Below are 115,343 nucleotides of genomic sequence, written 5' to 3' on the forward strand. Positions count from 1 at the left end.
TCGTACTGAGTCAGACGGTCGCAGTCATTGAGGCTGAGAATCAAGTAATTGTGGAGATTCAATATTTGGCGCGCGGAGGGCCAGATGAATCTCGATCAGGGTGGAGATAGCGAAGCGCGGTTTGCGGAGTATGTAGCCGGACTTGGAAGCGTGATCGGTCACGTGGAGCGGACGAGACCGCTGCGCGACTATTGCATGGGTCTGATGCTGCCCGGGGAACGCAAAAGCGTTGAGCCGATGGCGGCGCGGACGGCTCCAGCGCGCACGGCGGCACAACACCAGTCGCTGCTGCACTTTGTCGGCGTCGCGACCTGGTCGGACGAGGACGTGCTGGCCAAGGTGCGCGAGATGGTGCTGCCGGCGATCGAGAAGAGCGGACCGATCGAGGCGTGGATCATCGATGACACGTCGTTCCCCAAGCAAGGCAAGCATTCGGTCGGCGTGCACCACCAATATTGCGGGCAGCTCGGCAAGCAGGCCAATTGCCAGGTGGCGGTGTCGCTGTCGGTTGCCAATCATGCCGCCAGCCTTCCGGTGGCCTATCGGCTGTACCTTCCGGAAGCCTGGACCAAGGATCGTGCCCGGCGGAAGAAGGCAGGCGTGCCGAAGCAGATCAAGTTCAAGACCAAGCCGCAGATCGCGCTGGAGCAAATCCGCTGGGCCTGCGAGAGCGGTCTGCCACGCGGCGTCGCGTTGATGGATGCGGCCTACGGCAGGGACGCGCGGCTGCGTGCAGGCATGACGGAATTGGGCGTGCCTTACGTGGTCGGCATCGTGCCGACCATCTTGATGTGGGCCCCTGGCAGCGGCCCGCGGCGCATGGACAAGCCGATGAACAACACTGGCCGCCGCGACGAGCCCGACTTGGTCTCGGCCAAGAAAGTGGCACTCGGTCTGCCGAAGCGGGCCTGGCGCACGGTGACGTGGCGCGAAGGCTCGGCCGACCAGCTATCCTCGCGCTTTGCGCGGGTGCGCGTCCGGGTAGGCTACAACAAACTGATCCCCGAGAAGCTGTCGCCGGAGTGGCTGATGATCGAATGGCCGGAGGGTGAAGCAGAGCCGACCAAATACTGGCTCTCGACGCTGCCGGAGACCATCGGCTTCGAGCAGCTCGTCGATCTGGCCAAGCTGCGCTGGCGCATCGAGCGCGATTATCAGGAGCTCAAGCAGGAGGTCGGGCTTGGTCACTACGAAGGGCGCGGCTGGCGCGGCTTCCATCACCACGCAACCCTGTGCATCGCGGCTTACGGATTCCTCATCGCCGAGCAGGCGACGATTCCCCCCTCAGGACCACGTTCCACCGCGCCGGTCCAGATCCCTCCCTTACCCGACAATTATCGACCCAGAGGATCTGCCCTTGCGGCCTGAACGCCACGTCCCGAACTCGATCGCAACCATGCGTGTGCGGCTGAGCCGGGCCCTCAGCAAAATGATCATACGATGCCCGTGTTGCGGCGCCGTCGCAGCATCACGCACGCGCAGAAAAATCATGACGCAGTAAGAGCCATCCGAGCCCTTTGGGGCTGTCGCTCGGGCTGGCTCGGCTTCTTGTATCTGCACATCGAACCAGCCTAGGTCCCTTAGCTCGCGCGCTTTCTTTTCGGCTCCGTCCCGACTATCTCGCTTCAATACAATGCAGCTTGCACCATCGCGGGCAAAGATCAAATAGGCCATTCTTCAGTTTATATTTGGTCTGAGTCCGAGCGAAAAGAGGTCGCAGGCATTTTCGCGCTGCGGCCTTGGGCTTAAACAATCCGTTATAAAAACGCTCGATCCGCCTGCCCGATATTTCGGATACTGATCTCCGCAATAAGGACTGTGGAGTCATACTTTGCTGTTCCTGATGAGGAACAGAACGGTTGTTGCAGCACCGAGACAGATTAATGCAGAGCCCGTTTACCGTGGGGCTTATTTAACAAAGTGGCGTTCGGGAATGGTCATCGATCAGATGACATTTAACAAGATCATTCCGGCAACTGTACCGATGCGTGCGAGGTCGGCCCAATGGCGACGCCCTCGTGCGGCCGATCGCCAGATGCCGACCGTTGCGACGATATTGTAGGTCACTGTAAGTGCGTAGCCGCCACAAAGGCCGCTGCAGCGGCAAGTCCCCTTTCCAAAGGCGACGCAGGACGTTCATGTGGACCAATCCGGTATGGGACGGCAATGCCTCGAAGCCGAAAACGGCATGACGGTGTATCTGCGCATGTTAATGCGACCGGGCAGACTGCCGCCGACGACGCGTCTGCAAGATGCACTGAACGCCTGGGCGATTTTGCTAACCGCCTGCTCTTTTGCTGAGGGACTCAGAAAGGGCATAAGCGCCTGAAAGAAGCTTGTAACAACCACATGCCTTTTGCTCGAGACCCTTGCGTTCATGGATCTGCAAGACGCCACGCATCTTGCGAATTAACCTTTGTTCTTCGAATCGGATTAGCGTCTCGGTTACACCAGCGCGGCGCAACCCCAACGCGAACGAAAGGTAGTCATGGGTAATTGGAAGCACATGAGTGCCCAGAGCATCGCTCGCCAAACAGAGCCAGCTCGCGAGCCGCTGTTCGCGATCGTGCCGAATCCCGCACAATCCCGTCTGAGCGCAATGCAAGGTCAGCGCTTGAACGTACCGAAAAAGATGTTCTCGGATTTCAGGACGCTCCTTCGTCACCCGACGCAAATCCTCGACACGGATCCTGTGCGCACTTCCGGGAAAGAGCACAACAGATTGGTGTGTCGAAATATGCCCTACCACTAAGAGCGAAGCGCCGACCGCACCCCAATGTCCTATCACCGCCGATTCAAGGATGCTTTCCGCCGCGACAATTCTCAGCGAGACGAGGCCCGACTCGATAAAATAGACGTAATCAAGATGCTTTTTCGGCTCCTGCAGGATCATGCGTTCTTTCAGCACGATCGGCTCAAGGAACTCGCCTATTGCGGCGAGGTCTTGCAGAGAAAGACTGGCGAGGATCGCATTTTTCACAAAGGAGCGCGTACGAGGACGCATCTTAACAGGCCGGTCGAGCATCGGCTGTTTGCCGGAGACCTTCGTGAGTGCTGCATCCCTTGAGCCGTCAAGCGCTTCGCGGACGGTGGACACATGGTCGGTCATAATGCGGCCCCCTCTCCCGACATGCGGCGGTCACCTCGCTGACACGTAACAAAAAATTGATTCGGACTGTAAGGACACTTTCATCCTGATTAATGCAATGAGCCTGGCGTTGAAGCTCAAATCCCGCGTTCAAACGCCCTTCCTCGACGGATTCAATACCTTCCCTGTCGAACTGCTTCTCAAGTGCGGTGTCCGCCAGGGCGCCTCAGCCCGCCAACGCGAGCGTTGCACGAGCCACCACTCGATAGATTCCACGAGCGGTTGGCTTTTCTGTTGCCGAACGAGACGGCGCCTCGGGGCTACAGTAACGGATGCCCTTCTCGATGGCATAGAACTCGGCGATGTGCTTGAGCGCCTCGCCCGCAATGGGCGAAGGACCAGGAATGGCAAGTTCGCAGAAGTTGCGCCGCGCGCCGATCGGCAGAATTGAGAGCAAAGGCTGAGTGCCGATGAAACAGCGTCGGGCAGCATGATCAAATTGAACCGAAGATTGAGTCCGACCATCCTTTGGTGAAGCGCACGCCACCATCAACTCGTCGTTGGGCCGATGCCCTTCGTCCTCCAAGCTGGGTGACACCTTCCCGTCAGTTCGTCGTCAGCTTGCCTGAGTATCATTCGCAGCAGGGCGTAAGCAGCCCGAACTCACTGCGACGAAACGTACGCCGAAAGGACCCGCGAATCGTCATGTATAATCGAATCAGTGGCCTATCCACACACGCTACCTGAGGTGACGAGCTGAGTCAGTCGGTGGACAGCGACAGCTTTACCCGCCGTTATCAACCGTATTCAATGGCGGCAGCTCCAGACCGATCGCGTAAAAAGCGAATAACTCGCGATTTCATAGTGCACTCCTTCCATCCACACGACGATGATCGGAAGAAATGTGGAGAGTGAGCTTGTCTATGGCTCCGTAATGACACAGGACGGCCGAGATCGACATCTCGCAAACTCCGCCGGTAACAAATGGCTCGTCCGTTGAAGCTTGTTGGCCTGGCTGCATTGGCAGTGGCGACTTCACGTGTGCTGCTACACGCAACCCAACGCGTCCCAGCCGCTTGAATTCACTAAAAAAGGCGCCAAAACGCAGAAATTAACCGTAGATGCGCAGCTCATTGCATTAATCAAGATCTAGATACTCGCTAAATTCAGCACTCCTCGCGAAGCGCTCAGCGAGCTGCTTCGCCAAGAACGTGCACATCAGACTTGGCATCGCTGCACCTCACCTGCGGGCATGGTGGAGGCGGCGAAGACGCATGGTGAAACGGTGAAGACAATGTAGGGAGGCTATCTACGCAGTGCCCGGCTAGAGGCGAACATCGCAAAGCTTCCATTTTGGCTCGATTGAGAGCCTATGATCTGTGGTGGCCCCGAGATAGCGCGCGAGGCTTGCATCAATCGATGCTACCTCGGTGACATAGATGCCACTGTCGGCCTGATTTTCCGGTCCCCCAAACACACCTGAAAATTCGTGATGAAGTCACGGTGCGCGACTTCGCCAAAGGATGACGCTGTTGACAAGTTTTCAAGGGTTAGTTGTTCCACACTGTGCCACATCTATGAGTAGTTCGATTGATGATAGCTTAAGTGAGATGAAATCAGTGCGGAACGAGATTTGGCGTTGTCGTAAGTTGCTTCAAAACGAGTTGCCTGATGAGCAGCGAAAAATCATCGAGCCACGCCTGGTTGAGCAGCGTTCTGCTTTCAACCGGCTCTTAGCGACCACGTTTCCTTTCACGTTGAGGCTCAGGTCAACTTCAGTGCCTGTGCCGCTCAACACCTAACCAAACTTAACCAGCATGAGCTCCTATCCTCCCTCTCCTTCGGCTCCCCTGCGATCCAGCCCACTGAGTTGATCAATGGAAGTGAAATGGTGGCAAATGCGATGCATGATACTAGGCAGGATGTTGCTTCCTATCATTACATCAAGGTGATGGCCCCGGGGCGCCGGCGGCGACGATGGATAGGCGAGGAGAATGCCCGCATCGTGAGCAACGTTTTCAGAAGGGTGTGAACATTGTACGCGGTCTTTGGCGCAATCGCGTTGCCCGCGAAAGGCAGCGATCGGCCGCCAGCTTGAGCAAATCCGTCAGCAAGTCAGAGCGGAGAGGCCGCAATCTCCGGAAGCAAAAGAAAAAGCAGAGCCAGCTTGAAATTTCAGCATAGGCGCTTCTTTAAAGCGAACGATCTTTGCCGAAGGTTGGAGCAGCAGGTGATCGCACTAACGCCTCATACCATTCACACCTCGACGTTAAGGTTCAATGGCCGATCTTACTCCGGCAGGATGATCGGCTCCTGGCAGAGCAGAGTCATCACCCAGCGGCCAGGACGGTGCGATCGCCCACACTGTCATTTGTCGAAATCATCGCATGCATTTGGGATATTTTGGACGATTTTCGGGATGAAATTCACCTCAAGGCCGGGGAGCCGATTATGCGATACGATCGGATAGACGCCCGCATCCTCGAGATCGTGCAAAAGAATAACCGCCTAACTTCCGAGGTGATCGGCGAACTGGCAGGGCTTTCTGCTACCGCGTGTCAACGCCGACTGAAGAGGCTCCGTTCGGAAGGCATTATCGAGGCCGATGTTTCAATCGTTTCGCCGAAAGCGGTGGGCAGACCTATTCAAATGCTGGTGCTGGTGACCCTGGAGCGAGAGCGTTCAGATATAATCGATAGATTCAAGAAGGCCATCAGATCGTCAGTTGAGATCGTCAACGGCTTCTACGTCACCGGCGACGCGGACTTTGTCCTGTACGTTACCGCGCCCACTATGGAGGATTATGAGGAGTTCACTCGGCGATTCTTTTATGTGAATCCAGACATCAAGGGCTTCAAAACAATGGTCGTATTGGATCGCGTAAAGGCGGGCTTTGCTGTTCCAGTTGAGACACCATCAGAGAATTGACTACACGCTGATGCAGGCGTTCACCCTGCGGATCGACGCGTTTCGCGCTTTTCGTCACTTAACTGACATAGAACCGCCGATGAATTGGCTCGGCCTGTCGATATTGATGAAGAAGGCTTTGAAAAGCTTCCGTTCTCCCTTTCGGTACGACAGCAAGCGATAGGTGTGCCGTACCTGCTACCTGAGCGGACGAGCTCCAATTGATCAGAGGCCTTGGATGAGTTGAGCCTCGCCCGTCGTTTGCTCAACCTCACGCAAAAGCGGCGAAAGGTCGATACCTAATCTCTCGCCGATACGTTCAAGCAGCACAATCCTGACGGCCGATTGCCCGCTTCGAACCGACTGAGCATCGGAACTGAAATACATGGTGCCGATACAACGTCGTCAAGAGTAACTCCGCCCTCGAGCCGGGCACGCCGAATGGCAGCACCCCTCCTCTAATCGATCGGCGCGTTTGCTTCCGGACGGAAGCGTGCGCAGGCCAACGCGAGTCGCGACTCGGCAAACCGTCACCTGATCATCTCTGGCCTAGCTGTTGCTTGAAGCTCGCCTGCGTCGCTCTCACGAGACCGATGTTGCGCATCCCGCAGTTACATAGGGGTTCGATGTTGGCCCTAATGGCCATCGCTATTGCGACCGTGGGCATCATCGCGCGAAACCCGGATAACGGCAGCTAGTTGTGACCTGCCAGGCGATACTTGGTTTCCTGATTGAGAACCCACATGATTGACCGGCATCTCAGGTCGCATTCGATCAGAAAGGGCTCGTTGGAGGACCTGGTCTAGTCGGATCAGGGGGGCCGGGCGCTACGGAGTCACACATATCAAGCTTCTTATCGGAATCAACGCCCGGCCTCACTTGCCTACTAGAACAGAAGACTATTCTTCAATTGCAAGGCACACTCGATGAGGTCTCCTGTGGCCTTCAAGCATTTAGGAGACGAAATGCATCACGCGCCTCGAAATCGCACGGCTAGTGCTAGAATTCCTCCGACAAATGGGCGATAGATTCCTTTTATGGTTCGACTGCCAAAACTAGTAGGCTTTTCTGGGTTGACAATCTCGGCCTCGAAGACCCCGCACTGGTCATTCGTTCTGACACTGACATCTTGAAAATCCAAGAATTCACCAGTTGCCGGCGCATATGATTTGTATACGGCTTCCTTTATTGCGAACAACAATTTCGGGCCGAAGCGACTGCTGGACCACTCCTTGCGCTCGATTTCCTCGCAGGTGCATACGAACGGCAAAAGGTCCGCTTCGAGCGGTTCTTGATCTTCAATGTCCAATCCCAGAGCGAGCACATTCTTGGAAATTCCGGCAACAGCTCCGCAATCAGACGAAGAGTGTGAAATGCTACCGACGACTCCCGAAGGCCAAAGAGGAGCCCGATCCACTCTCGACAAAATCGGAACAGGAGGTAAACCCAATTTACGCAGTGCCTCATGAGCGTGATGCCGTCCCCAGGCGAACTCACGCCGACGACGAAGCGAGACGTTCCCCAACATGTCGTCCTCAGCCGGAAATGGGAGGGGAAACGGGTCATAAATTGATCCGCCAGAAAAGCTGATGTCGTGTGCCAAAGCTGCGCCGATAGCAGCCCCTAACGTCGTGAGCGTTTTCATAGATTGGGCGAACCTTTGTTCTGGAAAAGTGTGAAGCTGCAAATCTGCACTTGCTTTACGATAGCTAACCTGAGACCGCAGGCCACTCAAGGCCCGCAGCGTCCGAGACGAAATCATGCTCTGCGACGCTCGATATTTCGACGGCAGGATCGGACGCATCGAGCGTGCATCGGACGAGCTCTGCGCTGACGCGACCCGCTTTCGAGATCGAAAGCCCTCGCGCCACACCTGGCTGGCCGAATTGCATCACCATTGTCGGGGCTGTCGCAGAGTGCTCAGAGTGGACGGGTACGGCTTTGAACAAACGGTGAGGCAGAGATCGGGGGCGGGTTGGTACTCTGCTTGTGGACCTCGAGCAGAATTATGTAGTCTATGTGTAATCTAACGTGTGGGGCCGACCCTCCATTATGATGTCGAACCCCCGAGGGCGACTTTGTGCTGCGCGCACGTGCAACGAGCTCCATTCCGTTCGCTCACTGCATTTGATCCGTGCCGCGGCCGATGAACTCGAGCACCGACTGCGCCTTGTGGATCTCACGTGCGAGGCAATTGAAGATCCGGGTCGCAGATTCAAGTGTGACGACAAGTCCAACCCTCTCGCATGATAGCTCAAAATGGTGCCCAACCTGTTCGTTGGTGGGTGCAATGCCACTTTGCAGCGAGCTCATCGCTAATGATGCGAGCATGTGCTCGACCACGTCTTTTTCGGCCTGAGTCAAGAAATGCTTCCTTCTGAATGTTAGCTCGCCTGTGATCGACGTTGTGGTCGCAGTTGAAAGACCGGCCAAAGCCGCTCCGCCTCCGCGCGTGTGTTGCCACAAGGGTCACATCATGCGGGTTCACGAAACTTGCCGCGAGACAGCTTCCGTCGACTTCCAGGATCTACTTCTGGGGCTGTGGTAAGCAGAACAAGGCTCAAAGACGACCTTGCGCATACGATGTCGAAGGTTCGAGACATTTGCCAGATCCGCAGCCTCACCGATTGGGCGCTTCGCCGCGACAAAACGGCGGCGTCGAATTCTGCACGCATCCCGGGTCCGCAATTACACGAACATGGTGACCGCGCCGGCGCAACAGCCGGGCCGCCGTGAGCAGCGGACTGAGATTTCCCAACGTTCCCCACGAAACGAGAAGATAGCGCAAGACATCACAGAGGACAGCTCCTTCGCAGTGGTACCGCGCTTCCTAAGAATTCGGCGCGCTCTCGCCACGTGCTACAGAGATCGGCTACGCGTGCGCGCCTAAGACCGCAACGTGCCACGCGGCTCAGCCAGTGCGGCGCACGCCTCACCCACATGGGGAACTCTGTCTTGCGGGGAGGCCGGCCGCCCCAACCGCTTGCACGGACTGATTTACCTTCCACTTCGCACCACTACGAGCCCTCTTACGAGCCCTCTTGGATTTGTAGATCTTCGATCCTTGACTCCGATCAGTTTCGAACTGCTATCACGCGAAGTGACTCAGCCTCTCAAAACCCACACTGACTGAAAGCGTCACGAGGATGCTCGCGAACACACGAATCTCTCAATGCTAACGTTGCGTGGCACTCACATTTGAGTTGCTAATGATGGGCTTTGGTCAACAAAAGCCTACAACCTGACGCAACGTGAGATTCAAGCTGTTTTTGTTGGGCTTGCGGCCTTTCCGGATTGTGGTACCCGATGTGCGGTCTCCATTCTTCCGCAAGCAGGCCCATCGTCAGTCACTTGCTGTTGCAGCCAGCAGCCAAGCCCGCAAGGAGCAGGCTTTCATCGACGACGTTTCCGACCTGGACGGACAAGACGCGGCGAGATCTCGACCGTCGCTTGCGGCAAGAATTATGCAGGCAAGCCGCGCCCGTGTTCCGGCTCATCATGGAGCCGAATGGGTGCAACGGCTGCTCGCGACATCAGACTGATGGTAGACAAATCACAACCGTTCGCAACGTCAAGATCGGCAGGCGTGTTGGTCGTCCCGGCGACGAGATATCGTAGGGCTCAGTCAGCGGAGATGGTGTTCCTCGGCATGGCCGTATCACCTAGGAACAAAAAATGAAGCCGTGACCGCTGCCAAACCGCCGATCTGCGCACAACGATAGCCATTTTCCAGAGGAACGGAGACCTCAACACGAAATTCGGTTAGCCACTCTTACCTGGCATTGATGTTCATGCCTCGTGCCAGTCAACCTAGTTTGCGCTAGCGTTTCAAACATGGTTGTAAGAAATCATCTCAGGAAAATAAGTGCGATGGAGGGATTCACTATCAGGTCTGTTCATCCTCTTCGTCGTGACCCTGCTCGCCGACCGAACTGCAGGTAAGTACGGTCAGCGTCCGCCCATTTTGGCCGAGGCCGACTATCTCTTCGGCGGCCTTGTACGCACTCACAGCTCCTTCTACAGGCTCGTGTTCCTAAGCAAGACATCACCCTCGACTCCATGGGGATACTGCTTCACGACTTCGAACGATGGTAACAAGTCAAGAATGGCTTGCAGGGACTGCTGCCCTTCATAGAGCTCCTGGTCGCTGTATTCCGTATAGATAAAGCGCGTGTTGCTCAAGCTATGTCTGCCGCCAGCGATCACATCGGACTCGGCTCCCTGCACGTCCATCCAAATGAAATCGATGCGTTTTAAGTTCGCCTCATTGCACCAGTCATCCAACCGTCGAGTTTCAACTGAGATGGGATGATCAAACTGAACCCAGTCATATTCCAGGAGGTGATTCTTGGGTCGGCGTATTGAGCCAGAGAGATCCCAGTCCTTGGCATCTCCATTTCCATTGCTTGGATGGAAATCGATCCTGCCATTTCGGTCACTGACCGCGATCTCAAATAACTTCACCTTGTCGAGATACCGATCCATGTTTTTCTTGAAGCGAGCAGCCGCTCGGGGATCTGGCTCAAAGCAATAGAGCTGAGCCTGCGGGCAGAGCTCGAGAAACTTTCGCGTATCTGTTCCGTCGTTGCAGCCGATGTCCAAGATAACGGGATCCGGCTTTTGAAGAAGAGAAACAATCTGCTGATGTACTGTTAAGGAAGATGTGGGTTCCATGGGAATATGCGGTCTCTTAGAGAAGGCCTGCCGAAGCCTAGCAGCAGTCCTGTCGAGAACTTTTGGAGCGCTCGGCAGATGCCTACGTACAGGGCCCTTGAACGTTGTTCTTGAATTCTCGATTACACGCACGCCCCTCCTGCGCAATGTATATCAATGTATATATAGTGCATGTGCCGGCGTGACGATAAGCGGATGGATTATGTGCGCCTCTCGATCAACTCGTGCCTTTTAGAATGCGGTCGCCGGCGTATCGCGGGCTCTTCAACGGGCGCGTTGTACCATGTCATTGCTGCCGAAATCAAAGTAGCTCGTCCCAATCGGATCACAGCACAAGGCAAAAGGTTGGCTCCAGCATTCATTGCCCGGTCGGTGCTGACTCTGCGGCCTACCCGCCTGATTTGAATCAACTTTCAGTTAGACTTCGCAAATGACGGCCCTCCCTTGCGCGTAACCGGATAGAGAATGACGGGTTTGGATTCACAGCGGCGGGTTGCACTGATCACCGGCGTCACCGGCCAGGACGGCGCTTATCTCGCCGAATATCTGCTCGGCCTTGGGTATGAGGTCCACGGCATCAAACGGCGGTCGTCCTCGTTCAACACCGCGCGGATCGACCATCTGTACCAGGATCCGCACTCGCGGAAGGTCCCGTTCCTGCTGCACTACGGCGACATGACCGACTCGACCAACCTGATCCGGCTGATGCAGCAGATCAGGCCGACCGAGATCTACAACCTCGCCGCTCAGAGCCATGTCGGCGTCAGCTTCGAAAGCCCGGAATATACCGCGAACGCGGACGCCATCGGTGTGCTGCGGCTTTTGGAAGCGATCCGGATCCTCGGCATGGAGAAGGAGACGCGGTTCTATCAGGCGTCGACCTCCGAGCTTTATGGCTTGGTGCAGGAAGTGCCGCAGAAGGAGACCACGCCGTTCTATCCGCGCTCGCCCTATGGCGTCGCCAAGCTGTACGGCTACTGGATCACAGTCAATTACCGCGAGGCTTACGGGATGTTTGCCTCGAACGGCATCCTGTTCAACCATGAGAGTCCGATCCGCGGCGAGACGTTTGTCACCCGCAAGATCACGCGCGGCATCGCCCGCATCGAGGTGGGCCTCGACGAGGCGCTCTATCTCGGCAACCTAGAGGCCAAGCGCGACTGGGGCCATGCACGGGATTATGTCGAGGGCATGCACATGATCCTGCAGGCCGACGCGGCGGACGATTTCGTGCTGGCGACCGGCGAGACGCGCTCGGTGCGCGAGCTGGTCGAGCTCGCCTTTGCCGAAGTCGGCCGCAGCATCGAATGGCGCGGCAAAGCCGTTGACGAGACCGGCGTCGACAGCAAGTCCGGCAAGACGGTCGTCAGGATCGATCCGGAGTATTTCCGGCCCACGGAGGTCGACCTTCTGATCGGCGACGCCAGCAAGGCGCGGGAGAAGCTGGGCTGGAAGCCCAAGACGTCTTTTGCCCAATTGGTCAAGGAGATGGTTGCAGGCGACCTCGCTGATGCGCGGCGGGAGGCGGCTCATGGCAAACATTCCGTTTGAGTTGAAAGGCAAGACGGTCTACGTCGCCGGCCATCGTGGCATGGTCGGCTCCGCGCTGGTGCGCCGGCTGGGGCGTGAACATGTCGAACTGCTGACAACGACCCGCAATGAGGTCGATCTGCGCGATCAGGCGGCGGTCAATCAATGGTTCGCGGCCAAGCGTCCGCAGGTGGTGTTTCTCGCTGCCGCCAAAGTCGGCGGCATCGTCGCCAACAACACGCTGCGCGCCGAATTCCTCTACGACAATCTGGCGATAGCCACGAATGTGATCCACGCCGCGCATGTCAACAGTGCCGAGAAACTGATGTTCCTCGGCTCGTCCTGCATCTATCCCAAGCTGGCCCCGCAGCCGCTGCGCGAGGATTCGATGCTGACAGGGCCGCTGGAGCCGACCAACGAGCCTTATGCCATCGCGAAGATCGCCGGGATCAAGATGGTGGAGGCCTATCGCAGCCAGTATTGCGCCGATTTCATCAATGTGATGCCGACCAATCTCTATGGCCGCGGCGACAATTATCATCCCGAATACAGCCACGTCGTCGCCGCGCTGATCCGCCGCTTCCACGAGGCGAAAGCGTCGGGCGCCAGGGAGGTCGTGGTCTGGGGCACCGGCACGCCCCGGCGCGAATTCCTCTATGTCGACGATCTCGCGGATGCCTGCGTTCATCTGATGAAGACCTATTCGGATGACGAACTGGTCAACATCGGCACCGGCGTGGACATCACGATCGCCGAATTCGCCCGTGTCGTCGCCGCAACCGTCGGCTACACCGGCGAGATCGGTTTCGATCCTTCGCGGCCCGATGGCACGCCGCGCAAGCTGCTCGATGTCAGCCGGCTGGCCAAGCTTGGCTGGCGGGCCAGCACCAAGCTCGAAGATGGCATCAAGCTCGCCTATCAGGCCTTCCTGAGCGAGCACTCGGTGAACGCCTAGCTCGCCGAAAGGCTTGTCGGGCCGTATTGCTGCGCCAAGGTTTCACCGCTCGCGTGGTGCGCCCGCCGCGCGAGCGAGCCGGTCAACGCGTACAGAATATTGCTCCACACGCTTTGGCGGCTCCAGCGGTTGAAGCGGTTGTAAATCGTTGTGTACGGCCCGTAGTCTGGCGGACAGTCTCGCCAGCGTGCGCCCGATCGCAGCATGTGGAGAATCTCGCTGATCACGCACCGGTCATTCACGCGCTGCGCCCCGTGCCGCCCGCGTGGCAACAGCGGTTCGATCCGCTTCCACTCCAACTCGTGCAGTACAGTTGCTTCGCCCCCATCGCTTGGGAAGCTTGAATCACAAATCACCCCAGACCGGAATCTTTATTGAGTACAGACCCTAGTGGCGGCGAGACTGCCCGGTGGGGAGCTCGCCCTCCATAGGCTCTCCGGAGCGATGACGTGCCCTCGATTCGGCAGCGCCAGGTGGATCGTCGACGCGCACCGCCCTCGTAAGGGCCAAAGATCGAAATTTAGGCGCGTTCCTACGTCCTCGGTTACGTAGCGGCGCGCGCTTCGTTCGGCGAGCCTGCCGTTGCGCCGACAACGCGGTCACCGGGGCCTTGCTCGAAGTGGCTTCGACCAGCTCGGGTTTCTCCAGCTCTTCCGCTTGCGGATGTTCTAGCGCCTCCAGAATCGCTCGACCGTCGTCCATGATGCGCTACTCTTCAACTTGGCGGACGTCCAAATGCTGACTGAAGGTGTCGAGATCTGGCGCGAGAGCATTCAGACGCTTCATGCGTGCGACCCAATCCGATCCGCTCGTGTAGAAGATCTCGAGATATTGCTTTATGACCTGGATCGTGGCGTGCCCCTCGTGCCGCCGGCTAATATCTTCAGTACGGATAATTGAAAACTCAGGCGCCGCTCAGCATGAAATGAGCGTGCACATTAGCGCTTCCTGACCTGCGGCGCGCGACCTATGCGCCATCAACGTCGAAGGGTAAGCTTAACCTCCTCCCCCGCGACGCAGTTTCTGCAAAAATGTTCAAGAAAATCCCGGGGGACGCGTGGCGGCCTCGGAATCCGGGTCCTTTTCGGGCTCGTCCTCGGCATCGCTTTTCAGATTCCGTAGCATGTCGCGGCAATAGCCGGCGACGTAGTCCGAGATTTGCTGGTAGACCGGAGACTTCTTAAGCGCGTTCAACTCTTCGACGACGGACGGCAGTGCATCGAGGACAGCCTGAGACAATTCGCCGACGCGCCGCCTCACCTGCGCGCCGGAAAGCTGGTTTTCCTCCGCCATCCGATCCCAATGTCGGGCGTAGATGTGACCGCGGTTCTTGCCGGCGATCTTCATCGCCAGGCTTCGCGTGATGTCCGGATAGATGTCGCCGTTCATGACGTCGTAGAGCGGCGCCATGGAGACGGCGACGCTCGGCTGCAGCAGCAGCGAATAGTTCTTCGAATGCGCATCGACGTTTCCGCAGAGAACGTTGAAGACAAAGAAATCGACGAAGCGGGCGGCGTTGAAGGCGCCTGCCTGCGTGTTCCGCAGAACGTCAAAGCAGTCTTTCAGGGTCGGTCCACGCAGCTTGGTCGCCGGATTGGATTCGTATTTGGTCGACGGGATGTGCCCCGTGGCCTGGCAGAAATCCTCCTGATGGATTCTGCGGCGGCTTCGCCCGTGAGGCTCGCGGTCGTAGCGCTTCACTAGCAGGTAGTCGAGATCCTCCGCCTTTCCGATCGTACATTCGGCGACGGGCAGCTTGACCTTGGCCGCCAAGCGAAGACAGAAGGCCTCGTTCTCGACGGCGTTGCTGAAGTGCTTGTTGGCCGGCTTGAGGATATGCGTCGTCGGCGCGCCATCGAGCGCGAGGCCGACGCCGCCGTCCGGATACTGGACTATAGGAAGCTTGTCCTGCGCGCCGGCCAAAGACATGTGGATGCCCTCCTCGCCGGCGAGAAGCGGCTTCTCCGGAAGGCGCCGAATGGCGGCGGCGAGCTCCGCTTCGGTGAGCCGCTTGTAGCGCGGCGTCCGCTTCGGTCGCTGGTCGGCGGGCCGGTAGACTTCGAGTGCGCCTGGAAGATCCTCTCCCAACTCCCCAAGGAGCGCGAACACGTTCGCCTCCGGAATCTTGAGGATGGTGCCCACCGTCCTCAGCGTCCGGCCTTCTGGCAGTAGGTTCAAAAAAACATCGGTACACGACGTCCGGCTCGTGAACGCGCTGAGCGAGCGGCATGCGGATCGAGACGGCAAACGCCCGAGGATCCTTCACCCACGCTTCATCGTAGACGAACTCGATGTCCTGGATTTGGTCCGAGCGCCGGCGCAGCAGCCCGACGAGCTTGTCGCCGCACCGGATTTCCAGGGTCTCGCCGGCACCGCCCGCTTTCGGCGTGCTCGTCATGACGGCGTGAAGTTATCAGGGTCGAAGGTTTCGGATTCCTCGCTGGCCGACCGAGCCGCGGGCACAGGGCTCATTTCCGCCGTCAGCCGGATGCCGAGCGCCTGCAGCAGGCGGAGGACCAGACCGACCTGGCTTGTCTCCTTGCCATTCTCGATGTCGACGATAAACCGGACGCCGACGTTCGCTGCCAAGGCGAGGTCCTGCTGCCGGAGACCTAAGGAGGTCCGCCGGTTCCGGATCGTTTCGCCGAGTTCTGAGGTGGTCGTGATGGTCATGTCATTTTCCCGAGCGGGAATATTGCCGCCGAAAGGGCCTTCAGCAAGCCTGAATTTACCGATCGGGAAAACCACGGTCAAAATGGTTTCGTAGTGAAATTTTCCCGAGCGGGAAAATATCTGCTCAGAATCGCTGCGACACGATCCAATTTACCGATCGGGAAATCTGATCCTCTATCGGCGCTAAACGTGAGAACCGCCACGATCATGGGAGTGATCGCGCTTCGCGCGTGCTGATCTTGATCGCAGTTCCGCGGCAATTATGCCTCACCAAAGCGGCGTGGTGCGGGCCAGCACACAGGCTTCTTCGGACTGTGAGCGAGGCGTGGCCGATTTCCTCAGTGGCTGCCGACCACTAACCCACCCGCGCATTCGGGCAGATCCCATCGTGGTGCTATCAGTCGACATTGGTCGACTTGGCGAAGGACTCGCGTGAAGCCATCGGAATGGCGCCTCCGCGGGTCGGGTCCGCGAACGTGCCACCCGCCGCGGCGTAGTCCTTACCTGTACAACGCGCGAGCACGATGCCTATCGCCTCGACATTCGGGATGTCCGACTCGCTCAGCTCGGGCATCGATGGCTTGCGGGCAAGTGCCGCCTCTACGTAGGGAGCCAGCTCCTCTTCTTTACGTCGGACGCGCTCGTCTTCCCGTTCTTTCAGAGCAGGCATGACCTCTTTGGCGAAGAGCTCGAGTGCCTCACAAATATGCTCGTGCTTATTCGTGCCGCACTGCTGGATAAATATCATCTGGTCGATACCGACATCAGCATACCCCATGAGATGCTCGCGAACGCTCCTGGGCTGTCCGATGCTGCCTGAGCCTGGCGTCTCCTTCATCTCGTCCTTGATCGATTGGAAGCGCCGCCACAAATTCGTGCGCCCCGGACGGTGTTCGCCATATACCGCATAATGCGCGATCGAATAGCCGAAGAACTTGAAACCATCGAGTCCTCGGCGCATAGCTTCTTCGGCGTTCTCATGAACCATCATACCGTTGAGAGCGGCGATGTTGGCGTTTACCGAATGCCCAATGGGCACGCACTCATCGGACTTGATTATCTGATAATATTCGTCACGCCAAACTTTCGCTTGCGACGCCTCCACAAATCCAAAAACCAGCGCCCCTACCCCGTGACGCGCGGCACGCAAAATACTTTCGCGCCGGGAACACGCCATCCAGATCGGTGGGTGCGGCTTCTGGACCGGCTTTGGCACGATGTTACGGGTCGGCATTGTGAAGAATTGCCCATCGTACCCGGGATATGGCCGCATCGTCATCATATTGGCGGTCTGCTCGACCCCTTCCCGCCACATGGCATTTTTCTGCTCGGGCTCGATCCCAAAGCCATGCATCTCGATCAGCGACGCCGATTCTCCGGTCCCCCACTCAGCGCGCCCCCCAGAGATCAGATCGAGCGTCGCCAGGCGCTCCGCCACCCGCGCGGGATGATTGTAATTCGGGGAGGACAGGCAAATGCCGTGACCAATGCGAATAGTCTTTGTACGCTGGGAGACGGCCCCCAGAAATACCTCGGGTGCGGATGAGTGGGAGTATTCCTCGAGGAAATGATGCTCAACCTCCCACATGTAATCGAATCCGAGCCGATCGGCCAGTTCGATCTGCTCCAGCGCATCACTGAACAATTTTCGCTCGCTGCCGTCCTCCCAAGGCTGCGGCAACTGGTGTTCATAAAACAGTCCAAACTTCATCCGCTTTCTCCCGGTGCACGACGGTCATGAACCCGCTTCAAATTTTCTGGCCACGGGCGCAGCACCAAGCTGTGACAGTTGGCTGGGCACCATGTACTCCGTACTCTTCGTTGAAAAATGTTGCGCGCCGATCGGAGCTCTCCGTCTCACCTCGACCCGCCCGATCTGCTGGAACGGCTTGCCGCGCTCTAAGAAGGTAGTGCGCAGCGCCTCATACGCGACCATTCCGGACAAGGCCGACTGAAAGGCAGGCTCGCCAGCGCCGCGAAACCGAAGCCCCACCTGGATGTGCCTCTCTGCCGACGATCAGACACGATAGAGGGGCAATGCCGCTGCTGGCCGAATGACAGCGGCACCACGAAGGACGTTGGTTCAATTGTCGTGACCGCACTCAAAAATGCAGCATTTATGGCATTGATTTGGATCAACTGAGCAAGTCTCATCTAAACTCCCGGGCCGGTACTGCGATATCGCCATTGTCGGGCGGATTCTTTACCGGCGCGGAGCAATCGGCGTGCCACAAGACCTTCGGTGCGAGACTGCTCGAATAGGAAAACGATGTGCTTCGCCGACGGACTACTACCTGCTCAGTGTCGGGCTCTGGAAAATTGACGTCTTCAACCGGACACGGCCGAACACGACAACACGTGCGTCAAACGAAGACCGTTGGTCTCGTGACGAGCTCGAATGCCTGCTCGAGGATCATGTTCCTTATAGCGACTTCACGACCGGGGCGCTTGTCATCTCAGCATGCAGTCGGCGACGTGGTGGTCTCGGGCACTCTGGGCTCGGCAGCTCGCAGCCGGCAGGGTGTGCTTGCGCTACGTGCAATACCCTTTCGGGTCCCCAGTGGCGGACGTCCTTGGCGGTGTGCAACCTCATTGCTGATGTTTCGCAGGCGCTGCTCGCACTCCTCGGCGTTCGCATGATCCAGCGTATCTCTGCTTCCCTTGCTGCGACTCTTTGTGGGACTCGTGATTGGAAATCTTGGCCTAGTAGCTCTCTGGCGATATCCGCCATCGCACGGTGGCACACCACCTCTTCCGGCCATGTACTGAAACCGTTCACCAGGTTCGCCAGTCCCTGCTGGGTAAACTCAGAGAGCCGGGCGGCGCGAAGGACCTCACCCGCGATTGCGACTGTGGTTTGGCGAAGGCGCCTCTTTCGGCCACTTGCTGAAACTGTTCACCAAATTCGCCAGGTCCTGCTGGGTATAATCAGAGAGCCGGGCGGCGCGAAGGACCTCGCTCGCGATAGCGACTATGGCTTGGCGACACCTCGCCTCTTCCGGCCACTTGCTGAAACCGTTCGCCAGGTTCGCCAAATCCTGCTGGGTAAACCCAGAGAGCCGGGCGGCGCGACGAACGACCTCACCCGCTATCGCGACTGTGGCTTGGCGACAGGGCGTCTGTTTCGGCCATTTGCTGAAACTGTTCACGAAATTCGCCAGGTCCTGCTGGGTATAATTAGAGAGCCGGGCGGCACGGCGAAGGACCTCGCTCGCGATAGCGACTGCGGCCTGGCGAGCGGCCAGCTCCTCCGGCCATTTGCTGAAACCGTTTACCAGCTTCGCCAAGTGAGGGCGAGTGAACTGAGAGAGCTGAGGTACACGGCGAAGGACCTCCCACCGCGATCGCGAATGTGGCTTGGCGACAAGCCGCCTCCTCCCGCCACTTGCTGAAGCCGTTCGCCAAATTCGCCAGTCCCTGATGAGTTAAATCACAGAGCCGGGCGGCTCGGCGAAGGACCTCGCCCGCGATCGCAACTGTGCCCTGGCGAGAGGCCGCCTCCCCTGGCCACTTGCTGAATCCGTTCACCAGGTTCGCCAGTCCCCGCGGGGTACACTCAGAGAGCCGAGCATGGCGGTCTGCACGGCGAAACACCTCACCCGCGACTGCGATCGCGGCTTGGCGAGAGGCCGTCTCTTCTGGCCACTTGCTGAAACCATTCACCAGCAGTTCTAGATTTTGGCTGTTCAACTCCTGAAGCGCTCGGCTTTCATCGTGACAGCATTCGGCGATTCTGATCGTTGCACTACGGCATTCGGCCACTCTTGAGTGTCGACCGAATGATTATGCGAACAACGCAAGGGCTCTGAGCCGGCCTTTTTAATCAGAGCTTATCAAGCCGCGACACACATGCAGCTATGCGCTCGCACGCTTGGATACCTGCCTGACCTCCGGCCTGCCGGCTCACCGCGTTGCATGTCGTAGCGCACCCCAACGATTTCCCGGCGCGGATGTCTTCTTCGAAGCATGCCACAAATCGAAAATGGAAATCCGCGGCGGCCCTTTGCAGAAAGGTTGCGTGGTCCACCATCTGCAGCTGCTTGTCGTGCTTCAGCACTGCAGCCGAGAATTCACCGATGTGGCGAATGCGATCAATCTCGCTTAGCGCTTCACTAAGTTTCATCAGAACGTACACAACGTCATTACGAGATCGCACCAGGGGTGCTCTGCGCGGCTACACCGTCGCAGCGCCGCTTTCTCCGGGCCGGAACCCCGGCCGAACAAATTTTGTCCTTTGAGGTGGAAGCGCGTCTGTTCGCGAGCTTCTGATAAGTTGATCGCGGCGCTGGCGGCATGCGACCTGCGCAATTGCAGCTTACATTACCAAGCATTCAGCACCGTAATCATCCGACACACCCCAGGCCATATTGCGACCTTGCTCTCTTTCAGTGTCATTTCAATAACCGGCGAAAGCGCTTCCCATCCTGGCACAAGCTGCACCTGAATAATCGATGATCATCCGCAAGCGAGAAGGTCGACTTCGCAAGCCATGCCGCTCGAATTGATTTCTCAAATGAGCCATAGAGGCCTGCATGGTTAGCCTTGGTCATCGTTCTTCCAAGCCTACAACCTGACGCTACGTGAGATTCAAGCCATTTGATGCTCATCGATATAACGGCGATGTACTGCTGATGATGGTCGCGGTGATCATCGCCGCAGTCGACTTTTTTCGACGGAGTCGATCGCATGTTTACAAACCTGACGTGGGACACCGCTCACAGCAACTAGTCGTCTGTATTCCAATGTCACTGATGGCTGGCATTAAGAAATCCCCACCAATCACGCTGGTGACGCGGCAAAGATTCCACTATCCCTTGTTTCTGCCATGTTCGCATCCAAAGCAGAGATTTGCTGATTGCACACGTCGCGGTCGGCGGTAGCGAGTGCTTTAAGGGGATTCCATGACAAAGCCAGTTGTGATTGTGGTGGGTGCGGACAAGGGTGGGGTCGGCAAGACGACCGTATCCCGAACGCTTCTGGACTATTTCAATACCAATAACGTGCAGACACGCGCATTCGATACTGAGTGGCCGCGAGGAACGTTGAAGCGATTCCACCCCGAGATCACCGAGATCGTCGACATGACCACGACTGCGGATCAGATGAAGATCTTCGACACACTGAACTCAGGGCTATCCGTCACGGTGATCGACGCCCGCGCAGGCTTGCTGTCCCCGGCGCTGGCATCCTTGCGCGACATCGGTTTTCTGGATGCCGCGCGGTCCGGCCAGATCACCTTTGCCGTATTCCACATCTTGGGATCATCCATCGCTTCCCTGGACGAGATCGCCGAGACGTCCAGTTTCATGACTGGTGCAAAGTATTTTCTGGTCAAGAACTTCATCAACGACACTCAATTCTTCCAGTGGGACGAGTCGACCTACAACTCCTATTTCCACCGAATCAAGAACGCGACCGAGCTGACGATTCCCAAGCTCAACGAGATGGCCTATGAGCAGGTCGAAGTTGCTTCCGTCCCGTTCGTCAACTTTGTAGCCAACAAGGGCCGGAACGAGGATGCCGCGAACCACTCCTTCGTGCTGCGCGGCTATGTTCGGCACTGGCTCGCGAATGTCTGGCGCGAATATGATCGCATTAACTTGACGGACTTGGCCGGCGCCAAGTCAGTGACCCGTGGTAGTGAAAAATAGTCGATCGTTCGCGATCGAACGGGCTGAGCCACGTATGAAGTTCGCTTAATATTACTGCCAATGTTAGCTACGCCCGTTTACATCATCTGCTCGCCTAGCCCGCAGGTCGGTAAGACCCTCGTCTCTCGCCTCATGAGCGAGTTCTTGCTGCTGAAGAACGGCACTGCGCTCTCCTTCGACATCAACCTGAAGGAGCCGTCACTGGTCGATTACCTGCCTGACATCACTGAGACGGCGAATGTGATCGACACATACGGCAAGATGCAGCTGATGGACCGGCTTATCCTGCACGATCGGGTGGCCAAGGTAATCGATCTTGGCTTCCATGCCTTTGATGAATTCTTCAAGATGTGCGAGGAGATCGGATTCATCAGGGAGGCGCTCCGCTGTCACGTTGCCCCCGTCGTCCTGTTCGTGGCCGGCACCGACCGCATCTCCTCGCGCAGCTATGAGATGCTGAGGTGGCGGATTCCGCCAGGAGCGCTAATCACCGTCCACAATGAATTCATGCTGCGCGGCGAGTTACCTGAAGCCATGGATGGCGCGCGTGTACTCCGCTTTTCGGCGCTACCGGTATTTCTAAAGACCTACGTCGACCGACTGAGCTTTTCATTTACGGGATATCTGCGCAACGAGAAGGATTCCTCCACCGAGTTGCATCAGTGGATCTGGCGGAACTACATCATGTTCCGCGATCTCGAATTGATGGCAATGCCACAGCCGTCATCTTGAGTCGGGCTCCACATGTAGAGAATTCCCGCGATACAAGTGTTCTTCAATTTGGTCGTATCGCTCGCAGACATAATATCCGAGCTGTCGGCGAGGCCGTTTGCCCGCTTCGTTTCGGGAGGGCCCTCGTGCGTGGCCTGGGCCAAAAAAAGATCACGTGGCGGGTACGCGGCAGATTTCTGGAGAAATCAACGCCGTCGCCATTGGCTTATTTTTATATTCTGAGACTCGTCAGCTTCTCAACAGGTAACTCTCCTAGCATGAGAACGTCGATGTAGACGGCGACGTCATCCGTCGTGAAGGAAATGAACACCAGATTGCTTGATCTCGGAAATCGGAGGGGCATGGCGGCGGTCTCGGTTGCGGCAAATGATTGTTGATTGTCGGTTGGCTTCAGGCTTCGCCAGTCGGACTCTCGGCCGAAGGCTCCACCGCTTCCACTCAATCACCCTACCGTGCGCCGGATACGAGCTTTGCTGTGGGATGTGAGGTGCCATGGAGCGAACGAATAACAGTTTTAATCTGTTTGATTTTGATGTGGAAGGATTCGCACGAGCGTACTATCAACAGCAGCGCGCGGGGCAGCAATCGGGCAATACGAGCGAGCAAGCTAGCTTTGAGCAGCAGATGGGCGAGTTGCAAATCAATTCGCCTGGTGAGAGCTCCGCAACGTCTAGTTCTCCTGATGAAAGTTCCAAAACGGGCGGTGGAGGAATCCGGCGCACTGACCTCGGCGGTTCGATGAGGATGCCGCCACACTCCTCGCTGATGGACAAATCGTTCAGCAGCACGCGCCACAGCGTAGACATCCCCCGCGCTCATTTTCGAGATTCGGCCCAAGTACCGCCGCAGTCCAATTTGCGGGATGATTTGTTCAGCAGTGCGCGCTACACTTTGCAATCTGAGCAGCAGGGCGCGATTCAGACGAAGAACAGCAAGAATCGCGGACTGTGGTCGCGTATCAAGTCAGGTGTCGGAAAGGCGTTTGGGACTCCTCGCAGCGAAAAGCCGTCCGGCTCCACGGCTCAGCAAGAGGTCTTTTTAACGAAGTTTCGCGTTGATCACGCCAAGCAGCCGGCCCGCATACCCTATGTTTTTGAGCAGGACGAGGCGCTCTTGCAGGCGTTCAAGAGCCAGGCCGAAGGCAGGCTGAGCGATGGCACCATCCGGAATGCGATAGCAGATTTGCGTAATTTCAGCGCGTGGCTTAGCCAGAACCGGAGGGCATCAATTGCCGATCGGCTCGGCAACCCGGAGTTAGGTGCTGGGTTGGATCGCGATGTAGAGGCCTACGCGAAGGATTCCAAGAAGGATCCTAAACTTACGAGCAGGCGCACCATCGCGGCCTTGAAAAAGCTCCGGGACATCGGCGCCGGTAGGGCCTTGTCAGCCGATATTCGGCGCCTGGCTCCTTATCCGGCAGACGCAACCCTCATCGACATGTTGGCCAACGCAGAAAAGGCGACAGCCAGGGTTGAGCCGGAGACGGTGGATAGACGGGCGCGCCGTCTTTACAGGCTGAGTGATTGGCTGCAAACGCGCGAAAAAGGGGCCATGGCTGGCCGACTGAACGACAATGGGCTGGCCCAAGATGTTGAGGAGTATAGGAACCAGACCGCGGACTCCAAAATTGACGCCGATTTGCTCAGGCTTCGGCGCTACCAGCAAGTCCTCGAGGCGAACAGAGCGCTGGGGCTGGCTCCTCCTGAGAGCGCGCCTCCGCTCGCTGCGGAAGGCGCTCGGCAGCCCGGGTCGCCGCAGGAGCTTCCCGCAACGCCAGCTACCCCGAGCGAGGGAGCTTGGGATTGGTTCAGGAATCAGATGCAAGAACCCGCGTCGTCCTCATTCACACCGCACCCTGCTCCGCAGCCGACCTCGCTTCAGGAGCTTCCGGCAACGCCAACCACTCCGAGCGCGGGAGCTTGGGACTGGTTTAGGGAGCAAATGCAAGAACCCGCGTCATCCTCGTTCACACCGCACCGCGGCCCGCAGCTGCGCTCGCTTCAGGAGCTTCCGGCAACGCCAGCCACCCCGAGCGCGGGCGCTTGGAATTGGTTTAGAGAGCAGATGCAAGAACCCGCGTCACCATCATCTACGAGGCGTCCCTCGTCAGACGTCCACGGCGGTCTTGAGCCGCTAGTTAATTTGAATCCGCCCACACCCTATGAATTGCGTGACGACGCTCACTCTGTGCCGGCGCCTGAGCTCGCCAGACCACCGTCGTTCGTTGGACCATCAGGGGCCCCTCAGGAGCTACGGGATATCGGATCTATCGTTGGCGAGGGCTGGCGCCACGGCTCTCAATCGGCCTCGGACGTCCTGATCGATGTACTGAGTAACATCAATCTCATGCCGAACCAGTTCGGCCCAAGCCAGTTCGCGATCAACGGTGAGCATTACTCGGCCACGTTTGGGCCGGGAGGGCGCAGGGACGTTCGCCTCATCCATCATCCTCGCGCGAGGCCGATGAATGAAGCTGGGCCATCGCGTCAGCCCATAGCGGATCTTGGGTTTCTTATCCGCGGGGGATGGCAGCACCGCGAACGCTGGCTTCCGCCTTACCTTGTCCGTGCACTAGAGGGGGAGCACCTCATGCCGGAAGCCGGGCGCCCGACGTATATCAACATCCGCGGCGTACCTTACAGGGCCGAGTTGCTGGAAACGGACGGCGGCTCACGCGTTCGTATTTATCCTGAAGCTGGTTGAAGAACGCGCTTGGGCTGCAAGCTCGGGGGTCAGCGGGGCGGCGCATCCGGGGAATTATTACCGCCCAGCCAGCGGCCTTGGCTTGCTCGCACCAGGGGCACCTACGGGAAATGCGCTGCGCAATATGAGCGTTTGGATAAAGGAAATGGCGATCGCGAAGTTCAACTTGCTTGCCGAGGTCCGCGCGGCACTCGGGCGGCTGATCGATGTGCTGGCAGACCCTGGACTTGCCCACCGCCACGGCGAGAAGGTCCGGCTTGGCTCAACCTGATTGAGCGCCCGCGCCGCCCGTGAGCTCGACACAGTCGAAAGCCTTGCGTATTGCCCGCTGATGCAGGTGTGTAGATTGCGGGGATCTATCGCCGAAGATTGTCGATCGCCTCGGGGCGCTTTGCTGTGATGGCATCAGTCTCGGTTTCAGCTCGTGCCCTGCCCCTCCCGCGCTGGAGCGCGAATTGAGCAACCAGGTGAGCGGCATCGCCGGTCCCGACAGCGCCGACTGGAGCCTTAGGAAGAAACGCGGCCTTTCGCTCTGACGCGCCGATCTCTGCGCTGGGACGCGCGCGACTGCGATGCGCGGGCTCGGCCGTGGTTGTGCCCGCAGATCAGATTATGTCCTGAGCTCCAACCTTGTCCGGGACAAAATCAGCTACCATCCTGTGATCCTGGTCTGTCCGGTCTCACTCACCTTCGTGTGGGCGGCGATACTATCGATAAGATTGGATTTGAGCTTTCGCCTTGGTCAACACATGGCAAGCTGACGGGAATCGCTGGCAAAATGCAGAAGGAGGTCAATGCCCAGGCTCACGAACTTTGAGCGGGATGAGCGGGAGATGAAAAAGCACAAAAACCTTCCGTAAACACAACGTTTTCGTAAATGATCTACACGGATTCAGACCTTGAGAGATCAGCGAGGTCTTTGACGACATCGCGAAATATCTCAAGCCTAGACTAAGCTTGCCTTCGCGGCTGAGACTGCGGCGTATATTTTCGGTCACTACATGTCTTGAGCTATCCACCGTTTGAAGCGCATTGCCGAAGCTGCCGTTCTGGGCAGTCACCCTGAAGGCATCAATAACCAGACCGGCCTGCGTCGCTGGCCCGGGCTTGCCACCCCGGCGGTCGTGGCTTTCTGCTTTGCAGCATGTGTCAATTTGCCAAACCGCAAGCGTCGGAACGGAATATGGATGCAGGTGAAACGCCTAGAGGCAGGCCCGCCCAACGGTTAATACTATTGCGCTGTGAGGAACAATACGCCAGGAGCGGTACGTCGGCCTGCGCGTGGAGCGGCATATCGCTAATTGCAGCTCAAATGCTCAGCTGAAGACCCCTCTTTTGTCATCCGACGCTTTCTTTGGCGGCACGACCGATGGACGATCGTGATCGTCTTGACCTTCAGATCTCGATCGCGGTGATCAGGGCGTTCGTGCCGCGGTGATCGATACGCCATGCGGCGGGTTCCGATCGGTCGCAGGCCGCAAAACCGGCGGCCACAGCGCCTTGGAGAAGGCACTTATCGGCCATCATTTGTTTTCCTTTCGCCAGGCTACGTCAGGTGTTGGTAAGCTAACGTGAGTAGTGGAGAACGAGAGAGTGACGTCAGCGGACGCGATCATGGACCAATTGAACAATGTCGACAAAGCCAACAACCGTCCCACGGCGTCTGATACAACCGTGGAACAACCGCAACAGCCGCAAGCCGAGTTTGAGCAGCAGCTGGCAGACGCGCGACCGGTCGGCCCCATCTATCCCCATAGAGAGCTTCATGATGTCACTGAGGAAGACGATCGCCTGATCCAAGCAGCGTCCGGCGCTGCTCTCGAGCGAGGAGCACCGGGTCCTGTCACCGTCAGTATTTATGATCGTCTACTTCGCAAATTCGCTGAGGCGTTGAAGCAGTCTGGCAAATCAATCGCTGGCCTCGATGAGGATACGTTGCTCGGTTATGCGAAGAAGCTGCTGCCAAACGACAAGATCATCGCCCCAGCATTGTCAATGGTCAGCCGGTACCGCGAGCCTGGCGCCACCGCTCGGCTCACCTCAACACATTACCGTCCTTCCAACGAAGATGAACGTCTCATCAGGCAGGCCGCCGAGGCAGGTTTTGCTCGACGGATCGGCCCGAAAACCGCCCTGAACTATGCGAGCAGTCTGCGGAAGCTGGCGGTAGCGCTCCGCCCCTTGTCTATTGCCAAGCTCGGTGATGATACACTGCTCGGTTACGCCGACACTTTCTTTCGGAATGACAGGCTGCTCATCTTCGCCTTGAACGGTCTGCGCGACTATCGCGCGACAACCGGGCAGGGAAATTGGGGCGCAGAAGGATCTAGCACGCGCCAGGTCATCGAGCCGGCCGCCCCTTCGCCCATGCGGCTTGTCGATGGGCAGCGCTTGGGAAACGCTGCAGATCGCACCGTCCCATTGCGGGCCGACGGTTTCAATACTCCGCAGCTTTGGCAGGGGCCAAATTCAGCCGCTCATTCTCCGATACAAAGTGTCGCCCAGGACGTGCTCTTCGACGCAGCGGAGCCGAGCGGCGAGCCTCCAGCTCCCGATTTGGATGCACCAGTGCTCTGGCCGCGAATGCATTCAGCTGTTCCCTCGCCCTTGCAGAGTTTCGCCCAGGAAGCGCTTTTCGATGCAGCTGATCGCGAGGCCCTGCTGCCATCGGCACCTTTCGATGCACCGGTGCTTTGGCCAACAATAAATTCAGCTGCTCAATTGCCCGTGCAAAGTGTGGCCCAGGACGACCTTTTCGATGCCGTGGATTGGAACGGCTCTCAGCCTGCTGATGGTCTCGAGGCTCCAGAGTTCTGGCCAGCAATGGGTGCTGCCGCCCAGCCGCCCGTGCAAACCGTCGGCCAGGACGAGCATTTCGGTCCCGCAAGCTGGCAGCCCTCCTTGCGGCCGCAGAATTCCGGCTCTGGAGGCTACTTTGATCGGATGATCGATCGGCGCGGTGCGGCTACGGCATCGCTTGAGCAGACGTTCCCCGCAACCAGTGAGAGCTTCGATGCTTCTTTGGCTGTTCCCGAGGACTTCTCCCACGGGACCCAGCCCGCGCCGGATATGATGCGCTCCAAGCTGGGCCGCTGGGGCTTGTTGCCGGATGCCGCACAGCGCGTAAAGACCTACGACATTCGCGGTGAACGCTATACGGCCGTATTAGGCCCGGGAGGGCCCAATGATGTTCAGCTCATCCATCTGCGGTCTCCTGCTGTCGGCGATACGTTTGATATTTCGTTCGCCGTTCCCAAGGATTTTTCCCATCGCACCCAGCTGGCCCCCGACATGATGCTGTCCACGTTGGGCAAGTGGGACTTCTTGCCTGTTGCGGAACATCCAGTCATGAACTACGAGATTGGCGGCGAGCGCTACACAGCCATGTTGGGACCGGGAGGACCCAACGACGTTCAACTCATTCATCACCCTCGGCCCGCTTTGCTGGGTGAAGCTTCGCCTGCGGTGCCTAGGGCTTCCTCAGATATCTACGGCGGTCTTGCGCTGGGGTTTGATTCGGCGGCGCCTTTCGAATGGCGCGAGGACGCTCCTTCGGCGCTGGCGCCAAACCTTCCCCCGCCGTCTGCCGCACCGGCGTCGGGCCATCAACCATTCCCGCAAGCGCCTGAACTCGGAGAGTTGTTCGGGGACGACTGGAGGCACGGCCCCCGAGAGGCCTCGCCTGTCCTGATCGACATGCTGCAAAACCTGGATCTTCTGCCGAGCCAGGATGTCCCAATGACCCGTTTTTTGATCCACGGCCAGCCCTACACGGCCGAAAGCCTACCCCGAGGCCGCGTTCTTCTCTTCCATCGGCCGCAATTTGGCTAAACGAGGGGCTCGTCGGCGATGACCTGCCCAAGCGGAACGCGAATACATATCGGATCTTTTCGCTCTAGGCTAAGGGCGCCATCAATCAGTTGGAGTTTAGCCTCTTGGCAGAGTTTGACTTCTTGTAGGGGATGCATCCAGAAAAGCTAGACTTCGTTCTCTATCTCGATCTCTTGGTTGATCACAGCGCTCTCCACAAAATTGCCGAGCATCTGAGCCGTCGAGTTATAGATCGATGGCGCATCATCAGACGCACGCAAGGTGAGGACAAATGCCACCTGTTGCGCGCCGACATCGCTGTTTGTCTGCCACCCGAATTGATATAGGTCACGTGCGTACACCCGCGCGTAAAGCCGGAGCTGATTGCCGGAGAAAGCCAGACCCCCACCTTTCGAAAAATCTCGGCAATGTCTGCGCACGGGCTGCCACTTCTTCAAGTTCTCACGAGCATCGCTCTCCGTGAGGGTCGACTCCATCATCGATCCTAACAGCGACTTCCACTCGTCCTGCTTCACTGGGTATTGGAGTGAAGTTTCAACCCGCGTAGCGAAGTAATTCGCGTCCGCAAAGGGCGACACGACGGGCTTGAGCACCGCCGTGAGAGTAGCGCGCCCCAATAATTTGCCATTGTGAACCATCTCGGGCGGAATCGGGATACCGGACCAATAGTAAGAAACGCCCGGCTGCAGCTGCGCAGTCCACGTTAGCGCAACGGTCCCGGGCGCACAGGACCAGGGCATGGTGCCTTGATAAGGAGTGCCCCACCCCAGCTGCGGGTGGTGCTCATCAAGCTCGCTCGCGCTTACCAAAAGCGCCTTAACCAGATCAGGGGTTGGATTGCGGAGATTGGCGAACGTATGTGCCGCGAGCGACGAGACGAGCGCGGTACTGGCCGGTCAGGACCCGGCACAGTTCTCGGTCTGGCAAGAGAAGAACTCGCCCGACAAGGAGGTGTTGAGCAGTCATCCGCGCTCAAGCCCTCAAAGCCGTGGCCTGAGAACGACGCTTACCTTGAATTCATACGGAGCGTCAGATTGTACTGTTTCCGACACAGGTCACGACAATACTCCCAGAGCAGACCGACATCCTGACAGCGACGTAGCGTCGATTGGGCATTGGAGATCCCGCAGAGGCTGCCCCAACGCGCACTCGCATCACGGCGATGCGCAGGGGTTCCGAGTCGCTCCAAGAGAATAGGATTGATGGAGCGGGAAGCTTGCTTTTAACTTATTGCCCGTTGAGCGAATTGAACTGAATTCGCGCGTGCGAGGTTGTTGCTGAGATCGTAGCGCAACGTCACGAAACCAAAGTAATTCAGTCTTCATCTCGCAATTGCCGCCTTGGAGTGATCAGCCGTACTGAACCTGTCTTGCATCATGATAGGTGTCGGTCTTCCGTCCAGATCACAACGAATCGTGAGTCTCGACGTCAGCGGGGCTCTCTGATTCTCATAAGATGTTCGGGTTCCCGTAAGATGCTTTGCTGTTTTGATGCGTCGCGGTGCTTTTTATCCAATTTCCCAGGGGGCTGGCTCAGCAAGCCTGCGATCTTTCGAATATTCACGAAACGAGCTCTCGAAGGGACTTGAATCGCACGTAGCGTCAGATTGTAGGGTTTCCGACATCAGTCGCGACAATGCGTCGTGCGCAACACTTCCTGACAGGTAGCAAGAATTGCGAATGTCTCTAACCCGCAGGGCCACGCCGCCCGACCCCGTCACGCTCCTCGATCAGTCCACCCGAAGGCCTGTTGGCAGCGTAGCCTACGCGCCGGACCGGGTACCGGCGCCAGCCAAGTTGAGGCTGCAACAGCACGAGAAGCTCGATAGCGGTACTCGCTGTCTTCGCGTTCCCGTTGTCGGATGGGAAGCGAATGATGACCGGAAGCACTGCCGAGATTGGCGCGAAGATGCACGAGGGTCCTGCCACCGCGCTCAATGCTCTGACTGATTCTGGCCCGATTCCCCAGATTCCGCCGCCGTTCGTCCCGAGAGGTGGAATGCATTCATGGTCGACGGTGATCTGCTTGGTAGTTTTGGCATGAAGAGGCAATGAAATGCGAACGCTACTGGTTGATCATGATGCGCACCTTGCGCGCGCTGTGCAAGGAGCGCTCTCGGATTGCGGTTTTGCCGTTGATGTGGCGAGCACTCTGGATGAGGCGACGACCGCTCTGGACTACGCCAAGTACGACATTCTCCTGCTCGAGTTGGCTCTACCGGATGGAAACGGCCTGGACTGGCTGAAGCGGTTGAGACGCGACGGATATTTGATGCCTGCCATGGTGATGAGCAGCCGCGATGATCTGGGTAAGCGGATCGCCATTTTCAATGGTGGTGCAGACGATTTTCTGCCGAAGCCCGTGTCTACTGATGAACTCATCGCTCGGATGCGAGCCATTCTGAGGCGATCAACGCAAATGACAGCCCCCGTCGTTGTGTTTGGTAATCTAAAATTCGATCCGATCGCCCGGCAAGTTTCAGTTGGTGGTCGGCCGCAAAAGATTGCACGCCGCGAAGTGTGCATTCTTGAGCTTCTGCTCAGCCGCGCAGGCCGCGCCGTGCCACGCGCCTCGCTGGAGGATAGCCTCTATGCGTTTGACAACGAGGTCTCTACCAATGCGCTTGAAGTCGCAATCTATCGCTTGCGCGGTCATTTGAATCAGTCCGGTGCTACGCTACGGATCACGACCGTACGCGGCATCGGCTATATCCTTGAATTGAATAGCGCGGCATCGGCCGCGTAGTCGATCGAACTTGAAAGCAAAGACTACCTTGAAGATCGCTCTTGATAATGAGGATGGCAGCGATCGACGCTCGATCGTCGCTAGCGGCCTGTGGTCTGCCGTTTGTCCTTCTCTTTCCCACCTCCTGTGCGCGGTCGCTTTGCTATCACCACTAGCTGCCGCAGCTCAGACGACGCGGGACGCTAGAGGAGGCCCGCCGCGCGCGGCTCCTAGCAGCATCAACGGGACGCTGGACCTTTCCTCCTCGCTCGGCAAGACAATTCATCTGCCCGGGCCGGCGGCGAGCATCTTTGTCGCCGACCCGACGATCGCGGATTATCAAGCGCCATCGAATACGACCATCTTCGTCTTTGGCAAGAAGTCCGGACGGACCAGCCTGTTCGCTTTGAACGACAATGGGGAAGCTCTCGCCGAGTTGCGTGTTGTCGTCACGCAGCCGATCGAGGATTTGCGCGCCATGCTGAAGGCCCAGGTCGGCGACTATCCGATCCAAGTCAGCTATACCCCCCGCGGCGCGATCCTTAACGGTACGGCTCCCAATGCCGATATCGTCGCCACTGCCGTGAGAGTCACAGAGCAGTTTCTCGGTCCGGGTGCGCTGGTCGTCAATAAAATTCAGGTCGCCGGCTCGTTACAGGTCAATCTGAGCGTTCGCGTAGCGGAGGTCTCACGCAGCGCCATGAAGGAGCTCGGCATCAACCTCTCCGCTTTGGGCCAGAATGGCACTTTTTTCTTTAGCAGCGGCAAAGGTGCTGGTTCCGGCACGGCTAGCGGCGGCGGCAAGGCAGGTATCGGCTTCAGCGCCGGTAGTATCAACGTCGGCGCTGTTCTCGACGCGCTCGCCAGCGAGCACCTCGCTTCCGTGCTGGCTGAACCGAATCTCACCGCAATGTCTGGTGAGTCCGCGAGCTTCCTTGCGGGCGGCGAATTTCCAATTCCGGTCATGCAGGACAACCGACAGGTTTCGGTCCAATTTCGTCACTTTGGAGTGAGCCTCGACTTCGTCCCGACCGTTCTTAACAACAACCAAATCAATGTCCGCGTGAAACCTGAGGTCAGCGAGATTTCGAAAGAAGGCGAGGTCAAAGTGAACGGTATGGCCGTGCCTGCCCTCTCTACGAGGCGTGCGGAGACCGTTATCGAGCTTGGGAGCGGACAAAGCTTTGCAATAGGCGGGCTAATCAGGCGTAACTTCAGCACGGATATTAGGACTTTTCCTTGGTTAGGCGACCTTCCGATTCTCGGTGCACTGTTTCGCTCTTCGTCCTTTCAAAAGCAGGAGACGGAGCTCGTTATTATTGTCACGCCTTACATTGTCCGGCCAGCATCGAATCCGAACCGGATGAGCGCCCCCGCCGACCGCATCGGACCGCCCTCAGATATGGGGCGCACCTTGACGAACACGTTGGCAAGCCCGCCGCGAGGCCGCGACGCTCCGCGCACCAGTGTACCAGGCGCGACAGGCGGCGCCGGCTTTATTATCGAATAAGGATCGTCGAATGACTTTACGAGCCCTGCCCCATCTGGTCGTTCTGATGGCGAGCCTAGGCGGCTGCACAAGCACTGCTCCGGTCAACACCGGGGCGGCTGAACAAGCAACCATGGTGCAGCAGCAGAACAGTGTCTTGGTGCTGCAGAGCCTTCGTGGCCTCGAGCGGTATCGGCTGAGGGATTTCATTGCTGGCGCCAGCCGCGGTCGGTTTGATGCGCTCCATCTCGATATCACCGGCTCGCCCCGGCTCGCCGCGCAGGCAGCCAGCGAGGCCCGCGCAATGGGCGTCGCGCCTTACAACGTCCGCCTGTTCGGCCGTCGCATCGACCGGCCTGTCGGCTTCGCGGTGCGAATCGAGGCCATTGTCTATGAAGCACGTCCTCCCGTCTGTCCGTCCCTTTCGATCATTGGTCCCTCGGTTAACGATAATTCGTTCGACCAGACACTAGGCTGCTCAATCCGCAACAATCTGGGAATCATGGTCAACGATCCGGGCGACCTGCTGGACAATAGAGCTGTCATGGCAACAAAAGGCGATCGTGCCGCCATTCCTGTTGCCACATATGGGTCCATGGGACGGCGCAACAAGAGTGACTTGGAAGATGGAATTGCCAACAGGTCCTCGCCAGAAGCCGGGTCAACGGCAACGAGGGATATACAGTCGCCTCGATAGTGCGCGCCGGATGGCGCAATCATTGCTGCCATAAGCAATATCTAGACCAGCCCGGCGGAATAGAGTGCTCTCGCAACCCCTTCAAAGCACTTCCCAGGAACGGCGTTGCCCAGCATGGCATTCCGGATGAGCTGACGCGCCAGGGCCCGGTCCTGAACAATGCTGAGGCGCAGCGACTGCGCCTCAGCAAGCAGTCGTGAGGCAAGTTCGCCCTCACCACGGCAAACTACGATCGGCACGCCGGTCTCGCCACGAATGTAGCGAAGCCCAATCAAGATCGCTTGTCCTGTCACTATCAATGTAGCGCGATGCACGCCAAGCGGAGGCTCGTTCGCCGTCTCCTGTCGAAGGCGACGGTGTTCTCGTTTGACCTGCGGATTGCCCTGCTGTTCTTTGGACTCGCGCTTGGCCTCGGTCTCCGTCATGCGCATATCCTGTAAAAACAACCAGCGCTGGATAAGAAGATCGGCCAATCCGGCGATCAGAAAAGCACCGGCAGCAATTTCGGTCAGCAATTTGATCTCAGTGAACACGAAGCTGAGACACCCCATACCGCAGGTTGGCAAGTATACCAGCGCCCTCCAACTCGCGATAACGGGGAGTAGCAAGCTTGCGCCGAGAACGCACAGCTTAAGAAGCGATTTCGAGAGTTCAATGAGCGACCTCTTAGACGCAATCCGCTTGAGCCCCTTCATGGGATCCAATTTTTCGAATTTCGGCTTTAAGGACTCGAAAGAGACGTTTAATCCACCATTGGCTAGGACTCCCGCTAGAATGCCAGCGGCAACACCGGCCCCGAGGAATGGACCAACGGCCGCAAGAAACAGTTCGATCAACCCGCCAAGCGCCTGCTGGACCGCGCTCGTGAAAGGCTGCCCCTGCAGTTTGTCGATTAGCCGTACCGTTTCGTGCCACTTGGCCTCAATGAGGCCCGCTCTTAACCAGAGGCAGCCGAAACCGGCGCAAACGCTGACTGCGCTGACCAAATCGGCGCTGCGCGGACTCTGCCCTTTCTTGCGCGCATCTTTTAGTTTCTTGGGAGTGGGAGGGAGCTTCTTCTCTTCGCTCGAGCCACTCATTTAAGGAGCTTCTCGAACAACTCGAGCACGGTGTTGGACTGACTGATTTCCGATCCCATATATTCGACGAGGAAGGTGGCGTAACTTACCATGATTATCCCATACGCCAGGTTCTTCATGGTGGGAGAGACATCGTTCAGTTTGAGTTGCGGCGCAAACCGCCCGAGTATCATGACCGACACATCAAGTAGCAGCAGGAATGCCAACACCGGGCCAGAGACCAGTAGCGCCGTATACATGATGTGACCGAGAAGCCCCAGAAATGCCATCGCGCCTTGCACGGTCAAGCTAGGCATCAGCCGATACACAGGCCAGATCAAATAGCTGCCATAAAGGCCCCTAATCATATTCTCCAATCCCCCGGCTAGAACGAAAATCGCAATCGCAGTGGTAGCGAGTAAAACCGCCGTCGCCGAAGCCTGGCCACGCGTGGTTGGATCATCGGAAGCAACAGGGTTCGTAATCCCCCGTTGGGTATCGATGATCTCACCCACGGCCTGGATGCTCCATAACGGAATACTGAGCAAAAAGCCGATGAGCAGACCGACGAACACCTCCTTCAAACCGAGCAGCGTGACACTGATCAGTCGTGAGCCCTGATCCAACGACTGCAAGCCGTGCCTGATCTGCAACAGGCATGGCAGTCCCATCGCAAAGGTCACGCAGCCGCGGATCAGCCCGCTAATGCGCGGCAGCGTAAATACGGGAAGGACCAACATAATGCCAAGGGCGCGGGCTGCCGCGAGCCCACCTGCAAGCACGAGTTGGACCGCCTCCTGGATCAGAGTTTGCGTTTCGGTGAGTGAGGGGACGTTCATCTAACGTCGACTAATACTTGCTGTGAGTGCGGGAAAGTCAGTAAATACCTGCTCTGCTTCCTTGATCAGCGCGGCGCTGAGCACTGGAGAGAACAAAACGATCACCGCGACAACGACCAGAAGCTTCACAGTCAGTGGCAACGTTTGATCCTGAAGCTGCGTTGCCGCTTGGATGATGCCGACGACCAAGCCGACAACGACCGCCGCGATAAGCGTAGGCAGAACCCAGATCATGAAGAGCACAAGTGACCGGCTCATATGAGTGAGAATGCTCGCCTCATCCATGCTCAGCCTCCCGCTGTTGTGTAGCTGAGCACCAGCCCGTGCATGAGCCGCGACCAGCCGTCGATTGAGACGAATAGGAACAGCTTAAAAGGCACGGATATCACCGTTGGCGAAACCATCGACATACCCATGGCCATCAAGATGGTCGTTACAATCAGATCGATGGTGATAAAGGGCAGATAGAGAAGAAAACCAATTTCGAATCCACGCTTGAGTTCCGAAATTAGGAAAGATGGCACCAGAATGACCAGGTCATCGGCGCTCACGTTGCCGCGCATGTCCTCGGGCCAGACCTGTTCGGTTGAAGCCAAGAAGAAACGGCGCTGCTCGTCAGCGGTGAACTTCTTCAGATGCCCGCGCAGCGGCTCCTGCGCCTCCTTTGCGGCGCTCAGCCAATCGTCGACCGCTTGGTAGCGGAGTTGTGGCGCAGAAAGGCGATTATAGGTCTGTTCAATCACTGGCGCGCTAATGAAAACTGTCAGGATCAGCGCCGCCCCGTATAGAACGAGGTTCGGTGGGATAGATTGAGTCCCGAGCGCGTTGCGAACGAGGAAGAGCACGACGGATACTTTTATGAACGCTGTGCTTGTTACGACTAGAAACGCCAGCAGGCCAAGGCCGGCTGTGAGCGCAAGAAGACCAAGAATTCCCGGTTGAATGTCAGTCATTGACGGCCAACCTGCCCCGCAACCTGACGCCGAGCTCCGCGCCGATGCTTACGATGTCCCCGCGGCCTATGCGGCGGCCGTTAGCAAGGATATCAACCGGTCCGTCGAGCGGCCGGCCAAGTTCGAACACATGTCCCTCGCTGATATCCCTCAAGGCTCCGAGTGCGACAGTCCAGCGGCCGCATTCGAAAACAAGAGTAATCTCGATGTTGTCGAGATCACCTTCAGAGGGCGGCCGGGGTTTTTCGGATTGGGTCATCATATGTGCACACTCCAGGGGATGTGGTTGGAGGCGGAATGCCCCCCGTACGATCAAGCGATCCTCTGCAACGTGTGCCGGAGCCCATAAGGTTCCCGTGTTGAGGATGGCTTGGCCACGGGCGAAGGGTATTACGTCCGGCAATAGAGCGTCTCCTGCATTTGCTTTCCGTAGCAACGCGACTGTCGCATGGAGCGAGCCGATCTCTCCCTTAACGATGACAGGCAATTCTGAGGGAAGCTGGCGATCCTCTCGCGGCAGCTGCCTGAGCAGTCCGCCTAACGCCCGAAACGCGGGTGGAACTGAACCATCGAGAGAAGAGAACAGGAACAGGCGCGCATTGCCCTTGAATGGGCCGTAGGTGATTTCGAGCTCCAGATAAGGGCCTCGAGCCGTCGCTTCGCTCAAACAGATCAGCTGCAACTTCTGTTGCGTCAGAACCTCTAGTTGATTGAGCAACGGATCGAGTGCAAATTCGACGAGGAGCGAACGAGTGGGCTCGGCAGGTAGGCCAAGCCCACTTTGCACCGTCGCGATCAGCCCTTCTACAACCGGACGGGCCAAGGATAAGATGATTGTTTCATGGCCAATGGCCCAAACGCAGTCGAGCATCGATACCGCACACGGCTCCGGCTCCCAGACAAGCCGTTCCATCCGCACGGATAGCGGCTTATCAATTAGACGGCTTTGCAGAGGCTTGCGAGCGGCAGCGATCTCGTTGAGCCAGGAGACGACGGCAGGGGACAGGGTTAGCGCCGGTCTAAATCCCGATTGTTCGCCCGGAGCCGTAGTCGCAGGCCCGTCGACAAGACAAGGCGCCGCTTTCTCGAGCATAAGAGAAGAAGCCATCAGAGTTCAGTCGCTAGCCTTGAGTACGCGAACCACTGCCATACCGAAGCAAAACCTCATCATCGGCCTCTATCTCGGCTTCCGCCTCTGAATGGGCATCACTCGCGCGCTGAACGTCGCCTTCAATTTGCTGCCATTTGTGACTCGCAGCTGAGCACTTGGTCAAAGTAGTCCTCGCCTCGAAGACCGCTGTCTCGGCCCGCTCTTGAGCGGCGCGCGCTTCCTCAAGCGTTCGGCGTGCTCCTGCGATCTCAGCTTTGAGCCGTCCAATGACGATGTGACAGCGACGATCGAGCTCTTCGACAGATAGCGAATCAGAAGATGCCAGTTCTCGGTAAAGCTCCGCTTCGAGCGCCGCTTGGCTTTTTTCGGCCGTTGCAAGATCCCGGACAGCTTGTTCCACCGCTTGAAGCGCACTGCGGCGCTGGGCCTCCATGTTGGACACCTCACGAAGGGCGCTCCGCTGTCTCATATCCTTCACTAGCCGCAATTTCGAGGCATGGACACGATTCACGCGGTCAGACGTGACATCCATGTGACCGTCTCCTCAAAGCTTGACGCCTCGTCTCCGCCCTGACGCAGGAATTTCCGCAACTCCTCGATCGAGTTGATTGCCCGGTCTGTCAGAGGATCACTGCCTTGCTTATATTCGCCAACCTTCACCAAGAACTCGGCCTCGGCGTAGCGGGAGAGCAGATCACGGAAGAAGGAAGCCGCCTTTCGATGCGATACAGAGACGACCGCATTCATCACGCGGCTGCGGCTTGACAATACGTCAATAGCTGGAAAATGCTCGCGTGCAGCCAAAAGGCGTGAGAGAACAACGTGGCCATCAAGGATGCCTCGTGATTCTTCGGCGATTGGATCACCCGAGCCGTCGCCTTCGACAAGCACAGTATAGAAGGCCGTGATTGAGCCGCGCTCGCCCATGCCGGCACGCTCCAACAGGCCAGGAAGCATCGCAAAAACCGATGGCGGAAAGCCGCGCCGCGTCGGCGGCTCTCCTGCGGCAAGGCCAATTTCGCGCATGGCGCGGCTAAAGCGCGTCAATGAGTCCATCATCAGGACGACACGAAGTCCTTCATCACGAAAATATTCGGCGAGTGCCGTCGCCATGTAAGCGCATTGCGCTCGCTCCATTGCCGAGCGGTCGGAGGTCTCAACAACAACCACGGTGCGGCGAAGCGCTGCCTCACCAAGGTGCTGCTCGATGAATTCCCGCACTTCACGACCGCGCTCACCGATCAACGCGACTATGGTGGCGTCGGCAGCCGCGCCTTTTACGATCTGCGATAGGAGCGTCGACTTACCGCACCCTGGGTCTCCGTAGATGCCGATCCGCTGCCCCTCGCCGCATGTCAGAAGCCCATCCAAGACACGGACGCCGAGTGGGAATGATCGCTCGATACCGCGCCTTGTCATTGGGTTGGGAGCCTTACCGCGCAGTGGACGAGTTTGAGCGGCGTTGATTGGACCCTTTCCGTCGATTGGCCGGCCGAAGCTGTCGATCACCCTGCCAAGCAAATCGGGGCCGACCGGAACTTCATGCATTCGTCCGGTCGCGACCACTTCTGCTCGGCTGGACAAGCCCGCCATATCACCAATTGGAGTGAGCAATACCCCATCTTGCGATAGGCCGATCACCTCGGCCTCGAGCGACCATCCGGTGCGAGGATCCTGCAACAGGCAAAGCTCCCCTATACGCGCCTCTGGCAAGACGGCGTGGAGCAAGGTGCCGACCGCCCGTGTGATCCGCCCTCGTACAGCACGCGTGTCGATATGCTTTGCTGTAGATTTCAGAGACGATAGCGCGGCGTGCAGATTCCTCTCTCCCGCCGCATGGGTTGCTGATGTGGTCACGGTCTGTCTTCCTTTGAAGGCAAACCCAGGCCAAGGCGTAGAGCTCGGAGCTGCGCGGCAACTCCAATGTCCACATTGCCAAATTCGCTCCACAACACGCACTGCTCTGTCGTTAGAGCCGGATCCGGATCAACCCGCACTTTCGGCCGGCCCTCCTGTCCATCGCACGTAGCGAACTCGCGCGCCAGCGCATCGGCTTTCAGAGGAGAGACATGAAGGCAAATTTCCGCGCTACCATATTTTTGCTCGATCGCGTGACGAACGGTCCTCACCAGCAGCTCGCCTGGATCAAACGCGCCCAGCAGATCGCTCACGATCTCCATGACGAGCTGCGGCAACTCCTGCTCCAGAATGGCTTTTCGCTGCGCAAGTGCGGAAGTAGCCTGTGCGATCAGCCGAGACATTTCTTCGGCGCCGCTCTTGAAGCCGTCCTCACGGCCGCGCGCTCGCTCCCGCTTATAAGCTGTTAATCCCCAGCCGCGAACGCGTTGCAGATGCCGCTCGGCAGCCGCGCGCGCTTCTACGGCATCGCACCAGATTCCCATCTCGGCAGCCGATATGAGAGGCCCGAGCGGCCGTATCTCGGGGGCCACCGGCAGCGCTGGGTCATCAGCTGTCATGCCGTGGCGTCTCCCTCAACAAATGGGCTATCACCAAGGAAAGCACTGGGCCCGCGGCATTGCGGTGTTCGGCCGCTGGATTCTCGGCAGCAGTGCCCATGGGCAAGCGTAACAACACGCGCGTGCGATCAAGTGCCGAGGCTTCGTCGAGCCAAGCACCTAAGCAGGCATAGCCATCGTGTTCAATCTGCTGCGAAAGCTGCTCCGGATCAGCGGTAGCGGTGATTGCGACCGCGCTGGCCAAGTTCCGGATACCGAAAGCGTGCGCTTCTGCCCCGATACGGTCGAGCAGAATCGCGAGATGCTGCTTTGAGACGAGCTTTAGGAGCGAGCGAGCATGCCAGATACTGCCGGCAAGCAAAGCAGCCCTATTCGGATCATGGCCGAGCAGAAGATCGTCTCCCCAGTTACGGCCGTTGGAGTCCATTTTATTACCAAGCAGCATTTCAGCAAGTCTTACCTGCAGCCTCGAGTTCTTCTGTAACCGCACCAAGGTCGAAGCCGACAGCCGGCCGTCAAGGCGTGCAGCAAATCGGGTCAGATGGGTAGAAGCAGCAAGCTCGCGCAGACCTTCAGAGGGCGATTCGGACCACGTATGAGAACCGGCGGATGGCAGCGGCATGGGCATTTGCTCACTCCTATGCCTTGTCGGAAGCGATCTTTTTACTGGGAGGCAGGATAGCCGGCGTGTTCGAACGGATACCAAATCTGGATCGCGCGCGCGACGGCTGGGCGCGCTGACGCATAAGAGAGCCCAGGAATATGTAGCACAGAAGGCCAACGGCAGCGCCACCTCCCCCGATAGCGGCCGCAAGCAGCGGGTCTGAAATGGATTTTGTCGACCGAGCGGACGCAGCTGGCGGGGCCGGCTGCTCAAGCGGAGCCCGCTCAACCGGCACAAAGACCACCGCCACCTTGTCATAGGATAGGCCCTCGATGCTGTTGGCGACCAGCATCTTAATCTGCGGTAGCAGGAGCGAGAGCTTTGCATTGGAGTTATGTCGAACGAACACCGACGCTGAGGACGGCATCGTGTCCTGGCGCAATAGATCATTTTTCGGCAAAACAACGTGGACACGCGCGGATATGACGCCGTCGATATCGCTAATCGTGCGCGACAATTCTTCGCTCAGGGCATAAACGTAGCGGGCGCGCTCCTCGATCGGCGAGGCAACCAGGCCCGATCCCTTGAACACCTCGCCGAGGTTCTTGAAAGGCTGGCGTGGCAACCCTTCGAGATTTAGTAGCTCAATCGAATAGGCTAGCTGTTTCTGCTCGACCTGGATCGTGCTGGTCCCGTCCTTGGCAGTAACACGGACCGCATCGACGCCCCTGCTAAGCAGGAGAGCAAGCATCTCATTGGCCTCGCGCTCCTGCACTTTGGTGTAGAGATCGGCCTTACAGCCAATCAAGGGGAGGAGAAGCGATAGCACGGCAAAAACACGCAACCGCCGACCGGACAGGCGGGCATTGCCGTTTTGTCCATAGATGAAACCAGACGTCAACGAACTCAGCCCGCCGATAGTAATTTGTTCAAAGATGAGCTGACGGCACTGGTACTCTTGGACACAAGCGAAACCTCGACGACACCCTTGTAAACGTCCCGCAGACCCCTAACCATCGCGTCGAAGTCGAGCACCCCTTCCGGCTTGCCCGCGGGGTTCATCCCGACTAGCTGCGACCGAGAAAGCGGCTGAGCGGCCGGCCCAGGTTGAACGGCCTTCGAAATGGCCGCCACACCGCCGCTCGTTACAGAAGGAACGGGGTTGCCCCGATACATCGAAGAGAGAGCCTGGAGCACGCGCTCGCCAGGCGGGCTAGCCTGCACTGTTGCACGCTGAACCTCTGACACAGCAGGAACGGACGCTGCCCTATCCGTGACTGAGGAGGCAGCGTCTGATGTCGAAGCGACATGCAAAAGGGTCTGCTGAAACTGGCTCTGCTGGCCGATGGCTGCCGGCTGGCAGAGCCCGGATAGACCGTCGGCAGGGTTCAGAGAGATCGGCGTAGCGCCTAGCATGATCGAAGGTGTCATTGGTTTGGCGGCGATGAGAGTCGCCGTTGTTAAGAATTGATGGTCAATACCGTAACGAGGCGAGCTGACCGCAAGCTGACGAACACGCGAGCCATTAAGGCCATTTTAAAGATCACGTTTGGCTTCCAATTTAGGTGAACCCTTAATACTTGTTCTCAGGCCGAAGGGACTTGGGAATGCTAAGCCGACGCACGATCCTGAACGTTTTGAACCGAGTTGCGGGCGCAGGAGTTTTCCTTTGCACCGCACTCACGGCGTTTGCGGCTCCGCTCTCGCTGCCTTCGGCACCTTATAGCTACACGGTTCTGGATCAGGACCTGTCTGCCGCACTGCTGGAATTCGGCAACAACCTCAATATCAGAGTAAACGTAAGCGCCGAGGTGAAGGGTCGGATTCGCGGGCGCATGCCAGATCTGCCACCGCGCGAGTTCCTCGATCGTTTGACCAATCTCTATAATCTTCAATGGTACTACGATGGGCTCGTGCTGTATGTATCTGCTGCAAATGAAGCGCAAAGTCGTCTGCTTGTGTTGAAGCCGATCAGCTTCGATGCATTCAAAGCAGCCCTCGATGCACTCAACATTTCCGACGAGCGCTATCTTGTGAGACCGGCACCAGGAGATGGCCTCGTCCTGGTTTCTGGTCCACCACGTTTCATCGCGCTCTTGGAGCAAACGCTCAACGGCCTTGTAGCGGAGGCGCAGACGCGGCCGCACGCTGCCGTCGAAAAGCGGCCGCGGGAATCGGTCCTGAAGTTATTTCGTGGCTCCTCAACCACGGTCGTTCGCGATGGACGACCGGAAGCTCCCTATTCTTCCGACGCGCCGCGTCAGGACAGCATCGTGCGCGATCCTGCGCCAAGCCAGAGATGAATTGAAAATGCGCGGCAGCTTTCGGCGGAGGTCAATGCCGTCTCCATTGGCTCATTGCGAATCCTTTTGACGCTCGTCAGCTTCTCGAAAGCTCACGCTCTTAGCATGAGAGAGCGGATGTCTAGACGGCGATGCGCCTATCCATCGTTATGGAGATGCACGTCGGGCACCCGATGCTCTGCCGGCAGCTCGGAGGCTGCACTCCACACGAGCCTTCGAAACGGTTCTCTGGAGGTCGCAATGCAAATGGCCCTCGTCGAACTATGGCTCGAGCCAATCTTTCAAAGGAGGAACAGGATGGATTTCAACTCAATCAGCCCAACGAACACAAGCCCGCAGCCCGATTCACCATCGCCGCCCGCGGGCCCAGCGAGCTTTGAGCACCAGCTGCGCGAGTTCGAAGATAGTGCTCCGCCACCTGCTGCGGGGTCTCCCGTGCAGCAGGGCGAAGCCTATTCGCCATATCTGGATGCCGGGCATCCCTATTCGCAATATTTGGAGTCGGGGCATCCCTTTTCATCACTGTTGGATTGGGACGATGATCTATATGCGCCGGCTGCGCCCTCCTTGGTGGCCGCCAGAGAAAGCTCTCCGCAGCCCGGCTCGCAGCAGCCGATTGCTCACGCGATCGCGGAACTCCCAGAGTTTGATCCTGATTTGATTTGGCAGAATGTGGAAGCCGGGCCATCGCAGGCTGGACCATCGCAAGCTGGACCGTCTCAGGCCGGACCTTCGCAAGCCGGGCCGTCCTCGTCCGCCGGGGCTGCGCTGTTGGAACTCACAAATTTCATTCCCGAAAACGAGCGTCTCATAGCCGACCACTGGGTCTTCTTTCCCCATACGGCCTCGGATGCCCAGATCAACATACTAAGGAGGGCCGGCCTCTTGCCTAGCAATACCTCCCGGACCACAACTTTCACCATGCTGGGTATGCCCAAAACAGCCGAATTTCGACAAGAGGGGTCCGTTCGTATCAAACCGTCGATGGACGCAGGCCTTAGGCCTGGACAATCGCACGGCAACGCGCCCACCGGGTAAGCATTCCATAGCCCAGCCCGCGGAGCGGACATACTCGCGCCGCCAGCAGACCTTCGCGACGTCGCCGACGGCATCAGCACTTGGCGACGTCCTTTCCGGCCGGCGTCGACTATCTTGGCCATCTTGGCCTCCCGCCAAGATGAGTGTACTCAATCGATTAGTTATGCGTCCTTTCAGGCATTGGCGGCTTAACGGAATACCAAGAGTCCACACGACCTAGCCGCAGGATCCGTGCCCACGTCACTGTATCGTCTCGGCCGTGCGAAGCTTAGAGCGACGAGCGAGCATCTTCGGTCTAACTTGTATGGGCCGGCAGGAACGTGCCTCATCGTTCGATGCTGTGCTTTTCCCTCGAACCTCAGATGGCGGCTCGAATTTAACCGACCATGCCGGCGTGAGCACTTGCTCGATGCGCCGAGTGTGGCACCGACACGACCATAGTCGAAATGAGTGACCCCGTCTGGCGCACGGCAAGAATTCGTTGCTATTGACGACATCGCCGCGACCCAACCCAACCGTGCCTTGAAACAGGCCAGCGTGTGGCCGTGCGGGCCAACGCAGGGCCCGATGACGAAAACGTCGGGAACTGCTTTGAGTTTTGCGCTCACGACAATGCCGGAAACGGCAAGACAGGTGTTGTACCGTCCGAGGCAGCGCCCCCGGTATCCAATGCGAGCCAAAAAACGCAGTGCTCTCTCTGCCAGTTTTGGCCGATCTGACCTCCAGCCAGGAACGCAGGGGGTGACGACGACTCACCGTAAATCGACCGACATAAGGATCACTAAACGATCACCGGCCGTCGCCGGCTCCGACGTGCCCGCCGATATATCCTCTCGTCCGGCTCCGACAGTGCCGTTCGGACCTTTACTGCCGGCCCGAGATCCGTCGCATTGACGGCACCGCTTGCCACGACCGCAGCTATCGCGGCGCCCAAAAAAGAAGCTCAAGTCGCATGTCACCTCACCTACACAAAGTTAATTCGGTGTTGCCGGCGTTGCGGCTGATGGCGTGTCGCCTGGCTGTACTGCCGCTGGCGGCGGCGTCGTGGGCGATGGCGCGGTGGTCGACCGGGCTGCGGCCAGTGGGGAGCGGCCGACGATGACGGTGAGCAGACCCTGGCCCCACAGCCGCTGCGCCGCCTTGCCGGCATCCTCCAGCGTCACCGCATCGACGAGCGCGCTATGCTTCTCGATATAATCGATCGGCAGCTTGTCGAGCTGATACTGCAGCAGCGCCCGCGCAAGGTTTGACGAGGTATCGAGCGCCAGCATCTGCGAGCCCTTCAGGTACGACTTGGCGTTATCGAGTTCCTGCCGGGTCGGGCCCTCCTCGGCCATGCGGCGGACCTGCTTCTCGACCTCCTCGACCGTCTCGCTGGCGTGATCGGCCCGGGTGCCGGTATTGCCGACAAACACGGCGGAATGATCCATCCACAAGAGCGTCTCATGGACGGAATAGGCTAGCCCGCGCTTCTCGCGGACTTCGCGGAATAGCCGCGACGCCAGCCCGCCGCCACCGAGAATTTGGTTGACGACATAGGCGGCCATGAAATCCGGCTCGCTGCGGCGGACGCCAGCACCGCCGAAGGTCACGACCGTTTGCGGCACGTCGAGCGGAATGAAGACGCACTGCGGCGCCTTTGCCGCGACCACATCGGCTACCTGTGTCAACTCCGCCTTGGCCGGCAGGCTACCAAACGTCTTGTCGAGCAGTCTAGCAAGCGTCTCTGGATCGACGTCACCCACCACCGCGATCTTGAGCGTGTCCTTTGCGATCACGCGGCGGACATAGTCCTTCAAGTCGGCGACGTCGATCTTCGGCACGCTCTCGACGGTGCCTCCGGCCTGGCGGGCATAAGGATGATCGTCGAAGGCGACTTCGAAGAATTTGCGATTGGCGAGCGTTGATGGATTGGTGGAGTCACGCCGAAGGTTCGCGAGCACCGCGGCGCGGATCCGTTCGACATCGGGCGTATCGAAATGCGCCGAGGTCAGCGCCATCCGCAGCAAATCGAAAGCCTCGTCCTTGTTGTCCTTGAGCATGCGCAAAGAGCCGCGGAACTGGTCGCGCCTCGAGGTAAAGCTCAGCTTAATGGCGCGGCGGTCGAGCCGCTCGTGAAAGGTCTCGAAGTCGAGATCGCCGGCCCCTTCATCGAGCAGGCTGGCAACCATGTGGCCGACGCCGGGCTTGTCGGTAGGGTCCTGGGTCGCTCCGCCGTCGAAGGCATATTTCATCGCGATCAGCGGGACGGTGGCGTCCTGGACGAACCAGGCTTCGATGCCGCCGGGCGAGACCAGGCGCTGAATCCTGGTCGCGGCAAACAATGGTGCAGAGCCGAGCGTCGCTATCGCGAGCGAGGCCCCACTGAGGACGGCACGGCGTGTGAAGGAATAGGTCACGAGCGCTTCTCCTCGCCTTTGGCCGCAGAATCCTTGATCAGATAGCCCGTTACCGAACGTTTCTTGTCGAGCCATCCCTGCGCGGCCTTGCGCACCTGCTCGGCCGTGACGGCGCGGATGCGGTCAGGCCAACTTCGGATATCGTCAACGCTGCGCCCCGTCGTGAGCCCGCGGCCATACAGGACCGCAAGCATTACCTGATCGTCCTGAGCGTAGATCGCTTCCGCAATCAGCTGGGTCTTGACGCGCTCGAGATCCTCGGCGCGTGCGGGATTTTGCGCGAGGTCGACGATCACCTTGTCGATGGCGTCCTCGATCTCGACGAAGTGGACGCCGGGTTTCGGCGTGGCCGAAATCATGAATTGCGAGGGATCGAGCGAGGTGCCGTGGTAGCTCGCGCCAGTGCTGATGGCGAGCTGCTTGTCGATGACCAGCACACGGTAGAGATAGGAGTTGGTGCCGCCGCCCATCACTTGGGCGAGCACGTCGAGCGCAGGGCTCTCGCCTGCGGCCGCGGTCGAAGCCGATGGCACGAGATAATAGCGGCGCCAGGTGGGCTGCTCGACGCGGGGATCGGAGAGCGTCACGGTGCGGGGTGCCGCGGGCGTCGGCTCCTGTGGCCGCACGCGCTTCGTGGGGATCGCGGGCTGCGCAGGAATGTCGCCAAAATTCTTTTCCACCATCGGGCGGATTTCCTTTGGATCGACGTCGCCCGCGATGATCAGGATCGCGTTGTTCGGCGCGTAGAAGCGCTTGTAAAACGCGAGCGCGTCCTCGCGGTCGAGCTTTTCGATCTCCTGGCGCCAGCCGAGATTGGGGCGGCCGTAGGGGTGGTTGAGGTAAAGCGCCGCCCTGATCTGCTCGGTGAACCGCCTATCGGGATTGTTGGCGACGCTCCTATTGAATTCCTCCAGCACGACGTCGCGCTCGGACAGCACGTTCTCGTCTTTGAGAATGAGACCGGTCATCCGGTCCGCCTCGAGTTCCATCATTCTAGCCAGCTGATCGCGCGGCACGCGCTGGAAATAGCTGGTGTAGTCCATCGAGGTGATGGCGTTCTCGTTGCCGCCGACGCACAGCACGGTCCGGGAGAATTCGCCGGGCGGATGCTTGGCTGTGCCCTTGAACATCAGGTGTTCGAAGAAATGCGCAAGCCCCGATTTGCCCGGCGTGTCGTCGGCGGAGCCGACCTTATACCATATCATCTGCGTCACGATCGGCGTGCGATGATCAGGGATCACCACCACCTGCAGGCCGTTGGCAAGCGTAAAGCTTGCTGGTCGTTCCGAGGTGACTGTGATCTGGGCAAGCACGCTCCTGTTTTCAGGAATGTGGCTAGGATTGCTGCTATTATCCTTTTTGTATTCAACTTTGTGTTCGACCGCCAGCGCGGTGCGCGTCATTAAGGCCATTGCAACAGTGGCCGTGCCTAGCACCTTGGTTGTCACGGAACTCCAATTCTTCATGCCATGCCTTTGGTCGCATCGAGATCCACATTCTGCAGCGGACGATCCCGACAAAGCAGGGGCGCCGCACGCCGCTGGCAAGCAGTGGAGCAAAAGCCGGGCCAATCGCCTAATGCTTCCGCGCACGAGCCGCCGCGCGCGCAGCTGGAAGCAAAACGAAGCGCGTCGCCTGCTTTCTCTCCGAAAGCTAAAGCGGCATTTGTTTGGTATCTGCCAACATGTTGCGGACGCGACGTTGCACACGAAAACGCACGACAACTCGCTGCCTCGCGTTCGCCTAAATCCTGCGACGCCACATGCCGCAGGCCTGATCTCGCGCCAGAAGCACTGCTCCACCGTTTCGCGGCCACGCCGGCGCCGGCCACGAAACATCCAAAGCTTGTCGCGGCGCCGCCGCAGCAGGAATACCCGGCCGCGCTTCGAAGCGACGAACTTTGGTCCAAGCGGGTTCGCGACAAGAAGATCATGTGGAAGGTTTCAGGCCCGGCGAATTGATCCACCGCTTATCCTGTTTCTCACAACGCCTTGACTTCAAGGCAGCTCGCCCTCGAGCCCGGGGCCAATTCGTCATTTCAAGCGCTGCTTCAGCGACCCGCGAGATTGTCGCGTTCGGCCTCCCCGGTATCACAAACCTGTTTCATTGGCCGTCTCCGGCAATGATGACGAACGCGCAATTCGTTTTTTGCTCGACCGTGCTCCACGGGTTCACGCAGCGTGTCGACCTCCATCGTCTTCTTGGCCTACAACTTCGTAGGTGCTTGAACGCCTCAGTCAAGTCGGACACCCCTCCCTGCCGAGAGCTGCTGCCCTGCAGGAGCGTTTTTAATGGACAGGCCTTTCGGATTGCCGGCGTGCTAGCGTCCACCGAGACCATCTTGCCCGGCGCAACACTCTTCCTCGACCAGCACTAGCGTTTCTTCGGCAGACCACCAACGCCGCAGCTGACGGAAACGTCAATGCGGTCTCCAATGGCTCATCATGAACGCCGTGAGCCTCGTCAGCTTCTCGAAAGCTAACCTTGCTAGCATGAGAGGGTGGGTTATCTATAGGCGGTGTTACGAACATGAACGCAGGTGCACCTAATATCGGAGCAGCGGGAGGCAATAACGGCGCGAATTTTGATGGAGCCGAGGGGGCCGATGAGGCCAACTCGCAGGCCATGCAACAACGTAAGGCTTTCGAAATGGCTCTTGGCATGCTCGCAATGCGAATTGTCAGCGATGCGCAAGCCGATCTAGACTCTGCCATGGACGACACAGAAGAGGATGTTTGATTAGGCCCTGTCGAGTCGGAAGCAACGAGCGGCAAATGGCACATCCATACAACGATGATAAGAGAGGAAGGAGAGGCACTTCTCGGCAGCCGGAGGATTCGCACCCCAATGGTGCCTGGTCGTTCAGACAGGTTGCGGTAAGCTTGGCGTGACAGTTCTGAGGTTGTTTTCGCTTCGGGTCACTCCGGTCATCGGTATCTCGGAGGACGTCGGGCTCACATATCGAACGGGCTCGCCTTGCTTCAGGCAATCGCCGTCACAATGTGTCTTATAGGAGTGAGAGACCACACAGGTCTTCCTGTCCCCGCGCACTGCTAGCGGCTGGTGACGCGCCTAACGACTCGGCGCGTCGCTCTTGGCTGCAAATACGATAGATCGCGCATTGCGGCCGCGTGGTATTTGCCGCCCACCCCGGGGGGCGAGGCGTGTCCCCTCTTGTCAATCGACCTTACAATGGACGTACTGGCAGAAGCCTGCGCAATGTCGACTCGAGTTGGATCAGCTCTCGCTGCTCGAGACGCCCCACTCATCCAGTCGTGCCTTCGTTGCAGACTGCTACCGTCGGAGATATGCCACTCAGATCATCGAAAGCGTGAGAGCGCGGATAATGCATGGCCACCCCAAGCGAGGCGCTTCCCTGCGCGCTCGCGCTGAGGATTGGGAAAGCGGGCGACAGCGCCCGCTCCCATTTTCTTGAAGTGTGCCAGATCGGCCTCACCCGGCGGCCTGCTCATTGGCGTCAATGCTCGCCTGGTTGACCTGCCATCCGGATCTATCGACCCACCCTTGACCTTGCTCATATATCGTCTGTGCACCATCCGACGTCACCTGATCGAGGGTTTGGCCAGCATTGGACTGCGTCACCTTCAGATTGTTTGCACCATCCTTGTCGTCCCCGAGCCCCTCGACAACCATGGCGTTGTCGCCATTCGTGATGGTGAGCTTGGACGAAATGGTCTTGCCCTTGCCGTAGTCGACCGTATCCACGGTGATCTTCGTGCCATCGTCGAGTTGCAGGGTCATGCCTTTCTTGAAATCAAAGTCGTCCTTGCCGTCTCCATTAGCATCGACATGAGGATCGCCATGAATCTTCGAGACATGGCCGGTTTCGTTGTTGCGAACGGTCCAGGTGCCGTCCTTCTCGTCGGCGGTGATTGTATACTTATCGCCAAGGTGAATCGTTGCCTTGCCGTCGTGGACCTCATGCGACCACACCGGATTAGTTTTCGGTGGCGGGCTCTGGTTAACCGCAACTGGGGTCATCGACACAGGCGGGGGAGGAGGAACGAAAACTGGGGTATAGTAGTAGTACGATGGAGTAGCCAGCGGCTGAGGAGTGTACTGGGACTGAGAGCCGGCGCCCGGGGCGCGCCCCTCTTCACCAGCATCGATACTCGCCTGGTCCACCTCGCGCCCGGCGCCGTCGACCCACCCCTGACCTTGCTCATGGATCGTTTGTGAACCATCTGATGTCAGCGCATCGAGAGTGAGGCCAGCGTTTGACTGCGTCACCTTAAGATTGTTGGCACCATCCTTATCGTCACCGAGCCCCTCGACAACCATGGCGTTGCTGCCATTCGTGATGGTGAGCTTCGACGAAATGCTCTTGCCGTTGCCGTAGTCGGCCGTATCCACGGTGATCTTCGTGCCATCGTCGAGTTTCAGGGTCATGCCTTTCTTGAAATCGAAGTCGTCCTTGCCGTCTCCATTAGCATCGACATGAGGATCACCATGAATCTTCGAGACATGGCCGGTTTCGTTGTTGCGAACGGTCCAGGTGCCGTCCTTCTCGTCCGCCGTAATTGTATACTTATCGCCAAGGTGGATCGTGGCTTTGCCGTCATGGACCTCATGCGTCCACACCGGATCAATTGAGGACGACGGCTGGTTCTGGGCGACCGACGCGAACTGGGGAGGCGGCGGCGGGGCGAGAAGGGTTGGAGCGACGTAGGCTGGACTGAGTACGGGGGGAGCGACAACGACCGGACTATTTACCGGCAGGTAATGGTAGGCCCCCACCGGGACGCCGGCAGCGCCGGCGTACTGCCCCAATGCGACGTTGAACATTGGAACAGCGGGCACGCCTTCAGGCACGAGCCCTACCGCCGGATTGAAACCGCCCACCACGGGAAGATACGGCATTTTCATTCACTCCTATTGCATTGAAGGAAGCGACAGACTGCGAGGACCACCCGCACAATCAACTTGGCACGTTGCGCCGAGGCCCTTCAAAACCAATCCCAGGTCACGGCCAGCAGCAGGCGCTCTCGCGTTTCTGGTTGCAGGTGACAACAGCCTTGATCGGCGGACCACTTCTCCCCCTTGCCCCTCGGGAATCGGGACTCTCACGTCGAGCGTATCCAAGTCGCAGGAAATGTATCTGGAGTACCTGTCGAAAAGCTGACGATAGGATAATTGCCACCAGCACATCAGTCGTCGTGTCACCTGAATGTTGAGAGCATGTGATCACGACGAACCGCTCCTTATGATGGGCGTCGCAACAACGACATCTTTGGACGCGCGGCCGGCGAGCGACCACGCTCTCTGAAGGACGCCGGTCGAGCCTCTCGCGTGAATGCTCAAGACGGTCTTCAGGTGCCGTGGAGGGCCATAATCGGAACAGACACCTGTTCGAAATTAGTTTTGCTTCTTGTTGCGAGGCCTCGCACTTGCACACGTCGCCTTTTGTTCGCCCGATTGCTCGCTGGGCGTTACACCGTCCGCTTGCGTACTTTTGACTAATAAATATCGGCGTACGCCGCGGGCGGCGATATCTCGAGGACTTGTCCACGGCGTTACGACGCACCAGGCGATCCAGCCTGCACTCATCTGCTCAGGAGGCATGCTCCTTCAGCCCGACACCTGGCACAGCTCCACTGTCGCGGCGCGCTCCAGCACTACTAGGAGCACTTGACCTTTGAGATGCAAAACCTGCGCAGTCGCGTGCGCGCCAACGTCGGCCAAAATGCCGAGAGTACCGACACATTGTTCGGCGGGAGAAAAATCGGGCCCCCTCGACTCATTCCCCGGCCTTTGTGGTACTCGTCAGCTTCTCGAAAGGTAATCCTCCTAGGATCACAGTGCTGACCTCTAGGCGATGAGTCGTCTATTGAGCGTAGTAGAGATGAACACAGGAGAATGCGATGATTGGAGAAATGATCGGAAGCGCGGCTGGTGGATACCTCGGTGGGCCGCAGGGAGCGGCGATTGGTTCCGCTGTTGGTGGGGTACTCGACCAAGCCTTCGAGAAGGTTATTCACAAATTGGAGCCTGAGAAGGCTGATGCTGACAAGGTCGCCAAGGATAATGGCCCTGCCGCAGGAAAGACCCCGCAGTGTAGCCACGGCAACGGCGAATTGACGCTCTTGAATGGCGCGCCGGGCGCGCATGTAATGATTTCATTTCCTGCCGTCGTTACCCCAGCTGGTTAGGCGTGAAGCAGGTCATCAGTACCACTAACTTCCAAACAGAAAGGTGAGTCGATATGGTTTCCCCCGTTGGCGGTTCCCCCGCTGCATCCGAAGTCGCGACGAATCAGCAAACCGGTGCTACGGGTGCTGGCGATTTCGCCGCGCAGCTCGCCGAGCTCGAGCGTGTCAGCAAGCAAGCTCAGGCCAACAGCATCGTGATGCGCAGAATTACGACCGAGCTCTCGTCCGAAAAGAAGGTTGCCGACGAGCGCGTGAGTTAGCGCTGCAAGAGGGGCTCGCGGCCGCTCTTTTCGTGTGCTGGATGCTCTCTACAGCCTAACGAATTCGGAACCAGCCGTACGGCAACGCCGTACGGCTTCTCGTTGTTCAGGAGACTCTCCGTGAATGAACCCGCATCCGTTCATTTCGAAGTGCTATCAGGGCTCTATTCTGGGGTGACCGGTGAAGCGCCCGTCGGAACGAGCCTTATCGGAAGTGGCCTCGGTGCTGATATCGTCTTCGTCGAACAGGGGCTCGAGCCCAATCACTTCCGTCTCACGCCCCTGCACGATTCGATGGAGATCGAGGCCCTAGCAGGTGGAGTCAGCATAGAAGGAAGCGGAGAGATTGCCGTAGGCGAGCGGGTTGTTGTTTCTCTTCCCGCCGTCGTTCATGCGGGCATGCTGTCCATTCGCTGCACACAGGATTCGGGCCAAGGATCAATCGGCCTGTCGCGTGTCTCGATAATAGCAGCCGCCTTGGTCTTGCTGAGCTCCGTCGGGATCGCCACTCTTGCAATCAGCTTCCTCTTTGACGGCAGTGCCGGTGCACTGAGCCCCGAAGCGCCCCCTGTTGCCGCACTTCCACCCAAGCTGACGCTCAATGGTCCTGATGATCGCCCCCTCCATGCGGCCGCCGAACAGCTGCAAGAGGAGGTTAACAAAGCGGGACTTCTCAACATCAAAATCGGTCGTGGGCCAGGCGTGGTCAGCGCCGAAGGCACAGTGACACCTGCGACAGTCAGTAAATGGCAGGAGGTTCAGCAATGGTTCGATCAGCATACAAACGGGTCGCTGACACTCTTAAATGGAGTGACCGTGAAGGAGGATAAGCCGCCCTCCTCAATTGCTGTCCAGGCGGTGTGGCGCGGAGCCCACCCCTATCTTCTTATTGGTGGGCAAAAGTACTTCGTGGGCGCGCTGTTGAACGATGGATGGACGGTTGATCGAATCGAAGCGGGACGCGTACTGCTCAGCCGGAATGGACGGCTTGCTGCTCTCCCCTATTAGAGCTCCACCGCCGAGGAAAGGAGATCGTCATGACCAAGTTGCCCCAGCATCCTGTCGGACTTGGCACCTCTTCGCAAAGGCTCAATACCCACGACCATGAGCCAGCGAACAATCCGGCCGTCCTTCAAGTCCATAATTTAGAGATCCATGGCACCGATGGCGATGGCGAGAAGAGCCACGGGTCGGTTTGGCCGGATACCGAGGCGCCGGATCTGCTAATCGAGGCCGCGCTTGACGTCAACGATATCGATGCCGTCTCGCGTGTCAGTCTCAACGAGAGGCGCGTACGGATAGCTGAGCTCGATCCCCGTGCAGCACTCGCTTCACTTTATGGCCGCAATCTCGCAACTGGCCTGCTCTCCTTCGTGACACCACGCCTGCGTGATCCGGACGTGCTGCGAGCAGAGAAGCATAGTGTTCTTCTAGAGCGCTTGGCCGATAGGCTACGGGCCGGACCGGAGGATTCGGCGCGTGAAGGGACCGACGCCCTGCAGCAGGAGCTCCGCCGGCTCATCCTGCTCCGGCAGAACCAGAACAGCTTGATTGGGAGCTAGCATGATCGACTCGGGCGGAGCGCAATTCGCCAGTCCACCGCCGCCGGCCGATGCTTCCAAAATCGGCGATGTCTTGCCAATCTCCGGGCATGAGCGCGATTTGGTCTGCGCAATATCCTTCGTCCACCTTGCGTGTGGACAGAGCGCACGAGCTCTCGCTCTGTTGCGGCTCATTGCCCATGACGATTCGCAAGACGTCGACCTGCTTCGCATTCTTACCTATGCTCTCATTTCGGAGGGCTTTGGCGATGAAGCACTTGCGGTGCTCGATAGACTAGACACGCTTGACGACGAGCCCTCCTCGCGTCTGCCTTTGACGCTTCTCCGCAGTCACGCGCTACGACGGGCCGGCCGTATGGACGAGGCGCGGGCAGTCTTCCAAGACTATGTGTCCTTGCGTGGCAGGACAGCCCCAACGCAACAACAATAAGAAGACCCTCCATGGCACACCTTCTTCGTAAGCTTATCGTGCGCGCGCCATTCCACCCGGATTTCATGGTCGCGTTCATGCTGCTTCTGGCAATCGGAATGATGATCATGCCGATGCCGATCGTCGTGGTCGACATGCTGATCGGCTTCAATCTGGGCTTTGCCGTATTGCTGCTGATGGTTGCTCTGTATCTCAGTACGCCACTGGATTTCTCGTCCCTGCCCGGCGTTATCCTGATCTCTACCGTCTTTCGTCTGGCGCTGACCATCGCGACGACGCGGCTGATTCTCGCTGAAGGAGACGCCGGCAGCATCATTCATACCTTCGGTGAGTTCGTGATATCAGGGAACATCGCGGTCGGAATTGTTATATTTCTGATCGTGACCATGGTGCAGTTCATGGTTCTCGCGAAGGGAGCCGAGCGTGTTGCTGAAGTCTCAGCACGATTCACGCTCGACGCTCTGCCAGGCAAGCAGATGGCTATCGACGCGGAGCTACGCAACGGTCATATCGATCAGCACGAGGCACGCAGCCGGCGAGCTTCACTGGAGCGAGAAAGCCAACTTCACGGTGCAATGGATGGCGCCATGAAGTTCGTAAAAGGGGATGCCATTGCCGGCCTCATAGTCATCTGCATCAACATGCTGGGAGGAATCAGCATCGGACTGCTCTCCAAGGGCATGTCCGTCGATGAGGCGTTGCATCAATATACGCTGCTCACCATCGGCGATGCGTTGATTTCTCAGATTCCGGCGCTCCTCCTGTCGGTTACGGCCGCAACCATCGTCACGCGTGTAAATGGTCCTTCCAAGCTCAAGCTTGGTGCCGATATCATCAACCAACTCACGGCCAGTACCCAGGCATTGCGGCTAGCGGCCGGCGTCTTACTTCTCATGGGGCTGATACCTGGTTTCCCCTTGCCCCCGTTTCTCATGCTGGCCGCACTTTTTGCCGGGGCAAGCTATGTCAAAGGCGGGGTGCAAGGCGCGAACACGGGCTCCAAAACGGGCGCCAACGTTAGTGCTCCGACCTCAACACCAGCGCAGGCTCAAAGGCAAACCATACCTGCGGAGGCGCTTCCGGTCGCGGTCTTCTTTGCACCTAACCTGGTAAACGCGATTGATAGAGAGGAAGTTGAGCAGCACATTGCTCGCATTTCGGCACTGGTTTCAGCCGATCTTGGCATCACGATTCCCCGCATTCCAGTCCAGGTCGATCAACGTTTGGCCCAATCCGAGTTCAGGCTAGATGTGGAAGGGGTACCGGTTGAACGGGATCGAGTCGATCCGACGCAGCTCGCGCTCACCGACGACCGAGCGAACATTGAATTGAGTGGCATCCCGTATCGGCAAGATCCAGACACCGACCGGATCTGGATCGAACAGAGCCATGCACCGGCTCTCAAAGCGGCCGGGATCGGGCATCACCGTCCGAGCGAAATCATCGCCCTGCGCGTCAGTTCCGTACTGACGCGATATGCGCAGCGCTTGGTAGGCATTCAAGAGACGCGACAATTGCTTGCCCGGATGGAGCAGGAATATGCCGACCTGGTGAAGGAAGTGCTACGCACGACTCCAGTTCCCCGGATCGCCGATGTCCTGCGGCGCCTGCTCGACGAGGGTATCCCGATTCGTAACACCCGGCTGGTCTTGGAGGCGTTCGCCGAATGGAGCGAACGCGAGCAAAACGCCGTCCTGCTCACCGAATATGTCCGCTCCGGCCTAAGACGGCAAATCTGCTTTCGCCATGCCAACGCTCACCGTGTTCTGCCCGCCTTTATCGTAGAACGTGAAACTGAGGATGTAATTCGCAGTGCGGTTCGAGAGACTACCGTCGGGCCGTACCTCGCGCTGGAGGACCGGCATAGCGAGATGTTGCTGTCGCAACTGCGCCAGATTCATTCAGGCATGCCACCAGGTCAGAGCCAGCCCGTCATCCTGAGCTCGCTGGATATCCGGCGCTTCGTCCGCGGCTTTCTCACCCGCAACGGGATCGATCTTCCTGTTCTGTCTTATCAGGATCTCGCTTCCGATTTCACGGTCCAGCCGGTGGGGTCGCTCAAGCTTACAGGTCCCAAGGAACAAGCTCCGACAGTAGAACAACGCAACCGGCTTGCTACAAACGGCTAACAACAGTGCAGCAGTCGGTCATGAGATGGATGGCATGAATTCACTAATAACAACATTCGCTGCACGATTGTATGCATTCCATCCGCCCTCGCGCTTAGCTCTCTTTGCTTTATTCGCCACTCTTGCGCTTGGTGGTTGCGCCAGCTTGGATCATCAAGCTATCTCCGTTCAAGAGACGCCGCGGCCAGAGTTGCTGGGTGCCAAGGACATCGATCCTGCTATGCGCGAGCGCATTGCACACGCCCTCCTCCGAGTTTCCGACGAAGAGAGTTTGCGCGAGGCTCTGAAGCAAAAGCCGGACAATGTCGATGCGGCAATCTCGCTTACGCAGGCACTTCTCGCACAGAGACGCGCAGGCGAAGCACTTGAGGTAGCCGACAAGATCTTGCTTACAGTTCCTGGTGATTTGCGTGCCATGAACGCAAAAGGGGTGGTCCTCGACGCCGAGGGGCGCCATGATGAGGCGCAAGCGCTATATCGCGAGGCTCTCGCAGCGGCGCCAGGCAATCAGATGTTGCGCAACAATCTCGGCCTATCGCTCGCACTTGCTCGAAATGCCAATACCGGACATGCGAGCCTACAACCGCTTTCGCACGAGCCGCATGCGCTGGCGGGTTCGCCATAACGTAGCTTTCTCGTAAAAAGCCGGACCCTAAGCGATCAGCGCCTGCGCGTCAGCTGGTCGTCAGCTAGGCTGACTATCAACTTCGCCATGCCCACGAGCCTCAACTGAGTGCAAGAACACTTCACCGATAGGAAACCCAATCACCATGTATGGCCGAATCAACAGCTACCCCGGCGCTTCTGACGCTGATGAAATGAGATATTCCGGCACCAATCAGGCCCAATCTGATGCAGATAGCCAACGCTTTGCGGAGATGTTTGCTGGGATGCACATGGCTGCGCCGAGCGCTCCTTCGTCTTCGGCAGCAACACCCTCGTACTCCCTCGATCGCCGACCTCCTGTGGTGGAGATCAAAAGGTCTGAATTCGACGAAAAGGTGAGGGACTTTTATGGCGATGAAATCGATGATATCGCCGCGAAGCCACATATATACTCGCGTCCCATATCCTCGAAGGCCGAACGCACAGCACAAGTTGCCTATGACCACGGCAGGCAATCTGGCTCGAAAGACGCACGCTATTTCAGCTATCAGTTAGGCAACAAGAGTGTTGGACTTCTGAGAACGGAAGGCGGAGCTAGCATGAATGATGTGTTCAAAGACGAAAAGGCACGCGCGCGCTGGCGGGAACAGTTTCCGGGACGGACCGAACTCACATCCACTGTAGATTTTCGGGTTACTCATCCCCTCGTCGAGAACGCAGGCGATATTCTGTTGGAGCATCAGCTTCGGCTCGACGGCGAACGGCCTTTGCTCCTCTCTCATTCTGTCAATGACGAAGCAAAGGCGCGCGCGCGGGCGTTGGGTTTTGTTGAGGTGAGTGACTCGATGATGGTGCTTGACCCTACCAAGCATCCTAACAAGTGGACGAAGAATGATGATGGTGAATGGCAGCGGAAAAACAAGCCTCCATTGTATCTTAAAGCTACTGACACTAATGGCAGTGATACCAGCGGGGCCCAGCGTGCTCCAAATACCACGCCGGATTGGGACGACGATGACTTCATGTAGACTGGTCCGAAGAAGATAGATCACGCGAAACGAGACCGGATTGCGAGTGGGTCACAACACCCGCAGCACTTCAGGTTGCTCAAGAAGACTCATCGCCTACATGGCCCTCACCCGCGCTAAGCGTTGGTTTTGCGGGTTGGACAAAAGAGCGCGCCGGCTACTCTCATCGAGAGCTGGCAAATCGAGCGGCTATGGTCCAGCTTGCGAAATCGTCTCGGGGCAGCTCACCACAGGTTCGGTGGCCGCCACTTCCTCGTTCTGACCGCCCTCCGCGCAGGTCAGCACGATCCGAGCTCTCAGAGCCAGCGCTAGCGCGTTCTTTCGCAGCATCGTTAGCGACTTCAGTTCGGCACGCTCGTCATGTCGCTTTGTATCAAGGGTGCAAGTGGCTGGACCGCGATCAGACCTCCGTCGCTGTTGCCAGCGCTCATCTTTGGCACATCAACGCGAAGCTACGATGCGAACTTGTGACTCGGGATACTACCAACACGGCATCTTCCATGGAATTGGAAGCCAGGGTGATTTCGGATTTTCTTTGTGCATCCGGGAGAATGCGCTTCGTCAGCTTATTGTCAGCCAGGCCATCTACCTGGATGGGCTGCGCATTCTCGCCTGTATCGGAGGTTGGAACATGACGGGTATTGACCGACCTGGCAAATCGCACGTTGGGGCTGATGGCGCCGACAGCACGTTGAGCAGCTCGCGCTCGGAGTCAGGTCTTGCGCTTGAGGAAGGCAGCCAACGGTTCGATTCCGTCGTGGAGGGGATGCGCTCTGGTAGCCAGCCGCGCACTTCGGGTATGGCAGTCCCCATTCCCTCGACAGGCGACGAGATCCAAGCAACAAAGCGACAAATGGACCGCCTGCTTGAGGAACTTGACGCTTGCCGTAAGGCGGCCATGCAAGCGCAGAACTCGTCGGAGGCGCAAGAGCTGATCGATCAGCTCGTCGAGGCAAGCTCAAAAGTTCTGGACTACAGCGCGAGCCTGCCCCCGCATGTAGCGCGTAGCATTCTGTCCGACGATCAAGCTCGCCGACTCCGGAACGAGGCGCTCGATGCGGGGGACCAATGCAACACACTGGCCACCCCGACTATCTACGCCTTGGAGGAGAGCAGGAAGAGTGCGGCCGACGCGCTCGACCGGATACTCAAATTCAACCCTTCCCCCGACCAGCTGCGCCGCGCGGTTTCCAGTGTGGCGAACCACTATGAGGCGTGCATGGAGTGGTGGGGAAAGAAGGCATTGCGCTCGGAACGGATGCAGTCGGTCTGCGCCGCCACCGCCAACTTACCAAGTACAACGGCCGAGATGCGGCAGACCGAAGAGGCCGCACTGCGGCTGCACACCGGCTGGGCACTGTATACGAAGTGCATGCATCTGCAATCGCGGGTCGCTCTCGCGCAGGTCATGATTGAGCCGCTGGCGAGCACGTTCGAACCAGCCGTGAGGAACATCCTCATAGGTGAGAACGGGCAGGTGCGTCTGCTGGGAACCTTTATCGAGGATTTTTTTCCGGCATTCCTCTCGACGCGCGGCGCCGTTCTAAACGGCGAAGGACGCGCGCTGGACGCAGAGCACTGCGCCGTTCTGGAAGGCGTCATGGAGCGCCTTTCGGAATTTGCGTTGGCGTTGCACGACGTCGTCGGAAATCTAAGCGCTCTCGGAGCAGGTGCCGACCTCCCATTGGAACTGTTGGGCCAGATTGTGGAAGGTGCGTGGGTCACGGCGCATGAGGTCAAGCGCCTCTTGTCACTGCAGCCGAAGACCCCAGCCATTATTAGACCGCCGGCCGACGCTGAGGCTGCGATACCGGCCAACACTACCGGCAGGGTTGAGGCCGAAGGCACAACAACGCGCAGGAAGCGCAGAGGCAAGCGCACTCCGGTCGAGGGCGCCGGGAGTTCAGCGGCCAGGAGGATGCAGCCACAGGTCGCTACGGCCGACAAGGCCACAGCGCCAGCTGCCAAAGTTCTCGTGCTCTCGGATTTAGGTACGAAGAAGCTGGTGAGCGCGGAGGAGGCGCAAAGGCCGTCATCGTCGGCGGCGGCACACTTGGCTATCTGGCAGGCCCCCGCGTCGATTGAGGCACTGACGCCACTACTCAAGCGCTTGGACGAACTTTTGCAATTCGATCTGGCTGGACAGCAAAGGGCCGTCTCGCAAGCGCGCCAGATGAAACCCGAAGACGCTGACCACGTCGTAGACACCGTGGTTGAGCGCCTGCAGATACAGGCCGCCGAGATGCAGGCCTGTGTGGCCGCGTTGGAGGAGCCTCGTCGAAGTGGCCTACTCACGCCTGCGCAAGTGCCCGAAGTGCACGACAAAATAGTCCGGCTCAATATGATGTTGTCCCAGGCGAAGGGGCTGGCCAAAGCTGAGAAAGAGCGAAAGGCCACGACTATTATTGATTGCATGAAGACCTACGCCTTTCCCTCGCAGAAGCACCTTGAATACTTGCGGGCGGCCGAGGAGTTGGCGCCTGCGGATGTACCGCGCCCGTTGAAGGGCGAGCCAGGGACGCTGTTTGAGTTCAAGCTCCAACCCAAGGCGCTGAGTAATGGTGCAATGCCGAGTCCGATGTGGGTACACATCCACACGAACCGGCCGGTACTTGCGCGGCAATTGGCCACGCTAGATGACGCCGAGTTCGCCGCTAGCCACGTCAAATCCAATAAACAGCGCGGCTACAATCGGCAGTGGCAGAACGCCCGGGCCGCAACGGGTCACGAGAACGTCGTGGTCCACCGCGGCAAGCTTACGCCTGCGTTCTGTAAGTCCTTGTTGAGCAAAGTGCTTAGCGGCCACCCGCGCTATCCGCTTGCCGAGGCGGAGCACCTGTCGACGCAGGCCGCTCGACACGGGATGTAGTTGGGGGCTCTCGCGCTAGAGTGCCTATTGACGTCCGAAATCCGAAGCCAGCGGGCCGTGATCAGGTCAGGGGCCTTTAGCACCCGGTAGACTGAAAGCTTCCGCTTCGGTCTATAGCGCTCGTATCATTCGGCATCAGCGCACTCGTATCGATGAGTAACTCTTCTTTGGCCATTCCGGTTTATCCCGTCATGCCAAAGGCCGCCTTTCCCACTACAACAACCGTCGTAACATTCATATTTAAGAGACCCGCGCCACCACGCAGTGTGAACCTGGGACTGAGTTGACTCAGCGCTAGGTGATGATGCTTGGGGCGTGGATCAAGGCGCTGCATGTGATTGCCGTCATCTCGTGGATGGCCGGCATGCTCTATCTGCCGCGGCTGTTCGTGCCTTCCAACGGTTTTTTTTGTGCGTCAAGCTCGGCGTAGATCTTCTGGAAATCAGCGCGCTTGCTGTCATAGAAGGCCTGGGTTGTGGGACCGAGCGTCAGCTGCGGCCGCAGCACGGCTTTCTGGCTGCCCCAAAGCGCTGGGCCAACCCTTCGAGCTAGCAGCCTTTCGCAACATTGGCGTGAGCGGCGGCGAAGACCCATGTTGTATCTCACCAATGACCTTGAAGCCGTGGCGTTGATAAAAGGGAATGTGCTCAGCATTCGAACTTTCGAGGTACGCAGTAATGCCCTCCTCATCACATTGTTGAAGAGCGTATTGCATTAGCAATGTGCCAAGCCCCTCTCCTGCCCAGTTCGGATCGGTGGCAATGAGAGGCAGATACCAATGTGGCTCGGGCGGATGATGTTCGGCCATTCCCCGCCGCAGGTGTGCCATATCCTCGGTAATCCTCGGGCTCAGGGATTGCGCCATGATTTCGTCCAGCGCCGCCTCATCTTGTTGCACGCCGGGAGGGAGCCACAGGGCCGCGGCGCGAATCCCTCGCGTGATGTACGCTGTGCCATGCTCGAATGCTCGTCCGCCACAGGCGTTGATGAACTGAGGCATGCTCTGAACATATTGCCTTGCGTCAGGCCAACTCCACCGCATCAGCGGATCGGCGGCAAAGCCGAGCACCATTGTCCAGACGGCGCTTGCGCGATTGTTTGCGTTCGCACATTTGATGTCCGACTCCGCTCGCATATGTGATTTCCAGGTCTCAATCTAGGCGTCAGAGTTACAAGTGTGCAAGACAAATGGCTCTGAACGAAAGCAAAGGATACACGACATAGGCTTTCGTCGGATGCATTGGGCGTCCAGGTTAGCAAATGTCGCACGTTGAGATCGCAGATGACTAACGATCCTTCACACGATCTTGTAACGTATCACCTCGTCTCCCATTGAGCTGTTCTGGGTAGGGTCCGACATTCAAAACACGTGCCAACAGCGAAAGCCGCATATCTATCGCCCTCAGTCGGATGGTGCCGTTGTTCGAAGCGGATGGCGCGCCCCACCTTCTCGCGCCAAGCAACCTCGGCAAGCTCCCCAGGGCCGCCGCGATGCCGACCCCATGATCTCCGTCGTAACTCGGTTCATTCATCCAATGGATGAAGTCGACGATTAACTCACCGGCTTTCCTCTTCGTCTCTGAACTTTCGGACTGCGGCGTCGAGAAAGAAACAAACCCAAGGAATCGATACAGTTGTTTCATTCTAGGTGCGGCCAATGCTTGCTTGGCCCAAATATTGTCTCCGGTCGGCCGCTGAGGTGGGTGTGATGGATCTCGGCCTGAAGTTGAGATGTGCGTCGACGGCGCCGAAAGGAAACTCGTCTGATAGTTGTCGTTAAATGGACGGGCATCCTTGAAGCATCAACACTGATACACTTTCGTCCATCATGCTCCTAAATGGCCTTGACGCACATTTTCGTAGAGCCCCGTTATCAACGCTCGATCGCCTCCTGAGTGCGGGTCCAAGCGCAGGTGCGAAGCCCAAGATGCATCGCGGGTCTTGTACGAAATCCCCCTGCCCAATTTCTAACGGGTCATGGAAAGCGAGTTCCGCGATAATAGCCCAGACGATCACCCCGCGAATGCACGTGTCAAACCAGTTGGTGCAAGGAAGAATTTTGAGAGCTCGTAAATTCAACGACTTGCGAGAGCGTTATTCGTCGCTTCACATTTGCAACAAATGCGCGCAAGAATTACGAGATGCACATTTAGCTCAGCTATAGAGCGTCACTCACCAAAGTGGAGGCCTTTGTTAGAATTTTGTCGGATTCGCCACACTTGATTGGTCACTAAACAACAGGCACTCGCCTAGCAAACCGATGCGAATTGAAAACTCTGACGCCGTGCAGACGAGGCGTAAATTTCGATCAGCGTGGTCCTGCTGCACCTCGGGCATTCAACGGATTCGTCACGTCTGCGATCGGGAAGCCGGGCAGATGCCCGGCTTCTAGGAAGAGTATCAACTCGGCCTCATAGGGCGTAGGATCGATGTCCCGCGCCTTTAGCCACTCCGGCTTGTAATAGGTCTGCCGATAGCGCTCGCCGGAATCGCAGATCAGCGTCACCAGCGATCCCGCTTGGCCGGCGCTGCACATCTCCGAAGCCAGCCGGCACAGTGCCAAGAAGTTGGTGCCGGTAGAGCCGCCGACCGGCCGGCGCAGGCGACGCGACAGCACGTTCATAGCGGCGATCGTCGCAACATCCGGGATCTTCATCATGCGGTCGACCACGGTCGGAACGAAGGATGGCTCACAGCGCGGCCTGCCGACGCCTTCGATCAGCGAAGGACGCTCGCAAGTTCGCGAGCGGTCCTGATAGCGGAAGCAGTCGAAGAAGGCGGAATGCTCGACATCGGCAATGCAGAGCTGCGTTGGAAGCTGACGATATCGCAAATAACGGCCGATGGTCGCCGAGGTGCCGCCGGTGCCGGCGCCCATCACGATCCAGTCCGGCACAGGGCGCGGCTCGCCCTTCAACTGGGTGAAGATCGACTCGACGATGTTGTTGTTGCCGCGCCAATCCGTCGCCCGCTCCGCGAAAGTGAACTGGTCCATGTAATGCCCGTTGAGACGGGTGGCGAGCGCCGCTGCCTCGGAATAGAGCGCGCGGCCGTCGTCGATCAGATGGCACTTGCCGCCATAATGCTCGATCGCAGCGATCTTCTCGGCCGACGTCGTCCGCGGCATAACCGCATAGAAGGGTACGCCGATCATCTGAGCGAAATAGGCCTCTGACACGGCCGTGGACCCCGACGAGGCCTCGACGACTGGCGTGCCCTCGTGAATCTGTCCGTTGCAGAGCGCGTAGAGGAACAGCGAGCGAGCCAATCGGTGCTTCAGGCTGCCGGTCGGATGGGTTGACTCGTCCTTCAAATAGATGTCGATGCCGGCGAGAGCCGGCACGATCAGCCGAATTAGATGCGTGTCGGCAGTGCGGCACTGCTCGGCCTCGATCGCAGCCACGGCCTCGTCCACCCAGCCACGCCGATAGCTCAGCAAGCTGGAGTTATTGTGACGGAAAGACGAGCGCCCGATCGACATAGTGTCTAGCATGAAATAATTCGCTTTGCACATCAAGTCGTATTGCGGCGGTCGCTCTGATGCTCGACGCCCAACTTACAAGCGGCATGGAGCGCTCCAGACTGCCAACGAAGCGCTGCATCGACAGTTCGCATAGCTTTCCGGGTCCATCGAGGCACGGCACGTGACGACGCATCGGATTTGCGCTTGTCTTCTGATCACCTGCAGTTGTCGTCATGGGGCACCCGGCTCGTGTCGTCAATCGAACGTCAGAATTCTGACGAATTGACTTAATCACCTCGCCTCTTCCAATAAGTTGTGCCACACCTAATTCTGGACGGGTACCAGCCGGAACGCTGCACGACTCGGATTCCTCTTGAGCATTCTGAACCTAGCTCTAGTCACGTTTGATGGGCGCCTCCGTTTCAGGCTACCCAATATCGGATCGTGTCGAGCGGTTAACTGACGCGATCATCGAGGAGCCGCCGCTTGCCTTCATCAAGCAGTGGCATCGGCTCGATCCCGTTCGCCGCGAGCAGTGTTCGAGCGCGTCCAGCTCTGCGTCTGACGTGAGCTTTCGAGGCATTCGATGCCCGGCGAGGAACTTCACAGGACGAACCTCGTGAGGCTTTTCAGCATGTGCTGCTACGTCAGGCGGCCGGCCATCATGCGCTTAACGCGAACGCGTTCTTCGCGGACCAATTCTCGGAATGGATACGTCCCATCAAAACAATAGATTTGCCAATTTTGTCGCAATCCCCATAGTCAGACGCCGATTAACTCGCGCATCAAGCAGGAAAATGCGTGTGAAACGACTTGTTGGTTTCAACACAGTTGCTGGACGATGCGCAAGCACGAACGGATGATTGCCCAGCTGCGTCCTTGTATGCGCCGTACTGGATTGGGACTGAAGAGGTGTGCTCTGAGGTCTGCGAAAAGCTGGACTGGAGGCTCTTCAATCCTCGTAGACCCAGGGAGACGGACCTTTCGCGCAGTTCTTCGAGGCTGGTCCCGTTTGACAGCATCGGCACGGGCATCCGATCGTGCATTCTCAGTAGGTAGGCGACTCATGAGTTCGGACAGCAGACATCAATCCCTAGAGCAGGAACTAGCCGCCAACGATCCGTGGCGGCTCGACGGTAACCCATTCGAACGCGAGCGTTACTCGCAAATGCTCCGGCTATCGCGCTCGCAAGGGGTGATTTCCCATGCCCTTGAGGTCGGGTGCGCGGCCGGCGCATTTACGGAAATACTAGCACCTCATTGCAAACGGCTCACAGTCATCGACGTTATGCCGCAAGCGATTGCCCGAGCTCGCCTGCGGACGAAACGGTGGTCGCACATAACCTGGATAGCTTCGGACGTTCAGCAGTTTTCGACCGTCGAGCGGTTTGATTTGATCGTACTGGCCGAAGTCCTCTACTACCTTGGAGGGGTGGCCGAAATGCGCGCGACTATCCGCAAGTTGGTGCAGATGCTGACGCCAGATGGACAGCTGGTTTTTGGGTCAGCCCGAGATACCAACTGCAGGCGCTGGGGCCATGCCGCCGGGGCTGAGACTTGCATTCTCATGCTGAAGGAATCGTTGGTCGAAGTCGAGCGAGTGAGTTGCCAAGGTCAGTCGGCTAACGAAGACTGCTTGATCTCCTGCTTTCGTCCGAATTGATGCCGGCTCAAGAGGGTATCAGAAAGTCTGTGTAAGCAGGTTTCTGTGAATTTACCTCAGCGACTAGACTCACATGACGACCGACACGACGTTTACACCTGAACTACTGGATCACTGCTTGCTAACAATGAAAAGCCTAAAGACCTCACAGGTGCGGACGGGCTTTTCAAATAGCTGAACAAGACGCTGATTGAGGCGCTTGGTGCCGAGCTGGCTATCACCTTGGCTAAGAGAAGGGGACCGGACCGGCGCGCGGCTTCCGCTATTGCGCGGCAATGCTTCCAAGAACACCAGCCGGTTCAACTCGAGAAATCCATTCCAATGGCGTATCGCGCACCAGCCCTTGGATGTGGCTTTTATCGATCGACGGGCCGAATGCCATCGCGCCTTCGAGCCGGCCCGCGCATAAAGACGCCGAGCGCGAGGAATGAATTGTCGACCGTCTTGCTGTAATGCAACCGCGTGATCAGCGACGCGTCGGCATCCTTCTTCGCGATCCGCGCGACGCGGATTTCTTTATAGTGTCCCATGGTCAGTCACTGAGTTCGTCGCGCATGGTTCGGGACTCCGGTTCGGGAGTCACGGCGGTGCGATCAATCCACAACGGCCCGTCGCGGTGGCGCCAATACTCCGAATTCACTTCCGCTTTGTGGTATAACGGATATGGCCGGCCTTTGTGCTGCCTCGACCCGGTCGAGAATGGTAGAGTCGGAATGTGGCGCGGTGGCTGTAGGTTGAACATATCTGTTTCCGCCTCTTTCGTCTGGCGGTGCCTTAGTGGTTCAACCGTGGCTCCGTTTCCACATCCCGCTCATCGAACCGGACGGGCGAATCTCTCGCATCCGGCTCTCGGACAAAACTTCACGCCTTCACCCACGGCACGTCGTGTCCAAGCCGGCTCAGGCGTACGAGCCCAAAGTGCCCGTAAAGATGCGAGAGTGGATAAGTCCCGCCCTTGCGTCGCCTGGTTTTGTGCTTGAACTGCAACCACCGGCGCAACCGCACAGCGGTGTAGTTGTCGATCGCCCGGTACGCCTTATTGACGGTGCCTACTTGGAAGTAGTTCGCCCATCCGCGCGGCGTGCGATTCAACGTGCCTACCAGCTTTGTGGTCTCTTGCCAGGTCCCCGATCGGACGGTCAGCTCATGGACATTCTCGACCATGCGCTCAATGCTCTTCTTCGATGGCCGATATCCCAGGCGCGCCTGGCCGGTTCTCGCAGAATACATTCGCCCGAACGTGTAGCCCAAGAAGTCGAACTCTCCTTCCGGTACTTTGCAGATTCGTGTTTTCTCCTCGTTGACCGTGAGCTTCAGCTTTCTCATGATCTCGCGCAGTTGCTGCAAAGCTTCTTCGGCTTTGCCTCTCCGGCACAAGATCACAAGGTCGTCGGCGTAGGTCACGATGCGAGAGCCGAGGCTTTGCTCCAGCCCGAGCATCTTCCATCCCAACACGAACCGGCGCATGTAGAGATTCGCCAGCAATGGTGAGACGGGTGAACCTTGCGGAATGCCGCGCCGGTTGTCCCGGGCCTCGGTCGTGCGCGTCTTCCTTCCTCGATCGTCGGTTTCTTCCACGGGACATTCCAGCCACATCTTGAGCAGATGCAGCACGCGCCGATCAACAATCCGGCGCGCTACCGACTTTAGAAGTTCGGCATGCGGAATGCTCCCGAAGTAGTCCGCGAGGTCAGCGTCAACGACTTCCGGGTGGCCACGGAACAGCCGCGCTTCCACCTCAACCACCGCCTGTTGGGCATTGCGCCCGGGACGGTAGGCGTACTGCTCTGGTGGAAGGTCGGCTTCAAAGATCGGTTCCAGCACCAGCATCGCTGCTGTCATGCAGACCCGATCACGCAGGGTCGAGATGCCCAACGGCCTGAGTTTGCCATTGGCCTTCGGTATGAACACTCTTCTGATGGGGTCCGGTCGGTAAGTCTCCTGCCTGAGCGCAAGCGCCAGTTCGCCAAGCCACCGCTGCACCCCATACGCGTCGATGTCCGCAAAATCCTGACCGTCCACACCCGGTGCGCCCTTGTTGGAGCGGCACTGGGCATAGGCATGGGCCAGGATGTCCTCACGGCTGATCTTGTCGTACAAGGCATAGAAGCGATAGCCGGCTTCTGCCTTCGCTTTCGCGTGCAACGCCGTCTGCAGTTTCTGAACACTCTTCGGAGTTGATAGGCTACCCAATCTCCAGGTCCCTCACTACGTATTGCGTTCGTCTTGAACTGAGGTCCCTTCCCTCCACCGGCATTACCCGGCTTCAGCAGTACTGCGAACCTCTCCGCCTCCCCAGGGCGCCCGGCCTGTCCCTCACGGGCATCCGGTTGGTCATCCCTGCCACGTCCTGGGGTCTCCCGTGTTGCGTACGCTTTCCTTGTGTACATGCTGTCGCCACTACCCCGGCGCAGCGGCTGGGCGTACTGCTTCGCTCATTCACCCAGCCGTATCAGCCTTCCCCGAAAGGGTTGTCGGGTCGGCCTGCGCATCGTCCTTTTCGAGGCTTGCTCGGCGTTTACTCGCGTTACGGCCTGCACACTCGCGCTGTCACCGTATATCGTGACACGCTAACCAGAGGCTTCAGCCACTTCGTTACCTCCATGACTGCTCCGGTTGCTTCCGGCTGGAGCGGTTGCCGGGTGGGGCTTGCACCCACTGAAAAAGCGCCGCCTTTTCACGGCGCACACCCAAGGCAGACGCCTCAACTGCTCGATATGACTTCCATTGCGCCATGGAGGCAATTGAATGGCGCCTCGAAGCAATCTGCTGGCGGCGCGTTTCTTGCGCAAACACGGGGGGCCGATGCCATTGAGCGTTCATCTGTCCAGTGCGGGCATCAAGCCCACCTAACCGCTCGCCACGCGTGACGTTTTCACGTAATCCATACATCTTACAACCACATTTCAAGCGCTCTTGACGAAGACGTTGTAAACCGCACAGGCTAGGAAAAATATGTGTGAAAACTGCTCTTCGAATCTACCTCACCTGCTCGCGCCGTCTCGGCGTTCCCTAATGTTGTTCGCTGCTTCGGCTGTTGGCGTGCTGCTTGGCGACAGGATTGCTGACGCGAAGGAGGCGAAAGCACCACCCAAGCCCGACAACGTGCTCTCGCCGGATGCTTCACTGAAGCGACTCATGGAAGGCAATGCGCGCTATGTCGAGGGCGCGTCGCGGTGCCACGGTTTTAAGCACGAACGCGAAGTCTTGATCGGTGGACAAAATCCACATGCCGCGATCCTGAGCTGTGCCGATTCGCGTATTGCGCCCGAATTTGCATTCGACAGTGGACTTGGCGATCTGTTCGTCTGCCGCGTTGCAGGCAATTTCGCCAACGATGACACGGTCGCGAGCATGGAATATGCCGCTGCGGTACTAAATACGCCGCTGATCCTGGTGCTCGGACACGACCGCTGCGGCGCCGTCGATGCTACGATCCAGTCGCTGAAAGACGACAAGCCGCCGCCGGGGCACATCCCAGGCCCTCATCGCCGCACTTGCACCCGCGGTCAAGGCGTCATCGCAGCAAAGCGGGGATTCACTCGCCAACGCGATCCGGCAAAATGTGGTGGACAACGTCAACAAGCTGAAATCGGCAACCCCGATTCTGAACGCGGCAGTTGAGCAGAATAAGCTGAAGGTCGTCGGCGCTCTTTATCGGCTCGACACCGGCAGCGTCGAGCTGCTGAGCTGACACTTCCAGCAGCGGGCCGTTTCTCGCGCGGCCGCGGGCGACCGACAACCCTGCGATTGGCACGCGAGATGGCCACGAGCAGAAGGTTCTTGGCTCTCCGTAGTCCTTAACACGTTTAGGGGCCGCAAAGCCTCAGTTGCGGCTTTTCGTACTCAGCCAACCTGATCGCGCCATTTGCTCCGCTGCGGTATTTGGTCGGTATCGGGAAGAGCGGATATCGAGTAAGCCGCACCAAGCAGGATTTATGCACGCGGCGCCCTGGGGTCTGCACCTAATTACGAACTCTGATTCCCTCGCGCCGAGCTGGTTTGGTGCGGGGGACTTCGATGCGAGGACTGTTCTGGCTCCACGACAAGCAGTGGGCTCAGCTACAGCCGCATCTGCCGACGAACCAGACCGGCCCGGCGCGCGATGACGATCGACTCATTATCAGCGGCATCATTCACATTCTTCAGTGCGGCGCGTGGTGACGCGACTGCCCGTCCGACTATGGCCCTTACGCGACGATCTGTGATCGTTTCAATCGCTGCGCCAAGCGCGGATATTGGCAGGCGATCTTTGAAGCGCTCGCCGGCTGCGGCAAGAACGGCGTGACTTTGTCCATCTTCCACCTCGATCAAAGCGCATCGCTCGGCCAGCGGCAGAAAAGCGGGAGCATGAACAGGCGAACGGCCACTCGCGCGGTGGCCGGACCACGAAAATCCACGCGCTGAGCGACCCTGATTGCAAACCTTGCGCATTTCATCTCACTCCAGGCCAAGATGCCGATATTGCGGCAGGGCTAGTCCTTTTTGACGATGGCAACGGCTTTGCGCCGAAATCGTCAGCTGCGGCGCGAAGTCTGTCATTCCAAACAAATCCAACGGGTGCCCCTCCATAGCTTCAGCGAACGCACTACAAAGGCCGCAATGTTATCGAGCGGCGTTTCTGCCGGCTCAAGGACTTCAGGCGTGTCGCAACTTGCTATGACAAACTTGCCAAAAACTTCTTGGCTGCCGTCCACCTCGCCGCCATTGTCGACTATTGGGGCAATTGAGTCTGGACCCTAGCTTTCGATAAAGCTCTTTGCCTTCCTGACGCCCGTCACCCTGTTGGCAATTGCCCAACCGTGCTCAACCCAGCGCATCCGTAGCTCTTGCACCCGGCGATGCGCCCAGGTCAGCCCGGGCGCCGTCGGCTTCAAAGCGCCATTCCGCGCCACGGAGAAAAAATTGTAGGACAAGTCTCGGCCGGTGCGTGGGAGGACAAAACTCACCGACACAACAAGACCCGGCGTGCTATTGCCCACGTGCAGTGTTGTACCGATAGGGCCTTACTCACTAGGTTAAAATCTTTCTGCTCCGCCAGCCGTCTATGATCGTCTAAATCGAAAATCGGCACTTCCATTTCGTACAGCGGGTATTTTCCTTGATGGATGAACGGGGGAATAGCGGCGCTAGCTTCTATCGCATCGGCCATCGTGTCGACGGCGATCCAGGATCTGCTCGCGCGCGGAGGCGGAGGTCCGAATCGTGGTCGCGAAGGCCGATACCTCGGACGCTGGGGAACAGCGCAACCCGATCAAACGCCATTCCTGCTCGTATCGCCAACTTGACGCTTTTTGCAACTGGACAGCCTCGTCTACCTGACGACGAGCGTCCTTGTCGCCGTCGAGCATCGCCAGGATCTTGCTGGAATCGATACAAGCCGCGTGCGCCGTACTTTACCTTATCGAGATGATCGAGCGCATCGGACGGCACCGAATAGCCGATGCAAACACCGTGACGCTGGTCACCATAGTGGCTCCACATCAACGGGCATGTCGCGCGCTGAGCCATGGATACAATGCCCTGTCGTATTGCAGCAGCAGCTCCTTCTCCAGATAGTTGCCGAGCAGAAACTGAAGGGGATCATCTATTTCATATCTTGGATCGGTGGCGTTGTAGCTGATTTCCGAAATGACCCGATCGGCCTGGAGCCGGCTGAGTCGTTCGATATGATCCAGGGTTTTCGGACCTTTGTACCTGATTATCTTCGCCGCGGCTTTCATCTCGGCTCGCCGCTCGACGAGCTGGCGTAACGCGCGCTCAAGATCTGTGGCAGGAAGATTGGTGTTGAGCGACGGCCGAGCGTCGAACGGATCATTGAATGTGCTCGGATCGGCGTAAAACAGATTGTCCGCAATGATCATATCGAGTGTGAGATTATTGAACGCGCGGTATTTGGAAGCCGCCTCGGAATGCTTTGTTTATTGGCCATTGCTCCCCCTTGAGCGGCTATTTGGGTCGAGAGTTCTGAACCACTGAATAGTGTTTCCACGTTGTCGCCGGTCAGCATCACCTTGTCGGCCCAATCGGATATTCACGAAGGGCTTAGCGATTGCTGGATGAATGGAGTCGGGGTCGAAATCACCCTCGAACAGATCTCGGCGAAGCACGTAAAGTTTTCGCGCATCTTCGCTGTTATGCTTTAGGCAGTTGCCAGAAGCCTCAGTTCCTCCAGGCCCGCTTTGTCAATGACAATCAACGCCTCTGTCAGTGCGGCAACCAGATCAGCATGCTTTGGCTTCTTTCTCGGCTGCGGCACGCATCGCCGCGCACCACGCTCCCATACGTGGTAGATTACGATCACGAACGCCTTTCGAACCAGGAGGAGCGCGGCTTCAGCCTCCAGGCGGCGCTCTGCGAACTCTTCGCCATAGTGACGTCCAGCGCCGGTTTTCCTGATCATACTCTTCCCACTGGGCAGTGCCCGCATCGACCCTGCGCTGAAGTCGTCCGCCTCCTTTTGATCTCCTCCAGCTCCTGGAAAAAGGGGGCAAAGGCCGCGCGCATCTGGCGGATACGATGATCAAACAGGGCACGGCGCATTGTTTTCATTTCGAACGGGGGAACGGGCGTCCCCCTTTCAAAGGCCTGGTAGAATTGGACGTCACCTCAAGCGATTCAATCCTGCGATGGATGATACGGACGGCTCGCTTCAGGCGAGGTCTTCCGCTCAAAAGATCCCCGGCCCAAACGGCCACGACCTAAAGGCCCTTGCAAGAAATACAGTATTGCTGTATATTACAGCATTGAGGGAGATCGATCGATGACCCAATATTCAACCAGTGATCTTTCCAGGAAGTCGGGTGATATAATCGCTGAAGCCCTGCGTCGGCCCGTCACCATTACCCAGCGCAATAAGCCGCGTCTTGTGCTGCTCAGCATCGAAGACTACCGCAAGCTCACGGCCAGAGCCGGTACCCGGAACGCCGGCCGCCTCGAGACGATGCCTGACGACTTGTTTGACGACGTCAAGCGGGCCATCGACGCCTATGAGCGGGAGGGCGACGAGACGTGAGCCGGGACGAGCTTCGCACCGGATGCGTGATCCGATTTCCCTTTTTGTGGGTGCGCGAGGCTGAGCGTGGGGAGACGGAAGGCCGCAAGCCTCGCCCGATGGCTGTGGTGTGCGGATCGCCAGGCCGAAGGGTGAGGACTCGTTGGTGCTGTTTCCGATCACCAGCCAACCGCCCTCCTCCGATCGTTTTGCCGTCGAAATTCCCGAGATGGAAAAGCGTCGTGCCGGTCTCGATGCTTCGCTACGCCTTTGGATCATTCTTGACGAATACAATCAGGACGTCATCGGCCAGTCATTCTACCTTGAACCGGACCCGCCGCTCGGCCATTTCAGCAAGGCGTTTTTTCTGCCGTTGATGAAAGAATTCATTGCCCGCCGCGCACGGACTCGCGGCGTTAACCGTCAGAGTTAGATAGGTGAGCCCGCAAAGAGACCAGATCTTTCACCGGAGCAGCAGAATACAGCGGCCTCGATTCGGCAATTGCTCGGAAAGAGCATGGCCGATCGCTATGCCGACTTCTGCCGGCTGGCGTCCGGCGCGCTTCCGCTTCGGGTGTCCTGTCGCGGCCCACGCGTTGCGAGAGTTCCGATTCTACGGCAAACTTAACGGGACCAATGGAGATTGCCGTCGACGCCACGGCGTTGGATGATGCGCCCGCGCCGCTTGGTGCGGACCAATTCGCCGGTCAATTGCCGGTCTCAGGTGATCCTGAGGCACTCGAGCCGTTCTCACCAAGAGAACTCCGTGGACCGCTGAATGATGAGCCCGCGCCGTTTGGCGTGGATCAGCTGGTCGACAATTTGCAAGTCCCAGCTGATCCAGATGCGCTTATTTTCAAAGCCAAGCAGATGCCTCTACGAGAGATTCGCCGACTGCTTGATGATGAACACGCATCGTCACCCGCGGATCAACCAGCCCGCCGGTTGCCGAACGACTATTAGAGGACACGAGCCGATTGCTGGAGATGCGCTGAATTCAATGGCGCGACCTATTAAATCCTCGGACGACCTTCGGCGCATGTAGCTAGGTCCGGCGGATCGCCTCGCCTTCCGGCTCCTATTCGATCACTCCACCTGCCCTGGATTGCGGCCGTGCGCCGGCGTCGGAAGAGCTGGCAGAAGCAATGCGTTTGCATACTGTGCTGCGTCGACTACGGTTATTGGCGGGGGACAGATTTCTCTGTCTTCCGGTGGCACGCTCTTCGATCGATTACTCAAAACATCGACGATGGAGTGCATGGCGCGATGCGCAGATCTAGCTGGACTAAAGCCAAGCTACGACGCGCCCGCCAGAAATTGTATATCCGTCATGAGCCGTTATGGAAAAGTTCCGTGACCTCTTGCCGGCCTTTCATGTTTCTTCACGCAGTGGCTCCTGCGAGCTCGTTGCGAGGCGGTGTCGTACACCGCCTGAGCCATGGAGTGCTTGGCCAGGTCTGTCGCGCGAACCGGTCGAGTTCGCTCTGGTAGTACGAATTGCCGCTGTTGCTGGCATACGCGCGGTTCGCGAAAGATAATGGTCGGTGGCGTCGACGAAGTTGCCGCCACCCTGCCCTGCGAGCGACAAGACGCTCGATAAGAATTGTTGGGGCAGACCCTTTTGAAATGCGGCATGTTCAAGAGCGCGCCGATTTCGTTGGCGTTGGTGTGCTTGTTGAAGCTGTCATAGAGATGCTTGGTCTGGCCCAATTGATGCTGCGACCTTGAGCTGCGACCTCAACGTATAACCTACTTCTTCAATTCCGTCAGTTGCTCAAACTTGTTGTTGCGGGATCCCGAACCGCCTCGTCTCCAAGCGCCTTCCAGAACTCGTCGAGTCAATGATCAGGTACCGGCCATCGATTAGCCGCTCCACGCGATGGAATAGATACATCATGAGCGGCGTGCGAACGGTGGATGATCTAAGAGATCGGTCATGTCGAAGCCGATGAACCGGGCGTCGAGACTGATAGCGTTCTGATCGCCGTCGAGCACCGAGCCGAATGGAGTGCCGTGGCACCGTCGCTCGAACCGCTCACCGATGCCTTCGCGATCTTTCTGACCGAGAAAAGCCCGCAGCGTCCTGAATGATCGCTCCGACTGCCGCAGTTGACCAAGCGCTCTCGCTGCCCCAATCCTTGTCGAAGAAAACATACGACGCGTCGAACCGCTGGGCCTGCGACAGCACGAGGTTCTGCACGACAGTCTTGCCGGATCAGATGAAGGTGTTGCCGAGTCGCCATGATGAAAGGAAAAAAGAAGGGCAAGCCGGACACGGCCTTGAGCATCGCCACCGCCGGTCCCCAATGGTTGCGCGGGCATTCCAGCATCCGCGGGCCGCCCCGCATCGCTTCGTCCGCGCCGCGGGCGCCCCGCCGGGTGCCGCTGCCGGCCTGTGCAAACAGCCGGGCCTTGAGCACCGCGTCGGTGACGTCTTCGGGCAACGGCCAGGTCAGCCCGCCGCCTCGAACCGGTGGATCGTCAACCGCACCGTCGAAGGCGCCGTCCCCACCCGCCGAGCAATCCCACGGGTCGTCATCCCGACCAACTTCAATCTGATCACATCGCGCACGTGGCGCATCGCAAACCTCTCCGTCGGCATCCAGGTCCCGCTCGCAAAGCTGAAAGGTGGGACCGTATCGTAGCTAGAAGAGGCCTCGTCACCCCGGGCGACATCATCCCGGAATGGCGGGCGACATCGAGCGGAACCAGCAGAGATTCCTGCCACCCTTCTTTACCGATACTGGCGTAAAGAACATGCGTATCCTCAATCGTGTAGTCTGCACCCGCGATGCAGCCACGCCCCAGCTCGTTGACCGTATGCTGGATTGATCTCGACGGTACTCAGTCTTGAGGCACACTGCGATGAGTATACTCTCTCTTTGAGAGCCGCTACCCTCCTCCGGCAGGCCTTATTGATGCAGTGCAACGGCATCGGCTGACCTACTCGCCGGTCCAGAGGCTCGAACCCGTTTCCCCGTTCTTGCAAGTCGAAACAGGAGCGCATCGCATGTGGCGCAATCTGCTGCTTTCAGGCACAGTCGACTACTTCGGGTCCTACTCGACCTATTCTCCTGAGGCTCCGGGTCGACTTTGTGTGCGTCACGCATTTCTTGGTTCGGTGCGACATGCTTCTCACTTTTCGCTCGAAAGCGATCTGGTCCACCTTCCACAATAGAGGTTGCGATTTGCACCGTCCGAGCCCACCGCCTCAGATGAAGCAAAAGCAGTACGCCAACAAAAAGGCTCGTCATTATAACAGTCGTCATCAAAAGGCATGCCACACAGCACAATGCGGCTACATCCAAGACCGATCGCAACCAGAACGGCACCCAATCCACACTTGCCGTGTCCTCCCTAGAGCCAGACATGCTCGCTATAACTCGCTGCTCTTCTCGATGCCTGATAAGGTTATCATTCAGCGCCGATTGAAGGATCGGCGCCCTAAGGATGCGAGCTGACGTCAAGCTGACGAGTTTCCCGACGGCAACGATATCGTTTCGCGTGAATTCCGGGCATTGTTGATCAGCCGAAGAGATCTGGAAAACTCCTCGAACAAACTCCAACAAACCTCTTAAATGTCTTGAAGAGAGTTTTCCCTGCATTGCAGTCGTCGTTCGTACCGGAACGTGCGGCGGCGTCCCCGTGTTGGAGGCGCCGATTCGTTGTAGTAACCCGGCTCTCACGATAGCCCCCCAAGCTGTGCAAGCAATATCGCCGTTTCAGAGGGTCCAAGCCCGACGACGCCTACGAAGCTAACCGGTGGCACTGGAATGTCCTGACGAGTCGGCTTCCAGAGATGCAGGCAGTACCGGCTGTTATTTACGTATTGCGAATGAGGCGGATGCAGTTGCATCACGCACTCCTCTTCATCCCAAAACAGGTCTTTGACGAAGCACATCTCCTCCCAGTTCGGACAACGTCGCGGCGTGGAGACAGAGACATGCTCCCACCCTGGGCGAACAAGTCCGACTATCCTCAGTCTGCACCCACAAGGGCCCTGAACAAAGAAAAGGCCGCAAGGACCTGATCCCGGCGCGCTGGCGAATTGGCCATGTCGTAGGCGGCCGGCCTCGAGTTTTTCTAGAACTTGTGCTCTCACGTCCCCTGCTTTGCCTCGCTGATGAATTTGGTTTCGAACAAACTGCTGAACAAACCGCAGATGCAGATCATCTCTCTTCTTCCGCTCCCAATGCCGGCAAACACATGCAAGCGGACGCTCGACTTTTGTCGAGCCGGTAAAGGATCTCCCCGTGAGGCCAGGATAAACTTTCAGCCATCTCCGTCACCTTTATTGAGAAAAACGCGTACGTTTCCGTAAGGATAAGGTCACGATGGTACTTTCCAGCTTGCGAGTTTGGCTTCAGCACCAGATCCTCCTTTTTTAGCTCACCACATCCCCGGTCCTTTCGAAGCTTGCCGCAAACACGCGGGCTGCGGCTCGCCTCGCGACGAGGCTAGGAACCCTTGACGACGGCAAACGCGCCGTCGGAAGCAGTTGCTCTTCCAGCACAGTCACGGCCGGCATATGGAATGAGCCTCGTTGAACGCCTGGATCACAAGGCGACCGTTTCGGAGCTTGATCCCGCCGCCTAATTCAGGAACTCTTTCGATGCCGGCCTTCTCGTTTGGCATGGGCACGCAGCCTCGCGCAGCAGAATTCGACGATCGGATGATCAGAAGGCCGAATTTCTCGATACGGCCTTCTCTCTCTTTGCACAGCGCGGCCCCGCGAGCCTCGTGAACGGTTCGGCAAGTGGGCGGACGAGCCATAGGCTCCCCCAAGCCTAAGTCGGAAATCGCTCGTGATCCAAGCGCTAAACAGCCGGTGAAGGGATTAGCGAGCAGCCGCTGCCAATGCACAGGCGGTAGGCTGTAACAAGTCGGCAATTGCCCCCTTGCGCTTGCGTCGGATGGTCATGCTGGCAAGCGCAAAGATCAGCAACGACGGCAAGACATTTCGCTATCCATGAAGATGAGGTGCGGATGAGGCGCGGCAAGCGGAGCTCCGAGCAGCGTCCCCTCAGCGACATTCGGCTTGGCCCCCTTGCTCGGTCATGAGGAGGCACACCTCAATTGATCATCCAGCGAAGCGCCCTTCCAGAATCGCGCAACACGTCCATGCTTGTGGAGCGTTCAAATCCCAGAGAGTTGCCAGATGACGCAAGAAGCAACTCAGAGCAGCTGACTAGGGAGTCCAAAGGGCTGCTCTGCCGGAAAGGCCGAACCGCCGCCGGTTCAGCCTATTCCGCTCGCGCGCCGCATCGGGAGCACACCCGCTAATGGCGGGCGCTCCCGTTGCAGCGCCCCGTTGCCCCGGTGCATGCCGCTATGAAGAGTAGTCCGGTTTCAGGCAACCACACCCTCGCGACCTCTGCTAGCCAGTCCCCGTGCCTAAATTGAGCTGTTCGAAGTACCAAGAAGCATCGTCCCCCGACGATTCCGTTTCGATGTATTCTTCACCCGAATATTCCTCGACACTTCCTTCGCTTTCCTCATCACTACTCTCAGCTTTTGAGAGATATAGCCGAGGCTTATCCGCCCGCTGCCATTTCCCCTCCTCGTTCAGCGTCCACTTGTCCGTATGCTGCCTAGGGTCAAGCACATATTCATTGTCATCTTCCTTGTCTCCCACGTAAACAAAGCCCATTTGCTCTAGACGGGGCTTAACCTCATCAGTGGCAGGACGTGACATGACCAACGCCCGCTTGCCGTCAAGCCCAAGTTGATGTTCCAGCAGAACATCGCCTGCGTTCTCAACGAGCGGATGAGTAACCCGGAGACCGACAACGGACGAGACGTGTTTTCGCCCAGGAAAGTTCCGCTCCCACGCCTCCCCTCCCATGCGACTTCGACCTTCGGTTTTTAAAAGCCCGACACTCTGCTTTCCTAATTGATAGCTGAAATATCGCGCCTGGTCCGAATCATTTACGGTAGATGCGGCTCTGGCGACCATCGCTGTTTGCCTAGCCTTGTTGGAAACGAAATCCGAGTATTCTAGCGGATTATCGGCTATGTGCTTGATGTCGTCACCGTAAAAATTTCTCAGCTCTTTCTTGAATGACTTCCTGTCGATCTCATCGATGGGAGCTACGGAAACGAGGGAGTACGGCCGTGTCGCCCCCGAGGACGAACCAGGCGCCGTGTCTGCAAGCGCTTCCGTAAACCTCCGGCCTGCTAATGGCTCCGATTCATCGGCCTGGCTCGCGCTTGGAAATTGACTGGAAGAACCAGTGATTCTGCTATCCATGCGGTTCGCTCTCCCTATCGCAAAAGTTGCACCGTACTGGCCCATTCGAAGGCCTGTAGACATGATAGACGCGCGAGCTGACGATAAGCTGACGCACAGACGGGGTGCATCATCCTAGCCCGGTGCACGTTTTGCACGGCGAGGGGCGGCTGGCTTTTCCAGCAACGCTTATTGCGATTCGCCGGAGATTCTAGCCGCCTACGGGACGATTTCTGCATGGCTCCAGGAGTTGTGGGCGCGGCGTCCAGATGCCTTCGAGATCGGCAACTATGCGACTGCTCTTGCGGCAAAGTTGCTGGGCGCTTGGACCAATGCGGCGCTCGGTCTTGCCGATAGCGTCGAGCTGATCCAAGCCTCGCCAGGCCGGCGCGCAATATCGCCGGTATTGGATGTTGCGACAACCGCGACCAAACAGCGGAACCGTACACGGGTGCGGCAAATGACAATGTCCGTTTTGAGCTGAAAGGCAGGAGCTCTATGTCCCCGCCATCGCCGGAAATCGGCAGTATGTTGACGCAACCGATTTCGGGTTACTCGAGGGACACGGCCGTCTCTCCTGCGAACAGAGATCAGGGCTGATCAACTATTCATCGTATGCACTGTGGTAATATTGGCTTTCTCTTGTACGCCATCATGCGCGAGCGCTTCTTCTGCCGGGCAGATCCCTTTCGTAAGAGACAGACGAGTGACGCCTGCGTCAGCCTGTCGTCAGCTTGGCTGACTATCAAGCCCGCAGGTTCTGGCCAGCCTGAACTCAGTGCGAAACATTCATCCGATAAGAGCGCGGAACGCCATGTATAGCCGAATCAGCGGCTCGTCCAATATTCAATACGCTCCCCTTGGCGAGGGTGACGAAATGAGACCGTCAGCAAGTAGAGCCGAGAAAACTGATGCGGACAGCCAAAGACTCGCGGACATGTTCGCAAAGATGCGCTTTGCCGCACCGGATTCTAACGCTGGCTCATCTTCGGCAGTAACGCCGTTATATTCCCTCGTTCCCAGACCTCCAATTGTGAAGATCGACAAGCCTTTATTTAGGAGAGAAGCGAAGCGCTTTTATGACGATGAAATCAAGCACATCGCCACTAATCCACAAGAGTACTCGGATTTCATATCCGAAAAAGCCAAGCGCATCGCTCAGGTCGCCGAGAAATACGGCACAACTAACGATAGCGAGCGCGCGCGATATTTCAGCTATCAATTAGGAAAGCAAAGTGTCGGACTTCTAAGAACGGAAGGCGGATTCAGCATGACTGAGTTCGAAGGCGAAAAGTGGCGCGAACTATTTCCTGAGCGAACCGAAATCACATCCGTTGTAGATCTTCAGCTTACTCACCCGCTTGTCGAGAACGCAGGTGATATTCTGTTGGAGTATCAACTTCGACTCGACGGCGAACGACCGCTGCTCAATTGGCGTGCTGCCAATCAAGAGTCAAAAGCCCGTGCAGCGAAGATGGGATTCGTCGCGGTTGACGAGAACAATATGGTACTTGATCCTACCCAGTACCCCGACATTTGGATAAAGAACACTGCCGGTGAATGGCAGCGCAAAAACAAACCTCCACTATATCTCTCCAAAGCTGCGCGCGGTGAGAGCAGTAATATCGGGAGTGCAGCAAGTCCCACCACGTACTCGTACGAGGATGACTTTATGTAGATCGAATGGGATCTTTTAGAGTCGCGACGGAGAAGACCGGATCTGACCGTGTCTTGTTTACTATGCAGCGATCCTCTTCAGCCTGGATCACATGTGTGGACGGCTCCCGTGGCACAAGAGCCTTCGTTGGCGACTATCAACCGCCTCGGCTGGTTCTTGGACGCTTAGCGCAATTCGGCGCTCCTCAGCTCGTCCGGACCCCTTAAGCTTGGCCCAATCGCCGTAACGGCATCAAATCGATCTTGCCGGCGGATTGCTTGGGAGGCCGACTTACGCCCAAAGCTTTGCTGTCACAGAAAGTTGTTGAAGCTTTCGGTCTGCTTCTGGCGAGCACCACTTACTCACGCCGGTGTCGTTGATCCCGAACTTTACTGACCAGGAGGAACCGGCTTCGTTACGACACCGACTTTGCAGATGTAGCACAGTGATCATCGGTAGGACGCGGTGAAATATTGTGTGAGCATTGGCCTATTGCGCCGGACGGTTGGGCCTCACTTTTCGCATTCATGCTGATTTGGGTGTGAAGATTCGGCGGCCACTTCGACTAAGCATGGAGAAGAAGATGTTTCAACGATTGCTAAAGGCGCGCAGCGGTGTCTATTTCAAGGCCCGATCGACTAGTCGTGATGCCGAAACTGATCGTGCCCGTGCTACGTCCATTTTTCGTTCGATAGAGGACGCGCTGCAAGGCGCGATGGCCGAGCAAGCTGACCTAAAATCGAGTGTCGATGAAGCGTTAGCGCGGTCGGCAGTAACGTTGGGCAATGATTCCGATGAATATCTTACGCGCGATCCAGAAGATAACCATTATCAGAATTTGCTTGGTAGTGAAATAGCGGAAGGGGAAAGGCGGTTGAACCAGCTAGAAGTCACTATCAGGCATATCCAGTTTTTGAAAACCGCGCTCGTCACGCGATTTCCGGACCTCGGTTTCGGAGACAACACTCCTCATGCGAAAGATATCGGATGAGAGTGGCTCAACAGGAACGTGGCCAATCCCTGGATTGGCGCGTTCACCCTGATCGCTTGAGGTTTCATTGGGACCGGCGCAGGCTCGCTGATAAAGGGTGAGCCCACCGCAGGCGAACCGGTGCGCCGAGGCTAGTTGGCGCCGCAGTGCGCAAGAGGGCCTGATAAGCGACAACTAGCGGCCGTCGGTCTTCTCTACCGATCACGGGTTCGATAGCGGATCAGCGGCGAAGCTCGCGTTCGATGACTCCGAAGACCCTGTGCTCTGGCCGAGATGAAGACGCGTCCTGGGTTGGCGGTTGTGTGGCCGCGATAGCCCTTAACCACATAGGCGCGCTCGACTGTGCCGCCGGTGAGTTTCTCGGTACTTCAATGGCATTCGCGGCGCCTGTGGAACAGGGGTCGTAGGCCCAGCGATCGCACAACCCGTTGGTCAGACAGCCCGCAGATGCTTGAGCAGCAGCAGTCCGATCAGGGAGCGGCTTGCGATGTCCGCCCGGCCTCGTTAAGTAGAGCGGCGCGACCTCGCCATCAATCCAGTCCCAATCGATCTTGCCTCGAGCTGCACCAACTCGCGCTTCAGGTTGATGATCTGATCCAGCCCGGCGCGAACCAGATCGCCCTCCCCAGTCGTCTTTGGCTTATTCGGTTCCATCGCCCCTCCCCTGCATCACGGAATCACGCGTCGATTCGAGAATCTGCTCAATAAAATTTAGGAGCTCCCGAGGCCGCGAGTTGCGAAAGTTTGCAATTCCGCCTTCGCCAGAAAATTGAATCTCTGATCACGGCTTTAGGGATTCTTCACGAGCGACTAAGAAGTTTGCGCGGATAGCTTCACGTGCACATTTCCGCTCTCTTGGTGAGCTGTTTTGGGCCATAGGCCAAGATAGTTTCGGCGACCCGCGGGATTTAGTTTGGGGGCGCGCTCTTCGTGAATTGAATTAGCGACACGTGATTAACCACTATCGAGAGCATGCTCTACCCGTGGACTGGCTGCGATACCAACGAATTTCATATCTCGAGTTCGCACTTGCCCTTTGAAGCGATCAGCCCTGCTGCAGATGCACCCAACTGCTCGCCTTGGTGAGGGAAATACTTTCGCGTCCGTGACGGACGATCTTGACGTTGGCCGGTGCTAGGGGGCTCATTGAACCCAAATGCGAAAGCATTGTTGCTGCCTCGGCCGGCGTCATTTGCCCTCCATCTTGTCGTCCCGATCGTGTTCGGTTGCGGACGTTGATGTGGAGAATCCGACTACTGGCGCTAAATCATTCCACAGATTCTGCTTCGCGCGCGCGGTTTTTCCTTCTTCAAGCGACGCGCAGAGCACTTCGGCGTGTGGCACGCCGATTGCTGAGATGAGGATTGCCGCAGTTAAAGAGCGGCGCGCTGGTCGCCGACCTAGGAATTCACAATGAGACTCGTTCGATTGATCTTGATCAATGTGGCGTTGACGCTAGTCGTAACTGTACGACCGGCAGACATTGATGTGGCCGTAGCCCGCCAACTTAACCCCACCGACCAAGGAAATAGTCTTGAGCATGAAGCGGACGGCTGCTCACGAAGCAGCTGTGAGCTTGGGCGCGAATCGGCAATGCTACAACCAGATCACGCAACGTGCGCAGCCGTTGAAGAGCAGCGCCGACCGCGAAGCAACGCTGGGTTCATCGATCTCCAAAAGGCCTGAGGCTCACGTGATCATTGAACACTATGATTAGGTGCTCAAAGGGCCAGACCTGGACCGCAGGTCGGCTGGCATCTGGCAGTCGACAAGGCTGACGATCAGCCTCACCAGTTCACGACCGTGATCCTGTTTGCATCGGGATCGCGACGTTCGCTTGACTTGGTGATCTTCGATTTGCCGGTGCCTAGTCGACTAACGCAGCGCAAGCATGGGATACGAATTGACGCACTGGAGCAAACCAAAACCGCGAGTGATTGAAGGCGGCAAGGTCGATGGGGCATTACATGCTGATACTTTGCAGCCGCGGATGGTGTGGAACCCCTGGCCGCTTGCGGCGCTCCTCCTCAACGCGCTCCTGTGGGCCGGTATCTGCTGGCTCATTTACGCGTTCTTATGAGCGAGACGGTGTGCCAACCAGCCAAATGCTGGCGCCACAAGGATGGACACCTTGGCAAGCGCAATCTTGCATACACACCTGTGGTCATCGACTGACCTTTCTCAGCGGCTCGCGGTCTCAAGAAAGGCACGTACGTACGCGCGCCGGGTGGATTAGCTACCTTATCGGCCACCAACGCCAAACGCCGCAATACGCTTCGCCATTGCGCCCCACGGACCCGAGGCGCGCAATTCGATCTGCGTCAGGTCCAACTTGGCCAATGCGCAGTGTTCGAACCGGATATACTCCCAGCCGGGCGGCGACCGTGGCCGGCGCCGTTCGCCGATCCAGCACGAGGTCCAGATCGTCGTCCTTGCGCGGGCTCAGCGCGGTGTCGCTCCTGCTCGCTCCATCCGTCGCATCGGGCGACGGCGTTGCGTCGGATCGGCGACGGCAGTGCGCGCACGCCGCCGCCTCCCGCGCGTTCAGGCCGGCGTACGCTGCCCTCCCCCCGCAGCGTCGCTGCGGTAGCGGCCGGTCGAGGTCTGGTAGTACTGCGTGCGGAGGGCCGCCATGGCCTCGATCAACGGTCCCCACGGCGCGGGAAAGCGTTCTTCCGCCATCACCCGGTGCAGCATGCGCGTATGGCCGGCCAGCTCATCGTTGAGGAAGTCCATCACAGGCATAGCCGGATAGCGCTGCATCAGCAGGATCGCCGCGTTGCCGGCCTCACCGGCCGACCTGTCCTTGTCGCGTCCATGCAGATCGTTCTGCAGGCGCCCTATCGCGGAAATGAGCCGCAGGACCTGGCGAAACGTCGGACGCGCGCGCAAGGTCGCCATGTCCAGCCCCCACAGCAACGACAGGCAACAGAACACGTTGGCGTAGGCGATCGAATCGATGCCGTTGTGCAGGTACTCGGCGTAGGACCAGCGTTCCGCCCCTGCCGCCTGCGCGTGTCCGGCGCGCAGCGCCGCGCAGTAGCACCGGGTATCGTCGAGAAGCTGAGCATAGTCGCGCCGATCGTAGGCGAGCGCGGCCAGCGAAGCGCGCAGCACAGCGCAGCCCTCGAATCCGGGTAGCGCGCACGGCACGCCCTGCCCCAGCGCCTGCTCCACCGCGGCGAGCTGCTCCGGCGCGATCAGGCCAAGGTCGTTGCAATCGTCGAGCCAGAACAGCAGCGCCAGTTCGCAATAGAACGTCACGATCAGCGTTTCGTCCTGCGGATCGCGGCCGGTGCGGGCGCTGGTGTCGCGCAGGCTCGGGTGGATGCGCTGCAGGATGTACTGGCCGCCCCTGACCGCTTCCACGGCATGCTCGTCGGCGAACCCGGTCAGGGAACGCCCCCACTCCAGCACCTGCTGCAGCGCGCGTTCGGTCTGGATCATGGCGCCGCTCCTGCTCCTTCGGCCGGGACGCGCCGCCCCCAACGAAGCGCCAGCCACAACCCGGCGAGTTCGGCCACGCGCACGACCCGGGTGGGGCAATACAGTTCCTTGCCGATCCACAGCGGCGTCTGTGGCAATCGATGCGCCGCATGGCGGGCGAGCATCCACTCCAGCGCACGCGCCACCGCCTGCGCGATGCGACGGCGCCCAGTTGGCTCTTCCCTCCCGTTCATCACGTGCAACGCGAACAGCGCATAGGCGGTTTCCTCGAATGTGGACGCGCGACCGGCGCCCCAGCCTCCGTCGTCGCGCTGCGCCTGCAGCAGCGCCGCCAGCGCGCGCTCGTCGCGCCACCGGGGCTTGCCTTGCGCCAGCGCAACGACGGCGTGCGCGGTGGGATACAGCCACGAAACGTGCCATTTTTCGTTGTCCCATAGACGGTTCGGGTTGCGATTGGCCTCGACGTAGGCGCTGGTGCCGGCAGCGGGCTTTCCCAACAGTCGCAACGCATGCAGGGCATGAATGTTGGTCGACACCGAAGCATTGCGCTCGCCGGGGAAGGTGACGAACTTCTCGCCGACTTCGAAATGGCGCAACGCATCGAAGGCCCCGTCGCGGCCTGCAAGGCGCAGGACGCACAACGCAACGGCGGTGTCGTCCGCATCGGCCGCGAAGTGCAAGGCCGGGCCCAGGCCGCGCACGCCCAGGCGGGCGTCGAGCTGCGCGACGATCACGCGCACCGCCTCGGCGAGCGCGGGATGCGCGAACAGCCCGGCCAGATACAGGGTGTACAGCGACCAGCATGGCTCGAACACATTGATCGGCCAGACGTTGGGAACGACACCTTCGATGCCGCTACGCGTCGCCCGCGATGCCGCCTGCAGATACGCGTCGGCGCGCCCGATCTGTGGCGTGCTCCCTTTTGTCACGGCGTGCGCACGCCACGCGGCAGTGGCCGCCGGACTGATGCCGATACTGCCGTCATCATCCGGAGATGCGGTGGTCGGCGACGTCCCCCAGGCTTCCCAGGAGTGCAGCAACGGATGGCCGCTCGGCAACGTCGCCACCGCCGACAGCTTGACCAGGCACGCTTGTCGCAACGGCAACAGCGCCAGGTGGCGCGGAAACGCCACGCCCCCCAGCAAAGATGCGGCCTCGCCGCAAAACTGCGGCAGGATCAGCTCCGCGCCGATCGGCGCGTCTTCGGGCACCGCATGCGCGTAGGGATCGGGCTGGCGCTGGAGGAACCCGGTTGCAGCCTGGACTGCGTCCGCAGCGCCGGGAAGAGGATCGGCACGCTGCAATGCCAGCAACGCCGCCCACGTGGGCGCATAGCGAAACAGCGGGAAGTCCGCGCTTCCCCATCCGCCATCGGCCTGTTGCTGCGCGATGAGCCACGCGTATGCGTCCTGCCGACCGGTGACGTTGCCGTGAAACTGCAGAGCTCGCGCCGTGTCGTAGACGGACGGGCCGACGCTGCCGCCATCGCTCATCTCGCTCAGCAAGTGGCGCAATTCGGAAAGGATCTGTTCGGACAGCGCGTTCACGCGGGATGTTCCTTCTGCAGACGGTCGACGAGAACCAGGATCGGGCAGACGCCGCGCACGTCGCCGCAGGCCGTTGCGGCCCGGCCCATGGGCAGCGCCGGATGGCTGCCTGCTCCGGCGCGGCGACGCGCCCCGATGCTGCGCCGGTCCGCGGCATGGGTCTCCGCGCAGCGCGCCGCGTGCACCGCGGCCGCGCTGGGCAACCGCTGCGATCGGCGCCGCGGACTCGGACAGAGTGCAGCATGCACCGCTGCCGCCTGCCGATCGCAGCGGCACAGGGGCGACTCGATGCGGACGGGCGCGCTCACGCGCATGGCACGTGCTTGAACAGATACGCCTTGGCCCGCTGCAGCATCTGCGCCAACCTTTCCGCACGCGGCCCCAGCGGGACGATGGCCTCCCCGGCGTCGCGCAACAGATCCGGCGCGAACTGGCGCGCTGCCTGCAGCCCCATGGTCGACACACAGGTCGGCTTCTGCGCCGCCGCGTCCTTGCCGGGGGTCTTGCCCAGCGTCGCGGTATCCGCTGTCGCGTCGAGAATGTCGTCCACCACCTGTAACGCCAGGCCGAAACAGGCGCTGTAGCGATCGAGCGCACAGTATAGCGCAGCGTGCGCGGCATCCTCCGCGATGGCGCATAGCGCGCCCATGCGAACGGACGCGCGCACTAGCGCTCCGGTCTTCATCCGGTGCATCGCCAGGATCCTGTCCAGCTCGACGTGCTTTCCAACCAGCGACAGATCCATGGCCTGCCCGCCTGCGGCACCCTCGGCGGACACCGCCTGCGCCAGTTCGCGCACGAGCGCGATACGGTTGTCGCCCGGCGCATCCAGGCTCGCCAGGGTCAGGAAGGCGTGCGCCTGCAGCGCATCGCCGACCACGATCGCGGTCGCTTCGCCGAACTTGACGTGCACGGTCGGAAGCCCGCGGCGAAGCACGTCGTCGTCCATCGCGGGCAGGTCATCGTGGACCAGGGTACAGGCGTGCATCATCTCGATGGCGGCGCTGACGTCGTCGAGCATGTGCGCCGGCGTGTCGGCCAGCGCTCCGGCAGCCAGACAGAGCAAGGCGCGGGTGCGCTTGCCGCCATGCAAGGTGGCGTAGCGCATCGCCGCCATCAGCTCGGTCTCGCCGTCGTCTTGACCGCAGAGAAGACGCGCCAGCGCCTGTTCGACCCGCTTTGCGCCGTCCTGCATCCAGATCTCCGGCAGCAGCCAGCCGGATGCGCCGCGCGCCTGCGCGCCCAATCCACCGAGCGCGGAAACGTTAGTTCGCTCGCCGTGTAGTGTGCAACCGGTCTGCATGTTGTTCATGTCATTGTACCTGCCAGGAGACGGCCAGGCGAGCGGCGAGCCGCCGCGGTGTTGCCGGCCTCGCACCGAGCGCGCGCGCCAAGTGCAGCAATGCCGCGCGTCGCCGGCGCCGCTGCCTCACCACACGGGGCATGCGATGCCAGCTCATGAGAATCCGATGCGGATAGTCATGGACGGATGTGCGGTCGGGTAATAGCGCCGGCCTTTTTCGACGCCGCTCAGCAACCGCGGCCGCACCCCGGCCTCGTGCATGGTCAGCGCCAAGGCGATACAGAACTGCACCAGTTCCAGCCATGCCAGGTGGTAGCCCATGCAGACGTGTGGGCCGGTACCGAACTGCAGCATGTCGACCGGCCGGATCGGCTCGGTGCGTTGCAGCCACCGCGCCAGCCGAAACTGATCAGGCGCCTCGTGCAGCAGCGCCGAGGTCGAGAAATGCAGCAGCGGGATGCACAGATCGGTGCCCGCAGGAATGCGCTGTTGGCCGAGTCGCAATTCACGCAGTGCGCGACGCACTAGGAGCGGCGTCGCCGGATGCACGCGCAGCGTCTCGCGGAACAGCGCCTCGGCGACCGGACACTGCGCCAGGTCCGCGTGCCGGGTCGGCACCGCGCCTACGCGTTGCGCCTCCTCGACCAGGACGTCCCACAGCCCAGGCTGCCGCGCTAGCTCGATCACCATCCAGGCCATCGTCGAGGCGGTGGTGTCGTGACCACCAAGCAGCAGCAAGCGGATATTGGCGACCAGGACGTCATCGGAAAGCGCATCGTCGCTGCGATCGAAGGCGCTCACCATGTCGTTGATCAACCCGGTGCGCGAGGCATGTTCGCGCGCGGCGCGGACGAACTCGCGCAAGCGCGCATCGATCCAGTCGCGGGCGGCGCGGCCGCGCCGCAAGGGCAGTCCGGGCAGGTCGACCGGGGGCGCGACGATCAACTGCAGCAGTTGCCGGTACTTGCGATGCCATCCCGGCAGGTCCTGCGCGGGGATTCCCATGAGACTGAAGATGAGCTTGAGCATCAGGTCGCCAGTTTCGCGCAGGATGGTTACGTCGCCGCGGTCCCGCCACGCCTGCACGCGCGCCCGGATGACGGGCGCGAACAGTTCGCCGATGCCGGCCTGGGTCAGCCCCTTGGGCAGAAGCGCCGCCTGGATCGCATCGCGCGCCTGCCGGTGCGCGATGCCGTCCTGGGCGACCAACGTTCCGCCAAACAATTCGGGCGCGATGTCTTCGATCAGCGCCGAGGACACGTCCTTGTGCCGGAGCAGTGCGAGAGCATCCGGATCCAGACTGGTCATCAGGTGTCCGGCAGGGCCGAAATCTAGCCAGAAGTGGCTGCCCAGCGTCCGTTCCGCGCGCCACAGCAGGCGCGGCAGGTCGCAGACGACGGCGGGAAGATGCCCGACCAAGGGAAAAGCGCCGGGCACGACCGGGATGTCGTGCCGCAGCCGATGCCGACGGTTCAGCGGGTTGAGCAGCATGTCCATCAGCAGCGCGGCGCCGCGTCCGCTTCGGCGGTCTCGCCGGCAGGCCGCGCGGCGCGGCTGTTGCCACCGTCGGCGTAGGTCGGCACATGCGCCAGCATGCCGCCGTCGATGCACACGACCTGGCCGGTGATGAACGCAGCATCGTCGGACAGCAGGAACGCCACCAGTGCGGCCACGTCCTCGGGGCGGCCGACGCGCGGCAGGAGCTGGTGCCGGCGCAGATGGGTTTGCATGCACTCGTCCAGCTTGGCCAGGAGACGCTCGGTCATGATGAGACCCGGCGCAACCGCGTTGCAGCGGATCTGCGCATGACCGTACTGGGTGGCGAGCGAGGCCGACAGCATGTTCAACGCCGCCTTCGACGCGGCGTAGGACGTCTGCGCGGTGTCACCGCTGAGCCCTTGGCACGACGACATGTTGACGATCGCGCCACCGCCGCGGGCGATCATGCGTGGGATGGCCTGCCGGCAGCAGAGCAGCGTGCCTCGCAGATTGGTCGCCATGGTCTGATCCCAGACCGCCAGGTCCAGCTCGAGGATCGCGCGGTCGCGCGGGGTCAGATGCATGGCGCTCGCGTTGTTCACCAGCAGGTCGACCCCACCGAAGTGCCGCTCCGCCGTCTCAAACAGCGCTGCCACCGCCTGCGCATCGGCGATGTCGATCGCCAGGGCGAGCGCGTGGCCCGCTTCGGCCGCGATCTGCGCGGTGCAGGCGATAGCCGCCGAGCCATCAATGTCGGCCACCACCACTCTGCCGCCCTCGCGCGCGATAGCGAGGGCGCATGCCTTGCCGATGCCGGCGCCGGCGCCGGTCACCACAGCCACTTTGCCTTCAAACCGTCCCATCGTGTCATCCTAGATTGTGTTGGTCTTTCGCGGCATGCCGCTCGGCCTCCGGTGGAGAACGCGCAAGGTTGGCGCTGGCGCGCTCGTCATCCCCAGCGTCGCTTTCGATGACCCGAATGGCGGCGACCGGGCACTGGCTGGCCGCAAGCCGCACGGCGGCGTGCAGCGCCTGCGGGACCGTCGCCACGCACACTTCGGCCACGCCGTCCGGTTCGCGCTGGCGAAAGGTGCTCGGCAGCGTCAGCACGCACTGCCCCGTGGTGCTGCACAGATCCTGGTCGACCACGACGCGCATCTCAGCCTCCCCCCTGCGCATGCAGCCGCACCGGCAGCGCGCGGAACGTCCTAAGGAATGCGGAGGGCTCCCGGGTCGGCTGCTCGGCCAACGCTAGCGCGGGGAAGCGCGCCTGGATCCGCGGCAGGCTCTCGGCCAACTGCACCCGGGCCAGTTGCGCACCGAGGCAGAAGTGGATGCCGTGGCCGAAGCTCAGCATGATCTTCCCGTCGGTCGACATGCCAGGACTGGTGCCGTAGAACCGCGCGGGATCGAAGCGGTCGGGATCGGCGAAGGCGGCCGGGTCGCGATTGCCGGCCGCGATCAGCACGCGCACGTCCGCGTTCTTCGGAATCACCACGCCGCCCAGTTCGATGTCGCGCTGTGCGATACGCGGAATGGAGCTGAACATGGCGGGCGCGTCGCAGCGCAGGACTTCTTCGACGAATGCCTTCACCCCCACGGCGTCTGCCTGCAGCCAATGCCGCTGTTCGGGATACGCCAGCATCGCCAGGACCGCATGGTCGATGGTCGCAGCAGTTGTGGCGAAGCCGCCCAGCAGCATGCCCCACAGCATGCTGATCAATTCCGCATCCGACAGCGTGTCGGCATCGTCGTCGTGTGCGCCGACCAGCATCGAGACGATATCGTGGCGGGGATCGGTGCGCTTGCGCTGTATGAGGTCGCCGAAGTAGGCCTGCACCCTGGCACTGGCCACGTCCGCCGCGGCGAGCTGGGGATCGCTGGCGTGCGGGCTCAGGCCTTCCGCAATGGCGCCGATGCCGGCGGCGAGCCCGAACATGTCGTCCTGGGGCAGGCCGAACAGTTCGGCAAAGACCAGCATGGGCAGGGCCAGCGCGAACTCCCGATGCAGGTCAACCGCCTCCCCACGCTCCAGCGCGGGCGCCATGCCGTCCAGGCGCGCTGCGACGATGCGCGCGATGCTCGGCCGCAGATTGTCGATCTGGAGCAAGGTGAAATCGCGCGAAATCAGCCGGCGCAGACGCGTATGCGTCGGTGGTTCCTTCATCGCTAGCGTGGACGCCAGCAGTTTGAGCGACAGGCTTCTCGCCGCACGCGGGAAATAGCGCGCCAGTTCGCCCGGCGCCGGTCCCCGAAACGCATCGCCGGTGGCCGTGAGCGCCCAGTAGATGTCGGCGTGGCGGCTCAACAGAAAGAGGCCCGACGGCGCGCGATGGACCGGATCGTGCTCGCGCAACCACCGCATGAACGGATACGGGTCGTGGATGCACGCTGGCGACGCCAGTTCGGCGAAGGCGTCGGGGCATGCTGCCGTGGTTTCTTGCACGTCCATCTTGGTTACCTGTTGGCTGGCTGATCTGACCGTCGCGCGCCATGCGCCGGCAATTGCGGAGAAGATCGCGATCCCCGGCGGCGTCCGCGCATCACCAGAGCACCGGCAACTCTTCGAACCCGCCGGTAATGATCTCCTTGCGCAACTTCAGTTCTTCGGGCGCCACGGCCAGGCGCAGCGCGGGAAAGCGCTGGAAGATAGAACCGAACACCACCTTGAGTTCCAGCCTGGCCAGCGCCGCGCCGATGCAGTGATGCGGTCCGTAGGAGAACGCCAGGTGCTCCTTTTCTTCGCGTCCGATGTCGAAGATTTCCGGGTCGTCGAAATGGCGCGGATCGAACGACGTCGCCGGCAGGCCGACCAGCACCTTACTCTCCGCGGGAATATGCACGCCCGCGATGGTCACGTCGGTTCTCGGATAGCGCATGATGCCGTCCCAGCCCGCGCCAGGCGGGTACATGCGCAGGATTTCCTCCACCGCCTTGTCCACCAGAGATGGATCGCCGACCAGGCGTTCGCGCTGTTGCGGATGGCGGAACATAGCCAGCAGGCCGAATTCAATCTGCGCAACGGTGCTCTCGTGCCCCGCCACCAGCATGCCCGCCGCCAGGCCGATCGCCTCTTCCTCGGTCGCCTTGCCCTGGTCGACCGTCGCGAGCAGATCCGTCAGCAGGTTGTCGCCCGGATCCTGGCGCTTGTCCCGCATCTTGCCGCGAATGTAGGCGCGCAGCTCTTTCCAGGCCAGGCGCGACGCGCTGCGCGGGCCGCTTTCATGCTGATGCGTCATCACCTCGTCGGACAGCCCGGCGAAAAAGGCGTGATCCTCGTATAGCACCCCCATCAGCTCGCTGATGACCATGGCCGGAAGCGGAAAGGAGACGTGGCGCCGCAGGTCGGCGGGCTGGGGCTGGGCCGCCAGTGTCTCGAATAACTGCGCGGCGATCGCCTCGACCTGCTGCAAGAGTAGCTTCACCCTGCGGTTGCTGAAGGCCGGCGCCACTATCGTGCGTAACCGGGCATGCTCGCCCCCCTCGTGCGAGACCAGCCACCCCGGCGAACCGAGAATCACCGAATCCGGGGTGAATCCGGCCGGCGGCATTCCCGCGGGCCGGAACGCCGCGTCGGACAGCACCGCCTTGGCCTCATCGTAGCCTGTCACCCACCAGCCTTCGTGCCCGGATGGGAAGCGCACGCGGTGGATCGGACCGTCGGCGCCTAGCGCCAACATATCGGGCGAGGGCTCGATGTGATCGACGCGCCACATCGGCAGTGTCGGCAAAGGTTGTTCGGACATGGTGGCACTTCACTCTCTAAGCGACGCAAGGGCGGAAGGTGACCGGCAGGTGCTGCGGGCAGCGGCTTCACTTGCGCTTGCGTTCACTTCTGTTCGTCGACGATGATCGGCGGGGAAGGCGGCCAGACCCTAGGGCCTCAATTTGGCTTTAGCCAACTACCGAATGTTGTAGTAGCCCCCTAAGCTCAAAGCGAAAAAATGCATGCTTGGCCTTGAAATAGCATCGCGATGACGACCACGAGCGACGCAAAACTCACGCGCCTGTACGTTGGAGGGGCCAGCTGCGGCATTTCTCTATCGCCGTACACTGGGCGCGTTAACCGCTCCTTCTTCACACAGTCGAAATCCCCCTCGAACGCGTTGGTGTCGGCGCCGAGGCGCACGTTGCGCGGCAGTTTGTCAGCGAGCAGGCGCTAGATCATGTCATGCCCGCGCGTTGCCATTCCTTCCTGCCGGCGCGCTTGAGGGCAGCGTTCTTGGCCGTTGTATCGGGCATCGCACAAGCGGCTGCATCCGACTTAATGCCGCTGAATGCGGTCGAGCGTCGATCTCCTATGCTGCAACAGCACCGGCCCAACGCACACTGCCGGGTATAAGGTGCGTGGGGCCGGTTGGGGATGGCGCGGCACTTGGCCGTCCAACCCAGACAAACCCGTGCAAATGATATGCCACACGAAATAGTGCCGATGATCGGCGTCGATTCGCCGGCGTCGGGCGCACGGATTTTCAATTGCGGCAGGACGCGCCTAGCTATAGGCCATTTCCTCCTTAGTGGCCGGACGATCGCCGGATTTCGATGTCGGCGAGACTTCGTTGCGCAGTGTGGCCAGAGGGGCGCGGGTATCCGAATGGATTAGAATTATTGCGTCACAAACCATGACGACGCATGAGCTTCCATTTGATTGCGCAGCAGGGATCTACGTAACGTCTAAGCAGATGAGCTCGCGACGCACCGCCGCATGCTAGCGAACGAGTTTGCATCTCACGCTCCGTTTTGAGCGGGAGCGACGCGGGTCAGCTAGTCATTGCATGAGCCGCGCGAAGCGCGTGGTCAAGAAGTCAACGCTGCCGTCGCGCCATTGACATTCCGCCAAGTTTGTTTCGGTAGACCGAGCTCAACTCACACACACACACCTTGAACTATCAAGTATTTTGCTCGTCCTCCTATTGTATCAGTTTCGCCGCCCGTCCATTCCGGACCATTCCTTCGGGCGGCAGCGGTCCCCTGACGAGGCGACCACACAAATTGCGCGGCAAGAACGCCCGTTGCTCATTCGAAGCTGTTCCGCTCACGCTTATATGAGAGTCCTAACCTGCACGTTCTCGCTCATATCGGCCTCCTTCATTTTACGTTATTGCCGTTCCTCCTTTGGACGCTGCCACCCTTGGACCAAACAGTGCACAGGATGTCGCAAATCGTGACGCCACTTCGCAAACCTTACCTACGAGCTTGTGAGGTTGGATTAGCCTTCGCAACGACTTGCAAGCGGTTGCGACACATGTAGTTGTTGCGAAGCGCACATGCACGCTGTCCGGAATCCGCCAAGCTGTTTGCGGACGCGACATCGTAATTGCCGCATGCGTCGCATGCGGTGTTGTTGTGAAGGAGAAGAGCGTATGAAGTTTAGTCGCAGATGCCTGTCGATCCTGTTTTCTTTGCTTTCGGCTGTGAGCGTGAGCACGATCGCCAAGGCCGATGAGCCCTCGCCGAAATACGCCGAGGTGCTCAGTGCTCTGCAGGCTGGCAAGAATGTGAAGCTCATATTGGACCTAAGCCGCTGTACCACGCTCGATGGCGGCAAGCCCGGGCCAGCGACGCAGGCCGGGCTGCTTATTAGCGCCTTCAGGGTGACCGCCCAGAACGGCATCAGCTTTGCCAATGCCCATCAAACCGTGGATAGCTCGGGACAGCCAGTGACGGAATACATTCGTCACAGCCTCAGCCGCGAAGGCAAGCTTACGGTGCGGGCCTCCAAGCTGATCGTCGGGGCGACCCAAGTAGTGAATCAGGGCGAATTCGTGTGCGAACTGCCGGACGGCGCAAAGTTCGTTTCTTCGCTCCCCTGACCTTTCGAGTGCAGCTTTTATAACACCGTAACCGAAATCGTGACGACGGCCAGGTCAATTCTGGCCGTCTTTTCGTAGCCGGTGGCCAAGCGCCAAAGTTACTTACCGTTTAATGAAGCAGCATCCGCTGAGGTGGTGCCGACCTCAGACTGTTGAAGAACTCGGCCGCGTTCGCAAGGGACACTGAATGGTCAATATTGTGTATGAAGAACCGGCCGACCGCCTGTCCGTAATGACGGCCATAGCTGATCCGCGACCGCGAGCGTGGTCATTCTCGTCGTCTCCTTACCATGAGAATTCCGAGCAGACCGAACCCTCTCGAGCCGTAGCGGAAGTCGAGAAGGCGCTCCCAAGCGCACCGAAGGCTGCGGCGATTTCAGCATCGCTACCCTCGAAGTGACATGCGCCTCTTAGAACAAGATGGACGAAGTCGCTGCTCTCGTTCGCCATCGATTGCGGAACTGCGGCCGTTAGTGTTCTCTCCAACATGCGGCGACATTTCATCAACCGCAGTTCGCTAATGAAATCTCCTGCATCTGGCTTTGACCGCGCCGAGCCTGATCGTTCGGCGGCTAGGATCGGCATCATCCCGCCTATTGCCGGATAGATGCGGCGGTCTCGGCGATTTGCTCGGCCGAATGCCGGCGCGAATTCCGTTTCGTGCGGCCGTACTCGCTTAAAAGGGCCATGTTTCTACAGCCGGCTTACTCGCCGGTGCGTGCATGTAGCCCCTGTAAGTTCGTTTATGGGTGGGGAAATTTTCTAGGAGCAAAGCATAACCCGCCGTCAAATCTCGGCAAATCGGGTGTCCTGCGTACTCTCCCGGCGCCTCCCCGTCGCTAGGCCGCAACGACGACACCGCGCGAATCAGCGTCGGCGTGAAGACCAACCTTCTGCGCGCGTCCTCAAAAAGTGATGCACGACATTCATGCCTTGCGTCGGTGCTTCGCCGACTCCTGCAAAGGCGCACATTGAGTACGTCATGGGAAACTTCTTCGAAAAAGCGGCTTCGCGCTGCGCAACGTCGTGTCGGACAACCAGCAGCGACGATTGTCAGCCTTCGAACCATGTCAGCAACTTGACGCTACACACACTTACGAAGTGCCGTCAAAAACCTGCAATTCAATTCGGCACGCCGCTTGCTTCATTCGCCGCATCCTCACAACAGCAGTGCGGTGATCTTCAAGAGCGGACTCGCCGCAGTTTTCAATTGAGGACCTTGAACACCATGAACAAACCTACCATGCCTCAGTCGGTTACGGCCGCACCGCAAACCGAGGCGCTTGGTGTTTTTTTCGAACAGGCGTTCGAACGGCAAATCCGACGGAGCCCGATGAGAGAGGCCGCCTTGCTGCGGCGCAAAGATCGCCAGCATCTATGGGACGAGATCGACGAACCAGCACGGGACCAAGCGGTTCGCGAGACTCGGCAGGATCTTGATCGACTGCGCGCGAACTTCGATCCGCAGACGTTGCCGGACGCGGCCAAGCTGAGCTATCGGCTGTTCGAGAGCAACTGCGTGACATCCCTAGAAGCGGACGAGTTCCGGCATTACAACTACCCGCTAAACCAAATGGGTGGCTGGCAATCGTCCATTCCGGCCTTTCTGCTCAACCATCATCCCATCGACGCTGTCGAAGATGCCGAGGCCTACATCTCTCGCCTCGAGGGAATCCGCAGGTTGGTCGCACAAATCATTGATGGTGTCGAATTGCGTTCTCGCAACGGTATTTTCGCTCCCAGGTTTGTTTACGACAAGGTCATCCGGGAATGTCGCAATCTTCTGAGCGGCGTGCCCTTTCATGCTTCAGGAAAGGACTCGACGTGGCTTGCGGATTTCCGCGCCAAGCTCGACGCGCTGCCCATATCTTACGCGAAGAAGCCCAAGCTTACTGAAGCAGCCATTCAAGCGATGATCAGGTTCGTCCAACCGGCTTACGTCGATTTGATTGCAGCGGCGGCCCGGCTCGAGGCCACGTCCAGCACGGACGATGGCGCCTGGAAGCACCCCAACGGACTTGAGTTCTACGCGCAGGCGCTCAGGCACATAACCACGACGGAGCTGTCGGCCGCCCAAATCCACGAGTACGGACGAGAGGAGGTCGGCCGGATCCACGGAGAGATGGAAAAGATAAAGAACTCGCTTGGCTTTGGCGGCGACCTCGCGGCCTTTTTTAAGCACATCAAGACAAACCCCAAGTTTGTCTATCCCGATACCGAGGAGGGACGGAGCACCTACCTCAGCGAAACGTCACGCATTTTGGATGCGATGTACCGCAAGCTCGGCAATTCTTTTGGCAGGCTTCCCAAGGCTCCTTTGGTTGTCAGGCGTGTCGAGCCCTTCCGTGAGAACTCTGGAGCCCTCGCCTTCTATCAGCGAACGACGGCTGACGGCAGCCAGCCCGGCGTCTACTATGTTAACCTGTCCAGAATGGAGATCCTGAAGACGTTCCAGCTCGAAGCTCTCGCCTACCACGAGGGCGTGCCGGGTCATCACATGCAGATTGCGATTGCGAGAGAACTGACCGGAGTTCCCGCGTTCCAGAAGTTCGGCTCGTACACCGCCTATGCGGAAGGGTGGGCGTTATATGCTGAGTCGCTTGCCAAGGACATGGGTGCGTACCGCGATCCGATGTCCGATTTCGGACGGCTCGCGGCGGAGCTGTGGCGCGCCGCGCGGCTTGTGGTGGATACCGGCATCCACACCAGTCGCTGGACGCGCCAACAAGCGATCAACTACCTACGCAAGGTAACGCCCAATCCGTTGTCCGAAATCATAAGTGAGGTGGAACGCTATGTCGTCATCCCGGGCCAAGCTACTGCGTACAAGGTGGGCATGCAGCAATTGCTCGCGTTGAGGAGCAAGGCAAGCTCTCAGCTGGGCCGGGCGTTCGACACGCGCGAGTTCCACGATGTCGTTCTCGGCAGCGGTGCACTTCCCTTCGGACTCCTCAGCGAGCTCGTCGATCGCTGGATTGCGAGCAAAGGCCCTGGCGGAACTCCTCGCAGCTAGCGTGTGAGGGGCGAAGATACAAGGCGGGACGATCAGATCCAGCTTCTGTCGCGTCATCTGGGCCGGGATGAGAAGCGAGGAGCCATCTTCCGATGGGATTAAGTGCCGACGATCCAAAAGGATCTGGTCGCCGACGATCGTGCGGGCCGCCCGCGAAAGAGAGTTAAATCGATAGAAATTCCGATCTCGTGCTCCAAACATCTGTAGGAGCTGTCCGCCCGCAACTTGGCCGCGACCGAGGAAGCCGCGGCATTTTTGATTCCAGGGGCCGCGGGCGAGACGATGTGGCCTGCGCCAAGTTGATTCAGGTCAATCGTGCGGTTTGGAACGAACGGCCAAGGGCATTCCAAGCGCCGAGACGAGAACCGTAGCCGCCCCTAACCATTGTGTTGCGGTCAGGGCTTCCTGAAGAAAAAGAGATGCGAAAATGGATGTAAACATCGGAACTAGAGGCAGCAACAGCGCGGCTGCGGTCGCGCTCATGCGCTCCAGCGCAACGCCGTAGAGAAGAAATGGAATTGACATGAGCAGCAATCCGGATGCGACCACCAAAATGACATCAGTGATAGTTGGAACGAGCGCCGGCAATGGACGAACACCAATCCATACACATCCCACTGCTGCGAACGCGACGCTTTGGCTTAATGTCGTAAGCCGCAGCGCATCGATCCGAACCGACATAAAACGGACTGTGATACTGTAGAGCGAGGCAAATAGAACACCGACGAGCACGAGGGCGACTCCCAGTCCCCGTGTAGCGTAAGGATCAGGTTCGGAGGTCCAGCTCAACAAACCAACTCCGGCAAAGGCCAACAAGCAGAGCAAGCCGACGGCCCGGTTGGGGATCTCGCCAAGGATCAACCACGCGAGGAGTATGATCATTGGCGTTTCAACTGCGAACAGGATCGCTTCCACCGACGCCGGCAACATCGTCAGGCCGAAGGTCGACAAACCAGACGCAAGCGCCGGCTGCAGCAGGCCGGGAAGGCCGGCACGCCAATCGCTCAAGCGAGGCGGCGCGCCTGACCAGATGGATAGTACTGTCAGGCTTGCGGCACTCACCGCCAACTGCCCTGTTAGTAGCGAGAGCGGCTCGATGCAGCAGAGCGCGGCCTTGGACAGAACGTTGCCGATACTCCAGCTGACCATCGCAAGGGTTCCACAAAGAAGCGGTACGAAGAGGCTAGGCTGGCTCATCGGATGGCTTTCCGCTTGCATCAGGCCGTGTGACCTCCAGGCTCCTGCAATAGATCAGCAGCCGTGGATGAACTCCATGCTGGAGGACACGTTGGATTCAGCCTCCTCCAGAAGTAGCGACCAAGATTCTGGATGATACCGGGTCAGCGAGATACGGAGCCAGGGCGCTAACCTTGGGCGTCGCTTGTTCAAGCCTGAGGTTGATCGCGCGCCGATGAGCGAACCGCTAACGGCTGAGCAATCCAATTCGCCCCCCATGCGTTATGACTTTTGACGCAGCAAAATTAGCCCTATCGAGCCGAGAAACCAATCTAGCCGCTCCCAGAGAGCTACCTGCGGATTTTTATCGAGAGGCCGCGGCGAAGCATCAGGAACTGTGATTAGAGTCTGCGCCGCCATCCTTTTTGAGCGTCGGCCACTCCTCTGCGCGTCGGGCTAGCTTCTCATATTCCTCGGCGATCTTAAGGAGCCTATCTCTGGACCTGCCTTCAGCGAACGACGCCGCTTTGGTCAGCGTCGCTTCCGCACGGCGTCGCCAGAATTTGGGATCGTAGAACTGATCTTTCGGTTTCATGTAGATGAGCATGCAGTTCGTACATTAAGCGAATGCGACACCAGACCTCCAAGATCATGTAGGCCGCCCTCCCCGCAAAACTTCGCAAATTCGACCCAATTGCCGATATCTCAGAGGGAGCGAAGCCGCGGGACGCGATTCGCTTGATAAAGCCGAAGCGGGCGCACACGCATTGAGCGGTTGATAGAGTTGCTTTGCTCATGCCTCGTACACAGCCGGTGGCAGCCGGACCCAGCACGATACCACCCCCAGCCACCACGACCTCCTCCGAAAGCGCGCTAGGTCAAGTTTCTTCCAGGACGAAGGTTTAGACGCGCAGCATCTAAAGCGCCCGCCCTCTCGGGCATGAAGCTCTTCCCTTTTCGAACTGCTACCGGGCCGCGCAATTTGCGCTGACTAGGATCGCAAACCAATCCAATATTTCGATCTCTCCCACTTGCCGGCTTGCAGAGATCAGCCGTGCTGGAGCCTTCGCTTCTAGCACGTGCACGGCTGCGCTCGGCCTAGTTGGGAATGAAACTGAGATTTTCCGCGCCAGTGAAGGCCTCTCACTCTGATTCGCGCCAGACGGCTCTTGGGGCGTGCGGGTTTGGACATATCCACACGAGCAGTCCTCGAAGGGGCTTGAATCGTACGTAGCGTTAGATTGTACGATCTTAAAAGTAGGTGGCGCTCCCTCCGGCCATCTGAAAGCGTCCCGCCAGGTGATGAGAATTGGGAATGTCCCACACTTTTAAGCTCACGCCGCAAGAGTCCGTCACGATCCGAGAGCACTCCCCCGAAGGCGAAGTGATCTATGGACCGCATGGCGAACTGGCCAAGTTGCAGCCAGAACAGGACGAGCATTTGGCACAATCTCGATCTCCGATTTCGCGCGCGCCGCTCCTCTCAGGAGGTAGAATGCAGCGGCGCACCACGTGGGTGATGGCCCCGGCTGCGACAGACCGCCAACTGTTCGCTCTCCCCAACCAGGTGCAGCTTCGGAGGCGTGTTGGACGTAGCTGAATGCCGGAATTGCTCCCGGGGTATATCTTACCGCTATCGTAACTTCTTTCGTCTAGCCAGGCCGCAATCGTTGTTTCGCCCTGCGTTGCCGGCTCTGGGTCATCAGCCGGCTGGCGGGTTGATAGCCGCCTCCATGCGCTCGGAAGTTAGGTATCTCACGACAAAGCGACCGAAGCACCGCTGCGATGGGTGTGCAGATACGCAAGTGCGCTTCCGCGGTCGTCAATGCTTTGAATGGTTCCGGCCTGTTTCCCGGTAGACAGGTCATACTGCGCTTCGCGCAGGACGAACAATACCGCAGGATGTATCGACTTGAAGAGGATATCGTGAATCAAAAGCAGCGAACGCATGGGTCTTGGTCCTTCAAAGCACACCGCTGTGCAACAGCACTTGCTGTTGCTCTTGTGACGACAACAGCTCTATGCAATGAACAGGCGGGTGCGCGAGATCGGCCGGCGACACCGGAGGAGCGAGAGGCTTGCACACCGGACGTGTTTCGCTTTTGTGGCAGGCACATACCTGATGCAGGCGCCATCACTGCCTGTCTCAGAGCCAAGTTCACAAACCTGAGTGACCAATGTCGCTACGTGATATCAGTTCGAGACTCTGCCAAAGGCAAGGAAGGCTCGAAATGAGCCAGCGACAATAGGCTGGCGCCTTCGATTGCCCGCGTTCGAGACTAGTCCCCGGCTGAATCCAGGACGGCAACGCCGGATGGGGACAGATGAACGGGCGCGGGCAATTGAGGCAGCACCAACCGCTTGCGACTGACGGCACTCCCGCAATCGGGTACTTGTTTGGGCGAATAGGCGAATGCGTGAATTACCCTTCCACACCATTCTGATCGCCAATAGAGGCGAGATTGCCGTACGGATCATCAAGACCTTGCGAAGGCTGGGGCTTCGCTCTGCAATTGTCTACCACGAGGCCGATGCGGGGACGCCGGCTGTCTCCATGGCTGACACGGCGATTGCCATCAGCGGTCGCACGCCGATTGCGGCCTATCTCGACATCGCGCAAATCATCGCTGCTGCCCACAAGGCGAGCGCCGACGCCCTTCATCCGGGTTATGGATTTCTCTCCGAGAACGCTGAGTTCGCTAGGGCCGTGATAAAGGCGGGCATTGCGTTCATCGGGCCCGCTCCCGAAAGCATAGAACTGATGGGCGACAAAATCCGGGCCCGCAACTTCGTTCAGCGAAACGGTTTTCCGGTCGCACCTTCGGCGATCGAAGAAGATGATCCAGCGACATTCACATTCAGGGCGCGAGCTGTTGGAGTTCCTTTGCTGGTGAAACCATCGGCGGGCGGTGGCGGCAAGGGCATGCGGGTCGTACGCGACCTCGCGACCCTGGAGGACGCGATCGCGCAGGCGCGCAGTGAGGGGCAGAGGTACTTCGGCGATGGCCGGCTTTACGTCGAACGATATGTCGAAAACCCGCGGCACATCGAAGTACAGGTGCTCGGCGACTCCTTCGGAAACGTGGTCCATCTCTTTGAGAGGGAGTGCTCCGTGCAGCGCCGGTTCCAGAAGATCATCGAGGAGTCGCCCTCGCCCGCGCTGTCGCCAGAGTTGCGGAAACGGGTCTGCGAAACCGCCGCCAGCATCGCGCGCGCCGCCAAGTATCGAAACGCAGGCACTGTCGAATTCATCTACGGCGGCGGAGAGTTCTATTTTCTTGAGATGAATACGCGTCTGCAAGTCGAACACACCGTGACCGAGATGATCACCGGCATCGATCTTGTTGCTCAACAGATCTATGTCGCAGCGGGCCGCGAACTTGGATTCTCGCAGTCCGATATCGTCTCGAGAGGACACGCGATCGAGGCTAGACTGTATGCGGAAGCCCCGGAACGCGGATATGTTCCGACGACTGGCAAGGTACTTGTTCTCGAGTACCCGGATGGCGACGGCGTACGGATCGACAGCGGCATCTTACAAGGCCAGCAGATCACGACAGCGTTCGATCCCATGCTCGCAAAGATCATCGTGCATTCGCCCACGCGCATTGAGGCTGCGCTGAAGTCCCATCGCGCGATGCGGGAGCTGGTGCTTCTCGGCTGCGAGACAAACGCGAGCTTTCTCACACGTATCCTCCGCGAGGAGGCATTTCTCAGCGGACACATCCATACGGGCTATCTTGAGGAAAATCCGCACATCGCATCGGGCGAACCTGCGTCCGACTTATCGGCCTTCCTCGCCACAGCCGCCCTCCTGACGAGACCTGTCCGCGAATCGGCAGATGCCGTGCCCGAGCTTCATGCAGCGATGGGCAGCTGGAGAAACTGACGTGAAACACTCTTTTGAAGTTGATGGCGTAGATTATCAGTTCTCGCTTTCACGTTGCCAACAGGGCTATCGCCTTCGCTTGAGTAACAAAGTGATTGCCCCAGTCGTGTTCTCCCAGCAAGGCGACGGTCGCGGCGTCCTTACCATCGCTGGCGAAAGCGAACCGGTCCGATTCGCCATCGACGGCGAGATTATTCACGTGCATATCCGCGGTAGGACGCGCATTTTGCACTACCGCGACCCGTTGAGAACGCTCGCTTGCGCGAATAATGAGGCAGATCATCTCCTGGCCCGCGCGCCAATGCCGGGCCTCGTCGTTACGATCAGCGTTTCGCCTGGTCAACCGGTTTCCGCAGGCACGGCGCTGATGACAATCGAGAGCATGAAGTTGGAAACCATCATACGCTCTCCACGGGACGGCGTGATCGACCGAATTCACTTCAACGAAGGCGAGAGCTTCGAGCGAGGCGCAGTGCTGGTCACGCTCTCCGAGAAAGGGCGTTGAGATGCAGCGCATTTCCTCTGCAGCGGACGTCAAATCCCACGAATTTCGCCTCAACGAACTCCACAATAGACGACTTGCGGCCGAACTGAAGGAACGACAACGTGTCGTCCGCTTCAACCGTCCTGAACGGGACCTTGAGCGCCTGCGTCGGCAAAACAAGCTGTTTGTACGTGATCGGATCGAGGCTTTGCTCGATCCAGACACTCCGTTCCTCGAGCTTTCGACGCTAGCTGCTAATAAGGCTTACGACGGCGAGGTGCCTGGCGCAGCGCAGGTCGTCGGCATCGGCATCGTAGCGGGTCGCGAGGTCATTGTTCACGCGGATGACGCCAGCGTGAAGGGCGGCGCATGGTATCCGTTGTCTGTCAAGAAGATCGTGCGGGCCTTGGACATAGCAATCGAGAACCGTCTGCCCATGGTTCATCTGTGCGACTGTGCTGGTGGTTTCCTGCCTTTGCAGGCGGAGTTCTTCGCGGATCGATACTACGCGGGTCGAATCTTCCGCAATCAGTCCATTCTCTCGAAAATGGGAGTGCCGCAAGTCGCCATCGCAATGGGTCATTGCACCGCGGGAGGAGCGTACGTCCCGGCGCTTAGCGACTACAACATCATCGTGGAGGGAACGGGCGCGATTTTTCTAGGAGGTCCCCCGGTCGTGAAAGCAGCCACGGGCGAGACGGTATCCGTCGAAGAGCTTGGTGGCGCTCATATGCATACCAGCGTGTCTGGGACGAGTGACTATTTCGCAAGCTCCGAGATGCACGCGATTGCCATCGCACGGGAGATCGTCGCTCGCTTCAATCGTCCCACCAAATCCTCGATGGATCGAGTCTCTCCGGAGCCGCCGGCGTACGATGCGTCCGAACTCTACGGCATCATTCCCAGGGATCCTCGAGTGCAGTTTGATATGCGGGAGATCATCGCCCGTCTGGTGGATGGCAGCCGGTTCCACGAATACCAGCCACGCTATGGCGAATCTCTGGTGTGCGGCTTCGCGCGGCTTTATGGATATCAGATCGGGGTTATTGCAAATAACGGTGTGCTGTTCAGCGAAAGTGCGCTGAAGGGCGCTCACTTTATCCAACTTTGCGATAAGAATCGGACGCCCCTGCTCTTTCTGCAGAATATCACGGGTTTCATGGTCGGCCGCGAATACGAACGGCGCGGCATCACCAAGGATGGCGCCAAGCTGATTATGGCCGTTTCTGGAGCGTCGGTGCCCAAGTTCACAGTCGTTTGCAACGGCTCCTACGGAGCGGGGACGTTCGCTATGGCCGGGCGGGCTTTCGATCCGCGCTTTATGTTCACCTGGCCGCAGTCTCAGATTTCTGCGATGGGTGCAGACCAAGCAGCAGGCGTGCTCACCCATGTCAAGGCAAGACAATTAGCCCGCGAGGGTGGACGCCTATCTGAGCAGGAGTTGGCAGCTATTCGAGAGCCGATTCTGGAAGAGTATCGGGAACGATCGAGCGCCTATTATGCGACCTCCGAAATCTGGGACGACGGCATTCTTGATCCTATCGACACCAGAAACGCGCTCGCAGTCGTCCTGAGCGCTTCGCTCAATACACCCATTGAGGCGCCACATTACGGCGTCTTCAGAATGTAGCGATCGGATCAGGGCCGCCTTGGCGGGATCATCGAGGTAGCGCAGCGCAATCCAGGCACACGTGTAATGGAAATCGGCGCGATAATTGCAAAGCGCAAGGCGCTGATCATGCTCATCCTTCGATCTGGCTGGCTTTCAAATCGGCGGCGGGGTCTACCTCCACACCCACAGAAAGGAAGACAAGTGAAATGCATCACCTTCGCAGCGGCGCTGCTGGCTCTGACGAGCGCGGCGCACGCTGGCCCCGAGCTCGAAGCCAGCGCCGGCTTCCTTGCCGGCATCCGCTCGATCGACGTCACCATGCATCGCGTTCGCCCACACAGATCAGGCGCCGCAAGCCGAAAGAAATGTCCCGCCTCGGTGCGCCGTCGCACATCTACGCCGATCACGACGACGGCGGTGCGCTCGGAGCGGTGCGTGCGCCCCATTGACAGGTCGCACAAGACCGGAGAGATCGTCGCCAGCAGGATTGCGGCGACGAAGACGAGAGCGAGCGCGAAAGCGTTTCACCGACACGACCAGAGCAAGAGACAGAGCACAGTCAGAAACAGAGCAGAGTAATCCGCGCTTACCCGATGATCTGCGCCGTAACAGATCGTCGGGCGTCATCGGAATGTCCGCGTGCCCCCAGATCGATTCCTGACCGCACTGCCACGATTCCGGTCAGTCGACCCGTACTGCAGAACAAAAACCGTCCCGTTGAAGCGAGAGATTGAATGCCCTCCGCTGCCTCAGAAGCCGCCATTTCATTGATGACAAAGCCCACCATCGCCTTGGATGACGCAGCTCGAACGCTAGCATTGGTGAAAGATCGTTGCCTTGCTGCTGGCGAATACCGGCGAGGTATCGATGGCGCTTGCCACGGTTTTACTCACAATAGTGGCGGCGTTGTTGTCGGTTCAGCTGAGGACAGGCGGATCCGGTTTCAATGTGCCCCATCGTCGACACTCTCGAAGCAGCTAGAGGAGATTGGCTTCAAACCAGTTTCGGTGGGAACCACTGAGCCGCTGAAGTCTGTCAGCCTCACGCAGCGCTGGCGAACGGCTTCAGAAATGGTCTGTGCCAATACGACGTCATCACGCAAATGGTGGTCTATGAATTTCTGATGTCGAATGTCGTTGAACGAACGCGATGTGCTGTCGCAAACACGCCACCGGGTTATCGCCTAGGCGGATTAGCTCTTCGCGCGCGCCCAAAAGCGATGTTTTCGTCGGCCCCGAACGGATCCAGGAGTACACCTAGTGGATAATGCCAACAAACAAATAGCGCTTGAAGAACACTCGGCTCTCGAGCAGGTGGTAAGAGGTGGAAAATGGCATCACGACCTGACCCGCGAAGATACTCAGCGCGCCCGTTACAACGGCGGACTTCGCAGCTTTGTCAAAAAGGCAGCCCTCGATTCGGTCCCGATTGCACTTTGCGCTCTGATATTGATCAACTGTGGAGCTGCGCTTGCAGTCTTGGCGTTCCTCGACGGCATATCAACCAGAGCCACAATCGATCTGAGCCTTATCGGCGCCCTCGCCTCAGCAACGCTGTCCTTCGCGTTGGGGGCCGCGCTCGCTTTGCTCGCAATGTTCGCCTGCGCCGCAGCTGAAAAGGTGGTTTCGAGGCTCAGTACTTTTGAGCCACCAAGGATCCAAGAGGCGCGCCGCTTGCGCGCTGCAAAGACCGAGCGCGTTTGCCACATCTGTTCGTTTATTTCCGCGCTGGCCTCGCTAGCTCTATTCGCTTCTGGAATGTCCGAGACGAGCTCCACACTCCCGATGCTTCTGCACAGGTAAGCTGCCCAAGCGCCCTTTCGAGTTGGCTAGTATCGAGCCCGCGAGCTGAGAACCGCCAGGAGCCCCCCGCCCATGCAGTGTCCGAAATGCAACGCCGATAACTGGTGCGAAATCCCGTCGCATGATCCCTGGAGCGGTCGACCGATGATCGCCTGTAATGTCTGCGGCGAATATACTGAGCACAAGCTCGCTGAGCGCGAGGAGGCGTACGCGGTCATTGCCGGCGCCCTGACTGGCGAACACCAACACGACCCGCCGGCTTATGCCGGCAAGATCCTGGATGCCCTTGAGAATGCTGGTCTAACGATCACCCGGACCTGAAGAAGAATGGGAGACCCGCTCATGGGCCATGCCACTCCTTGCCCCGCCTACCCTATATCCCCGGCGCCGGAAAACGCGGGACTGCGAGGCGGTGCGTGATCGTCATGCGGGGCTTCACGCCGCTATGACCGATCTGAAGAGGCAGGTCGATCGAGTGGCATCGAGTCGGCACGATTGCGTCTAGCTAACTATTTCCGTACCGCAACCTCTTGCGCCCGCACTACGGCGAGCACTCTAGGAGGCCACACTCGAGAATGGTGCACAATCGCTCGGGGCTCTGAATCGCATCTATTCCACAATGGAAGATAAGCTCGATCCGCCGCTTCGTGCAAGGTGGACGCGGCTCGGAGTTGCGCCGAGATATCTGCAATATAGCGATATCGGCTCCGGTCACCTCACTGCGCGCTTCGCTTGGGTGCAATAAACGTCGGTATTGCCGAGACAAGTCGGCTGGAGCACGTCGGGCTGCCGTTTTGGATTCAATCTCTTCTTTGCTCCGCATAGGGATCTTGAGCGCGTCTGTCTGGAAACGCCCGCAGTGAGTGTTCTCATATCAGCCAGCCTGCGTCGGGGAAATGGTTTTCCACCATGGCAGTGGCCTGCATTTGGTCGCTTGTGTCCTCGTACCTCAGGAAGCGAGGAGACGCATATGGTGGTGGCACAATGGAATGATGGAATACTGGAATAATGTTCAGCCAAGCCACTGAAAGGGGTTGAACCTTACGCTGCGTCAGGTTGTAGGCTTGGAAACCAATTATGACCAAAGCTACACCACGCAAGCAATGGATATCGGCTAACGCGGCAGCCGGGTTGCCGTGCGCATGATCGCAAGTTTGGAACTGGCGCCTGTTCGAATTGACTTCCCACTGATGATGCCGGAAGGCGGCGAGATCGTGCCGTTTGTCGAGTTCGCATCGGACGAAAGCAAAGAGCCAAAAGAGCGTCTTCAAGCATGTTGTGCGATCGAGCGGCCCGGCGCCCTCGTCACCAAGCTGGAACATCGGGATCGGCTCATCGATCAACGAGGCCGCCTTCGCCCAGGCAACCGCTGCCAGTAGCAACAACTAAGCACGTTCGAAAGCACGATGAACGCCTTCAAATCGATTATTGGCAAAGTCGCCAGTGGCGCCACGCTGACCCGCGAGGAAGCGGCATCCGCTTTCGATAGCATGATGTCGGGCGAAGCCACACCCGCGCAGATGGGCGGACTTCTTATGGCGCTGCGGGTGCGCGGCGAGACGGTGGAAGAGATTACCGGCGCGGCTTTTGCGATGCGGAGTAAGATGCTGCGAGTCAGTGCGCCGCACGATCCCATTGACATTGGAGGGACTGGCGGCGACGCCTCGGACTCGGTCAACGTGTCGACCTGCGCCGCTTTCATCGTCGCTGGCGCTGACGTAAGGGTTGCCAAACATGGCAATCGCGCACTGTCCTCGCGCTCGGGCGCAGCCGACGTTTTGGCGTCGCTCGGCGTGAGGATCGATATGGCCCCTGAAGACATCGCTCGCTGCGTACACGAAGCCGGCATCGGCTTCATGTTTGCGCCGGTCCACCATCCCGCCATGAAGCACGTTCACCCGACCCGGGTTGAGCTCGCTACCCGCACCATCTTCAATCTGCTCGGACCGCTGTGCAATCCGGCCAGCGTCAAGCGACAGATAGTCGGAGTGTTTTCGCGGCAGTGGGTGCTGCCCATGGCGCAGGTGTTGAAGAATCTTGGCGCTGAGTCAGTGTGGGTGGTGCACGGCTCGGACGGACTTGATGAGATCACCCTGACCGGCCCTACCTTGGTTGCCTCGATTGAGACCAGCGAGATCCGCACCTTCGAAGTGACCCCTGAACATGCCGGTCTCCCCCGCTGCGGCAGCGTGGGGCTGAAGGGCGGCGATGCCGATGCCAATGCAGTCGCGCTGCAAAGCGTGCTCGACGGCGCCCCAAGCCCGTATCGCGATATCGCGCTTCTCAATGCGGCCGCGGCATTGATCGTGGCCGGCCGTGCCAAAACCTTGAAGGAAGGCGTCGCCCTTGGGCAGAAATCGCTTGATAGCGGTGCCGCGGCGGCGCGATTGAAACATCTAGTCACAATCTCTAACGCCTGACAGCCGAGCTGACCGATGTCCGACATTTTGACCAAGATCGAGGCCTACAAGCGCGAAAAGATCGCAGCCGCCAAGCGCGCCTTGCCGCTTTCAGAGGTCGAAGCGCTCGCGCGGCGGGCCCCGCCCCCGCGGGGTTTTCTCGCCGCCATCTGCAACAAGCACGCAGCAGATAAGTATGCGCTGATCGCCGAGATCAAGAAGGCCTCTCCCTCCAAAGGCCTTATCCGGGGCGACTTCGATCCGCCCTCGCTTGCCAGGGCCTATGAAGCGGGCGGCGCGGCCTGTCTGTCGGTGCTGACGGATACGCCCTTCTTTCAGGGGCACCCTGATTTCATGATGGCGGCGCGCGCGGCAACATATCTGCCGGTGCTGCGCAAGGACTTCATGTTCGACACCTATCAGGTGACGGAAGCGCGCGCTCAGGGGGCCGATTGCATCCTGATCATCATGGCGGCGCTCGACGACGAAACCGCTCGCGAGATCGAGGCTGCGGCCCTGGCCTATGGCATGGATGTGCTGATCGAGATCCATGACCGCGACGAGCTCGATCGGGCGCTAAAACTTCGATCGCCGATGATCAGCATCAACAACCGCAACCTGCGCACCTTCGAGACCACGCTTACGATCAGCGAGGCTCTGGCGCCGCTCATACCGAAGACTCGCCTGATCGTCGGCGCAAGCGGTATCTGCGCCCCGGGCGATATTCTGCGTCTTTCGCGGCTTGGCATTTCGACCTTCCTGGTCGGAGAAAGTCTGATGCGGCAGGCTGACGTGACGGCGGCGACCCGCGCGCTGCTCTCGCGGCAGGCGACGGTTTCGACCGGAGCGCAGTAATGGCGCGCAAAGCCTCCAAGCCGAGCTCGCTTCGCTTCGAATACTGCTCGCCGGAAACGACATTGAGGTGTCGCCGCTGTTCGACGAGGCCTAGTCAGCATTTAGAAGGTCCGCGGAACTCAATCAGCACCGAGCCGGTTGGTCCCCCCTGCATTTGACGACGGCCGAGAAGTGCGGCCCGTGATCGTGGCGCGAAATGCACCGTTTGCACGAAATAGCGGTGCATTAGCTTGAGACGGTAGAGCAAAATCATGGAAAGCTTTCAGAAATCGAGGCGGAGCTTCGTGAGATGAGGACGGTCTATGCTCGGAGCAGCGCGCTTATCAGGCTGCAGGATGCGTACTGTATCAATCTTGCCGAGCTGATCGAGGCCAAGGCGGCGCCTGACAGATCGACCGCCGCTCAGATCGCCAGAGCCGGTGCGAAGCGACCCACCGAGATCGTCGAAAAGACAGGCGGCTCGGGGACTCGCGCTTCGCGCAACCGGGAAGGAGACAAATAATGATCTCTTGGCGGACGGTCACGGTACTCGGATCAATCGCAACGATCGAACGCATGTTTCGTAAGTTTCGTGAGGTGATCGATACAGACGAGTCGATCTCGCCCGAGCTGCGGCTTTCGTTGCATGCGACGCTGGATGAGCGTCTTCTCTTCGGGAAAGAGCGCCTTTTCGGCAGTATCGGAAGGCAAGACGGCGCGGCGGCCATGCCCATATCACCACCGAGGAACAATTCGCAGTGAATGACGCCGCGCACAGACAGATCACGGACCGCGCGCCCTTCGGACGTACGGGCCCCCTTCGCCGTCGCTGTTGCTGCGCGACGAGGACGCGGAACGTGGTCGATCTGACGCAAAGGCACGCTGAACGTTATCATCCAGGCGGAACCACCGATTGTGTTCAGCTGGATCGCAAGATCATGCTGTGGAGATGTCAGATCATCGGTGCGATCAAGCGCGAATTGCGCGGAGGCAAGTTCGAGAGCCGCGACCAACGCGATCTCCGCATAGCTCAAACGTTCGAAGTCAAACGCCACTCCGGAGCTGGGCTATGAGCTGCCAATCGGCTCCCCGGATGAGCGATATTCAGTCCATCGAAGCGACTGAGTTTCGCCAGGCCATGCGAAATCTGGCGAGCGGCGTCTGCATTGTAGCAACCGGAACGGCCGTCGGACGGCGGGGGTTAACGGTCAGTTCTATTACCTCGATCTGCATGGAGCCGCCCTGCTTGCTCGTCGGTATTAATGCCAGTTCCGAAACTCACGACGCGATACTCGCCAACGGCACTTTTGGCGTGAGTATGCTCGGCGGCAATCAGCAGGACCTCGCACTGCGTTTCGCCGGCCGGCATGGCGCAAACGGTGTCCACCGTTTCGATACAGCGCCATGGGATCAGGGCGTCCTTGACGTACCGGTTCTGCAAAGCGCAATTTGTGTGCTCGAATGCGTCTTGCATCACCACCAACTCGTCGCCACCCATCGGATCTTTATCGGCCGGGTTGTCGCTACGCGATCAGCTCAAGGCAATCCACTCATCAACTTCCGTGGCGAGCTTCGAACGCTACTGTACGGCTGAGTGCAGGTTTTCACCGCAACGTCGTTATTCGTAACGAAACTCTCCGGCCAGGCCTATACTGAAAGTCGCAATGAAGGAGCCGAGTTATGATGATAGAATGCTCGTCCGAGAGGGGAGTGCAATTGGCGAAGCCCATCGATTTTTGCGGGTTTAAGCTCGTCTTGAAGGGCCCGCATGCCGCTAAGCCTTCAGACTTGAAAGGGATTGCGCTCGTTGACCACGGCAACGCGCTGGTGCCTATTGATTTAGTGCCTATCCTGCCTGGATGCCCCAAGGACAACGAAACCTGGGAAGCAGCCTACGCCAAGATGGTCGCAAACGCGCGCGACCGCGGCTGGATTGACGCTAAAGCAAATGCGATTCGCGCACACAGCGAAACAAGGTTCTGATCAGAAAAATCCGAGGCAGCTCGCATCTGCAAGTTAGTGCCCTGCATGCGAGTGACACTCGTCCCTAATCTGTCTCGATAGCGACTCCTTCAGCTCGGCATCTTGCCCAGAAGCGGACACCATGATGGCGGCAAGAAGATCAGCCCTGAATGGGAACCCGACATGCATCAGCCGCGCCGCTCACTAAGACGACGCCTCAAGGCCTTGGCGCTGGAAACGCTGGCCAGTCTCGGGCCGGAGGAAATGGCGGTGCTTCTTCAGCTTTCGAATCATCGCTGCTGCCGGAGGCTTAGGAGTTTGAACATATTCACACGACGGCCGCCCAAAAGAAGTTGAATCGCACGTGGCGTCAAGTTGTAAGATCTCGAAGTAGGTGCCAGCTTCCGGGCGCGCCGTGCTCAATCCGAGAAGCGTGGTTTTGTTCTCCGCACAGATCCCTGGGAGCTGGTATGGCGACAAGATCGCGCAACGCATAAAGGTCGATTGGGCTGCAGAAGCTCCCAAGGAGCTGTGGCGGCAACTTCTGCTCGCCACGATCGGCGCGACGCAAGAGATTGCCGAGTATCTCGGAGCGGCAATGTGAAAAGACCTGACGGCTACAGGAAGGTCTTGCTAGTCAATCACACTGAAGGCCAATGCCGGGCCATTGTGGCCTCAAAGATGGAGATGCCGAAGCCGCCTATATGTGTGGCAAGCCTGTATTGAGAAGATCGCGCAGGAGACTCTCGTCATGGTGCGCTTATCACCATTGTCTGACGCACGCAGCCCCTGTCGAGCAAAACTGAAGCACGTGAGCAAGAGCCTACACTTTGAGTCTCCGGATCACATCCATCCTACCTGAGCTCATGAGATCGTCACAAGCTGCACTCTTTTGCAGATACCCGTCGGAAGGCCCCTCATCTAAGACAATAAAGCCATAATCGACACCTTTCCGAGCGATGTTGAGGAGCTCTCATTGGCCGCTTCGCGAGGCAAGTACTGTGCAAACCAGGGAAAACGGAAGACTGATGGTTGATCTCTGCACGCTGATTGAGCGCAACGCGGCGTTCTCTCCCGACAAGCCCGCGATCCATTTCGAGGGCGAGACCTTAAGCTACGCGGTCTTCAATCAGCGGATCGAGCAGGTCGCGCGCGCCCTAAAAAGCCAGCTCGGTGTCGAGAGAGGCGATCGCGTCGCGATCCTCAGCCTTAACCGGCCTGACCATCTGGTGTTGCTCTATGCCTGCGCGCGGCTCGGCGCAATGCTTGTGCCACTGAACTGGAGGCTTGCGGTCGCCGAGCAGCTCTTCATCCTGTCCGACGCCGCCGCCAAGGTGCTGGTGATCGAACACGCCTTCGAGGCACTCCTGCCGCCGCTGGCGGAGCAACTGCCGGATATCTTTGTCGTCGGCTTGGATTTTGCGCCCCTCGGCGGAAGCAAATGGGATGGCCTGCTAGACCGAGGGCGCGGTGATGGTCGCAATCCGTACACGGACCTGTCCTGCCCGCTTCTGCTCGTCTATACCTCGGGCACCACAGGGCGGCCGAAAGGGGCTGTGCTGCGCCAAGAGGCCTTGCTGTGGAATGGGGTTATGAGTCAGCACATGCATGGCCTCACCTCGGCTGACCATGTCTTGACAGTGTTGCCGCTGTTCCATGTGGGTGGCCTCAATATCCAGACGACGCCAGCGTTGCATCACGGCGCGACGGTTACGATCCACACGCGGTTTACCCCAGAGGCGACGCTCGCTGCTTTCGAGCGTGAACGGCCAACTCTGGCCGTGTTGGTGCCTGCCACGATTCAGGCCCTGACCGAGCATCCCCAGTGGTCGACCACCGACCTAAGCTCACTCAGAGCAATTTCCACCGGCTCAACCATGGTGCCGCAGCACCTGATCGAACGCTTTGTCGCACGCAGCGTACCAGTGCTGCAGGTGTATGGCTCCACGGAGACTTGCCCAATTGCTGTCTATACGAGACTGGGCGGTGATCTCTCGCGTGAGGGTACGACTGGCTTGCCCGGCCTTTTCTGCGAAGCGGCAATCATCGATGATGCGGGCAACAAGCTGCCGCCAGGCGCCCTGGGCGAGATCGCA

General features: G+C 58.9%; 100 protein-coding genes and 7 pseudogenes (1 of these 107 running past the window's edge). 52 read left to right on the forward strand and 55 right to left on the reverse strand.

All coding sequences use genetic code 11. The features are described 5' to 3' along the window. Positions 1-84: 84 nt before the first annotated feature. Positions 85-1,368, forward strand: coding sequence for an IS701 family transposase (locus HCN58_RS30265; RefSeq protein ID WP_171583027.1), 1,284 nt, complete (start codon positions 85-87; stop codon positions 1,366-1,368). Positions 1,369-2,278: 910 nt separating this feature from the next. Here the strand turns inward: HCN58_RS30265 and HCN58_RS30270 are convergent. Together HCN58_RS30270 and HCN58_RS35370 are read right to left on the reverse strand one after the other, a co-directional pair. Next, positions 2,279-3,109, reverse strand: coding sequence for a Crp/Fnr family transcriptional regulator (locus tag HCN58_RS30270; RefSeq protein ID WP_171583028.1), 831 nt, complete (start codon positions 3,107-3,109; stop codon positions 2,279-2,281). A gap of 205 nt (positions 3,110-3,314) precedes the next feature. Then, positions 3,315-3,674 (reverse strand): hypothetical protein, encoded by a 360-nt coding sequence (locus tag HCN58_RS35370; protein ID WP_210266230.1) that lies wholly within the window; start codon positions 3,672-3,674, stop codon positions 3,315-3,317. A gap of 1,865 nt (positions 3,675-5,539) precedes the next feature. Here HCN58_RS35370 and HCN58_RS30280 point away from each other — a divergent pair. Then, entirely contained in the window at positions 5,540-6,016 is a 477-nt protein-coding gene (locus HCN58_RS30280) for an Lrp/AsnC family transcriptional regulator (protein ID WP_171583138.1), read from the forward strand. Positions 6,017-6,965: 949 nt separating this feature from the next. Here HCN58_RS30280 and HCN58_RS30285 read toward each other — a convergent pair. Beyond that, entirely contained in the window at positions 6,966-7,799 is an 834-nt protein-coding gene (locus tag HCN58_RS30285; RefSeq protein WP_171583029.1) for a 4'-phosphopantetheinyl transferase family protein, read from the reverse strand. 314 nt (positions 7,800-8,113) lie between these two features. Next, a complete protein-coding gene (locus HCN58_RS30290; protein ID WP_235984022.1) occupies positions 8,114-8,359 on the reverse strand; it encodes a hypothetical protein in 246 nt (81 codons plus the stop codon). 887 nt (positions 8,360-9,246) lie between these two features. Here HCN58_RS30290 and HCN58_RS30295 point away from each other — a divergent pair. Beyond that, positions 9,247-9,537, forward strand: coding sequence for an antitoxin MazE-like protein (locus HCN58_RS30295; protein WP_171583030.1), 291 nt, complete (start codon positions 9,247-9,249; stop codon positions 9,535-9,537). A 344-nt stretch (positions 9,538-9,881) separates the two neighbouring features. Here HCN58_RS30295 and HCN58_RS36860 read toward each other — a convergent pair whose 3' ends face one another. Together HCN58_RS36860 and HCN58_RS30300 are read right to left on the reverse strand one after the other, a co-directional pair. After that, the gene (locus tag HCN58_RS36860) at positions 9,882-10,004 is read right to left on the reverse strand and encodes a hypothetical protein (RefSeq protein WP_283814651.1); all 123 of its coding nucleotides are present in this window, start codon (positions 10,002-10,004) and stop codon (positions 9,882-9,884) included. An 8-nt stretch (positions 10,005-10,012) separates the two neighbouring features. Continuing rightward, positions 10,013-10,669, reverse strand: a complete 657-nt coding sequence (locus tag HCN58_RS30300) for an FkbM family methyltransferase (RefSeq protein WP_171583031.1) — start codon at positions 10,667-10,669, stop codon at positions 10,013-10,015. Positions 10,670-11,134: 465 nt separating this feature from the next. Between HCN58_RS30300 and gmd the strand changes: the two genes are divergently transcribed. Together gmd and fcl are read left to right on the forward strand one after the other, a co-directional pair. Continuing rightward, on the forward strand, positions 11,135-12,220 hold the full coding sequence (gene gmd, locus HCN58_RS30305) for a GDP-mannose 4,6-dehydratase (protein ID WP_171583032.1): 1,086 nt from the start codon (positions 11,135-11,137) through the stop codon (positions 12,218-12,220). Beyond that, positions 12,201-13,154: a GDP-L-fucose synthase gene (gene fcl / locus HCN58_RS30310; protein WP_283814652.1), complete on the forward strand. Its 954-nt coding sequence runs from the start codon at positions 12,201-12,203 to the stop codon at positions 13,152-13,154. The genes gmd and fcl overlap by 20 nt, the downstream gene beginning before the upstream one ends. 83 nt (positions 13,155-13,237) lie before the next feature. On the opposite strand, the pseudogene HCN58_RS36270 reads toward fcl, so the two are convergent. From HCN58_RS36270 to HCN58_RS30340, 7 genes and pseudogenes are all read right to left on the reverse strand, one after another. Further along, positions 13,238-13,462, reverse strand: a pseudogene (locus HCN58_RS36270) (transposase); the annotation flags it as partial. A 727-nt stretch (positions 13,463-14,189) separates the two neighbouring features. Further along, positions 14,190-15,332 carry a HipA domain-containing protein gene (locus HCN58_RS30320; protein WP_235984024.1) on the reverse strand — a complete coding sequence of 381 codons (1,143 nt, stop codon included), beginning with the start codon at positions 15,330-15,332 and terminating at the stop codon, positions 14,190-14,192. Between the two features lie 61 nt (positions 15,333-15,393). Further along, positions 15,394-15,552, reverse strand: a pseudogene (locus tag HCN58_RS37555) (type II toxin-antitoxin system HipA family toxin); the annotation flags it as partial. Next, positions 15,549-15,902, reverse strand: coding sequence for a helix-turn-helix transcriptional regulator (locus tag HCN58_RS30325; RefSeq protein WP_311966915.1), 354 nt, complete (start codon positions 15,900-15,902; stop codon positions 15,549-15,551). The gene HCN58_RS30325 and the pseudogene HCN58_RS37555, both read right to left, overlap by 4 nt. 322 nt (positions 15,903-16,224) lie before the next feature. Continuing rightward, a complete protein-coding gene (locus HCN58_RS30330) occupies positions 16,225-17,538 on the reverse strand; it encodes an LLM class flavin-dependent oxidoreductase (RefSeq protein WP_171583034.1) in 1,314 nt (437 codons plus the stop codon). Between the two features lie 1,123 nt (positions 17,539-18,661). Continuing rightward, positions 18,662-19,114, reverse strand: a complete 453-nt coding sequence (locus tag HCN58_RS30335) for a hypothetical protein (protein ID WP_171583035.1) — start codon at positions 19,112-19,114, stop codon at positions 18,662-18,664. A 536-nt stretch (positions 19,115-19,650) separates the two neighbouring features. Then, on the reverse strand, positions 19,651-19,950 hold the full coding sequence (locus HCN58_RS30340) for a hypothetical protein (RefSeq protein WP_171583036.1): 300 nt from the start codon (positions 19,948-19,950) through the stop codon (positions 19,651-19,653). Positions 19,951-20,728: 778 nt separating this feature from the next. Between HCN58_RS30340 and HCN58_RS30345 the strand changes: the two genes are divergently transcribed. The 4 genes from HCN58_RS30345 (at position 20,729) to HCN58_RS36865 (ending at position 25,184) form a co-directional block, all read left to right on the forward strand. Beyond that, positions 20,729-21,478, forward strand: a complete 750-nt coding sequence (locus HCN58_RS30345; protein WP_171583037.1) for a P-loop NTPase family protein — start codon at positions 20,729-20,731, stop codon at positions 21,476-21,478. Positions 21,479-21,538: 60 nt separating this feature from the next. Beyond that, entirely contained in the window at positions 21,539-22,210 is a 672-nt protein-coding gene (locus tag HCN58_RS30350; RefSeq protein ID WP_171583038.1) for a hypothetical protein, read from the forward strand. 492 nt (positions 22,211-22,702) lie between these two features. Beyond that, complete coding sequence (locus HCN58_RS35375) at positions 22,703-24,913, forward strand: hypothetical protein (protein WP_235984026.1); 2,211 nt, start codon at positions 22,703-22,705, stop codon at positions 24,911-24,913. Positions 24,914-25,058: 145 nt separating this feature from the next. Further along, the gene (locus HCN58_RS36865) at positions 25,059-25,184 is read left to right on the forward strand and encodes a hypothetical protein (protein ID WP_283814653.1); all 126 of its coding nucleotides are present in this window, start codon (positions 25,059-25,061) and stop codon (positions 25,182-25,184) included. Positions 25,185-25,704: 520 nt separating this feature from the next. Here HCN58_RS36865 and HCN58_RS30360 read toward each other — a convergent pair. Both HCN58_RS30360 and HCN58_RS36870 read right to left on the reverse strand, forming a co-directional pair. Next, a complete protein-coding gene (locus tag HCN58_RS30360) occupies positions 25,705-26,106 on the reverse strand; it encodes a VirK family protein (protein ID WP_171583142.1) in 402 nt (133 codons plus the stop codon). 202 nt (positions 26,107-26,308) lie between these two features. Then, the gene (locus tag HCN58_RS36870; RefSeq protein ID WP_283814654.1) at positions 26,309-26,440 is read right to left on the reverse strand and encodes a hypothetical protein; all 132 of its coding nucleotides are present in this window, start codon (positions 26,438-26,440) and stop codon (positions 26,309-26,311) included. Between the two features lie 87 nt (positions 26,441-26,527). On the opposite strand from HCN58_RS36870, the gene HCN58_RS30365 reads away from it, so the two are divergent. Next, positions 26,528-28,744: a hypothetical protein gene (locus tag HCN58_RS30365; RefSeq protein ID WP_171583039.1), complete on the forward strand. Its 2,217-nt coding sequence runs from the start codon at positions 26,528-26,530 to the stop codon at positions 28,742-28,744. Between the two features lie 146 nt (positions 28,745-28,890). Here HCN58_RS30365 and HCN58_RS30370 read toward each other — a convergent pair whose 3' ends face one another. Further along, positions 28,891-29,382 (reverse strand): hypothetical protein, encoded by a 492-nt coding sequence (locus tag HCN58_RS30370; protein ID WP_171583040.1) that lies wholly within the window; start codon positions 29,380-29,382, stop codon positions 28,891-28,893. A 1,417-nt stretch (positions 29,383-30,799) separates the two neighbouring features. Here HCN58_RS30370 and HCN58_RS30375 point away from each other — a divergent pair. The 3 genes from HCN58_RS30375 (at position 30,800) to HCN58_RS30385 (ending at position 33,654) form a co-directional block, all read left to right on the forward strand. Then, positions 30,800-31,489, forward strand: a complete 690-nt coding sequence (locus tag HCN58_RS30375; RefSeq protein WP_171583041.1) for a response regulator — start codon at positions 30,800-30,802, stop codon at positions 31,487-31,489. A 73-nt stretch (positions 31,490-31,562) separates the two neighbouring features. Beyond that, positions 31,563-32,978, forward strand: a complete 1,416-nt coding sequence (locus tag HCN58_RS30380; protein ID WP_311966916.1) for a type II and III secretion system protein family protein — start codon at positions 31,563-31,565, stop codon at positions 32,976-32,978. Between the two features lie 10 nt (positions 32,979-32,988). Continuing rightward, positions 32,989-33,654 carry a CpaD family pilus assembly lipoprotein gene (locus HCN58_RS30385; RefSeq protein WP_171583042.1) on the forward strand — a complete coding sequence of 222 codons (666 nt, stop codon included), beginning with the start codon at positions 32,989-32,991 and terminating at the stop codon, positions 33,652-33,654. A 41-nt stretch (positions 33,655-33,695) separates the two neighbouring features. Here HCN58_RS30385 and HCN58_RS30390 read toward each other — a convergent pair whose 3' ends face one another. From HCN58_RS30390 to HCN58_RS30440, 11 genes are read right to left on the reverse strand one after another with little or no spacing between them, the layout of a single operon-like run. Beyond that, positions 33,696-34,733 (reverse strand): EscU/YscU/HrcU family type III secretion system export apparatus switch protein, encoded by a 1,038-nt coding sequence (locus tag HCN58_RS30390; protein ID WP_171583043.1) that lies wholly within the window; start codon positions 34,731-34,733, stop codon positions 33,696-33,698. Further along, on the reverse strand, positions 34,730-35,551 hold the full coding sequence (gene sctT / locus HCN58_RS30395; RefSeq protein ID WP_171583044.1) for a type III secretion system export apparatus subunit SctT: 822 nt from the start codon (positions 35,549-35,551) through the stop codon (positions 34,730-34,732). Before sctT ends, HCN58_RS30390 begins: the two co-directional genes overlap by 4 nt. Next, positions 35,552-35,836 (reverse strand): flagellar biosynthetic protein FliQ, encoded by a 285-nt coding sequence (locus HCN58_RS30400; protein ID WP_171583045.1) that lies wholly within the window; start codon positions 35,834-35,836, stop codon positions 35,552-35,554. Positions 35,837-35,838: 2 nt separating this feature from the next. Beyond that, the gene (gene sctR / locus HCN58_RS30405; RefSeq protein ID WP_171583046.1) at positions 35,839-36,504 is read right to left on the reverse strand and encodes a type III secretion system export apparatus subunit SctR; all 666 of its coding nucleotides are present in this window, start codon (positions 36,502-36,504) and stop codon (positions 35,839-35,841) included. Then, positions 36,497-37,615: a type III secretion system cytoplasmic ring protein SctQ gene (sctQ, locus tag HCN58_RS30410; protein WP_376701239.1), complete on the reverse strand. Its 1,119-nt coding sequence runs from the start codon at positions 37,613-37,615 to the stop codon at positions 36,497-36,499. The genes sctR and sctQ overlap by 8 nt, the downstream gene beginning before the upstream one ends. A gap of 10 nt (positions 37,616-37,625) precedes the next feature. Continuing rightward, entirely contained in the window at positions 37,626-38,147 is a 522-nt protein-coding gene (locus HCN58_RS30415) for a YscO family type III secretion system apparatus protein (RefSeq protein WP_171583047.1), read from the reverse strand. Further along, a complete protein-coding gene (gene sctN, locus HCN58_RS30420; protein ID WP_311966903.1) occupies positions 38,123-39,472 on the reverse strand; it encodes a type III secretion system ATPase SctN in 1,350 nt (449 codons plus the stop codon). The genes HCN58_RS30415 and sctN overlap by 25 nt, the downstream gene beginning before the upstream one ends. Continuing rightward, positions 39,469-40,092, reverse strand: a complete 624-nt coding sequence (gene sctL, locus HCN58_RS30425; RefSeq protein ID WP_171583048.1) for a type III secretion system stator protein SctL — start codon at positions 40,090-40,092, stop codon at positions 39,469-39,471. The genes sctN and sctL overlap by 4 nt, the downstream gene beginning before the upstream one ends. Then, positions 40,082-40,720 (reverse strand): nodulation protein NolU, encoded by a 639-nt coding sequence (locus HCN58_RS30430; RefSeq protein ID WP_171583049.1) that lies wholly within the window; start codon positions 40,718-40,720, stop codon positions 40,082-40,084. Before HCN58_RS30430 ends, sctL begins: the two co-directional genes overlap by 11 nt. 10 nt (positions 40,721-40,730) lie before the next feature. Beyond that, positions 40,731-41,597: a type III secretion system inner membrane ring lipoprotein SctJ gene (sctJ, locus tag HCN58_RS30435; protein WP_376701236.1), complete on the reverse strand. Its 867-nt coding sequence runs from the start codon at positions 41,595-41,597 to the stop codon at positions 40,731-40,733. A 5-nt stretch (positions 41,598-41,602) separates the two neighbouring features. Further along, positions 41,603-42,127: a nodulation protein NolB gene (locus HCN58_RS30440; RefSeq protein WP_311966904.1), complete on the reverse strand. Its 525-nt coding sequence runs from the start codon at positions 42,125-42,127 to the stop codon at positions 41,603-41,605. 176 nt (positions 42,128-42,303) lie between these two features. Here HCN58_RS30440 and HCN58_RS30445 point away from each other — a divergent pair, with 176 nt between their 5' ends. Together HCN58_RS30445 and HCN58_RS30450 are read left to right on the forward strand one after the other, a co-directional pair. Next, the gene (locus tag HCN58_RS30445; protein ID WP_171583050.1) at positions 42,304-42,999 is read left to right on the forward strand and encodes a secretin N-terminal domain-containing protein; all 696 of its coding nucleotides are present in this window, start codon (positions 42,304-42,306) and stop codon (positions 42,997-42,999) included. Between the two features lie 246 nt (positions 43,000-43,245). Beyond that, a complete protein-coding gene (locus HCN58_RS30450; RefSeq protein WP_235984028.1) occupies positions 43,246-44,037 on the forward strand; it encodes a hypothetical protein in 792 nt (263 codons plus the stop codon). Positions 44,038-45,011: 974 nt separating this feature from the next. Here the strand turns inward: HCN58_RS30450 and HCN58_RS30455 are convergent. Together HCN58_RS30455 and HCN58_RS30460 are read right to left on the reverse strand one after the other, a co-directional pair. Next, on the reverse strand, positions 45,012-46,436 hold the full coding sequence (locus tag HCN58_RS30455) for a M16 family metallopeptidase (RefSeq protein ID WP_311966905.1): 1,425 nt from the start codon (positions 46,434-46,436) through the stop codon (positions 45,012-45,014). Beyond that, on the reverse strand, positions 46,433-47,767 hold the full coding sequence (locus HCN58_RS30460; protein ID WP_376701240.1) for a M16 family metallopeptidase: 1,335 nt from the start codon (positions 47,765-47,767) through the stop codon (positions 46,433-46,435). Before HCN58_RS30460 ends, HCN58_RS30455 begins: the two co-directional genes overlap by 4 nt. A gap of 1,198 nt (positions 47,768-48,965) precedes the next feature. Between HCN58_RS30460 and HCN58_RS30465 the strand changes: the two genes are divergently transcribed. Then, positions 48,966-49,175: a hypothetical protein gene (locus tag HCN58_RS30465; protein WP_171583052.1), complete on the forward strand. Its 210-nt coding sequence runs from the start codon at positions 48,966-48,968 to the stop codon at positions 49,173-49,175. 714 nt (positions 49,176-49,889) lie between these two features. On the opposite strand, the gene HCN58_RS30470 is transcribed toward HCN58_RS30465, so the two are convergent. After that, positions 49,890-51,317 (reverse strand): DUF1521 domain-containing protein, encoded by a 1,428-nt coding sequence (locus tag HCN58_RS30470; protein WP_171583053.1) that lies wholly within the window; start codon positions 51,315-51,317, stop codon positions 49,890-49,892. A gap of 1,001 nt (positions 51,318-52,318) precedes the next feature. On the opposite strand from HCN58_RS30470, the gene HCN58_RS30475 reads away from it, so the two are divergent. The 9 genes and pseudogenes from HCN58_RS30475 to HCN58_RS30515 all read left to right on the forward strand — a co-directional run. After that, the gene (locus HCN58_RS30475) at positions 52,319-52,606 is read left to right on the forward strand and encodes a hypothetical protein (protein WP_171583024.1); all 288 of its coding nucleotides are present in this window, start codon (positions 52,319-52,321) and stop codon (positions 52,604-52,606) included. A 53-nt stretch (positions 52,607-52,659) separates the two neighbouring features. After that, on the forward strand, positions 52,660-52,866 hold the full coding sequence (locus HCN58_RS30480) for a hypothetical protein (protein WP_028350678.1): 207 nt from the start codon (positions 52,660-52,662) through the stop codon (positions 52,864-52,866). A 120-nt stretch (positions 52,867-52,986) separates the two neighbouring features. Next, positions 52,987-53,874: a SctD/MshK family protein gene (locus tag HCN58_RS30485; RefSeq protein WP_171583054.1), complete on the forward strand. Its 888-nt coding sequence runs from the start codon at positions 52,987-52,989 to the stop codon at positions 53,872-53,874. A gap of 29 nt (positions 53,875-53,903) precedes the next feature. Next, a complete protein-coding gene (locus HCN58_RS30490; protein WP_171583055.1) occupies positions 53,904-54,428 on the forward strand; it encodes a hypothetical protein in 525 nt (174 codons plus the stop codon). Positions 54,429-54,869: 441 nt separating this feature from the next. Then, positions 54,870-56,987, forward strand: a complete 2,118-nt coding sequence (gene sctV / locus HCN58_RS30495; RefSeq protein WP_171583056.1) for a type III secretion system export apparatus subunit SctV — start codon at positions 54,870-54,872, stop codon at positions 56,985-56,987. 34 nt (positions 56,988-57,021) lie between these two features. After that, positions 57,022-57,612, forward strand: a complete 591-nt coding sequence (locus HCN58_RS30500; RefSeq protein WP_235984029.1) for a tetratricopeptide repeat protein — start codon at positions 57,022-57,024, stop codon at positions 57,610-57,612. Positions 57,613-57,757: 145 nt separating this feature from the next. Further along, positions 57,758-58,621, forward strand: a complete 864-nt coding sequence (locus HCN58_RS30505; protein WP_171583057.1) for an Effector protein NopP — start codon at positions 57,758-57,760, stop codon at positions 58,619-58,621. Positions 58,622-59,252: 631 nt separating this feature from the next. Continuing rightward, positions 59,253-61,490: a T3SS effector XopP-like protein gene (locus tag HCN58_RS30510; protein ID WP_171583150.1), complete on the forward strand. Its 2,238-nt coding sequence runs from the start codon at positions 59,253-59,255 to the stop codon at positions 61,488-61,490. 304 nt (positions 61,491-61,794) lie between these two features. Further along, a pseudogene (locus tag HCN58_RS30515) lies at positions 61,795-61,881 on the forward strand (HemJ family protein); the annotation flags it as partial. A gap of 66 nt (positions 61,882-61,947) precedes the next feature. Here HCN58_RS30515 and HCN58_RS30520 read toward each other — a convergent pair. After that, positions 61,948-62,625 (reverse strand): GNAT family N-acetyltransferase, encoded by a 678-nt coding sequence (locus HCN58_RS30520; RefSeq protein ID WP_171583058.1) that lies wholly within the window; start codon positions 62,623-62,625, stop codon positions 61,948-61,950. 1,173 nt (positions 62,626-63,798) lie between these two features. Then, complete coding sequence (locus HCN58_RS30525) at positions 63,799-64,983, reverse strand: PLP-dependent cysteine synthase family protein (RefSeq protein WP_376701237.1); 1,185 nt, start codon at positions 64,981-64,983, stop codon at positions 63,799-63,801. Between the two features lie 1,036 nt (positions 64,984-66,019). On the opposite strand from HCN58_RS30525, the gene nodS reads away from it, so the two are divergent. Beyond that, positions 66,020-66,616 (forward strand): nodulation methyltransferase NodS, encoded by a 597-nt coding sequence (gene nodS / locus HCN58_RS30530; protein WP_171583059.1) that lies wholly within the window; start codon positions 66,020-66,022, stop codon positions 66,614-66,616. A gap of 356 nt (positions 66,617-66,972) precedes the next feature. On the opposite strand, the gene HCN58_RS30535 is transcribed toward nodS, so the two are convergent. After that, the gene (locus HCN58_RS30535; RefSeq protein WP_171583060.1) at positions 66,973-67,146 is read right to left on the reverse strand and encodes a hypothetical protein; all 174 of its coding nucleotides are present in this window, start codon (positions 67,144-67,146) and stop codon (positions 66,973-66,975) included. Between the two features lie 331 nt (positions 67,147-67,477). Beyond that, the gene (gene ltrA / locus HCN58_RS30540) at positions 67,478-68,761 is read right to left on the reverse strand and encodes a group II intron reverse transcriptase/maturase (protein WP_235984030.1); all 1,284 of its coding nucleotides are present in this window, start codon (positions 68,759-68,761) and stop codon (positions 67,478-67,480) included. An 810-nt stretch (positions 68,762-69,571) separates the two neighbouring features. Here ltrA and HCN58_RS30545 point away from each other — a divergent pair. After that, positions 69,572-70,310: pseudogene (locus tag HCN58_RS30545) on the forward strand (carbonic anhydrase). Between the two features lie 326 nt (positions 70,311-70,636). After that, positions 70,637-71,346, forward strand: a pseudogene (locus HCN58_RS30550) (IS5 family transposase). A 753-nt stretch (positions 71,347-72,099) separates the two neighbouring features. Here HCN58_RS30550 and HCN58_RS30555 read toward each other — a convergent pair. Then, positions 72,100-72,480, reverse strand: a complete 381-nt coding sequence (locus HCN58_RS30555) for a hypothetical protein (protein ID WP_171583062.1) — start codon at positions 72,478-72,480, stop codon at positions 72,100-72,102. Between the two features lie 278 nt (positions 72,481-72,758). Next, the gene (locus tag HCN58_RS30560) at positions 72,759-73,019 is read right to left on the reverse strand and encodes a hypothetical protein (protein WP_171583063.1); all 261 of its coding nucleotides are present in this window, start codon (positions 73,017-73,019) and stop codon (positions 72,759-72,761) included. 360 nt (positions 73,020-73,379) lie between these two features. On the opposite strand from HCN58_RS30560, the gene HCN58_RS30565 reads away from it, so the two are divergent. The 3 genes from HCN58_RS30565 to HCN58_RS30575 all read left to right on the forward strand — a co-directional run bounded on the left by HCN58_RS30565 (position 73,380) and on the right by HCN58_RS30575 (position 74,573). Further along, positions 73,380-73,631, forward strand: a complete 252-nt coding sequence (locus tag HCN58_RS30565; protein ID WP_171583064.1) for a type II toxin-antitoxin system Phd/YefM family antitoxin — start codon at positions 73,380-73,382, stop codon at positions 73,629-73,631. Positions 73,632-73,776: 145 nt separating this feature from the next. Further along, on the forward strand, positions 73,777-74,043 hold the full coding sequence (locus tag HCN58_RS30570; RefSeq protein WP_311966907.1) for a hypothetical protein: 267 nt from the start codon (positions 73,777-73,779) through the stop codon (positions 74,041-74,043). A 203-nt stretch (positions 74,044-74,246) separates the two neighbouring features. Further along, positions 74,247-74,573, forward strand: coding sequence for a hypothetical protein (locus tag HCN58_RS30575; RefSeq protein WP_171583065.1), 327 nt, complete (start codon positions 74,247-74,249; stop codon positions 74,571-74,573). Between the two features lie 375 nt (positions 74,574-74,948). Here the strand turns inward: HCN58_RS30575 and HCN58_RS37560 are convergent, their stop codons facing one another. The 5 genes from HCN58_RS37560 to HCN58_RS30590 form a co-directional block, all read right to left on the reverse strand. Beyond that, the gene (locus tag HCN58_RS37560; protein WP_171583066.1) at positions 74,949-75,320 is read right to left on the reverse strand and encodes a hypothetical protein; all 372 of its coding nucleotides are present in this window, start codon (positions 75,318-75,320) and stop codon (positions 74,949-74,951) included. A 183-nt stretch (positions 75,321-75,503) separates the two neighbouring features. Further along, positions 75,504-75,932 (reverse strand): hypothetical protein, encoded by a 429-nt coding sequence (locus HCN58_RS36275; protein ID WP_235984032.1) that lies wholly within the window; start codon positions 75,930-75,932, stop codon positions 75,504-75,506. A 130-nt stretch (positions 75,933-76,062) separates the two neighbouring features. Then, positions 76,063-76,212, reverse strand: coding sequence for a helix-turn-helix domain-containing protein (locus HCN58_RS37240; protein WP_311966908.1), 150 nt, complete (start codon positions 76,210-76,212; stop codon positions 76,063-76,065). 1,080 nt (positions 76,213-77,292) lie between these two features. After that, on the reverse strand, positions 77,293-77,712 hold the full coding sequence (locus tag HCN58_RS37840) for a DUF7694 domain-containing protein (RefSeq protein WP_446471651.1): 420 nt from the start codon (positions 77,710-77,712) through the stop codon (positions 77,293-77,295). Positions 77,713-78,987: 1,275 nt separating this feature from the next. Then, positions 78,988-79,860, reverse strand: a complete 873-nt coding sequence (locus tag HCN58_RS30590; protein WP_210266233.1) for a host specificity protein — start codon at positions 79,858-79,860, stop codon at positions 78,988-78,990. Between the two features lie 793 nt (positions 79,861-80,653). On the opposite strand from HCN58_RS30590, the gene HCN58_RS30595 reads away from it, so the two are divergent. After that, positions 80,654-81,517, forward strand: a complete 864-nt coding sequence (locus HCN58_RS30595; protein ID WP_283814656.1) for a sister chromatid cohesion protein DCC1 — start codon at positions 80,654-80,656, stop codon at positions 81,515-81,517. Between the two features lie 550 nt (positions 81,518-82,067). Next, positions 82,068-82,487: a hypothetical protein gene (locus HCN58_RS30600; RefSeq protein WP_235984033.1), complete on the forward strand. Its 420-nt coding sequence runs from the start codon at positions 82,068-82,070 to the stop codon at positions 82,485-82,487. Positions 82,488-82,884: 397 nt separating this feature from the next. Here HCN58_RS30600 and HCN58_RS36285 read toward each other — a convergent pair. Both HCN58_RS36285 and HCN58_RS30605 read right to left on the reverse strand, forming a co-directional pair. After that, positions 82,885-83,141: pseudogene (locus HCN58_RS36285) on the reverse strand (transposase); the annotation flags it as partial. A gap of 391 nt (positions 83,142-83,532) precedes the next feature. Beyond that, complete coding sequence (locus HCN58_RS30605; protein WP_171583067.1) at positions 83,533-83,679, reverse strand: hypothetical protein; 147 nt, start codon at positions 83,677-83,679, stop codon at positions 83,533-83,535. A 342-nt stretch (positions 83,680-84,021) separates the two neighbouring features. Between HCN58_RS30605 and HCN58_RS30610 the strand changes: the two genes are divergently transcribed. Both HCN58_RS30610 and HCN58_RS30615 read left to right on the forward strand, forming a co-directional pair. Continuing rightward, positions 84,022-84,204, forward strand: coding sequence for a hypothetical protein (locus HCN58_RS30610; RefSeq protein ID WP_171583068.1), 183 nt, complete (start codon positions 84,022-84,024; stop codon positions 84,202-84,204). 174 nt (positions 84,205-84,378) lie between these two features. Further along, positions 84,379-84,567 carry a hypothetical protein gene (locus HCN58_RS30615; protein WP_171583069.1) on the forward strand — a complete coding sequence of 63 codons (189 nt, stop codon included), beginning with the start codon at positions 84,379-84,381 and terminating at the stop codon, positions 84,565-84,567. 218 nt (positions 84,568-84,785) lie between these two features. On the opposite strand, the pseudogene HCN58_RS30620 reads toward HCN58_RS30615, so the two are convergent. The 9 genes and pseudogenes from HCN58_RS30620 to HCN58_RS30660 all read right to left on the reverse strand — a co-directional run. After that, positions 84,786-85,003: pseudogene (locus HCN58_RS30620) on the reverse strand (type 2 isopentenyl-diphosphate Delta-isomerase); the annotation flags it as partial. A gap of 28 nt (positions 85,004-85,031) precedes the next feature. Beyond that, complete coding sequence (locus HCN58_RS30625; protein ID WP_171583070.1) at positions 85,032-85,934, reverse strand: terpene synthase family protein; 903 nt, start codon at positions 85,932-85,934, stop codon at positions 85,032-85,034. Continuing rightward, a complete protein-coding gene (locus HCN58_RS30630) occupies positions 85,931-87,481 on the reverse strand; it encodes a hypothetical protein (protein ID WP_171583071.1) in 1,551 nt (516 codons plus the stop codon). Before HCN58_RS30630 ends, HCN58_RS30625 begins: the two co-directional genes overlap by 4 nt. 304 nt (positions 87,482-87,785) lie before the next feature. After that, positions 87,786-88,793 (reverse strand): polyprenyl synthetase family protein, encoded by a 1,008-nt coding sequence (locus tag HCN58_RS30635; RefSeq protein WP_171583072.1) that lies wholly within the window; start codon positions 88,791-88,793, stop codon positions 87,786-87,788. Positions 88,794-88,937: 144 nt separating this feature from the next. Beyond that, positions 88,938-90,281 (reverse strand): cytochrome P450, encoded by a 1,344-nt coding sequence (locus HCN58_RS30640; protein WP_171583073.1) that lies wholly within the window; start codon positions 90,279-90,281, stop codon positions 88,938-88,940. Beyond that, the gene (locus tag HCN58_RS30645) at positions 90,281-91,126 is read right to left on the reverse strand and encodes an SDR family oxidoreductase (RefSeq protein WP_171583074.1); all 846 of its coding nucleotides are present in this window, start codon (positions 91,124-91,126) and stop codon (positions 90,281-90,283) included. The genes HCN58_RS30640 and HCN58_RS30645 overlap by 1 nt, the downstream gene beginning before the upstream one ends. Before the next feature lie 4 nt (positions 91,127-91,130). Then, entirely contained in the window at positions 91,131-91,421 is a 291-nt protein-coding gene (locus HCN58_RS30650; RefSeq protein WP_171583075.1) for a ferredoxin, read from the reverse strand. Between the two features lies 1 nt (position 91,422). Then, positions 91,423-92,715, reverse strand: a complete 1,293-nt coding sequence (locus HCN58_RS30655) for a cytochrome P450 (protein WP_171583076.1) — start codon at positions 92,713-92,715, stop codon at positions 91,423-91,425. A gap of 91 nt (positions 92,716-92,806) precedes the next feature. Continuing rightward, entirely contained in the window at positions 92,807-94,009 is a 1,203-nt protein-coding gene (locus HCN58_RS30660) for a cytochrome P450 (protein ID WP_171583077.1), read from the reverse strand. A 1,617-nt stretch (positions 94,010-95,626) separates the two neighbouring features. Here HCN58_RS30660 and HCN58_RS30665 point away from each other — a divergent pair. Together HCN58_RS30665 and HCN58_RS30670 are read left to right on the forward strand one after the other, a co-directional pair. After that, positions 95,627-96,076, forward strand: a complete 450-nt coding sequence (locus HCN58_RS30665) for a VirK family protein (protein WP_028350646.1) — start codon at positions 95,627-95,629, stop codon at positions 96,074-96,076. Positions 96,077-97,058: 982 nt separating this feature from the next. Beyond that, entirely contained in the window at positions 97,059-99,089 is a 2,031-nt protein-coding gene (locus HCN58_RS30670; protein WP_171583078.1) for a DUF885 domain-containing protein, read from the forward strand. Between the two features lie 309 nt (positions 99,090-99,398). Here the strand turns inward: HCN58_RS30670 and HCN58_RS30675 are convergent, their stop codons facing one another. Further along, a complete protein-coding gene (locus HCN58_RS30675) occupies positions 99,399-100,286 on the reverse strand; it encodes a DMT family transporter (protein ID WP_171583079.1) in 888 nt (295 codons plus the stop codon). 1,734 nt (positions 100,287-102,020) lie between these two features. Further along, positions 102,021-102,215 carry a hypothetical protein gene (locus tag HCN58_RS30680; protein ID WP_171583080.1) on the reverse strand — a complete coding sequence of 65 codons (195 nt, stop codon included), beginning with the start codon at positions 102,213-102,215 and terminating at the stop codon, positions 102,021-102,023. Between the two features lie 463 nt (positions 102,216-102,678). Between HCN58_RS30680 and HCN58_RS30685 the strand changes: the two genes are divergently transcribed. The 7 genes from HCN58_RS30685 (at position 102,679) to HCN58_RS30710 (ending at position 108,373) form a co-directional block, all read left to right on the forward strand. Then, complete coding sequence (locus HCN58_RS30685; protein ID WP_171583081.1) at positions 102,679-104,154, forward strand: acetyl-CoA carboxylase biotin carboxylase subunit; 1,476 nt, start codon at positions 102,679-102,681, stop codon at positions 104,152-104,154. Between the two features lies 1 nt (position 104,155). After that, a complete protein-coding gene (locus HCN58_RS37245) occupies positions 104,156-104,659 on the forward strand; it encodes an acyl-CoA carboxylase biotin carboxyl carrier protein subunit (protein ID WP_171583082.1) in 504 nt (167 codons plus the stop codon). 1 nt (position 104,660) lies between these two features. Further along, complete coding sequence (locus tag HCN58_RS30695; RefSeq protein WP_171583083.1) at positions 104,661-106,268, forward strand: acyl-CoA carboxylase subunit beta; 1,608 nt, start codon at positions 104,661-104,663, stop codon at positions 106,266-106,268. Positions 106,269-106,334: 66 nt separating this feature from the next. Further along, a complete protein-coding gene (locus tag HCN58_RS35380) occupies positions 106,335-106,829 on the forward strand; it encodes a hypothetical protein (protein WP_210266234.1) in 495 nt (164 codons plus the stop codon). 155 nt (positions 106,830-106,984) lie between these two features. Continuing rightward, positions 106,985-107,374, forward strand: a complete 390-nt coding sequence (locus tag HCN58_RS30700) for a hypothetical protein (protein WP_171583084.1) — start codon at positions 106,985-106,987, stop codon at positions 107,372-107,374. A gap of 135 nt (positions 107,375-107,509) precedes the next feature. Continuing rightward, entirely contained in the window at positions 107,510-108,052 is a 543-nt protein-coding gene (locus HCN58_RS30705; protein WP_171583085.1) for a hypothetical protein, read from the forward strand. A gap of 144 nt (positions 108,053-108,196) precedes the next feature. Beyond that, complete coding sequence (locus tag HCN58_RS30710; RefSeq protein WP_171583086.1) at positions 108,197-108,373, forward strand: hypothetical protein; 177 nt, start codon at positions 108,197-108,199, stop codon at positions 108,371-108,373. Between the two features lie 548 nt (positions 108,374-108,921). Here the strand turns inward: HCN58_RS30710 and HCN58_RS30715 are convergent. Continuing rightward, positions 108,922-109,395, reverse strand: coding sequence for a hypothetical protein (locus tag HCN58_RS30715; protein ID WP_171583087.1), 474 nt, complete (start codon positions 109,393-109,395; stop codon positions 108,922-108,924). Positions 109,396-109,458: 63 nt separating this feature from the next. Between HCN58_RS30715 and trpD the strand changes: the two genes are divergently transcribed. The 8 genes from trpD to HCN58_RS30755 all read left to right on the forward strand — a co-directional run. Continuing rightward, on the forward strand, positions 109,459-110,472 hold the full coding sequence (gene trpD, locus HCN58_RS30720) for an anthranilate phosphoribosyltransferase (protein WP_171583088.1): 1,014 nt from the start codon (positions 109,459-109,461) through the stop codon (positions 110,470-110,472). Between the two features lie 15 nt (positions 110,473-110,487). Further along, on the forward strand, positions 110,488-111,306 hold the full coding sequence (gene trpC / locus HCN58_RS30725; RefSeq protein ID WP_171583089.1) for an indole-3-glycerol phosphate synthase TrpC: 819 nt from the start codon (positions 110,488-110,490) through the stop codon (positions 111,304-111,306). 501 nt (positions 111,307-111,807) lie between these two features. Beyond that, entirely contained in the window at positions 111,808-112,047 is a 240-nt protein-coding gene (locus HCN58_RS30730; RefSeq protein WP_171583025.1) for a hypothetical protein, read from the forward strand. 95 nt (positions 112,048-112,142) lie between these two features. Beyond that, a complete protein-coding gene (locus HCN58_RS30735; RefSeq protein WP_171583090.1) occupies positions 112,143-112,358 on the forward strand; it encodes a hypothetical protein in 216 nt (71 codons plus the stop codon). Positions 112,359-112,378: 20 nt separating this feature from the next. Next, a complete protein-coding gene (locus tag HCN58_RS30740; protein WP_171583091.1) occupies positions 112,379-112,879 on the forward strand; it encodes a flavin reductase family protein in 501 nt (166 codons plus the stop codon). A gap of 122 nt (positions 112,880-113,001) precedes the next feature. Further along, positions 113,002-113,268, forward strand: a complete 267-nt coding sequence (locus HCN58_RS30745) for a hypothetical protein (RefSeq protein ID WP_235984034.1) — start codon at positions 113,002-113,004, stop codon at positions 113,266-113,268. Between the two features lie 373 nt (positions 113,269-113,641). Next, complete coding sequence (locus HCN58_RS30750; RefSeq protein WP_171583093.1) at positions 113,642-113,851, forward strand: hypothetical protein; 210 nt, start codon at positions 113,642-113,644, stop codon at positions 113,849-113,851. Positions 113,852-114,275: 424 nt separating this feature from the next. Beyond that, a protein-coding gene (locus HCN58_RS30755) for a class I adenylate-forming enzyme family protein (protein ID WP_171583094.1) crosses the window boundary here: on the forward strand, positions 114,276-115,343 show its 5' portion. It continues 456 nt past the right edge of the window; only the first 1,068 of its 1,524 coding nucleotides appear in the window; it begins with the start codon at positions 114,276-114,278; the stop codon falls past the right edge of the window.

It is taken from the genome of Bradyrhizobium australiense, from assembly GCF_013114825.1.
Lineage (GTDB): Bacteria > Pseudomonadota > Alphaproteobacteria > Rhizobiales > Xanthobacteraceae > Bradyrhizobium > Bradyrhizobium australiense.

Excerpts from the sequence above, each read along its gene's own strand:
- HCN58_RS30265 (WP_171583027.1), top strand. The coding sequence starts at position 85 with ATGAATCTCGATCAGGGTGGAGATAGCGAAGCGCGGTTTGCGGAGTAT.
- HCN58_RS30270 (WP_171583028.1), bottom strand. The coding sequence starts at position 3,109 with ATGACCGACCATGTGTCCACCGTCCGCGAAGCGCTTGACGGCTCAAGG.
- HCN58_RS30280 (WP_171583138.1), top strand. The coding sequence starts at position 5,540 with ATGCGATACGATCGGATAGACGCCCGCATCCTCGAGATCGTGCAAAAG.
- HCN58_RS30285 (WP_171583029.1), bottom strand. The coding sequence starts at position 7,799 with ATGCGTCCGATCCTGCCGTCGAAATATCGAGCGTCGCAGAGCATGATT.
- HCN58_RS30300 (WP_171583031.1), bottom strand. The coding sequence starts at position 10,669 with ATGGAACCCACATCTTCCTTAACAGTACATCAGCAGATTGTTTCTCTT.
- gmd (WP_171583032.1), top strand. The coding sequence starts at position 11,135 with ATGACGGGTTTGGATTCACAGCGGCGGGTTGCACTGATCACCGGCGTC.
- fcl (WP_283814652.1), top strand. The coding sequence starts at position 12,201 with ATGGCAAACATTCCGTTTGAGTTGAAAGGCAAGACGGTCTACGTCGCC.
- HCN58_RS30330 (WP_171583034.1), bottom strand. The coding sequence starts at position 17,538 with ATGAAGTTTGGACTGTTTTATGAACACCAGTTGCCGCAGCCTTGGGAG.
- HCN58_RS30340 (WP_171583036.1), bottom strand. The coding sequence starts at position 19,950 with ATGAAACTTAGTGAAGCGCTAAGCGAGATTGATCGCATTCGCCACATC.
- HCN58_RS30345 (WP_171583037.1), top strand. The coding sequence starts at position 20,729 with ATGACAAAGCCAGTTGTGATTGTGGTGGGTGCGGACAAGGGTGGGGTC.
- HCN58_RS30350 (WP_171583038.1), top strand. The coding sequence starts at position 21,539 with ATGTTAGCTACGCCCGTTTACATCATCTGCTCGCCTAGCCCGCAGGTC.
- HCN58_RS35375 (WP_235984026.1), top strand. The coding sequence starts at position 22,703 with ATGGAGCGAACGAATAACAGTTTTAATCTGTTTGATTTTGATGTGGAA.
- HCN58_RS36865 (WP_283814653.1), top strand. The coding sequence starts at position 25,059 with ATGGCGATCGCGAAGTTCAACTTGCTTGCCGAGGTCCGCGCGGCACTC.
- HCN58_RS36870 (WP_283814654.1), bottom strand. The coding sequence starts at position 26,440 with ATGATGGCCGATAAGTGCCTTCTCCAAGGCGCTGTGGCCGCCGGTTTT.
- HCN58_RS30365 (WP_171583039.1), top strand. The coding sequence starts at position 26,528 with ATGGACCAATTGAACAATGTCGACAAAGCCAACAACCGTCCCACGGCG.
- HCN58_RS30370 (WP_171583040.1), bottom strand. The coding sequence starts at position 29,382 with ATGGTTCACAATGGCAAATTATTGGGGCGCGCTACTCTCACGGCGGTG.
- HCN58_RS30375 (WP_171583041.1), top strand. The coding sequence starts at position 30,800 with ATGCGAACGCTACTGGTTGATCATGATGCGCACCTTGCGCGCGCTGTG.
- HCN58_RS30385 (WP_171583042.1), top strand. The coding sequence starts at position 32,989 with ATGACTTTACGAGCCCTGCCCCATCTGGTCGTTCTGATGGCGAGCCTA.
- HCN58_RS30390 (WP_171583043.1), bottom strand. The coding sequence starts at position 34,733 with ATGAGTGGCTCGAGCGAAGAGAAGAAGCTCCCTCCCACTCCCAAGAAA.
- sctT (WP_171583044.1), bottom strand. The coding sequence starts at position 35,551 with ATGAACGTCCCCTCACTCACCGAAACGCAAACTCTGATCCAGGAGGCG.
- HCN58_RS30400 (WP_171583045.1), bottom strand. The coding sequence starts at position 35,836 with ATGGATGAGGCGAGCATTCTCACTCATATGAGCCGGTCACTTGTGCTC.
- sctR (WP_171583046.1), bottom strand. The coding sequence starts at position 36,504 with ATGACTGACATTCAACCGGGAATTCTTGGTCTTCTTGCGCTCACAGCC.
- HCN58_RS30415 (WP_171583047.1), bottom strand. The coding sequence starts at position 38,147 with ATGGATGTCACGTCTGACCGCGTGAATCGTGTCCATGCCTCGAAATTG.
- sctL (WP_171583048.1), bottom strand. The coding sequence starts at position 40,092 with ATGACAGCTGATGACCCAGCGCTGCCGGTGGCCCCCGAGATACGGCCG.
- HCN58_RS30430 (WP_171583049.1), bottom strand. The coding sequence starts at position 40,720 with ATGCCCATGCCGCTGCCATCCGCCGGTTCTCATACGTGGTCCGAATCG.
- HCN58_RS30440 (WP_311966904.1), bottom strand. The coding sequence starts at position 42,127 with ATGACACCTTCGATCATGCTAGGCGCTACGCCGATCTCTCTGAACCCT.
- HCN58_RS30445 (WP_171583050.1), top strand. The coding sequence starts at position 42,304 with ATGCTAAGCCGACGCACGATCCTGAACGTTTTGAACCGAGTTGCGGGC.
- HCN58_RS30450 (WP_235984028.1), top strand. The coding sequence starts at position 43,246 with ATGGCCCTCGTCGAACTATGGCTCGAGCCAATCTTTCAAAGGAGGAAC.
- HCN58_RS30465 (WP_171583052.1), top strand. The coding sequence starts at position 48,966 with ATGAACGCAGGTGCACCTAATATCGGAGCAGCGGGAGGCAATAACGGC.
- HCN58_RS30470 (WP_171583053.1), bottom strand. The coding sequence starts at position 51,317 with ATGCCGTATCTTCCCGTGGTGGGCGGTTTCAATCCGGCGGTAGGGCTC.
- HCN58_RS30475 (WP_171583024.1), top strand. The coding sequence starts at position 52,319 with ATGATTGGAGAAATGATCGGAAGCGCGGCTGGTGGATACCTCGGTGGG.
- HCN58_RS30480 (WP_028350678.1), top strand. The coding sequence starts at position 52,660 with ATGGTTTCCCCCGTTGGCGGTTCCCCCGCTGCATCCGAAGTCGCGACG.
- HCN58_RS30490 (WP_171583055.1), top strand. The coding sequence starts at position 53,904 with ATGACCAAGTTGCCCCAGCATCCTGTCGGACTTGGCACCTCTTCGCAA.
- sctV (WP_171583056.1), top strand. The coding sequence starts at position 54,870 with ATGGCACACCTTCTTCGTAAGCTTATCGTGCGCGCGCCATTCCACCCG.
- HCN58_RS30500 (WP_235984029.1), top strand. The coding sequence starts at position 57,022 with ATGAATTCACTAATAACAACATTCGCTGCACGATTGTATGCATTCCAT.
- HCN58_RS30505 (WP_171583057.1), top strand. The coding sequence starts at position 57,758 with ATGTATGGCCGAATCAACAGCTACCCCGGCGCTTCTGACGCTGATGAA.
- HCN58_RS30510 (WP_171583150.1), top strand. The coding sequence starts at position 59,253 with ATGACGGGTATTGACCGACCTGGCAAATCGCACGTTGGGGCTGATGGC.
- HCN58_RS30520 (WP_171583058.1), bottom strand. The coding sequence starts at position 62,625 with ATGCGAGCGGAGTCGGACATCAAATGTGCGAACGCAAACAATCGCGCA.
- HCN58_RS30525 (WP_376701237.1), bottom strand. The coding sequence starts at position 64,983 with ATGCTAGACACTATGTCGATCGGGCGCTCGTCTTTCCGTCACAATAAC.
- nodS (WP_171583059.1), top strand. The coding sequence starts at position 66,020 with ATGAGTTCGGACAGCAGACATCAATCCCTAGAGCAGGAACTAGCCGCC.
- HCN58_RS30535 (WP_171583060.1), bottom strand. The coding sequence starts at position 67,146 with ATGGGACACTATAAAGAAATCCGCGTCGCGCGGATCGCGAAGAAGGAT.
- HCN58_RS30555 (WP_171583062.1), bottom strand. The coding sequence starts at position 72,480 with ATGATCATTGCGGACAATCTGTTTTACGCCGATCCGAGCACATTCAAT.
- HCN58_RS30560 (WP_171583063.1), bottom strand. The coding sequence starts at position 73,019 with ATGATCAGGAAAACCGGCGCTGGACGTCACTATGGCGAAGAGTTCGCA.
- HCN58_RS30565 (WP_171583064.1), top strand. The coding sequence starts at position 73,380 with ATGACCCAATATTCAACCAGTGATCTTTCCAGGAAGTCGGGTGATATA.
- HCN58_RS30575 (WP_171583065.1), top strand. The coding sequence starts at position 74,247 with ATGGAGATTGCCGTCGACGCCACGGCGTTGGATGATGCGCCCGCGCCG.
- HCN58_RS36275 (WP_235984032.1), bottom strand. The coding sequence starts at position 75,932 with ATGCCCGCGCAACCATTGGGGACCGGCGGTGGCGATGCTCAAGGCCGT.
- HCN58_RS37240 (WP_311966908.1), bottom strand. The coding sequence starts at position 76,212 with ATGCCGACGGAGAGGTTTGCGATGCGCCACGTGCGCGATGTGATCAGA.
- HCN58_RS30590 (WP_210266233.1), bottom strand. The coding sequence starts at position 79,860 with ATGGATAGCAGAATCACTGGTTCTTCCAGTCAATTTCCAAGCGCGAGC.
- HCN58_RS30595 (WP_283814656.1), top strand. The coding sequence starts at position 80,654 with ATGTATAGCCGAATCAGCGGCTCGTCCAATATTCAATACGCTCCCCTT.
- HCN58_RS30600 (WP_235984033.1), top strand. The coding sequence starts at position 82,068 with ATGGAGAAGAAGATGTTTCAACGATTGCTAAAGGCGCGCAGCGGTGTC.
- HCN58_RS30605 (WP_171583067.1), bottom strand. The coding sequence starts at position 83,679 with ATGACGCCGGCCGAGGCAGCAACAATGCTTTCGCATTTGGGTTCAATG.
- HCN58_RS30615 (WP_171583069.1), top strand. The coding sequence starts at position 84,379 with ATGGGATACGAATTGACGCACTGGAGCAAACCAAAACCGCGAGTGATT.
- HCN58_RS30625 (WP_171583070.1), bottom strand. The coding sequence starts at position 85,934 with ATGATCCAGACCGAACGCGCGCTGCAGCAGGTGCTGGAGTGGGGGCGT.
- HCN58_RS30635 (WP_171583072.1), bottom strand. The coding sequence starts at position 88,793 with ATGAACAACATGCAGACCGGTTGCACACTACACGGCGAGCGAACTAAC.
- HCN58_RS30640 (WP_171583073.1), bottom strand. The coding sequence starts at position 90,281 with ATGGACATGCTGCTCAACCCGCTGAACCGTCGGCATCGGCTGCGGCAC.
- HCN58_RS30645 (WP_171583074.1), bottom strand. The coding sequence starts at position 91,126 with ATGGGACGGTTTGAAGGCAAAGTGGCTGTGGTGACCGGCGCCGGCGCC.
- HCN58_RS30650 (WP_171583075.1), bottom strand. The coding sequence starts at position 91,421 with ATGCGCGTCGTGGTCGACCAGGATCTGTGCAGCACCACGGGGCAGTGC.
- HCN58_RS30655 (WP_171583076.1), bottom strand. The coding sequence starts at position 92,715 with ATGGACGTGCAAGAAACCACGGCAGCATGCCCCGACGCCTTCGCCGAA.
- HCN58_RS30660 (WP_171583077.1), bottom strand. The coding sequence starts at position 94,009 with ATGTCCGAACAACCTTTGCCGACACTGCCGATGTGGCGCGTCGATCAC.
- HCN58_RS30665 (WP_028350646.1), top strand. The coding sequence starts at position 95,627 with ATGAAGTTTAGTCGCAGATGCCTGTCGATCCTGTTTTCTTTGCTTTCG.
- HCN58_RS30670 (WP_171583078.1), top strand. The coding sequence starts at position 97,059 with ATGGGAAACTTCTTCGAAAAAGCGGCTTCGCGCTGCGCAACGTCGTGT.
- HCN58_RS30675 (WP_171583079.1), bottom strand. The coding sequence starts at position 100,286 with ATGAGCCAGCCTAGCCTCTTCGTACCGCTTCTTTGTGGAACCCTTGCG.
- HCN58_RS30680 (WP_171583080.1), bottom strand. The coding sequence starts at position 102,215 with ATGCGTTCGCTGCTTTTGATTCACGATATCCTCTTCAAGTCGATACAT.
- HCN58_RS30685 (WP_171583081.1), top strand. The coding sequence starts at position 102,679 with ATGCGTGAATTACCCTTCCACACCATTCTGATCGCCAATAGAGGCGAG.
- HCN58_RS30695 (WP_171583083.1), top strand. The coding sequence starts at position 104,661 with ATGCAGCGCATTTCCTCTGCAGCGGACGTCAAATCCCACGAATTTCGC.
- HCN58_RS35380 (WP_210266234.1), top strand. The coding sequence starts at position 106,335 with ATGGAAATCGGCGCGATAATTGCAAAGCGCAAGGCGCTGATCATGCTC.
- HCN58_RS30700 (WP_171583084.1), top strand. The coding sequence starts at position 106,985 with ATGCCCTCCGCTGCCTCAGAAGCCGCCATTTCATTGATGACAAAGCCC.
- HCN58_RS30710 (WP_171583086.1), top strand. The coding sequence starts at position 108,197 with ATGATCGCCTGTAATGTCTGCGGCGAATATACTGAGCACAAGCTCGCT.
- trpD (WP_171583088.1), top strand. The coding sequence starts at position 109,459 with ATGAACGCCTTCAAATCGATTATTGGCAAAGTCGCCAGTGGCGCCACG.
- trpC (WP_171583089.1), top strand. The coding sequence starts at position 110,488 with ATGTCCGACATTTTGACCAAGATCGAGGCCTACAAGCGCGAAAAGATC.
- HCN58_RS30730 (WP_171583025.1), top strand. The coding sequence starts at position 111,808 with ATGATCTCTTGGCGGACGGTCACGGTACTCGGATCAATCGCAACGATC.
- HCN58_RS30740 (WP_171583091.1), top strand. The coding sequence starts at position 112,379 with ATGAGCGATATTCAGTCCATCGAAGCGACTGAGTTTCGCCAGGCCATG.